Genomic DNA, 114,307 nt, shown 5'->3' with positions numbered 1-114,307 from the left:
ATCCAGCAGCTGACCGACCAGATGCACACCGCGGCCACCGAGCTGCAGTTCGAGCTGGCGGCCCGGCTGCGCGACGAGATCCGTGAGCTCAAGAAGGAACTGCGGGGTATGAAGGCCGCGAACGCCTGACCGATCGGGCGGGGAGGCGCGCGCAGGAGCCCGGATCGATCCTGCGCGCGGTGGGCCGGCGGCGGGGGCAGACGTGCGCCCCAAGCCGGCCCGACGCGCTCTCGTCCTGGGTCTGGGCCGATCCGCATCCCCGGTCCCAGCCTCCGAACGGGTGAGCCCGCACGCTTTTCGTACGCCATCCGTGAGTCCTCACGCACTCAGCGTGTCGAAGTTGAGACCATGACCGGCGATGAGACCCTCGCCAATCCTCCTACGGGCGGAACGCACCTTCTGTCCTCTGCTCCGGCCGGCCGACGAGCGCTCGCACGCGCTCGCCCAGCGAGGCTGGTCGGAGGCCGGGCTCGTGGTGCGCGTCGTCCGGGGCCGCAAGTGCCGCACCCGTCAGGGGCTGTTCGACGAGTTCGCCGCGGCGCTGCAGTTCCCCTGGTTCTTCAAGGAGAACTGGGACGCGTTCGGCGACTGCCTGGCCGACCTCGACTGGCTGCCGCACCAGGCCGGTCACGTGATCATGGTCAAGGAGCCCGAGCAGGTGCTGGCCGAGGCGTCCGCCGACGACTTCGAGGCACTCGTCGAGTTGCTGCGCCTGGCCGCCCGCGAGTGGGGCAGTCAGGCCGAGCGGGGCACGTGGTGGGACCGTCCGCCGGTGCCGTTCCATGTCGTTCTGGCCTGCCTGCCGCACCACACCGACGACACCCGTGGCCGCTGGGAACCGAACGCCGACCTGATCCTTCTGCCCGATCCGCCCGCCGCCGGCACGGAGCGTGCTGGGTGATCTGCGTCACCATGTGAGCCCTGAGCTCGGTAAACGATGCAATGGACGCCGCCCGCCAGGTTAATTCCAGTGACACTCCGTTAAACACCTTCGCCGTCTGGTCGACATGTGTCGTGCATGTAGCAGGAGTGTGCGATGGCTGTCGGGCGGGTCCGCAGGGATGCGGGCGGATGGGAAGATCATCATGGTGTCGTTGGCTTTACCGATCCGGAGACTGTTTCCGGTCCTGGCGGGAGCGGTCGTTCTCTCCAGTGCACTGACGGCGGGCGGCGCCCTGTACTCGTGGCAGCACGCCGACGCCGCCAAAGACGAACTGAAGAACGTGAACACGGCCATGGGAGTGGTCAGTGAGCTCCAGGCCAGCGGTCTGCGCACGGCGCTCTACAGCGTCACCGCGCAGTACGTCCCGGGTCTGGCCGAGTCCGTGGGCAAGCAGCTGACCGACGAGGTCGGCGTCACCAGCGGCATCATCAAGACCCTTCAGGGCTTCGAACTGCCGAGCGGCGCCGAGGCGGACATCAAGGCCGCGGCCGACGCCTACACCGCCACCGGTGAGTTCCTGCTGAAGGGCACCGACATCACGACCCCGGCCGAGGCCGAGGCCGCGAACGCGGAGTACAACCAGCTCAACGACACGCAGAACGCGGCAGCGGCGGCTCTGGCCCAGACCCTGATCGCCGAGGCGGGCATCGCCGATCAGAACGTCAGCTCCGCCCTCACCCAGTTCCTCGTGCTGGTGCTCGGGCTGGCTGTTCTCACCGTGGTCGGGGTCGGCGGCTCGATGATTCTCGTCAGCCGCCGCATCGTGGGCCGGGTGCAGGCGATGGTCGGGGCGCTCGACACGGTCGCGGGCGGTGACCTGAGCAAGCGTCTGGCGACCGACGGCAAGGACGAGATCTCCGACATGGCCACGGCTCTGAACCGGGCCATGGACAAGATCGGCGAGGTGTTCGGCCGGATCGGCGCCACCGCCAAGGAGCTGTCCACCACCTCGGGCAGCCTGCGATCGGTCTCGGCCGACGTCAGCCGCTCGGCGAACGAGACCTCCGAGCAGGCGCAGGTGGTGTCCCGCACCGCCGACGAGGTGTCGAACAACGTGCAGGCCGTCGCGGCCGGCGGTGAGGAGATGACCGTCTCCATCGCCGAGATCGCCCGCAACGCGCAGGAAGCCGCGCGCGTGGCGACCGGTGCGGTGAGCGCCGTGGAGTCGACGACGGGCACGATGAACAAGCTGGGGGAGTCGTCGCGGGAGATCGGTGATGTGATCAAGCTGATCACGTCGATCGCGGAGCAGACGAATCTGCTGGCGTTGAACGCGACGATCGAGGCGGCTCGGGCGGGGGATGCGGGTAAGGGGTTCGCGGTGGTCGCGGACGAGGTGAAGCAGCTCGCGCAGGAGACCGCCCGGGCGACCGAGGACATCTCCAAGCGGGTCGAGGCCATCCAGACCGATGCCGACCAGGCCGGTCACGCGATCAGCGAGATCGCCAACGTGATCGCCCAGATCAACGAGTTCCAGACCACGATCGCCTCGGCCGTGGAGGAACAGACCGCCACGACCCAGCAGATCAACTCGGGGGTCGCGGTCGCGGCCGACGGTTCCACCGAGATCGCCAGCCGGATCTCCGGGGTCGCCGGGGCGGCCGGTTCGGCCAGCGCCTCGATCGGTGAGGTCGCGGCCAGTGCCGAGAAGCTGGCCGACATGAGCGCCGAGCTCGACCGGCTGCTCGTCAACTTCCGCTACTGAACCACCCGTCATGGTGGACGCGTCGGCACCTGCGGGTGCCGACACGTCCACCATGGGCAGTGGTCGCCTTTCACACCGGAGCGGCACTCCAGTCACCCATGACGCCCTGCGCACTCGTGTCGGCGGGCGTACCCAGCACGGGGTGCAGATCGAGGGCGGGGGAGTAGCGGCTGGCGGGCGTGGTGCGGCCCAGTGCCTCGGCCATCGCCCGCACGTGGTGCGGTGCGCCACCGCAGCAGATGCCCACGTACTGCACTCCGAGATCGGCCGCCCGGCGCGCCCACTCGGCCATCTCGAACCGGGTGTGCGCGAACGGCTCGAGCGCGATCGGGAACGCCCGGCCCCCGCCCGCTGACGTCAGCGACTCGAACGCCGGCGTCGCCGCGTCCGTGCGGTAGGGCACCGGCTGCGCCGCGATCGGGATGTCCACCGCCGCACGCAGTTTCTCGAGCATCGGCTGCATCGTCTCCGGACCCCGGGAGCAGTTGAAACCGACCACCGAGGCGCCCGCGTCGGCCAGCCGCTTGCAGGCGTCGATGTAGTCGTGGTCGTCGTAGGTCTTCCCGGGCTGCACGCTCGCGAACGTCACCACCGCGGGCAGGTTCAGCTCCTGGCACACCTCCAGTCCGATCAGCGCCTCGCCCACGAAGTCGTTGGTCTCGGCGATCACGAAGTCGATCCCCTCGTCCACCGCCCAGGTCAGCTGCTCACGGTACTGCTCGCGCACCACCGCACCCGAGGCCACCGGGTTCGCCGGGTCGTACGACCAGGTGTTGCAGATGTTCCCGGCGACCAGCGCGCCGCCCTCGGCGGCGACCTCGTTGGCGATGCGCACCGCCGCCCGGTTGAGCTCCTCGAGCTGGCCGTCGCGACCGACGTCCTTCAGCTTCTGCCGGTGTGCGTAGTAGGTCAGCGCCACCATCACGTCCGCACCCGCGCGCAGGAACTCGCGGTGCAGCTGCCGCAGCGCCTCGGGCTCGTCGAGGATCACCTCGGGCACGAACGGGCCGGCCTTGATGTAGCCGCGCCGCTCGAGCTCGAAGACGTACCCCTCGGCGCCGATCATCACGCCGTCGGCCAGTCGCTCGGTGAAGGTGCGGGAACTCGGTCGGGTCATGGCTCTTCCTTATGGTGTGATCAGATCAGACGGGCAGGGCTGAAACGCGCGATGTCGTAGACGGTTCCCTCCTGGCACGACAGCTCGGCCAGGACCCGCCCGACCCAGGGCGCGTACTTGTAACCGGTGCCGCGCCAGCCGACACCGACGAACACGTTGCCGAGACCGGGCACCGCGCCGAGCACGAAGTCGTCGTCGGCGACCAGGTCGTAGTCGCACTGGTCGACGTCGGTGACGGGTTCCGACTCCGCCTCCAGCAGGCCGGGCATGCACTGCTCGACGAAGTCGCCGACGCTGTTGATGCTCGTGGTGCCGCGGGGCATGTCCGGCGGGTTGTAGAAGCCGATCTTCACGGCGTCGATCACGCCCTCGACGATCGGGTGCAGGTAGATGCCGGTGTCGAGGTAGGCCATGACCGGCATCCGGTCGGACGTGTAGAGGTGCCGGGTCTCCGGCGTCGGGTGGAAGTACTTCGCCTCGCTGGGGCGGTCTTTCGTGATCGGCACGCGCAGCTGGTTGCCGGGCAGCAGATCGAGGACGCCGTTGGTGCCGTGGCCGGCGGTGATCACCAGGGCGCGGGTCTCGAAAATGCCGGACGACGTGGTGACCCGGGTGATCCCGTCGAGTTGGGTGATCGCGGTGGTCCGAGTGTGCTCGTGCAGGGCCACGCCGCGCTGCTCGAGGGACTGCCGCAGGGTGCGGGTGACCGTGCGCAGGTCGACGAGGCCGCCGGCCGGGTCGAGGTCGGCGAGGTCGGCCTTGAGATAGGGGTAGTGCTCGGCGACACCGGCCGTGTCGTAGGACGTGACCCCGATGCCCAGCCGGTTCAGCACCTGCGTGCTCAGCGTGGCGTAGGTGCGGTCCAGATCGGGGGTGATCGCGGTGGCGGCGATGTTCATGCAGCCGCAGCGCACCAGAACCGGGGTCTGCGTGGCGGTCTCGAACTCGGTCCAGAGCCGGATCGCCTCGTCCGCGAAGCGGGTGTACCCGGCGTCGAGGTAGTCACGCCGGTAGGAGCGGGTGCGGCCGAACGACGCCGTCAGGGGGTCGCCGATCTCGCCGGTCTCGATCACGGCGACCCGGGGGCCTGCGTGCTGACTCGCCTGATGTGTCGCCTGGTACGCGGTGAAGAGGCCCATGACCCCACCGCCGATCACCAGCAGGTCGAGTGGTTCGTTCGTCATGGCGGCAGATTAAGGCGCAGGAATGCCTTACGGGAGAGTGGGCCGTGAAGCGGTTCACCGAGTTAACACGGAGGACCCCGGGCGGTCTCGCCGGTTTCGATCCGACCCCGCTTGTGGTGACTGGTCGTAGTCGCGGATCCAGGGTTTCCTGGGGACGCCCGCGAGGGCCTGGGCGGGGCGTGCGATTCCGGAGAGGAATCGGCTTCGTCCGTGTTCCTGGGCCTTCCGGATGTCTCATGTCCTGGATGTCACGCTCTGTCTTCACAGCCTGTTGATCACCCCTACGACGTTCGGCCCATAGGGATCGACCAGGAGTGTCTGGTCATTCACTCTGTGTCAGACTCACGCCGTGGGGAGGCGAGTGAGCGAAGAGCATCAGGGGCGGGGTCCGTCATGGTTGCCGATGGGCAGACCGTGGATGGCCGTGGCTCTTCTGGCCGTCGTGACCTTCGGGGCTGCGGGTGCCTGGCTGGTCGTGCGGGGGCAGCAGGCCAAGGTCGCGGTCGAGGCGTTGCGCGCCGACGGCGCGGTGCTGCAGGCCCAGCTCGAGGCCTACGACCTCCCGGCCGCCGGGCAGACGCTCGCCAAGGTGCGCGTCGACGCCCAGAAGGCCCACCGTCTCACCGGCGACCCGGTCTGGGGCATCGCCGGATACGTGCCGGTGCTGGGGCGAGACCTGCACGCGGCACGCCAGGTCAGCGCCGTGATGGCCGACATCACCACCGCCGCCCAGCCGCTCGAGACCGCGCTGCCGAAGCTGCAGCCGAAGGGCGCCGCCGGCGCGCAGGGCCAGCTCGACACCACCGCACTGCGCGCCGTCGCCGGTGCGATGCCACAGCTGTCGGCGGCCGTCTCCTCGGGCGCCGTGACCGTCGGCGAGCTCGACCCGGACGGGCTGCGCCCCGACGTGGCCGACGGCGTGACCACGCTGAACACCGCGCTCTCCGCGGCCCGGGGGCCGTTCGCCGATGCGGTGCCGCTGCTCCAGGAACTGCCCGGCATGCTCGGCGCCGACGGTGAGAAGACCTGGGTGGTGCTGCTGCAGCAGGATGCCGAGGCTCGCGGAACGGGCGGTCTGGTGGGCGCGTTCGCCGAGCTCAAGACCGACCAGGGCCGGATGACGCTGGCCGACGCGGAATCCCGCTCCAAGCTCGACCGCGGCCCGACCATCCCGTCGGTGGTGGCGCCGGAGAACCTGCGCGAGCACTACGGCAAGGACCTCACCGAATGGGCCGGTTTCAACGCCAGCCCGCACTTCCCGCACACCGGTGAACTGGCGGCGGCGGGCTGGAAGGCCCGCACCCGCCAGGACACCGACTTCGTGGCGGGGGTCGACCAGAACGTCGTCGCGGCTCTGCTCGCGGCCACCGGCCCGGTGGAAGTGCGTGGTGTGACGGTGGATTCGTCGAACGCCGCGAACTTCCTCAGCAAGGGCGTGTACGCCCGCTGGCAGGATCCGCAGGTCGTCGACACCGTGACCACCGAACTGGTGCAGGCGACCTTCGGTAAGTTCTCCCGTGGGGAGTTCAGCCTGCCGACGCTGATCAAGTCGCTGCGCGAGCCGGTCCGCGAACGACGGCTCCTGCTCTGGGCGAACGACGACGAGGTCCAGGCCCAGCTGGAGCAGCTGAGCATCTCCGGCACCATCCCGGGCGATCCCGGGCCCTTCGCCATGACCGTGGTCAACAACGGTGGTGGCAACAAGATGGATGCCTACCTGCAGGTGGACACCAGGTACGACCCGGGCACCTGCACCAACAGTGCCAGGGTGGGCCAGATTTCGGTCACCCTGGACAACACGGCTCCCAAGGATGGGGAAGGGCTGCCGTCGTACGTCAACGTCCGGAGCGACCTGATACAGCGGGGTCTCACCGGCAAGGTGACGCGGGACGGCAGCAATCGGATCATCCTGGACATCTATGGGCCGGTGGGCAGCAGCGCCGTGCTCACCCAGCTCGACGGCGAAACCGTCGTGCCGGTCACCGGTCTCGACAACAACCACCCGGTGTGGCGCGTGAGCGTCCCCATCGCGGCTGGTCAGGAGCGAACGGTGAACGTCGTGATGTCCACCCCGGTGGTCGAGGACGACGCCGGGCAGATCCCGGTCGTGCTGAACCAGCCCATGGTGAAGCCGGCCACGAGCAGCGCCGAGCCGCTGACCGAGTGCAAGACCTCATCCGTCGTCGGGGGATGACCATCGCCTCCGATCCACCTCCCGTAGAGGGGACCAGCGAGTCATGACTTTGAGCAGGATCAATCGAAAAGCCGTTGCGGCAGGGGTACTCACCCTTGCCGGCATCGGCGGCGGGGTGGCGTACGCCTACCCGCCCGACATGGCGCTGACGGTGCGGGCGACCGCCGTCCGCATCGACGACGCCAAGTCGACGGTGACCGCGACCATCAACAACGCCGACCCGAGCTGCACCACGATCGTCACGGTCAACGGGCAGTTCCTCGGCACGGTCAGCGGCAGCAGCAGCCCCACCGTGTCGGGCGTCGTGAACACCTCCTCCGGCCGCAACCGGGTGCGTGCGCGCACCGTGGACTGCGACCTCAAGGAGAACTCGCGCGCCGACTTCGTGGTGCCGAACGCCAAGCTCACCGGCCAGGCCGCGGCCGTCGTCAAGGAGCAGGTGCGCTTCTCCATCACCGGTGTCGAAGAGGCCAGTGAGGTCACGCTCACGGCGGTCAAGGTCGGTGGCGGTGCCACCTACTCGGACACCGACGTGGCCGACCGGCGGGGCGAGGCCAAGTTCCGCATCAAGTTCAAGGTCAAGGGCCAGTACGCGGTGACGGCCAGCGTCAACGGTGTTCCGGTGGGCAACCCGGTCAACATCACCGTCAGCTGACGATCCGTTTCGACGGTCGGTGCGGACCGTGAGTTGCACGGCCCGCACCGGCCGTCAGCCCGGCCGGCCGTCCCGACTCCACGTGCGGGACGGCCGGCCGGGCTGATTCCTGTTCGGACACCGGCGCTCTCGGCCCTGGTGCCCACTGTGCCGTTTCGACACGACCGTTCTAGAACAACAGGGGAACCCGACGCGTGACGTCCTCACCGCCTCCACCGCCCGAATCGCTGTCAGGCCCGGACCAGGGCACGGATCCGGACGAGCCCACGCCGGTCAGCAAGGTGCTGGTGGCCGCGGGAACGCTGGTGGTGCTCGGCGCCATCGCCTGGGGCTCCATGGCTCTCGTGGGGAACGGGGACAACGAGCCGTTGCCGGTCTCGACCGGGCGGCCCATCACCCAGCCCTGGCGGCCGGCTGATCCCGCGGATGCCGGCGCCACCGGCACGGCGGGGACGCAGGCTTCGTCGGACCGGCCCGTGGTGCTGGTCAACGGGCCGATCACCATCGACAACGGGCTCGGCGTCGATCTGGACCACCTCGGTCATCTCGGGGGCTCGGCCGACTCCGAACACGTGGGCTCGGAGCCGACGGACACGTCGGGATCAGAGGCTCTGGACGTGTTCTGGGACCAGAACACCGGCCTCTCGCTCAGCGAGGGCAAGCTGTTCAGTGACCAGGGGCTGCCGCAGGATGCCGCCACGCGTTGCGCCGCGCGGATCCGGTCGGGCAAGGACGGGTATCCCGCGCTGCAGGTCTTTCCCGGTGACCAGTTGTGCCTGACGACCTCGGACGGGCGCATCGCCTGGCTGCGCGTCGGTGAGGGAGCCAGCCGGGATGACGAGCTGGCCCTGCAGGTCACCGTGTGGGACAGCCTGCCGGGCTGAGGATGTCGAGCCTCGGTGTGGGGGCTGGCGTGGCTGGGGGATCCCGCCCGGCTGATGCTGCCCGCCTGGTCCCGCCCGCCTGGTCCGGCCCGGCCCGCCTGGTCCCGCCCGGCTGGTCCGGCCCGCCTGGTCCCGCTCGGCTGATGCTGTGCTCCGGCCGGGCGCATCAGCAGGACTCCAGGGCGGGGGACCGGCTGCTGAGGGACAACCCGGTGATCCGGGTGGCCTCGAAGTCCGCCTCGTCGTCGGTGTCCGCGGATCTGTCGGCATTGGTGTCGGGGATCTCGAGGTCGGCCTCGTACCGGCCGCCCTGGGCTCCGAGGGCGTTGAACTGCACCGAGCCCATGCCCGCCGTTCCCTGCGGAAGGTCGTCGTAGGCAGCCTGCAGATCGCCGTAGGTGTCGCCGATGCCGATGCCCTCGGGGGTCGTGGCGAACGCGTCGACCCGGATGCGGGCCACCTGACCGTCGACCACGGTGAACTGCGCGACAGAGCCCCGGCCCTCGTACGTGACGCAGGTGCTATCCGTCTCGCTGCTGAGTTCCGCGCCGGTCAGCCCGGCGTCCCGGACCGCGGACAGGCTCATCCCGAGCTGGAGCGCCCCGATCCCGGTGCCGGTCAGCACGTCGGACGGCTGCACCGCCGGCACCACCTTCTCGTGATACCGCGGCAGGAACGTGGACCCAGCCGCGATCGCCCCCACGACCAGCACAGCCGGAACCGCCACCTGCACGGCCCGGCGTCGCCGTCGGGCCCGGCGCACGTCGCCCATGACCACACCGGTCGCGTCGGGCCGGGCGGGCAGATCCAGGTCGGCGCTGCCCAGCAGCGACGCCAGCCGGTCTTCGAGATGGTCCTGACTCATCGCGTGCCTCCCTCAGGGGTCCGGGGCGTCTCCCCGCCGGAGCCGGTGTGCGCGAGTGTCTGCCGCAGCGCGGACATCGCCCGCGACGTATGACTTTTCACCGTGCCGACGGCAATGCCCAGCGTGGCCGCGATCTCGGACTCGGTCAGCCCCTCGTAGAAGCGCAGCACCAGCACCGCCCGCTGCTTGGCCGGCAGATCACGCAGTGCCTGCCACAGCGGCTCGTCGTCGAAACGGTCGTGCGGCAGCACCGCCCGGTCGAGCCCGACGACCGAGAACGCGACCAGCGTCTCGCGCCGCCGGCGCCGCCAGCGGGTGGTGCGGGCGTTGACCATGGCCCGCCGCACGTACGCGTCGACGTTCTCGCCCCGCCGGTGCAGGGTGGTCCAGCGCACCCCCACCTTCTCCAGCACGTCCTGCACGAGATCGCTGGCGTCGTGCGGATTCCCGGCGAGCGCGTGGCCCAGCCGCAGGAGGTCGGGCAGCCGGGCCGACACGTACTCCTCGAACGGCGGCGGCTGCGAGCTGAGGTGCTCGGGCAGCGGTGTCAGCACCTCGTGGGGGTCGGCACCGGTCACGGCTACTCGTAACACCCGGAATCGACCGTCTGCAAGGTGATCTCGGTGATCTTCGAGTCGGGGAAGGCCGTGTCGGAGTCCAGAGCGACGCGGTACTCGGCCTTCACCGGGGCACCGGGTGCGGTCACGTAGATCCGGCCGGGGCCGGTGTCGTTGCCGATCTGGTCGCCGTAGGCGTTGTGCAGTTGCGTGTAGGTACTGCCGATGGCGAGCCCGGTGTCGAGTTTCGCCGCCTGCGTGACGTCGATGATGATCAGCTGGTCGTCGGTGAAGTACAGGTAATGCACGCCGCTGCCCTTGGCCCCGGTGTACTGCTCACAGGTCTCGTCGGGCGACTCCTCGGTGCGCTCGCCCACCAGCCCGAGGGCCTTGGCCTGTTTGAGGGAGACCCCCAGCCGCAGCTCGCCCAGGCCCGTGTCGGAGAGCACCGGGCTCTCGTCTGCGGCCCTGGCCGGGCTCGCCGACGCCGAACTCGCGCCCACCGGGGCCGACGCCGCGTCCGGCGAGGGGGGTGACGCCGGGTTCTCGCCGCTACCCGAACTCGCCCCGGCGCACGCGACCATAGTGAAGAGGCCCGCGAGCAGGAGCATCGTGCCCAGCACCACTCCTCCCCGTGTGCCCATGCCGAGCGCTCCCGCTGTCGCCCTGATGGCCGTGCTGGTCATGCCGCTCACCGTCCCGCTGCCGAAGTGAATCCCGCTCCTTCTCCCCACAACACGCACGACCGCGCCCTATGGTTGTCACGACCGACGAAGATTCTTGGCCCGAAGAAGCAGCCGAAGGAGTCGTCATGTCCGGCAGCCCAGGTCTCACCGACGCGTCCACCATCGCGCTCGTGCTCATCGAGTACCAGAACGATTTCACCAGCGAGGGCGGTGTGCTGCACGAGGCCGTCGCGCCGGTGATGGCGGCCAACGGGATGCTGGGCAAGACCGGGCAGGTGGTGGACGCAGCCCGCGCTGCGGGAGTCACGGTGATGCACGCGCCGATCTCGTTCGCCGAGGGCTATCACGAGATCAGTGCGCACCCGTACGGCATCCTCAAGGGCGTGGTCGACGGCAAGGCCTTCGTGAAGGGCTCGTGGGGTGCCGCGATCGTCGACGAACTGGCGCCCCGGGCCGGTGACATCGTGATCGAGGGCAAACGTGGGCTCGACACCTTCGCCAGCACGAACCTGGATTTCATCCTGCGCAGCAAGGGGATTCGCACGATCGCCCTGGGCGGGTTCCTCACCAATTGCTGTGTCGAGTCGACGATGCGCAGCGGTTACGAGAACGGCTACCGGGTGATCACGCTGTCCGACTGCACGGCGGCCACGTCCGTCGAGGAGCACGAGAACGCGCTGCGTTTCGACTTCCCGATGTTCTCGGTGCCCACGACGGCGGAGGAGTTCGTCGCCGGTCTGAGGTGACAACAGCATTGAGGACGGGGCGGTCGCCCGGCGACCACCACGTCCTCAATGCCGTTGGTGCGGTGGGGATCAGATCGCGTCGGCGAGCGTCCGGAACTCGTCGTCGGTGAGCGTGACGTCGGCGCCGCCCAGGTTCTCCTCGAGGTGGGAGACCGACGAGGTGCCGGGGATCGGCACCATGACGGGGGAGCGGCGCAGCAGCCACGCGAGGGCCAGCTGGGACGTGGTGGTGCCCGGGTGGTTGCCCGCGACCTTCTCCAGCGGACCGCCCGGACGGGCCAGCGAACCGGCGTTCACCGGGGCCCACGGGATGAACGCAATGCCCTGCTGCTCGCAGTAGTCGAGAACGTCCTCGGCCTTGCGGTCGCCCAGGTTGTAGCGGTTCTGGACGGAGGCGACCGGGAGACCGGCCTCCTGCGCGGCCTTGATCTCCTCGACGCTCACCTCGGACAGGCCGACCTGCAGGGCCAAGCCCTCGTCGACGAACTTCTTCACCTCGGCGAAGGTCTCCTCGCGCGGGGTCTTGCGGTCGATGCGGTGCAGCTGCCAGAGCGGGATCTGCTCCAGCCCCAGCCGACGCAGCGACATCAGGATGCACTGACGGAGATACTCCGGACGGCCCAGCGGGGGCCAGACGTCGGGACCGCTGCGGGTGAGCCCGCCCTTGGTCGCGATGACGACGTCGCCGTACCCGGTGCCGTCGTGGAGGGCCTCCTTGATCAGGTCCTCGGAGATGTAGGGACCGTACGAGTCGGCGGTGTCGATGAAGTCGACACCGAGTTCGACGGCCCGGCGCAGCACGCGGATCGCCTCGTCGTGGTCTTTCGGCGGGCCCCAGATGCCGTCGCCCGTGATGCGCATCGCGCCGTACCCGAGCCGGTGCACCTTCTTGCCGCCGAGCTCGATCGTGCCGCTGTCAGCCACTGCCATGCGGTTCTGCCTCCTGGTCCTACGGTTGCCCCGTGCCTGTCCGGTCTACCCGGCGCGGGACGGCGGCGCTCGTCGAGCGTGCGCTGATCATGGGCAACCCGGAGGGACGCGGAGTGCTTCCCGCTCTCAGCCGCGTTCCGCGATCCGTTCCAGCCACCGCTCCAGCAGGGCCTCCTCGGCGGTCTCCAGAACTCCGCTGCCCGACAGGGCCAGCTGCGAGCGCAGCCGGCGGGCCGCGTCCACCGTCGGATCGGTGTCGGTGCCGACGGCGGGCCGGGTCAGGATCGCGCCGAAGACGGCGTCCCGGGAACGGTGGGACAGTGCCTCGTCGAACAGGGCGGGCTGGGCGATCCGGCTCAGGGCGACCCCGACGTTGGCCGAAAGGATCAGCTGTGCGGCGTGATTCACGTCGGTGCGCAGGGCGCCGACCGCGGAGCAGCGCAGCAGTGCGGCCTCGACCAGGCCCAGGATCTCGCGCCGGGCGCGGCTGTTCGAGTGCGGGCGAGGGGCGAACATCAGCTGGTAGAGCGCGGGGTTGGTGGCCGCGAAGCGCATGTGGTCGTCCCAGCCGGCGTACAGGTCCGTGACGGGGTCGTCCGTGCGGGCCAGCTGGGCCTTGTGCCGGGCGTAGCGCTCGAAACCGGCGTCGGCCACGGCGTCGAGAAGGCCACGTTTGTCGCCGAACAGGCGGTACAGGCGGGGCTGGGTGACGCCGACCGCCTCACAGACCGCGCGGGTGGAGATGTCGTGGTCGGCGGAGGCGGCCAGCAGGCGCTCCGCGGCCTCGACCATGGCCGCCCGGAGAGACGCGTCGTCGTCCGCCTTCGGTGTGCGCGTGGAGGAGGAGGGCGACGTCGGCATGGATCGATGATACGTGCCCTTGGTATCGGCGGTTCGTCGTGCACGCGTGATGCACTCGTGAGGGTTGGTTGCCAGGCTGGGTAAAACTCTCCTCATGCGTGATTATGTCTCCTGGCACGATGCCTACGACGACCCGTCCTCGGCCCTGTCGTGGCGGTTGTCGCGGGTGCGGCATCACATCGGCCTGGTGCTGGATGCTCGTCCGGGACCGGTGACGGCGGTCAGCCTGTGCGCGGGGGACGGGCGGGACCTGATCGGGGTGCTGTCGGCGCGGGCCGACGCCGATCGGGTCGGGGTGACGCTGGTCGAGATCGATCCGGTGCTCGCGGCGCGGGCTGTGGCTGCCGCCGAGGGACTGCGCGTCTCGGTGCTCACCCGGGATGCGGGTGATGCCTCGACCTACGCCGGGATTGTGCCGGCTGATCTGGTGCTCATGGTCGGGATCTTCGGCAACATCAGCGACGCCGACCTGGAGAACCTGATCCGGGCGGCGCCTGGCTTCTGCCGTCCGGGGGCGACGTTGTTGTGGTCACGAGGGCGGGACGCCGACATCGGCGACCGGAACGAGACGGTGCGGAACTGGTTCGGGCAGGCCGGATTCCGGGAGGTGGCCTACGAGGCTCGTGAGGGTGGTGAACGGGCCGCGATGGGGGTGGTGCAGTACGAGGGCGAGGCTGTCGAGCTGGATGCGGCGCGGCGATTGTTCACGTTCGTGCGCTGACTGCTGGGCGGGACGGAGGGGCGTGTGCTGTTTGGCCCCTCCGTCCGGCGCTGCTACTGGTTCACCTTGACCGCCGTGACGAGCGTGGTGAGCATGCTGAGGATCTTTTCCTGACCGGTGCGCATTTCCTGCATCTCGGAGCGGAGCGAGCCGACGTCGGTCTTGAGGCCTGCGACGTCGGTCTTGAGTTCCGAGACATCGGTTTTGAGTTCGGCGACGTCGGTCTTGAGGACGGCGACGTCGGTCTTGAGTACCGTGACGTCGGTCTTGAGTTCGGCGACATCCGTCTTCAGAACAGCGACGTCGGTCTTGAGCTCGAAGACGTCCGTTTTCAGCACGGCGACATCGGATTTCAGGACAGTGACGTCGGATTTGAGCTCGGTCACGTCGGTCTTGAGGACCGTGACGTCGGACTGCAGGCGCCGCAGGAGGCCCGTGTGCTCATTCAGGGTGTCACCGTGAACGATGAGCATCCGGGTGTGCTGTTTCTGCTGTTCCCGGATGCCCCGAAGCACGATCCCGTGGCCGTGCTGCTGTTCTTGCAACCCCTGCAGCATGCGGGTGTGCGAGCGCACCAAGGTTGCGACCGAGCCCCCGGGATCGGTGGCGGAAGCGCCCTCCACCCGTAATCCGTGCTCTTCGGCCGCCATGCGGTTGTGCGGTGTTGTCATCACTGAGCCCCGTCTCAACGCGAACACTGTAGCTGTGTGAGCAGGCCGGGCAACCGTCCGTCGATGACGGATGCCGCGAGCTGCCGGTACGAGCGCTGTGGCGCCCTCGTCCTCTCGGACACGCCCAACCCGATTCTGTGGCCGGCTGATCGGCAATATGACACACGAATTGTGCTTATCCCAATTCGATCGGCAAGCCACGGGTCGGGTTCGATGGGGCTGTGAGGGGTCGCGGCCGGCTGAGGAGCCGAGGGTGTGCAGGGGGAGGGGCGGGTGATGTTCCGGTGCGGACCCGTCGAAATCGGCCCGCACCGGCAGACTTCACCAGCCGCGCTCGCGCCACTGCGGCAGGCTCGGGCGCTCGGCGCCGAGCGTGGTGTCCTTGCCGTGGCCCGGGTAGATCCAGGTCTCGTCCGGATAGGCGTTGAACAGGCGCTCTTCCACGTCGCCGATCAGCGAGCTGAAGGCGTCACCGTCGAACGTCTTACCCACTCCGCCCGGGAACAGGCTGTCCCCGGTGAAAGCGTGCACGCTGCCGTCGGGGCTGGTCAGCACCAGCGTGACCGAACCGGGCGTGTGACCGCGCAGGTGCACGACGTCGAGCGTGAGCTCGCCCACGGCCACCGTGTCACCGTGCCGCAGTCGCACGTCGGGCTTCACCGGCAGGGCGTCCGCGTCGTCCTCGCCGGCCAGCGTCGGGGCCTTCGTGACCTCGGCGATCTCGGCCAGGGCGCGGTGGTGGTCCCAGTGCTGGTGCGTGGTGACGATGCCGCGCAGCGGTCCGCCACCCTCGCCGATCAGCGTGCTCACGCGCTCGGCGTCGTCGGCGGCGTCGATCAGCAACTGGTCCCCGGTCGCCCGGCACGTGATCAGGTACGCGTTGTTGTCCTGGGGCGAAACGCTCGCCTTCCGGATCACCGCGTCGGGGAGCTCGCGGACGTCCGCGGGTCCTCCGGGGGTGACTTCTCCGTTGTAGACCATGGACATACCCTGCCATCCCGTCGGGCGCGGACCGGTCCGTCGGCGCAGGGCGTGGCCGGGGTTCTACGTCGCGTTGTTGTTCATGGGTCCGATGGGCAAGAACGGGCAGAGGTGCCGGGGCAGGTGCGCAGCTGCGGCTTTCGGGCTGTCAATGGTGGACGCGTCGGTCGCCCCGGGTGGGCAACCCGGACTTTTCCTACCCGGTCGGGGCGGCTGTTCGAACGGGTGTGCCAGTTCGACGCGAAGACTGTCGGTGGGGGCACCTAGAGTGTCGTGCGTGAGTGACCGACTTATCGTTCGCGGAGCCCGCGAGCACAACCTCAAGGATGTCTCGCTCGATCTTCCTCGTGACGCGCTGGTGGTTTTCACCGGCCTGTCCGGGTCGGGCAAGTCGTCCCTGGCGTTCGACACGATCTTCGCCGAGGGGCAGCGCCGGTACGTCGAGTCGCTGTCCGCCTATGCCCGCCAGTTCCTCGGGCAGATGGACAAACCCGATGTCGACTTCATCGAGGGCCTGTCGCCGGCCGTCTCGATCGACCAGAAGTCGACGTCGAGAAACCCGCGCTCCACGGTGGGCACGATCACCGAGGTGTACGACTACCTGCGTCTGCTCTGGGCGCGGGCGGGGCGGGCCCACTGCCCGATCTGCGGTGAGGCGATCACCAAGCAGACGCCGCAGCAGATCGTCGACCGGTTGCTCGACCTGCCCGAGGGCACGCGCTTCCAGGTGCTGGCCCCGGTGGTCCGGGCGCGCAAGGGCGAGTTCGTCGACCTGTTCGCCGACCTGCAGACCAAGGGGTTCTCCCGGGCCCGGGTCGACGGTGAAGTGGTCTCGCTCGCTGATTCCCCCACGCTCGACAAGCGTTACAAGCACACCATCGAGGTCGTCGTCGACCGGCTGGCGGTGAAGTCCACGGCCAAGCAGCGTCTCACCGATTCGGTCGAGACCGCCCTGCAGCTGGCCAGCGGCATCGTGATCGCCGACCTGGTCGACGAGCCCGAGGGGGCCCCCGACCGCGAGCGCCGCTTCAGCGAGAAGATGGCGTGCCCGAACGAGCACCCGATCGCGATCGATGACATCGAGCCGCGGGTGTTCTCGTTCAACAACCCGTTCGGCGCGTGCCCCGAGTGCACCGGTATCGGCACCAAGCTCGAGGTCGACCCCGAGCTGCTGGTGCCCGACGAAGACCTGACCCTGGCCGAGGGCGCGATCGTTCCCTGGACGCAGGGGTCGGCCGAGTACTTCCTGCGCCTGATGAAGGCGCTGGGCAAAGACCTCGGCTTCACCGTGAACACGCCCTGGCGGGCGCTGCCCGAGCGGGCGAAGAAAGCCCTGCTCGATGGGCAGGACTACCAGGTCCATGTGAAGTTCAAGAACCGTTTCGGCCGGGAACGCTCGTACACCACCGGTTTCGAGGGTGTCGTCCCGTTCATCCAGCGCCGGCACTCGGAGACCGAGTCCGACTGGAGCCGTGAGCGGTACGAGGGCTTCATGCGCCAGATCCCATGCCCGGTGTGCCGGGGGTCGCGTCTGCGTCCCGAGGTGCTGGCGGTCACGGTCGGCGGGCGTTCCATCGCCGACGTCTGCGCGCTGCCCCTGCGTGAGGCTGCCGAGTTCCTGAACTCGCTCGAGCTGACCAAGCGCGAGAAGCAGATCGCCGACCAGGTGCTGAAGGAGATCCACGCCCGGGTGGGCTTCCTGCTCGACGTGGGCCTGGAGTACCTGAGCCTCGACCGAGCGGCGGGCACGTTGTCCGGTGGTGAGGCGCAGCGCATCCGCCTGGCCACGCAGATCGGGTCGGGGCTGGTGGGCGTGCTCTACGTGCTCGACGAGCCGAGCATCGGTCTGCACCAGCGCGACAACCGGCGCCTGATCGACACTCTCACGCGCTTGCGTAACCTGGGCAACACGCTGATCGTGGTCGAGCACGACGAAGACACGATCCGTGCCGCCGACTGGGCGGTCGACATCGGCCCGGGCGCGGGTGAGCACGGTGGTCACGTCGTGCACTCCGGCACCGTGAAAGATCTGTACGAGCACCCCGAGTCGCTCACCGGCATGTATCTGTCGGGCCGCAAGGCGATCGAGATCCCGGCCGTGCGGCGTCCGCGTGACCCGAAGCGTCAGCTCACCGTGGTCGGTGCCCGCGAGCACAACCTCAAGGGTCTGGACGTCTCGTTCCCGCTGGGCTGCTTGGTGTCGGTCACCGGGGTCAGCGGCTCTGGAAAGTCCACGCTGGTCAACGACATCCTCTACACCGTGCTGGCGAACAAGCTGAACGGCGCCCGCCAGGTGGCTGGCCGGCACAAGACGGTGAAGGGCCTGGAGCACCTCGACAAGGTGGTGCACGTCGACCAGAGCCCGATCGGCCGCACGCCGCGGTCCAACCCGGCCACCTACACCGGTGTCTGGGACCACGTCCGCAAGCTGTTCGCGCAGACCCAGGAGGCGAAGGTCCGCGGCTACCAGCCGGGCCGGTTCTCGTTCAACGTCAAGGGTGGTCGCTGCGAGGCGTGCTCCGGTGACGGCACGATCAAGATCGAGATGAACTTCCTGCCCGACGTGTACGTGCCGTGCGAGGTCTGCCACGGGGCGCGGTACAACCGCGAGACCCTCGAGGTGCACTTCAAGGGCAAGACCGTGGCTGACGTGCTCGACATGCCGATCGAGGAGGCCGCCGACTTCTTCGACGCCGTCCCCGCGATCGCGCGTCACCTGCGCACGCTGGTCGACGTCGGCCTGGGCTACGTGCGGCTCGGTCAGTCCGCGCCGACGCTGTCGGGTGGTGAGGCGCAGCGCGTGAAGCTGGCCAGTGAGCTGCAGAAACGCTCGACCGGCCGCAGCATCTACGTGCTCGACGAGCCGACCACGGGTCTGCACTTCGAGGACATCCGCAAGCTGCTGGGCGTGCTGCAGGGCCTGGTCGACAAGGGCAACTCGGTGCTGGTCATCGAGCACAACCTCGACGTGATCAAGTCGTCCGACTGGATCGTCGACCTCGGTCCCGAGGGCGGCAGCGGCGGCGGCACCCTGGTCGCCGAGGGCACGCCCGAAGATGTCGCGGCGGTGCCGGAGAGCCACACCGGCCGGTTCCTGGCCGACATCCTCGAGATCGACAACCCGAACGCGGTCGAGGGGCGGGTCGCGGCGATCAAGAAGTCGCGGTCGGTCGCGGCCGAGTCCACCGGTACCCGGAAGACGGCCAGCACCAAGGCCGTACCGGCGAAGGTGGCCCCGGCCAAGACCGCTCCGGCCAAGGTCGCCCCGGCCAAGGCAGCACCGGTGAAGGCCGCTGCGGTCAAGAAGGCCCCGGCGAAGAAGGCCACTCCGGCGGCCCGGTCGCCGCGCACCGCGGCCAAGCGGATCGACCTCGAGGGTGGCGAGAAGGTGAGCACCCGGCGCCGCTGACGGTGGGCGCCATCCGAAGTCGCTGATCGGACGCCGGGATCGGACGCCGAGATCGGACGCCGGGATCGGACAGCGACCGATCTCGGCTCACCGTGCTGGTCGTGACCACGACCAGCACGGTGAGCCGGGGGTGTGAGCCGGGGGTGTGAGCCGGGGGTGTGAGCCGGGGGTGTGAGCCGGGGGTGTGAGCCGGGGGTGTGAGCCGGGGGTGTGAGCCGGGGGTGTGAACCCGGGGGGTGTGAGCCGGGGGGTGTGAACCCGGTACTGCGACTGCGTGGTGGCCGATGGTCTCGTCGCGCGAGCCGTCACCGACCCAGAATCCGCACCCTCGATGGCTACCGGACAGGTGGGTTCAGTCCGTCCGTGCTCGGCAGCCAGGGCTTATCAGGGCGTGGCGCCGTAGCCTGCCGGTCCCCAGCGGGGAGCGGACGGCTGCTTCGTCCACCGCTCTGACGTCCGAGCAAGCGCCTGTTTCACCCGGAACAAGCTAGAACCGGCGCGGTTGACGCCTTCTCGTGGCCACCGCCATGATCTGGCATCACGAAACAGGAGAGCAGGCATGAACACGCGTCGGATCAGTGCGGGCGTCATCCTCGTGGCCGGTGGCGTTCTGCTGACCGGCTGCACCGGCAGCCCAGCGCAGGGCGAGAGCAACCCGTCTGCGGATGGTTACTCGGCCTTGCCCACCCGCTCGCCGCTGGTGTTCGAGACGCACACCCCGGCGACGACCCCCGCGTCCACCATTGGAGCGGGCAGTTACGTGGTGGGCCAGGACGTCGAGCTGGGGCGTTACTCGGCCGGCGACGACGTCGTCGCCCAGTGCCGCTGGCTACAGACCGACGACGAGGGAAACCTGCTGGACGCCGACGACGCGAACCGCCCGACGCAGGTGCTGACCCTCAGCAGCGAAGGTACGAAGCTCGTGGTGGCGGGGGACGACTGCGTGTTCACGCGTCTGCCGGACGGAGAAGCCGGAAACTCCTGAGGCTGAAGAGCGTCCGGCCCGTCAGGGCGAACCGTGGTCAGAGCGAACCGTGGTCAGGGCCGGCTCACTTGAAGTACTGCCAGACCACGTAGATGACCAGGAGAATGATCAGGATTTCCATGGGTGGGCACCTCTCGGTACGTGCAGGGAAGGGGTGCACCCATGGTCGGCGCGTGATGTGCGCGCCCGGAATGCCCGATGCCGCGCGACGGCACATCGGGTTCCGACAGCATCCACGCTGACGGCGTTCAGGTCTGGCCTGAACTGGAACGACGGGCAACTGAAGGTCACTGAAGCGCTGCCGCCGGCGTGAAAGCGACCGTGATCACGTTTGATTCGCCGATGGCACCGTGACCGGACCGGAGTCCGGGGATGCCGGCGCAACGAGCCGGCATCCCCGTAGGTCTCTACTCCGGCTCGTACGCCAGGGTCGGGCGCAGCAGCTTCTCGGTCTCGGCCCGGGTCAGGCCCCGGCGCCGGGCGTAGTCCTCGATCTGGTCGCGCCCCAGACGGCCCACGGTGAAGTACCGCGACGACGGGTGCGCGAAGATCAGGCCACTGACCGCGGCGGCCGGCAGCATCGCGTAGCTCTCGGTCAGCGTGATGCCCACCTGACCGGCCTTCAGCAGGTCGAAAAGCTCACCCTTGAGCCCGTGATCGGGCGAGGCCGGGTAACCCAGAGCCGGGCGGATACCGCGGAACCGCTCGGCGTGCAGGTCTTCCAGTGCCGGCTGGGCGTCGGGCTCGAACCACTCCCGGCGCACCTGCAGGTGCAGGTACTCGGCGAACGCCTCGGCCAGCCGGTCGGCCAGGGCCTTGACCATGATGGAGCGGTAGTCGTCGTTCTGGGCCTCGTACGACGCCGCCAGCTTGTCGGCCCCGTGGATCGCCACGGCGAAACCGCCCAGATGGTCGCCGGATCCGGCGGGTGCGACGTAGTCGGCCAGTGAACGGTTAGGCCGCCCGTCGGGTTTCACCGTCTGCTGGCGCAGCATCGGGAACCGGGGACCGTCTTCGAGGATGATGTCGTCACCGTCGGAGTGGGCGGGCCAGAAGCCGTACGACCCCTGCGCGGTGAAGTGACCGGCCTCGATGATCTCGTCGAGCAGACTCTGGGCGTCGTCCCACAGTTCCTTCGCCGCGGGCTGTTCCATGATGGCCGGGTACTTGCCCTTGAGCCCCCAGGCCAGGAACAGGAACGTCCAGTCGACCATGGCGCGCAGGTCGTTCAGGTCGGGCTCGACCGTACGCACGCCGGTGAAGGCCGGTGTCGGGATGTCGCTGAAGTCGACCTTCTCGGCGTTGGCCCGGGCCTGGCTGAACGGCAGCAGCGGGTTGGCGCGGCGGTTGGCGTGCGCCACCCGCAGGCGCTCCTGCTCGGTGCGGGTCTCGTCGACGAAGCCCGGGGCCTGCTCGGCGCTCAGCAGCTTCGACGTCACCCCGACCACCCGTGACGCGTCGAGCACGTGCACGGTCGCGCCCTCGTAGGCCGGCGCGATGCGCACGGCCGTGTGCTGCCGGGACGTGGTGGCCCCGCCGATGAGCAACGGCATCGTCATGCCCCGCCGTTGCATCTCCTCGGCCACGTTGACCATCTCGTCGAGTGACGGCGTGATCAGGCCGGAAAGGCCCACCGCGTCCGCGTTCTCGGCCAGCGCGGTGTCCAGGATCTTGGCCGCGGGCACCATGACGCCGAGGTCGATGACGTCGTAGTTGTTGCAGCCCAGCACCACGCCGACGATGTTCTTGCCGATGTCGTGGACGTCGCCCTTGACCGTGGCGAGCACGACCTTGCCCTGGTGCGAACGGTTCGACGACACCGTGCCCAGACGCAGCGCCTCGGCCTTCTCGGCCTCCATGTACGGCTCGAGGTAGGCCACGGCCCGCTTCATCACCCGGGCGCTCTTGACCACCTGCGGCAGGAACATCTTGCCGGCGCCGAACAGGTCGCCGACGACCTTCATGCCGTCCATCAGCGGCCCCTCGATGACCTCCAGCGGACGCGCCGTCTGCTGACGGGCCTCCTCGGTGTCGTCTTCGATGAAGTCCACGATGCCGTGCACCAGGGCATGGGTGAGGCGCTCGCCGACCGGGCCCTCCCGCCACGACAGGTCGACCACGCGCTTGGTGCCCGAACCGCTCACCGTGCCCGCGAACGTCACCAGGCGGTCGGTGGCGTCGTCACGCCGGTTGAAGAGGACGTCTTCGATCAGTTCGAGCAGGTCTTTCGGGATGTCTTCGTAGACCGCGAGCTGACCGGCGTTCACGATGCCCATGTCGAGTCCCGCGCGCACCGCGTGGAACAGGAACGCCGAGTTCATCGCCTCGCGCACCACGTTGTTGCCGCGGAAGGCGAACGACAGGTTGGAGATACCGCCGCTGATCTTCGCGCCCGGGCACCGCTCCTTGATGCGCGGCAGGGCGTCGATGAACTCCTTGGCGTAGCCGTTGTGCTCGGCCATGCCGGTGGCGACGGCGAGCACGTTCGGGTCGAAGATGATGTCCTCGGCCGGGAACCCGACCTTCTGCGTGAGCAGGTCGTAGGCGCGGCCGCAGACCTCGACCTTGCGGTCGGCGGTGTCGGCCTGACCGGTCTCGTCGAAGGCCATCACCACGACCCCCGCTCCGTAGCGGCGGATCTGGCGGGCGTGGTCGAGGAAGACCTCTTCGCCCTCCTTCATGCTGATCGAGTTGACGATGCCCTTGCCCTGCAGGCACTGCAGGCCGGCCTCGAGCACCGACCACTTCGAGCTGTCGACCATCACCGGGATGCGCGCGACCTCCGGCTCGGTCGCGATCAGGTTGAGGAACGTGACCATCGCCTGCTCGCTGTCGAGCAGGTCGGCGTCCATGTTGACGTCGAGCACGTTGGCGCCGCCGCGCACCTGGTCGAGGGCGACCTCGACCGCGGTCTGGTAGTCGTCGGCCTCGATCAGACGGCGGAACTTCGCCGAGCCGGTGACGTTGGTGCGCTCGCCGATCATCACGAAACCCGTGGTGTCGGTGATGTTCATCGGCTCCAGGCCGCTGAACCGGCTCTGCTGCGGGATCTGCGGCAGCGCCCGCGGCTTGAGGCCCTTGACCCGCTCGGCGATCTTCGCGATGTGGGCCGGGGTGGTGCCGCAGCATCCGCCGACCAGGTTGACCAGGCCCTGATCGGCGAATTCGCCGATCAGGCGACTGGTTTCGTCGGGGCTCTCCTCGTACTCGCCGAACGAGTTCGGCAGGCCGGCGTTCGGGTGGCTGGCCGTGTAGGTGCCGGCGAGCCGTGCCAGTTCGACCACGTGAGGCCGCATCTCGGTGGCCCCCAGCGAGCAGTTCACGCCCACGACGAGGGGGTTCGCGTGCTCGATCGAGCGCCAGAAGGCCTCGACGGTCTGCCCGGAGAGCGTGCGGCCGCTCAGGTCGACGATGGTCACGGAGAACCAGATCGGCAGTTCGGGCGCCACGTCGCGGGCGGCGGCCAGGGCCGCTTTGGCGTTCAGCGTGTCGAAGATGGTCTCGACCAGCAGCAGGTCGACCCCGCCGTCGCGCAGGGCCTCGATCTGCTCCGCGTACGAGGCGTGCACCTGCTCGAACGTCACGGCGCGGTACGCCGGATCTTCCACCTTCGGCGACAGCGACAGCGTCACGTTCAGCGGGCCCACCGAACCGGCCACGTAGCGGGGGACGCCCGTGTCCCGCTCGGCCTCGTCGGCGGCCTGCCGGGCGATGCGCGCGGCCTCGAGGTTCATCTCGCGCACCATCGGCTCGAGGCCGTAGTCGGCCTGCCCGATGCTGGTCGCGGTGAAGGTGTTGGTGGTCGTGATGTCGGCGCCTGCGGCCAGGTACTGCCGGTGCACGTCGAGCACGACGTGCGGCGCGGTGATGTTCAGCAGGTCGGGGTCGCCGGTGACGTCTTTCGGATGACCGGCCAGCCGTTCGGTCTGGTAGTCGGACGGCGACAGCTTCGCGTTCTGGAACATGGTGCCCCAGGCCCCGTCGAGCACGGCGATCCGGCTCTCCAGCAGGTCGCGCAGTGCGCCTGTTCGGTTCTCACTCATCCTGCAACCCCACTCCGACACGGACTCGACACGTTCTGAGAGGGGCGCCCTTGTGCTGTACGGAGCCTCCGGTGAGCGTGGCGGGCACCCGTGGCGGGGCCCGTTGCAGCGCCTCTCACCGGCGGCCGACCAACAAGTTTACGAGGTAAGGGCCGAGATGCCGAGTCGTGGGGGACCAATGGGGTGATATGGCGCCAGTCGCAGGTCACTTCCGCAGGTGCCGGCCTCGCGGTGGAGTCCGAATGGTGGACGCGTCGGGGCGGGGACGCCGGTGACGCCGACGGAATCCGGGGTGGCCCGGGTGGCCCGGGTGACCGGGGTGGTCGGGGTGAGCGGAAAACCAGGCGCGCCCGGGACACCGGGCGGGCACCATCGAGACCATGAGCACCAGACTGCTGTGGCGGGACCTGCCGGTGCACGTGCGGGAGGCGGCCACCGCCTGGTTCGGCACCGACGTGGCGCACGAGGCGTCGCAGCCGAGCGGCTTCTCGCCGGGCCTGGCCTCGCGGCTGACCCTCGGGGACGGACGGAGGGTGTTCGTCAAGGCGGTCGGCTCCGAACGGAACCCGGACTCGCCCCGGATGTACCGGCGGGAACTGGCCGTCATGCGGTATCTGCCCGAGGCCGCGCCGGCGCCCCGGCTGCTGTGGGCGCACGACGACGGCGACTGGGTGCTGCTGGTGCTCGAGGACGTCGACGGCCACGAACCGGCCCTGCCCTGGCGCGCCGACGACCTCGACCGGGTGCTCGAAGCACTGGGGCGCACGGCCACCCTGCTCACCCCCGCCCCGGCCGACGCGCCGTCGCTGGTGCGGGACATCGAGGAGACCTGGCACGGCTGGCGCTCGCTCGCCACGCTCGCCGGCCCCGGCGCGCTGGCGGCGCTCGATCCCTGGGCCGCGTCGCAGGGGGACCGGCTGGTCGGCCTGGAGCTGGCCGCGCCCGCCGCAGCCCGGGGAAACACTCTGCTGCACGGCGACATCCGGGCCGACAACCTGCTGCTCACGGCGTCGGGGGAGGTCGTGGTGGTGGACTGGCCGCACGCCGCGGTCGGCGCGGCCTGGTGCGACGTGCTGTTCCTGCTGCCCAGCGCGGTGGCGGCCGGTGGCGTCGACCCGGAGAGGGCGTGGGCCCGCTTCGGGCCGGCCCGGGACGCCGCCCCGGCCGACGTCGACGCCGTGCTGGCGGGCCTGGCGGGCTACTTCCTGTACAGCTCGACCCTGCCCGCGCCGAAGAACGTGCCCGGCGTGCGCCGGTTCCAGGCTCAGCAGGGCCACGCGGCGCTGGCGTGGCTGCGGCAGCGCCTCGAGCAGCCCCGCTACCGGCAGTAGGGAGACCCGGAGGGAGACCAGCCGGGACAGCGGCCGGGACAGCGGCCGGGACAGCGCGTGCACCGGGCCGGATCGCGGTGACGTCATCGGGATCACACCGCCCGGAACGTCTTCGAGCTCAGGGCGAGCAGACCGCTGCCCAGCAGCAGGGCCGCGCACAGGACGGTCATCGTGGTGGCGCCCACCGTGTCGGCGAGCCCGCCGACGACGTTGTTCGTCACCAGCAGCGTCACCGTCTGCACCAGCACGAGCATGGCCTGCACCCGGGAGAGGTGGGTGCTGGGCGTGGCACTCAGGATCGTGGGGGAGGCGTGCCCGGCGAACAGGCCGGAGCCCACGCCGCAGACCGCCGCTCCGGCCACGGCCGGCCCCGTGCTGCCGGACGCGGCCATGACCGCCAGGCCCAGCGCGGCCGTCACCGTGGCCCCGGCCACCGCCAGGCCCGCCCGCCGGTGGGCACCCTGCCGCGCGACGACGAGCGCGACCACGATCGTGCCCAGCGCCTGGGCCCCGATCACCAGGCCGGCCGCGCGCGCGTCCCAGTCGTGCTCGCGCGCCAGCAGCGGCACCAGGATCGAGAAGGCGGGCAGCAGCAGGCCCCCGAACGCGCCGGTGAGCAGCAGCACGGTGCGCAGCACCGGATCGGCCAGGCCAATGCGCAGACCGTCGAGCGCCGCCGCCGCGATGCCGCCACCCATACCGCCATGCACGCCGCCGGGCCCGGCTCCCGACGCGGAGCTCAGCGGCCGGATCACCAGCAGGACGGCGAGGACCACGGCGAACGTCAGCGCGTCGAGGAGCAGCACCCCGGCCAGGCCCACGGTGACCACCAGCAGGCCGCCGAGGGGCCCGGCCACCAGACCTGCCACCTGAGCCCCGGCCTGGCGCAGCCCCAGCGCCCGCGGCAACTGCTCCGGGGGCACCAGCAGGCGCGGCATGCTGCCGGAGGCGGGCAGGTAGAACGCGTCGACCACCCCGAGCACCAGCCCGGTGGCCAGCAGCACCCACACCGCGGGCCCGGACAGGTGCAGCACCAGCGCGAACAGCAGGCAGACCCCGATCATCACGGCGTCTCCGGTGATCATCACCCGCCGCGCGCCCACGCGGTCGCCGAGCACGCCGCCGACGAGCAGGAACAGGGCCCGCGGCACGTTGACGGCGGTGAGCACCAGCCCGGCCAGTGCCCCGCTGTGCCCGGTGGCCGTCCAGCCCAGCGCGAAGTAGAGCACCCCGTTGCCCAGGATCGAGATCACGGCACCGCTGACCCACAGCCGATAGGACTGCGGCAGAGGTTCTTTCGTGGTCGTGGTGGTCACGTGTGAAGGTCCCCGTCATTCGTGTCCGGTATGTCGGGAACACCGTAGAGTGAGGGTCCGACAATCTTGGCGGGGCTGACCCTGGCGGGGTGCGGGGCGGACGTGACAGGGTGCGGGCGGTACGCCCGACACAGGGGAACCGGGGGAGAGGAACGCTCGTGGGAAGCCTGACCGAGGTGGAGGCCGCGCGCCGCGCCGAGCTGCTCGAGGTGCTGCGCTACGACATCGCCGTGGACCTCACCGAGCTGCCGGACGGCCCGAAAGTCCGCACCACGTGCACCATCACGTTCATCGCGCGCACGCCGGGGGCCGACACCTTCGTGGACGCGGCGGCCACCGTGCGGCGTGCCACGCTGAACGGGCAGGAGCTGGGCCCGGCGCGCGACGGGCGTCTGGCGCTGCCCGGCCTGGCCGGGCACAACACCCTGGTGGTGGAGTGCGAGCAGGACGACACCCGCACCGGTCCGGGTGTGCACCGGGCCGTCGACCCCGCCGACGGCGAGGTCTACCTGTGGACCAGTTTCGAGCCCGACCAGGCCCGCTGGGTCTGGGCCTGCTTCGACCAGCCCGATCTCAAGGCGCCCCACGCGTTCACCGTGACCGCCCCGGAAAGCTGGACGGTGACCAGCAATTCCGGTGAGGCGACCACCACGGCGACCGGCGCGTCCACCATCTGGGTCTTCGCCGACACGCCGCCGCTGTCGCCCTACAACACGGTGGTCAACGCCGGTCCGTTCCACCAGGTGCGTCGCTCGGTGGACGGCTACGACCTGGGCCTGTACTGCCGCCGTTCGCTGGCCGCGGTGCTCGACCGGGACGCCGACGAGCTGTTCGAGGTGACCGCCCAGGGGCTGCGGTTCTTCGGTGAGCAGTTCGCGATGCCGTTCCCGCAGGCGCGCTACGACCAGGTCTTCGTGCCCGAGTTCGGCGGCGCGATGGAGAATTTCGGCTGCGTGACCTGGTCGGACGGCTTCCTGCGGCGCTCCGAGCCGACCCCGGTCGAGGCCGGCGGCACGGCCCGGGTGCTCCTGCACGAGATGGCTCACATGTGGTTCGGCAACATCGTGACCATGCGCTGGTGGGACGACCTGTGGCTGAACGAGTCGTTCGCCGAGTTCGCGGCCAACTGGGCCGCCGTCGGCGCGACCCGCCACACCGACTCGTGGGCGCACCACCTGATCGGCCAGAAACTCAGCGCCTACCTGGCCGACCAGGGGCCGGCCACACACCCGATCCGGCAGCCGATCCACGACGTCGCCCAGGCCATGTCGATCTTCGACGCGATCACCTACCCCAAGGGGGCCTCGGTGCTGCGTCAGCTGCAGGCGTACGTGGGGGACGAGGCCTTCCGTACCGGGATGGCCTCCTACTTCGCGCGTTTCGCCTGGCAGAACACGACCCTGCAGGACCTGGTGGACGAGTTGGCCGCCGCCGGCGGCCGCGACCTGGACGCCTGGCGCGACGGCTGGCTGACCGTCGCCGGCACCGACCGGTTCGTGCTGGACACCGGTGGGGAGACCCCGGTGCTGGTGGGGAGCGGGCCGGAAGGCCCGCCGCGTCCGCAGGTTCTCGTGGTCGGCGCCTACCAGGAGCAGGACGGCACGCTCGTCCGCACGGCGCGTGAGGTCGTCGAGGTGCACCAGGAGCGCACCCCTCTCGACCTCCCCGCCGGGGCCGCGCACTACCTGGTGAACGACGACGACCTGACCTTCGCGAGCACCCGGCCCGCCGATCCGGACGCGGCCGGGCGGCTGCCCACCCCGATCGCGCGGGCCGTCGCGGTCACGTCGATGTGGGACGCGCTGCTCACCGGCGAGGGCACGGCCGCCGGGGCGGTGGCGGGCCTGGTGTCGGTGCTCGACGCGGAGACGGCTCCCTCGGTCGTGGAGACCTATCTGCGGATGGCCGCCGACGTGGCCGAGTTCTGGTCGCCGCCCGCGCTCCGCGAACAGCTCGCCGGGCAGGTCGCGGAGTGCTGCCGGCGGATCGCGGCCGGGCCCACGCACCGCCGGGTGGCCCTGCGCACGCTGGCCCGGGTCACCACCGACGTCGATGCCCTGGTCGAGGCCGCGGGCGACGACGTCGACCTGCTCTGGCGGGCCCTCGTGCGCCGCTCCGAGCTGGGCGGCGACACCGAGGCGGAGGTCGCCGACCTGCTGGCCCGTGACCCCGACCCGGACGCGAAGACCCGCGCGCTGATGGTGAGTGCCGCCGCGCCCGACGCGGAGTCGAAGGCCGAGGTCTGGCGGGCGCTGGTCGCCCGGGAGGTGCCGCTGTCCTCGACCCACGCGACGACCGCCGCGTTCTGGCGGCCCGGCCAGGACGAGCTGCTCGCCGGCTACGGCGAGAAGTACCTGGAGCTGCTGCCGGTGATGCACGAGGGCGGGATGATCCCCGGGCTGTACTTCTCCCAGGACCTGTTCCCGGTGTTCGGGCAGGACGCGACCTTCGTGGCCCGCGCGCTGGCGGTGCCGGACCTGGCCCCCGTGGTGCGCCAGACGCTGGTGTCCCGGGCCGACGAGGTCAGCCGGATGCTGAGGTCACGCGGCTGAGAGGTGGTTGATCGCGGATTGTTTGCCGCTGCCGGGAGTTGGTCGGCCGGATTCCGGACAATCCGCGTGGCCCTTCACCCTGGATCTGCTGCCCGGCCCGTGAAAGCGTCTGTACCGGAACGCAGTCGGCGACAGAACCGGGGAGTGGACCATCGTGAAGAGCCTGACCGAGGCCGAGGCCGCCGAGCGCGCCGCGCTGATCGAGGTGGAGCGCTACGACATCGCGGTGGATCTCACCGAGCTGCCGGAGGGCCCGCGGGTGCGCACCACGTCGACCATCACGTTCGCGACCCGCGAGCCGGGGGCCACGACGTTCGTGGACGCGGCGGCCACCGTGCTGCGCGCGACGCTGAACGGCCGTGACCTGGGGAAGGCGGAGGGCGGGCGGCTGGTGCTGTCCGGCCTCGAGAGCCACAACACGCTGGTGGTGGACTGCGAGCAGGAGAACACCCGGGACGGCGCCGGTGTGCACAAGGCGGTCGACCCGGCCGACGGTGAGGTGTACCTCTGGACGAGTCTCGAGCCGGATCAGGCGCGCTTCGTCTGGGCCTGCTTCGACCAGCCGGACCTGAAGGCGCCGCACGCGTTCACGGTGACGGCCCCGCCGTCGTGGACGGTGACCAGCAACTCGGGTGAGGCGACGACGTCGGCGACCGGCGCGTCCACCGTCTGGACCTTCGCCGACACACCGCCGTTGTCGCCCTACAACACGGTGGTCAACGCCGGGCCGTTCCACCAGGTGCGTCGTTCGGTGGGTGGGTACGACCTGGGCCTGTACTGCCGCCGCTCACTGGCCCCGGTGCTGGAACGGGACGCCGACGGTCTCTTCGAGCTGACCGGGCAGGGCCTGCAGTTCTACGGCGAGCAGTTCGGCATGCCCTTCCCGCAGAAGCGTTACGACCAGGTGTTCGTGCCCGAGTTCGGTGGCGCGATGGAGAACTACGGCTGCGTCACCGTGACGGACAGCTACCTGCGCCGGGCCGAGCCCACCCCGACCGAGACCGAGTTCACCACCCGCATCCTGTTGCACGAGATGGCGCACATGTGGTTCGGCAACATCGTGACCATGCGCTGGTGGGACGACCTGTGGCTGAACGAGTCGTTCGCCGAGTTCGCCGCCAACTGGTGCGCCACCGAGGCCACCCGGTTCGTCAACTCCTGGGCCCGGCACCTGACCGACCACAAGCTCACGGCCTACCTCGCCGACCAGGGCCCGATCTCGCACCCGATCCGTCAGCCGATCCGCGACGTGGCCCAGGCGATGTCGATCTTCGACTCGATCACCTACCCCAAGGGCGCCGCCGTGCTGCGGCAGCTGCAGGCCTACGTCGGTGAGGACGCCTTCCGCGCCGGGATGACCGCGTACTTCTCCCGGTTCGCCTGGCAGAACACCACCCTGAGCGACCTCACCGACGAGCTCGCCGCCGCGAGCGGCAAGGATCTGGACGCCTGGCGGGACGGGTGGCTGACCACGGCCGGCACCGACCGGTTCGTGCTGGAGACCACCGGAGAACAGCCGGTTCTCGTCGGCACCGGGCCTGCGGGCCCGCCCCGGCCGCAGGTCCTGGCCGTGAGCGCCTACACCGAGCGGGACGGGCGCCTGGAACGGACGCAGCGCCTGCTGGCCGACGTCGACGACGTGCGCACCCGGCTGGACCTGCCCTCGGGAGCCGACTTCTACCTGGTCAACGACGACGACCTGACCTTCGCGACGACGCGGCCGGCCCAGCCGCAGGCGGCCGCGAAACTGCCCACCCCGATCGCCCGGGCCGTTGCGGTCGCGGCGACCTGGGACGCGCTGATCAACGGTGAGGAGACGGCTGCCGCCACCGTGACCGGGCTGGTGCCGGTGCTCGAGGTGGAGACCGCCCCGGCCGTCGCCGAGACCTACCTCCGGCTCGCCGCCGACGTGGCGGAGTACTGGGCGCCCGGGGCCCTGCAGCCGGCCCTGAACGAGCAGGTCGCCCAGGCAGCCCTCCGCCTGGCGGCCGACCCCTCCCGCCGCCAGGTCGCCCTGCGCACCCTGGCCCGGGTCACCACCGACCTGGACGCCCTGTTCGACGCGGCCGGCGACGACGTCGACCTGGGCTGGCGGGCGCTGATCCGCAAGTCGGAGCTCGGGGGTGACACCGGGGCGCAGGTCGCGGACCTGCTGGCCCGGGACCCCGACCCGGATGCCAAGGTGCGCGCGGTGACGGTCCGCGCCGCCGCCCCCGACGCGGAGGCCAAGGAGGAGGTGTGGCGGGCCCTCACCGGGCGGGAGGTGCCCCTGGGGTCGCTCTCCGTGGTGGCCGCGGCCTTCTGGCGCCCTGGTCAGGACGAGGTGCTGGCCGGCTACGGCGACCGGTACCTGGAGTTCCTGCCGTCCGCCGATCACGGCGCCATGGTTCCCGCCTTCTTCTACACCCAGTTCCTGTTCCCGGTGTTCGGGGTGGACGAGGCCCTCCTGGCCCGGGCGGTCGCGGCGGCGGAGGGCGACCTGACCCCGCTCGTGGCCAAGACGGTGCGGGGCCGGGCGGACGAGGTCGCCCGCATGCTCCGGTCCCGGGCCGAGACTGTCGGTGGTGACGCTTAGGGTTGTGGTGTGGCTGATCCATCGACGTACCGACCGGCTGTCGGCACCATTCCCGAGCAACCGGGCGTCTACCGGTTCCGCGAGGCCTCCGGCCGGGTCATCTACGTCGGCAAGGCCAAGAGCCTGCGGCAGCGGCTGAACTCGTACTTCGCCGATCCGGCCGGGCTGCACCCCCGCACCCAGACCATGGTGTTCACCGCGGCCAGCGTGGAGTGGACCACGGTGAACACCGAGGTCGAGGCGCTGCAGCTGGAGTACTCCTGGATCAAGGAGTACGACCCTCGGTTCAACGTGAAGTACCGCGACGACAAGTCGTACCCCTACCTGGCCGTGACCATGGGCGACGAGTTCCCCCGGGTGCAGGTGATGCGCGGGGCGAAACGCAAGGGCACGCGCTACTTCGGGCCCTACGCGCACGCCTGGGCCATCCGCGAGACCGTCGACCTGCTGCTGCGGGTGTTCCCGGTGCGCACCTGCAGCAACGGCGTGTTCAAGCGGGCCGGTCAGGTCGGGCGCCCCTGCCTGCTCGGCTACATCGACAAGTGCTCGGCGCCCTGCGTCGGCAAGGTCACGCCCGAGCAGCACCGCCGCCTGGCCGACGACTTCTGCGACTTCATGGGCGGCAAGACCGACCGCTACGTCAAGCGCCTCGAGCGCGACATGCTGCGCGCCTCCGAGGAACTGGAGTTCGAGCAGGCCGCCCGCCTGCGCGACGACATCCAGGCCCTGTCCCGGGCCATGGAGAAGAACGCCGTGGTGCTCGCCGACGGCACCGACGCCGATGTGTTCGCGCTCGCCGACGACGAGCTCGAGGCCGCGGTGCAGGTGTTCCACGTGCGCGACGGGCGCATCCGGGGGCAGCGCGGCTGGGTGGTCGAGAAGGTCGAGGACGTGACCCGGGCCGACCTGGTCGAGCACCTCCTGCAGCAGGTCTACGGCGACGCGAACGGTGAGGCGGTGCCGCGCGAGGTGCTGGTGCCCACCGAGCCGCCGGCGCTCGACGAGGTGGAGAGCTGGCTGGCCGGGCTGCGCGGCTCCCGGGTCGAGGTGCGGGTGCCGCAGCGCGGTGACAAGCGCACCCTGATGGAGACCGTGGCCCGCAACGCCGGCCAGGCCCTCACCCTGCACAAGACGCGCCGGGCGGGCGATCTCACCACCCGCTCGAAGGCCCTGCAGGAGATCCAGGAGGCGCTCGACCTGCCCGAGGCCCCGCTGCGCATCGAGTGTTACGACATCTCGCACATCCAGGGGTCCAACGTGGTCGCCTCGATGGTGGTCTTCGAAGACGGGCTGGCCAAGAAGTCCGAGTACCGCAAGTTCACCATCAAGAGTCTCGCCGAGGGCAGCTCCGACGACGTCGCCTCGATCCGTGAGGTCATCACCCGGCGCTTCCGCCGGATGCTCGACGAGAAGGAGCCCTCGGTCGACCACGCCACCGGCGAGATCCTCGACCAGGCGCCCTCTCTCGAGGAGGAGGGCCTGCCGTCCGGGCCCGCGGGCATCGACCCGCAGACCGGCCGCCCGAAGAAGTTCTCCTACGCCCCCCAGCTCGTCGTGGTCGACGGCGGCGCGCCCCAGGTGGCCGCCGCCCAGGCCGCGATGGCCGAGCTCGGCATCCAGGACGTCGCGCTCTGCGGTCTGGCCAAGCGCCTGGAGGAGGTGTGGGTCCCCGACGACGAGATGCCGGTGATCCTGCCCCGCTCCAGCGAGGGCCTGTACCTGCTGCAGCGGGTGCGTGACGAGGCCCACCGCTTCGCCATCACCCACCACCGCCAGCGCCGCAGCACCGCGATGACGGTCAGCGAGCTCGACTCCGTGCCCGGTCTGGGCCCGGCCCGCAAGAAGGCCCTGCTGGCGCACTTCGGGTCGGTGAAGAAGCTGCGCGCGGCGTCGGTGGAGGCCATCGCCTCGGTGCAGGGCGTCGGGCCGAAGGTGGCGCAGTCGGTGGTCGACACCCTGAATCCGGAGACCCCCACGAAGGCCGACGCCCCGGTGGCGGTCGACATGGCCACCGGGGAACTGCTCGACTGATCCGATCGTGATCAGGAACGGGAAGGGGCCGGCGCACCGACCGGGCCGCTCGACGGAGAGCGGAAGCACCGATCGGCCGGTTCTGCCCGCGTCCCGGGATCCGTTAAGCCTGGTCCGGTCCGAAACCGGACGCAGACCGGGAGCCCCGGGCCCAGGACCGGAGGTCCCGTGGGCCCGGGCCGTCCGGGCCCACCCGCACGATCCGGGCCAGTGGGGCGCAATAATGACCAGCCCCCACGAATCCGGCAGCGGACGGGCCGACCGTCCCGGTGAACCGACAGATCGACAGCACCAGACATCCGACAGGTATGGAGAGCTGAAGTGACGACCATCCCGGAGAGCGGCCCGGAGGGGACCGGCCCGGCGTCCGCGTCCGAGCTGCTGATCATCACCGGCATGTCCGGGGCCGGGCGCAGCACCGCGGCCAAGGCCCTCGAAGACCTCGGCTGGTACGTCGTCGACAACCTGCCGCCGCAGCTGATCGCCGAGCTGGCGGTGCTGGCGGCCACGGCCGAGCCGCGGGTGCGCCGCATCGCGGTCGCGGTCGACGTGCGCGGGCGCTCGTTCTTCAGCGCCCTGGCCGACGCGGTGTCGACGGCCGAGAACAACGGCATCCGCACCCGCCTGCTGTTCCTCGACGCCACCAACGAGACGCTGGTGCGCCGCTACGAGTCGGTGCGCCGGCCCCACCCGCTGCAGGGCGACGGCGCTCCGCTCGACGGCATCCGCGCCGAGCGCAAGGTGATGGGTGAGCTGCGCGGCAACGCCGACAACCTGATCGACACCTCGCGCCTGAACGTGCACGAGCTCTCGAGCAAGATCATCGCGATGTTCGGTGACGAGGGCGACCCGGCGATCCGGATCCTGCTGATGTCGTTCGGGTTCAAGTACGGCCTGCCCCTCGACGCCGACCAGGTCGCCGACGTGCGGTTCCTGCCCAACCCGTTCTGGGTGCCGGAGCTGCGCTCGCACAACGGCCTGGACGCCGACGTCGCCGACTACGTGCTGGGGCAGGAGGGCGCGGCCGAGTTCGTCGACCGCTACGCCCTGGCCCTGCAGCCGGTGCTGGCCGGGTACGTGCGCGAGAACAAGCGCTACGCGACCATCGCGGTCGGCTGCACCGGGGGCAAGCACCGCTCGGTCGCGATCACCGAGCTGCTCACGCAGAAGCTCGAGGGCGACGGGGTCGCCGTCACCGCCGTCCACCGTGACCTGGGGCGCGAGTGACCCCGACGACCTCCGGCCGGGGTCCCGACGTCGTCGCCCTGGGCGGCGGGCACGGGCTCGCGGCCTCGCTGTCGGCGCTGCGGCACCTGACCGACCGGCTCACGGCCGTGGTCACCGTCGCCGACGACGGCGGTTCCTCCGGGCGGCTGCGTCGCGAGTTCGGCGTGCTGCCGCCCGGCGACCTGCGCATGGCCCTGTCCGCGCTGTGCGACGACAGCGAGTGGGGCCTGCTGTGGCGTGACGTGCTGCAGCACCGCTTCGCCAGCGCCGGTGCCCTGCACGACCATGCCCTCGGCAACCTGCTGATCGTCACCCTCTGGGAGCTTCTCGACGACCCGGTCAGTGGGCTGGACTGGGTGGCCCGGCTGCTCGGGGCCCGGGGACGCGTCCTGCCGATGGCCGCGGTGCCCCTCGACATCGAGGCCACCGTGCTCGGCATCGACCCGGACGACCCGTCGGGTCTCACCACGGTGCGGGGCCAGGTCGCGGTCGCGACGACGCCCGGCCGGGTCATCGGGGTGCAGCTGAGCCCGAACGACCCGCCGGCCCGGCCCGAGGTGCTCGCCGCCGTGCGCGACGCCGACTGGGCCGTGCTCGGTCCCGGCTCCTGGTACACCAGTGTGCTGCCGCACCTGCTGGTGCCCGAGCTGGCCCGCGCGCTGAGCCGCACCGACGCCAGGATCTGCCTGACCCTGAACCTGGGCCAGCAGCCCGGCGAGACCGACGGCTTCTCACCCGAGAACCACCTCGAGGTGCTCGCCGCGCACGCCCCCGACCTCCGTCTCGACGCGGTGCTGGTCGACCCGTCACAGATCGAGGACGAGGCGTCGCTGAACCGGGTGGCCGAGAGCATGGGCGCCGTCGTGGTGGCCCGCGACGTGGCCATCGGAGACGGCACTCCGCGCCACGACCCGCTCCTCCTGGCGGCGGCCTACCGCGACCTCTTCAGCGGGGCGATCGACCTGAACAGATGATGCGCAACCGGGCGAAGAGGCGGTAATCGGAAGCCGTTTCACAAGTTCACGAACCATGCTTGCGCACGATGGCAAGATGCTGTTCATGGCATTGACGGCACTGGTCAAAGACGAATTGAGTCGGCTGCAGGTCACCAAACCCTGCTGCCGCAAGGCCGAGGTATCGGCGACCCTCCGGTTCGCCGGGGGGCTGCACATCGTCGGTGGCCGCATCGTCGTGGAGGCCGAGCTCGACACCGCCCATGCCGCCCGCAGGCTGCGCAAGGACATCAGCGACGTGTTCGGTCACACCAGCGACATCGTGGTCCTGGCGCCCGGCGGCCTCCGCCGCGGCAGCCGCTACGTGGTGCGGGTGATCCGCGACGGCGAGTCCCTGGCGCGCCAGACCGGCCTGGTCGACGGCCGTGGCCGGCCCGTGCGCGGGCTGCCGCCGCAGGTCGTCTCCGGCGCCACCTGCGACGCCGAGGCCGCCTGGCGGGGTGCGTTCCTGGCCCACGGCTCGCTCACCGAGCCCGGCCGCTCCAGCGCTCTCGAGGTCACCTGCCCGGGCCCGGAGGCCGCGCTCGCCCTGGTCGGCGCCGCGCGCCGGCTCGGCATCCAGGCGAAGGCCCGCGAGGTCCGGGGCGTGGACCGGGTGGTGATCCGCGACGGCGACACGATCGGCGCGCTGCTCACCCGGCTCGGGGCGCACGACGCGGTGATGGCCTGGGAGGAGCGCCGGATGCGCCGCGAGGTGCGTGCGACCGCGAACCGTCTGGCGAACTTCGACGACGCGAACCTGCGGCGCTCGGCGCGGGCCGCGGTGGCGGCCGGTTCCCGGGTGGAGCGGGCGCTGGAGATCCTCGGCGAAGACGTCCCCGAGCACCTGCGCTCCGCCGGGCGGCTGCGCCTGGCGCACAAGCAGGCGAGCCTCGAGGAGCTCGGTCAGCTGGCCGAGCCGCAGATGACGAAGGACGCGGTGGCCGGCCGGATCCGTCGGCTGCTGGCGATGGCCGACAAGCGGGCCTCCGACCTGGGTGTGCCGGGCACCGACGCGAACCTGACGCCGGACATGCTCGACGCCTGAGGCGTCCGCCCCACCCCGGGCGGCCCGACGACCACGGTGACCGACGGGACCGGCGTGCTCGCCACGTCCCCCGTCGCGAACCGATCAGGTGACCAGTGCGACCGACGTGCTCGCCGCGTCCCCCGTCGCAACCGGCCCGACGATCAGGTGACCGCCGGATCGACATCAGCCCGACGTCCCCCATTCATGGACCTTTGGCCCCGGGATCACCGGGAAAGAAGGGGTCCTGCCGGGGGACCCGGAACCGGGCTGTCTGGACACCTGACCCCTGAACTCACCGCGTAGGGTGAGTGCCGCACACCACAAACCAGCGCCGGTCCATTCGGCGCGATGTGGCTGACGAGAGGAAACGACAAGTGACTGTTCGCGTTGGCATCAACGGCTTCGGCCGGATCGGCCGTAACTTCTTCCGCGCTGCCCGGGCGGCCGGTGCGGACATCGAGATCGTTGCCGTCAACGACCTCACCGACACGAAGACCCTCGCGCACCTGCTCAAGTACGACTCGATCCTGGGCCGTCTCGACGCCGAGGTGACCGTGTCCGGTGACGACATCGTGGTCGACGGCAAGGCCATCAAGGTCCTCGCCGAGCGTGAGCCCGCCAACCTTCCGTGGAAGGACCTCGGCGTCGACGTCGTGGTCGAGTCCACCGGCTTCTTCACGGACGCCACGAAGGCCAAGGCCCACATCGACGGTGGCGCCAAGAAGGTCCTGATCTCGGCCCCCGCCAAGAACGAGGACCTGACCATCGTTTTCGGTGTCAACCACACCGAGTACGACCCGGCGAAGCACCACATCGTCAGCAACGCCTCGTGCACCACGAACTGCCTGGCCCCGATGGCCAAGGTGCTGAACGACGAGCTGGGCATCGAAAAGGGTCTGATGACCACGATCCACGCCTACACGCAGGACCAGAACCTGCAGGACGGCCCGCACAAGGACCTGCGCCGCTCGCGCGCCGCGGCCCTGAACATCGTGCCGACCAGCACCGGTGCGGCCAAGGCGATCTCGCTCGTGATCCCCGCCCTCAAGGGCAAGCTCGACGGTTACGCGCTGCGCGTGCCGGTCCCCACGGGCTCGGCCACCGACCTCACGTTCGAGGCCGGCCGCGAGACCACCGTCGAAGAGGTCAACGCCCTGATCAAGGCCGCGGCCGAGACCGAGGGCTTCAAGGGCATCCTGAAGTACACCGAGGACCCGATCGTCTCCTCGGACATCGTGACCGACCCGCACTCGACGATCTTCGACGCCGGCCTCACCAAGGTCATCGGCAACCAGGTCAAGGTCGTCGGCTGGTACGACAACGAGTGGGGCTACTCCAACCGCCTCGTCGACGCCGTGGTCCTCGTCGGCACCGGTCTCTGATTTTCATGAAGACCATCGACGACCTCACCGCCGAGCTGGGAACCCTTGCCGGCAAGCGCATTCTGGTCCGCAGCGACCTGAATGTGCCGCTGGACAAGGAGACCGGCGCGGTGACGGACGACGGTCGCGTCCGGGCGTCGCTGCCGACCTGGCAGCGGCTCCTGGACGCGGGGGCGAAGGTCATCGTCGTCGCCCACCTCGGCCGCCCGAAAGGCGTTCCGGAGGCGAAGTACTCGCTGGCCCCCGCGGTCGAGCGGGCCAAGGAGCTGCTGCCCGGGGTGAGCATCACCCTGGCCGAGGACACCGTCGGCGAGTCCGCGCAGGCCGCGGTCGCCGCCCTCGGTGACGGTGAGCTGCTGGTGCTCGAGAACCTGCGTTTCAACGCCGGTGAGACGAGCAAGGACGACGCCGAACGCGGCGCGTTCGCCGACCAGCTCGCCGCTCTGGCCGACGGTTTCGTCAGCGACGGCTTCGGCGTCGTGCACCGCAAGCAGGCCAGCGTCTACGACGTGGCGCAGAAGCTGCCCCACGCCGCCGGTGGCCTCGTGCTCGCCGAGGTCGAGGTGCTCAAGCGCCTGACCGAGACGCCCGAGCGCCCGTACGCGGTCGTTCTCGGCGGGTCGAAGGTCTCCGACAAGCTCGGCGTCATCGACAACCTGCTGAACACGGCCGACCGGCTGCTGATCGGCGGCGGCATGGTCTTCACCTTCCTGAAGGCCCAGGGCCACGAGGTGGGCAAGAGCCTGCTCGAGGAAGACCAGCTCGACACCGTCCGCGGCTACATCGCGCGGGCCAAGGAGCAGGGCGTCGAGCTCGTGCTCCCGGTCGACGTGGTCGCCGCGACGGCCTTCGCCGCCGACGCCGAGCACGCCACCGTGGCCGCGGACCAGATCCCGGCCGACCGGCTGGGTCTCGACATCGGCCCCGAGTCCGGAAAGCTGTTCGCCGCCAAGCTGGCCGACACCCAGACCGTGTTCTGGAACGGCCCGATGGGCGTCTTCGAGATGGAGCCCTACAGCCACGGCACGCGTGCCGTGGCCCAGGCCCTGACCGACGGCGACGCGTTCAGCGTGGTCGGTGGCGGTGACTCCGCCGCCGCCGTGCGCACGCTCGGTTTCGACGAGAAATCCTTCGGGCACATCTCGACGGGTGGCGGCGCGAGCCTCGAATTCCTGGAGGGGAAGACCCTTCCGGGCCTCACGGTGCTGGAGAACTGATGGCTGCGAAGGGCAACGACGCCTCTTCGAGGACCCCGCTGATGGCGGGGAACTGGAAGATGAACCTCGATCACCACGAGGCGGCCCACCTGGTGCAGAAGCTGGCGTGGACCCTCGACGACGCGAAGCACGACTTCGACGTCGTCGAGGTGGCGCTGCTCCCGCCGTTCACCGATCTGCGTTCCGTGCAGACGCTGGTGGACGGGGACAAGCTCGGTTTCACGTACGGCGCACAGGACCTGTCGCAGTACGACAAGGGCGCGTACACGGGGGAGATCTCCGGTGCGATGCTCGCGAAGCTGAAGTGCACCTACGTGGTGGTCGGTCACTCCGAGCGCCGGCAGTACCACGCCGAGGACGATGCCGTGGTCAATGCCAAGACCAAGGCGGCGCTGAAGCACGACCTGATCCCGATCGTCTGCATCGGTGAGGGTCTCGAGGTGCGCAAGGAGGGCCGTCAGGTCGCTCACTGCCTGGCGCAGCTCGACGCCGACCTGGCCGGCGTGAGCGCCGAGCAGGTCGCGACCCTGGTGATCGCGTACGAGCCGGTCTGGGCGATCGGCACCGGCGAGGTGGCCACCCCGGACGACGCCCAGGAGGTCTGCTCGGCGATCCGCCGGCGGATCGCCGAGCTGTACTCCGAGGACGTGGCGGCGGCGGTGCGGGTCCTGTACGGCGGTTCGGTCAAGGCCGCGAACGTGGCCGGCATCATGGCGAAGGAAGACGTCGACGGTGCTCTCGTCGGCGGCGCAGCCATCGATCCGGGCGAGTTCGCGTCAATTGTCCGCTATCGGGACCATAAGACAGCCTGAGCCATACGCTTAGGTCTGGTAAAAACCGCGTGTCCGGCGGCGCGCGGCCTCCGATCTGTCCGATCAGGGGCCGCGCATCGCCTACTCTGTGACTTCAGAGTGCTTCCCAGATCGAGTCTGCGTCTGACGTAGAGCGAGTGAGATAGAGGTCCGCTTCGTGTCCGTGCTTCGCCTGAGTCTTCAGGTGCTTCTCGTCATCACCAGCCTCATCCTGACGCTGCTGATCCTCCTCCATAAGGGGCGGGGCGGTGGGCTGTCGGACATGTTCGGTGGTGGCATGTCCTCCAGCATGGGCAGCTCGGGGGTCGCTGAGCGCAACCTCAATCGCTTCACGATCGCGATCGGCGTCACCTGGGCAACGGTGATCGTTCTGCTGAACCTGATCTACCGGTTCTTCCCCGACGCGTTCTGAACGACTAAATCTGCAACCGGCGCGAGTCCGGGTACTGAAGGAGAGGATTCACGGTGGCGAGTGGCAACGCTATCCGCGGTAGCCGAGTGGGCGCCGGTCCGATGGGCGAGGCGGAGCGGGGCGACACGGCCCCGAGGTTCCGCGTCTCCTACTGGTGTGCCAACAAGCACGAGACCAAGCCGAGCTTCTCGGAAGAGGCCGGTGTGCAGCCCCCGGAGACCTGGGACTGCCCTCGTTGCGGATTCCCGGCCGGCCAGGATCGCACCACCCCGCCGTCGCCTCCGCGCAACGAGCCGTACAAGACGCACCTCGCGTATGTGAAGGAGCGTCGCAGCGACGCCGACGGTCAGGCGATTCTGGAAGAGGCCCTGGCCTCGCTGCGGGCCCGCCGGATCATCCGCTGATCCGTCGCCCCTGATCTGGCTCCACCGATCGGCCTCCGGCTCTGTGCCGGGGGCCGATCGTTCGTTGCGGTTCCGTATCGAAACTGTCGGTGGTGCCCGGCATGATGTGGGCCATGACTACCTCGTCCGTCGTGCCCCGCCTCGGTATCGCCTTCGTCCCGGTCGTGCCGCCCGAGCGGCTGCGCTCCGTCGCGCGCGCGGCGGAGGAGTCGGGGCTCGACGAGCTCTGGGTCTGGGAAGACTGTTTCAAGGAGAGCGGCATCGCCACGGCGGCCGCGGCCCTCGCCTGGACCGAGCGCATCCACGTCGGCATCGGCCTGATGCCCGCGCCCCTGCGCAACGTCGCGGTCACGGCGATGGAGATCGCCACGCTGGAGCGGATGTTCCCGGGGCGGCTGATGCCCGGGGTCGGTCACGGTGTGCAGGACTGGATGGGGCAGGTCGGCCAGCGCGCGGCCTCCCCGATGACCCTGCTGCGTGAGTACTCGACCGCGCTCCGTCGGCTGCTGCACGGCGAGAAGGTCACCGTCGACGGCACTTACGTGAAGCTGAACGAGGTCGCGCTCGACTGGCCGCCGAGCCCGGCGCCGCTGTTGTACGTCGGCGGTGAGGGGCCGAAGACGCTCACGCTGACCGGTGAGGTCGGTGACGCGTCGATGCTCAGCTGGGCCGGTGACGACGAGTCGGTGAGCCGGCGCGTGCAGTTGGTGCGCGACGGACTGGGCGAAGGGGCGAAACCGGGCGCGCGGAGCCCGCACCGCATCACGATCGGGCAGATCGCGGCGACGGGTGAGGGGGCGCAGGCCCGGGTCGACGCCGAGATCCCCGTCTGGGGGCGCAAGCCCGGCCCGGGAGACGGGGTGGCGGGCGATGCGGCCACCATCGCGGCCGACGTGCGCCGGCTGGGGCGGCTGGGTGTGACGACGGTGATTCTCCAGCCGACGTCCGACGAGCCGGATCTCGAGGGCTTCATCCAGTTCCTGGGGCAGGAGGTGCGCCCGTTGCTGGCGGAGTGAGAAAGACGGTGGACAGCGAATCACCCCCGCGCCGAACGGAATTCGGAGCGGATCCGGGTGGGTCGCCTGTCAGGGTGTTCGGCTATGGACACACCCGGATCCACCTGGACGCAGACCCTGCTCTCGCAGTGGACGTGGCACTGGGACCACCAGCTGCAGCAGCGGCTCGAGGGTCTGACCGACGAGGAGTACACCTGGGAACCAGTGCCCGGAGCCTGGAACGTGCGCCCGCGTGACCCGTCGTCGGCCGAGGAGCAGTTCGGGGCGGGGGACTTCGTCATCGACTGGACGTTCCCCAATCCCGAGCCCGCGCCCTTCACCACGATCGCCTGGCGTCTGGCGCACGTCGTGGTGGGTGTGCTCGCCATGCGCAACGCCACGCACTTCGGGGCGCCCGAGGCCGATCACGGCACCTGGTCGTATCCCGGTGGGGGCGCGGCGGCTCTCGGGCAGCTCGACGAGCAACTGGCTGTATGGACGCGTGGGGTGAGGGGGTTGAGCGAGGAGGAGTTGCGTACGCCGGTGGGGGAGAAGGAACCGGCCTTTCCGGACCTGACGACGGCCGACCTGGTGCTGCACATCCACCGGGAGCTGATTCACCATCTGTCCGAGGTGTGCCTGCTGCGCGACCTGTATCTGCACCAGCACCGGGCCTGAGCGACGGCGCTTGGGTGACGAGGCCTGATCGATGGGGCCTGATCGATGGGGCCTGATCGATGGGGCCTGATCGCAGCACAGGGCCCGAGTAACAGCCTTGCGCCCAGCACCAGCACTGCGCCCCAGGCTCAGCCCCAGCACCGCGCCCCAGCCCTCGCCCCAGCCCTCGCCCCAGCCCTCGCCCCAGCCCTCGCCCCAGCCCTCGCCCCAGCCCTCGCCCCAGCCCTCGCCCCAGCACCGCACCCAAGCACCAGTCCTGAGCACCCGCCCAACCCGCTCACGAAGGGGAACGCCTGATGAGACGCGAGTTCCAGGTCACCGTCGACGCCCACGATCCCGCCGCGCTGTCGGTCTTCTGGCGTGACGTGCTCGGGTACGTCATCCCCGGCCCGCCCGGTGTCCAGCTCGCCGAGGGCGCCGACCCGCTGGAGGCCTGGGACGAGTTCCTCGCCGGACTCGGCGTTCCCGAGGGGTACCGCAACACCCGCTCCGCCCTCGAAGACCCGCAGGGGCAGGGGCCGCGGGTGTTCTTCCAGCAGGTCCCCGAGCCCAAGGCCGGCAAGAACCGGCTGCACCTCGACATCCGGGTCGCCGCCGAGCTCCGCGGCGACGAGCGCATGAGCGCCCTCGAGGCCGAGGCCGACCGGCTGGTGGCGCTCGGAGCCCGGCGTCTGCACCGCGAGGAACCCGCACCACCCATGACCTTCGGTCACATCACCCTGGCCGATCCCGAGGGCAACGAGTTCTGCCTCGACTGAGTGGGTTCCGCGTTTCGGGTGACGGGCACGGGGCCGTACGCCCGAACGGGTGAACCGGGCTCAGCACCCGCGACGAACGGTCGACGATTCGTTAGGAAGGAGTGGGGTCTGTCCGTGGTTGTCACGTTGGGTTAGGACTGAATGCGGTTCGAGAGGGTAACGCGACGCGACTGGCTGTACGCGTCCGGCATTCTCGGGCTCGAGATGTCATTCAGTGCCACCACCTGGCTGGTGCTTCACTACCTCGATCAGCCCCAGGCCTCGTTCGGCGTCACGATGCTGGTCTGGACCGCCTGCCTGGTGCTCTACGCCGCCCCGGTGCAGTCGTGGATCGTCAGCCGCACCGGCGGTGACCTGAGGATCTTCCTGGTCGTCGCGGGCACGGCCATCTGGTGCGCGGCGTCCACCACGTACCTGCCCAGCATGTTCCCGATGCTCATGGGCATCGCCACGGTCGAGCTGGCCGAGCGGGACAGTTCCTGGCGCACAGCGGGTTTCGGCCTCGCGTTCACGCTGGTCGGTACCGGGCTGATGGAGTGGTGCGTGCAGGCCGGCCTGGTGCCGAGCATCTTCCGGCCCGACGACAACCACCATCTCTCGGTGATCCTGGCCCTGTTCGGCAGTGTGCTCATCGTGCGCGGCCTGGGCCGGGCCCGGCAGAGCGCCGCCCTGCGCCGCGAGCTCGCCCACGAACAGGCCCGCCGCCACGAGGAACTCCGGCACGCCGCCACCCATGACGCCCTCACCGGCATGCTCAGCCGCCGCGGTCTGAGCGACGCACTGGCCGGGCCGATCCGGAACGCGCCGGGGCTGGCCGTGGTCTACCTCGACCTCGACGGGTTCAAGGCCGTCAACGATCAGCACGGGCACGCTGTCGGTGACGCCCTGCTCGTGGAGGTCGCGCTGCGCTTCGAGGACGCCGTGCCCGCCCCCGGAGTGCTGGCCCGGATGGGTGGTGACGAGTTCGTCGCCGTCGTGCCCGGTTTCGCCTCGCACGAGGAGGCCTTCGGGTTCGCGGCCCTGCTGCAGGACTGCCTCGACCAGCCCTTCGAGGTCCAGAACCCCGACAGTCACCGCGCGGTGCCGGTGGCGGTCGGGGTCAGTGTGGGCGTCTCGTGGAGCGCCGGGCCCGATCGCGACCCCGACGCCCTGATGCGTGAGGCCGACAAGGGCATGTACGAGGACAAGCGGGCCGGAGCCGCAGCACGCACGACCGGACTGCCGCTTCCGTCGGTAGCCGGCTACTGACGTCCGCAGCCGGCTCCGGGCACCGCGAGAAGCCGCGAGAAGCTGTGGGACATGCCGCGAGAGGCCGCGGGACATGCCGCGAGAGGCCGCGGGGCACGCCGCGAGCGGCACCAGCTGACCCACGAGAACCCGCAGGAGACCAGGGGCTATCCCCAGAAGCTCCCGTACTTCGCCGCCAGCGACACCGCCTGCTCGTGCGTCAGCAGACTCACCGGCCGCCCCGCCGTGAGAAGGCTCAGCTTGCAGGCCTCCTCCAGCTCCACCGCCGCGTTCACCGCCGCCCCGAGATCGTCCGCCGCCACCACCGACCCGTGGTTCGCCAGCAGCGCCGCCCGGCAGGGCACGTCCAGCGCCTCCAGCTCGTCGGCCTGGGCACTGTCACCGGGCGGGGCGTAACTGATCAGCGGTGTCTGCCCGACCCGCATCACGAAGTACGGCGTGATCGGCGCGACCGCACTCGCCGCGGACCACGGCGGCAGACAGGCCGCCGCCACGGCGTGCACGCTGTGCAGGTGCACCACCGCCCCGGCCTCGGGCAGCCGCCGGTAGAACGCGCGGTGCAGCGTGAATTCCTTGGACGGACGCGGCCCTTCGAGGTGCTCACCGGACAGGCTCAGCACCGCCAGCCGCGACGGGTCGAGCTCGCCCATCGACTCGTTGGTCGGGGTGATGATCATGCGGTCCCCCACCCGCACGCTGATGTTGCCCGAGGTGCCCGGGCTCAGCCCGAGCGACACCAGGTGCCGCCCGGCTTCGACCAGCGCGTCCCGGGACGTCAGGAGGTCGCTCACGCCAGCACTCCCCACGCCGCGCTCATCAGGTCGACGTCCCCGAAGTTGCCCGACTTCAGCAGCAGGTTCATCTCCCGCCCCCGCGAGACCCCCGACGCCCAGGTCACCCCGGCCGCCACCGGCTGCCCGATCACGAGTTCCCGCACCCCGAGCGCCGACACGACCGCCCCCGACGTCTCGCCGCCGGCCACGATCAGCTCCCGGCACCCGGCGTCCGCCAGGTCCGAGGCCAGCTGCGCCAGGGCCCGCTCGATCAGCTCCGACGCCGGAACGGCACCGTCCGGCACCGCCGCCTCGACGTCCGAGGGATCCCCGACCGCGTAGATCAGAACCGGTGACGACGACCACGACGAGCGGGCCCACGACACCAGGGACCCCACGTGGGCGGGGAAGTCCTGACGGAGCTCGGCCAGGTCGAGCCGGCGGTGCGGCATCCGTGAGCGGGCGTGCTCGATCTGGCCCATGGTGGCGACGGAGGCACTTCCGGCGAGCACCACCTGGGGTCCGCCGCGGGCGGGCAGCCGGACCGGCGGTGCCCCGGGACCGGTGAGACCGAGCGCCAGACCGGAACCCCCGGTGATCAACGGCAGGTCGGCACAGGCAGCGGCGATCGTGACCAGATCACCCTCGGACTCCGCGTCCACGACCACGGCGACCGCCTCGTCCTCAAGAAAACGATCGAGAGCCGCACGCACGGACGCAACCCCGGCCCGCACCGTCTCCAACGTCACCAGCCGCACCACCGCGGAACTCTGCGCCGCCAGCAGGCGCGGCACGTCGGAATCGGTCATCGGCGTGAGTGGGTGGTGACGCATGGGACTCTCGGCCAGCGGAGTGCCGTGCACGTAGAGCTGCCCGTTCACCACCGTGCGCCCCGCTGCCGGGAACGACGGCACCACGACGGTCAGTGAAGCGCCGAGGTCAGTCATCAGCGCGTCGAGCACCGGCCCGATGTTGCCGCGCGGCGTCGAGTCGAACGTCGAGCAGTACTTGTCGTAGATCTGCGTCGCGCCCATCTCTTGCAGGGAACGCAGCGCGTCCCGGCTGGCAGCCACGGCCTGTGACGGTTCGATGGTGCGGGTCTTCAGCGCCACGACCACGGCGTCAGCCGACGCCGGGGAAGCAGACGCCGGGGAAGCGGACGAGGGGGCCTCACCGATCGACACCACGGTGCGGAAACCGCGGGCGACCAGGGCCATCGCCAGGTCCGTGGCGCCGGTGAAGTCATCGGCCAGAGCGCCGAGCACGGGTCCCTCCAAGAGTCACTGAGACGATGTGTGAAGTTACGTTACATGAGTTGACGCTGATGTGAATCGTGGTTAGCGTCTCGCAACACCTCACCGTCGAGGTCTCACCCTCGGCGGCCCGAACGAACTCCTGGTTAGGAACACCATGAACCTCGGGTTGCTGCTGTCCCAGCAAGAACCGGCGAACCAGCCTGTCCGCTACGCCCTCTCCGGAGCCGGCGGCGGTTTCGGGCGCACCCTCCTGGCCCAGACCCTTCTCATCGACGCGCTGCACCCCTCGCTGCTGTGCGACGTCGACGTCGAGAAGGTCCACGCGCTGGCCACCGAGCTCGGTTACACCGACCTCGCGATCTGCCGCACGGCCGGCGAGATGGAGAAGGCCACCGCCGGCACGCTCATCGTCCCCAGTGCCGACCTTCTCGACCCCCGGCGCTACGACGTGCTCGTCGAGGGCACCGGCAGCCCCGCCCACGGGTACCGGATGGCCCGCCAGGCCCTGGAGAACAAGCGTCACGTCGCGATGGTCAGCAAGGAGGTCGACTCCGTCACCGGTGTGCGTCTCGCGCGGATCGCCCGGGACAACGGTGTCGTCTACACGCCCGCCGACGGCGACCAGCCCGCGAACCTGCTCGCGCTGGTCAGCTGGGTGCGCACGCTGGGGCTGGAGATCGTCGCGGTCGGCAAGTCCGGTGAGTACGACGTGGTGCTGGACGGCGACGAGATCCGTTACCTCGAGACCACGGTCCCGGCGGGCGAACTACCTGAATTGATGACGCTCGGCACGAGTGTCGCGGACACGCTCACGAAGCGCGCGGAGACGGTGAAGAGCCTCAAGCTCCGCGCCGCCGCCGACCCGTGCGAGATGGCCGTCGTCACCACCCACGGCGGTTTCGTGGCCGACACCGAGTCGCTGCACTACCCGCTGGCCCGGATCAGCGAGCTGGCCGACGTCTACGCACTGCGCGAGGACGGCGGGATCCTCGCGGGCACCGGGGTGGTGGACGTCTTCACCGTGCTGCGCCGGCCCGACGAGGCCAGCTTCGCCGGGGGCGTCTTCGCGGTCGTGCGCACCGGCGACCCGGAGACCTGGAAGCTGCTCGAGGGCAAGGGGCACGTGGTCAGCCGAGACGGCAGGTACGCCTGCCTGTACCTGCCGTACCACGTGATGGGCGTGGAGACGGCGATCTCGCTGCTGGCGGCCGTGCGCCTGAACATCGGCTCGGGCGTGCGGAACCCGCGGCAGAACGCCGTGATGGCCGGGCGCGCACGTCACGACCTGGCCAAGGGCACCGTGCTGCACATGGGCGGTCACCACCACGAGATCGACGGCGTGGAGCCGGTTCTGGTCCGGCCCACCGAGGACACGGCCCCGTTCTACCTCGCCGCCCACACCACCCTGGCCCGCGACGTGAAGGCCGGCGAGCTCATCACCTTCGCCGACCTCGAGAACCCCGACGCCGACCTGCTCGAGGCCTACCGAACCGGACTCGAGGCCGGCACCGGCACCGCCCCCCGGACCGGGCTGGGCGCATGAGCAGCGAAGTCACCTCCCTGCTCCTGGCCGGCGCCGCCGTCCTCGTCCTGATCCTGCTCATCACCCGGGCGAAGCTGAACCCGTTCCTGTCACTCACCATCACCGCCCTCGGGCTGGGCCTGGTCAACGGCCTCACCCCGGGCGAGGTGGTCGACGCGTTCAAGGACGGCCTCGGCTCCACCCTCGGCGGCACCGCCCCGACCATCGGCCTCGGCGTCATCCTGGGCAGCCTGCTCCTGGGTTCCGGCGGCGCCGACAAGATCGTCGACTCGTTCCTCGGCCAGCGCCCGGTCGCCTGGATCCCCGCGCTGATCACCGCGGCCGCCGTCATCATCGGCCTGCCGCACCTGTTCGACGTCAGCTTCGTCATGCTCGCACCGCTGGTCTACACCGTGGCCCGCCGCCGCAACGTGCACCTGCTGTGGGTCGGTCTCCCGCTGGCCGCAGGGCTTTACGTGTCGCACGGACTGCTCCCGCCGCACCCCTCACCCACGGTCGCGGTCAGCGCGTACGGCGCCAACACCGGCCTGACCATCGCCTACGGCCTGATCATCGCGATCCCCACGGCCATCGTCTGCGGTCCGCTGTTCACCCGCTTCGCGCAGCGCTGGTTCGGCCCGGCCCCCGACCTGGACGGCGGCCCGGCCCCGGTCACCGACGTGGAGCCGGAGAAGCCGGGCAAGCCGGTGAGTCTGGCGCTGAGCCTGATCTCGGTGCTGCTGCCGCCCGTGCTCATGCTCATCGGCACCATCGGCACGGCCAGCACCGCCGAGGGCACCGCGCCGTACAACGTGTTCGAGGCGCTGAACGACTCGATCCTGTCGCTGCTGGTCGCCGTGATCTTCGCGTTCTTCGCCCTGGGCCGCCGCGGTGGTTTCAGCGCCGGGCAGCTGCAGAAGATGTCGGGCAAGGGCCTGAGCGCGGTCGGCCCGATCATCCTGATCCTGGGGGCGGGCGGGGCCCTGAAGCAGATGTTCACCGCCACCGGCGTGGACGCGATCATCGCCGATCACGCGGCGGGCTGGCCGATTCCGGCCGTCGCCCTGGCCTGGCTGGTCGCCGCCCTGCTGCGGATCTGCCTGGGCTCGGCCACGGTCGCCACCACCGCCGCGGCGGGCATCGCGGCGCCGCTGCTGATCGCCGACCCGACGCTGTCACCGGAACTGCTGGTGCTGGCCACGGCGTCCGGCTCGGTCATGCTCTCGCACGTGAACGACTCGGGCTTCTGGCTGTTCAAGGAGTTCTACCAGCTCACGGTGAAGCAGACGTTCCGCACCTGGACGCTGTTCCTCTGCATCCAGTCGCTCATCGGCCTGATCGGCGTTCTGGTGCTGGACGCGATCATCTGATGGACTGACGCCCGCCATGACTGAAGAGACCCCGCTGATCCCCGACCAGCGCCGGGAGCTGCTGCTGAAGCACCTGCAGCGCGAACGGGTGCTGTCGGTGCACCAGCTCACCGACCTGCTCGAGGTCTCGCACATGACGGTGCGGCGGGACATCGCCACGCTCGAACGTGAGGGCCGGGTCGTGCCGGTGCCCGGCGGTGTCCGCATCGCCGGCCCGGCCCGGCACCTGGAGGCCGAGGAGTCCCGGCTCGACAAGGCCCGGGTCGAGCCGGCCGGCAAGGCCGCGATGGCGGCGCGGGCCGCGGCCGAGGTCCTCACCGACCGGATGACCGTGTACCTCGACGCCGGCACCACGATCGCCCAGCTGGTACCGCACCTGGTGCGGCTGAGCGGGATGACCGTCGTGACCAACGATTTCGCGGTGGTGGACGACCTGCTCGCCTCCGGTGCGGACGTCGAGGTCATCCACACCGGGGGAGCGGTCGACCGGCAGAACCGTTCCAGCGTGGGCATTCTGGCCACCGCCGTGCTCGAGCGCATCGCCCTCGACGTGGCGTTCGTGTCGAGCAGCTCGTGGGACCTGCGCCGCGGCGTGACCACGCCCTACCCGGACAAGGTCGCCGTCAAGCAGGCCGCGATGGCCAGTGCCTCCGAGTCGGTGCTGGTGGCGGGCAGTTCCAAGTACGGGCGGTTCGGCATGTACCGGGTCTGTGAGCTGCCGGCGCTCTCGACCGTGGTCACCGACGCGGGGCTCGACCCGGCCGACGCGGCGGCGATCCGGGAGGCCGGGGTCAATCTGGTGCAGGCCGGCTGAGGAACCCGCGCTCCTGCTCCGGCGTGAGCCCGCTCCACGGACCGCCCGTACCCGAGGAACTCATCGCACCCGGTTGCGCCCGACCGCCTTGGCCTCGTAGAGCTGGGCGTCGGCCCGGGACAGCAGGGTGGCGCGGTTGTCGCCGGGTTCGGCCACGGCGACGCCGGCGCTCAGGGTGATCACGCGGCCGGGGGTGAGGCGCGACCAGTCCTGCCCCTCCACCGCGGCGCGGCAGAGTTCGGCGACCTCCCGGGCGCCGCGGGCGGCGTCGGCCATCACGACGAGCAGTTCCTCGCCTCCCAGGCGGGCGGCGAACGAACTGCCGGAGGACGCGTGGGTCGCCTCGGCGAGGCAGGCGTCCAGGACGCGGGCGACGACGCGGAGCACCTCGTCGCCGACCTCGTGCGAGTACGTGTCGTTGACGGACTTGAAGTGGTCGAGGTCGATGAGGGCCACGCCCAGGGTGTGCGAGGACTCGATGAGGGGCCCGAGGTGCTCCTCGACGTAGAGGCGGTTGCGCAGTCCGGTGAGCGGGTCGCGGCGGGCCTCCTCGCGGTAGCGGGCGGCCTCCTCCCGGGCCCGGTCGGTCTCCTCCCGGGCCTGGCCGGTCTCGAACACGGCCTGGCGCGAGCGGGCGGCGGCCTCCCGCTGGGCGGAGAGCAGCTCCTGGTCGGCGGTGTGGAACTCGCGGTAGCGGTGGAAGGCGGCCTCCCACTCGCCGCGTCCGGCCAGCAGTTCGGCCTCCTGCTCGAGGATGCGGACCTTGACCCGGCCGTGCCCTTCGGGACCACAGGCGGCACGAGCCCGGGCCAGGCTCTCGGCGGCCTGCTCGGGGAGGCCGAGCAGGCGCTGCGCGATGCCGAGGGTGAGCAGGTGCTCGGGCCGGGCGTCGGAGACCTTGGTGTCCATCCGGTCGGTGACGTCGACGGCCTGGTGGGCGGTCTCGAGCGCGGCGCGGTAGTCACCGCGCAGGAGGTGCACGTTGGCGATGGTGTCGAGCACCCCGGCGTTGAGGGGGCGCTTGTGCCGGGTGCTGAGCTCGGCGAGCAACCGGGCCTGGGCCTGGGCGTCGTCCAGGTCGCCAGCCGTGAGGGAGCTGTAGGCGCGGTTGTTCGCGACCATGATCTGCATGTGGGCGTCGCCGTCGGCGAGTTCCTCGGCGCGGCCGTACCAGAGCAGGCTGTCCTCGCGGTCGCCGAGGTCGTCGAGCAGGTCGGCGCCGGTGAGCATGACCCGGGTGCGCAGACGGCGGGTGACGTCGGGACCGAAGGCGGCCACCGCGTCCATGATCCGGTCGAGAGCCGTGGCCTGGTCGCCGAAGTCGTTGTAGACCCGGGCCATCACCCAGGCGCCACGCACCACGAGCTCGGGCGGGAGCGGGCCGTGCTCGCGGCTGGTGTTGACCAGCTGGGCGGCGATGCTCTGGTGGCCCTCACGCCCGGCGGCCTCGGCCTGCCAGATCAGCGCGGTGGCGACGGAGAGGCTGTCGTCGAGACGACGGGCCAGCTGTTCCAGCTCGAAGGCGACGTGCCGGGCCCGTGAGGGGTCGGAGCCGACCAGGTCGTCGAGGTCGGCCAGACGCACCGCGAGCAGCGCGCGGTCGCGCATGACCGTTCCTGATGCCGTGCCTTCCAGCATCTTTCGCCCCGTTCCCTCGTGGTAAGCCGGTGTGCTCAGATCGCGTCCGTGCAGATGCGGTTGCGCCCGGCCGATTTCGCCGCGTACAGCTGGGCGTCGGCCCGGGCCAGCAGTGACGACCGGGTGTCTTCCGCGGTGGCGGTCGCGATCCCGCCGCTGAGAGTGACGACCCGCCCGGGGGTGATCGGTGACCAGGCGTACCCGCGCACCGCGGCCCGCACGTCGTCCACGATCCGCAGGGCCGTGCCACGGTCGTCGGTGGCCAGGATGAGCAGCAGCTCCTCGCCGCCCAGGCGGGCCGCGAACGAGCCGGGGGCCCGGGCCGCTGCGGCGTCGAGGAGCCCGGCGACCACCCGCAACACCTCGTCGCCGACCTCGTGCGAGAACGTGTCGTTGACCGACTTGAAGTGGTCGAGGTCGAGCAGCGCGACGCTCAGAACCCCGGTGTGCGAGGGTTGTTCCCGCAGCATCAGCGGCAGTCGTTCCTCGACGTAGAGCCGGTTCCACAGGCCGGTGAGCGGGTCGCGGCGGGCCTCCTCGCGGTAGCGGGCGGCCTCCTCGCGGGCCGTGACGGTCTCGAAGATCGTCTGCCGGGCGCGGGCCTGGGCCTCGCGCTGCTGCGAGAGCAGTTCCTGGTCGGCGAGGTAGAACGCCTTGTGCGTCTCGTAGGCGGCGCGGTAGTCGCCGAGCGCGGCGCGCACCTCGGCCTCCTCCTCGAGGATGCGGGCCTTGGTGCGGGCGAAACCCTCGGGTCCGCACAGGGCCCGGGCCCGTTCGAGGGTGCGGGCCGCGGTGGCCGCCTCGCCCAGTTCGCGCTGTGCGACCGCGAGGGTGAGCAGGTACTCGGGCAGCGCGTCGGCGACCTTCGTCTCGAGCGTCTGGGTCGCGTCCACGGCGCGCCGGGAGGTCTCGGCGGCCGCGGCCGGGTCGCCGCGCAGGAGGTGGATGCGTGCGACGGTGTCGAGGGCGTCGGCGTTCAGGGGGCGCCCGTAGTGCTCGCTCAGGGTGGTCAGCAGACGGGCCTGCTCCAGGGCCTCGTCGCCCTCGCCGGCCTCGAGCGCCCCGTAGGCCCGGTTGTTCACCACGAGCATGTGCATGCGCCCGTCGCCCTGGGCCAGTTCCTCGGCGCGGGAGTACCAGATCAGCGAGTCCTCGCGGGCGCCGAGCTCGTCGAGCAGGTCGGCGACCTTGATCAGGACGCGGGTGCGCAGGCGGCGGGGGACGTCGTCGGTGAACGCGCCCACCGCGTCCATCACGTGTTCCAGGGCGGTGGGCCGGTCGCCGAGGTCGGTGTGCACACGGGACAGCAGCCAGGACGCGCGCACGGCGTGCTCGGCGGTCAGCGGGGCCAGGGTCTCGCGGGTGCGGGTGATGACGCCGGCCGAGGCCGCCGGGTCGCCGTCACGCTGGTGCGCCTCGGCCTGCCAGAGCAGGGCGCTGACGGTGGAGTCGTGGTCGCCGGCCTGCTCGGCGGCCTCCTGCAGACGGCGTGCACGGTCGAGGGCCCGGGCCGGGTCGAACCCGACGACGTCGTCGAGCGCCGCCAGTTCCTCGGCCAGGTCGTGCGTCACCTGGGCCCGGGGCTGGTTCACCTCGATCACAACCCCGCGCCTTTCTGACGATCCCTGACCTGAGGACAATCGGTCGCTGGAATGCCGTTCTTGACCGATCAGGTCCGTTCCCGGCTCCTCCCGGCTCACAGTCTGGCGGGTTGTCAACTCTCCGAGTGGGCAGAATCGGTGATTGTCCAGAACTGTCCCCGCGCCGTTATGGCCGTTGCGACACCCTGTGTACCGTCCGTGCGTGGTCACCGCCCCGCTCACCGGGCCGGCGGGCCGGCCCGGCTGATCCGTACGGTGCCGGTGAGGGTGCGCTCACCGCGGATCCCGACGGCCGCGCCCTCGCCGTCGGTGGCGGAGGCCTCGAGCTCCCAGCGGTAGGTGCCGGCGGCCAGGGACCTGCCCGAACCACTGAGCCCGTCGAAGGTGAGGTCGCGGACGCTGCCGTCCGGCCCGGTGCCGTTCAGGGTGCGCAGGACCGATCCGGTCTTCGTCGAGCGGATCAGGAGTCTCACCGCGGTGACCGGCTTGCTCAGGTCGAACTGGGGCGACCAGGTGTCGGCGCGGCCGTCGCCGTCGGGCGTGAAACCGGCCGGGGCGTAGGTGCCGATGAGTCGCGGCCGGTACTTCTCGGTGTAGAAGCTGCGGTACACGACGAGCGCCCCGCTGGTGACGCGGCGGGCCAGGTAGTGGTCGTCGAGGTGGAGCAGGGTGCCCGAGCCCGGGTAGGCGGCGGGTCGCGAGGAGTTGTTCCGGGTGTCGACGAGATACGTGCGGGTGCCCACGTTCCAGGCCAGGGTGCCTTCCCCGAGCGTCAGTTCGGTGAGGACGCCGGTGGTGCGGAACCGGCGCACGGTCGCCGCCCGCAGGGTGATCTCGCGCGGTCCGGACTGGTAGGCCACGGTGTCGCCCCAGATCGCCACCTTCGCGCCGGAGACCTTGACGGCGGCCAGCTTTCCGGGGTTCGAGCGGGATCGCGGCCGATCGAGGTCACGCAGCCAGATGTCCTCGTGGCCGGGCCGGGCGGCGGCGCGGGAGTAGATCAGGCGGGGGCCGTAGAGATCGTCCTGCCCGGTGGCCGGGGCGGTGGCGGTGCTCGCTCCCGGACGTGAGTACAGGCGGGTGCCGGCCGGGTCGTAGACGTGACCGGCCGCCAGCACGAACGGGCCGGACGCGTCCGGGTGCCGGGTGTCGATCTCCTGCGTGCGGCCGGACCACCAGGCCTGCGTCACGCTGCCGGTGAGGCGGCCGCGGTCGAGCAGGCGCCAGGTGAAGCGGGCCGGTTGCAGCACCCCGCTGATCACGCCCCGCCCGGCCGAGAAGTCCATGCTCTGCGCGCTGCCGTCGAGATAGCCGGTGCGGTAGGGGAAACGGGTCTCGTCGCCGAGCACCGGCCGGCCCAGCCCGGTCACCGGACGCGACCACACGGCCATCGGGGGCCGCGCCCCCAGGGGCGTCCGGCCGTCGTCGGGGAAGTAGTCGTCGGCGGAGTAGACCCGCCCGGCGGCCATGGCGAGCGCGGTGACGGGCAGATCCGGTGCGTCCACCGTGGCCACCCGCGAAAGTGTGCTCGCCGCGACCGCGTACACCCCCGCGTCCCCGGTTCGCCCGCCCGCACCCACGAGGTAGCGCGGCCCGTCCGCGATCAGGCCGCCCGAATCATCGGGCAGGACAACGGTGCTCACCGTGCCCGTGGTGCTGATCGTGCGCAGCCGCCACACGTTGTCGGCCGCGATCACGTAGCCCATCCCGTGCTCACCGGCGACCCGGTGCACCGAGTCGGCCGCGTCGTCCGTCTCCGAGTACCCGAAAACCGTTCCGTCGGAGCGGTCCCGCACCCGGATCGCCTGGGGTTCCCCGGCGATCGTGGGCCCGGTCCAGAAGATGCTCGTGGCCGAGACGCCGAAGTCGGCGATCGCCGGTTCGGTCGCCACCCGGGTCACCCGGCCGTTGCCGAACTCGACCAGGTCGAGATAGGTCTCGGTGTGCGCGTCGTTCTCGCTCCGCACCACCAGCGCGTCGTCGGCCAGCTCGACCCGGCCGGGCGAACGGCCCGGCCGGGCGAGGGTGGTCGCGCTGCCGTCGTCGAAACGCGTGGCGACCAGGTCGTTCCCGGACCAGCCGAGCCAGCTGTCGGCGGTGAACGCGATCGGCCGCGTGGTCACCGTGCCCAGTTCGGTGTCGGTGCCGGTGATCACGTTCACCCGGTGCATCTCGTAGCGCGTGATCGTGCCGGGATGGTCGAGCACCCATCCGGCCTGCTGGCCCACGACCCCCAGCCAGGTGACCTCCCCGATCAGGTCGGCGGGAACCGGGTAGGCGCGGCGCGTCAGGTGATCGGTGCCGGTGTAGAGGTCCCAGGTGTGACCCGGTACCGGCGTCAGCATCTGCACCGCGTAGCCCTCGCCCGAGCCGCCGAGCAGGTTCAGGCTCACCTGCGGCACGGCGTGGAACGGGGCCTGCGTGGAGTTCTCGCCGGCCGTGGCGCTCGTCGGCGCCAGCAGCCAGGCGCCCAGCAGTGCCAGGGCCGCGAGCAGCCCGCCCGCCCGGATCAGGACGGTCCTACGGCCGGGACGGCTCATCAGGCGACCCCCACTTCGCTGTGAGGCTCCATTGTCGTCACGGGATCCGGCCGTCAGGGCCCTGATCCACTGTTCGGCGGCGCTTTCCGACCGGGTCGTCCGGGGGGCATCGGCCGTTCGGGCGTGAGGACGACGTGGGGGCCGACGGCTGCCGGTTACCGGTTGTCCCGACCCGCGGCAGAACAAGGACGCCGGTGGGCACCCACGGTGCCCACCGGCGTCCTCAAGCCGTTGCTCTCTAGAGCTTCGAGGCGGCCGCCCGGTCGAGCAGCCACAGCGTGCGCCCGGTGCCGTGCACGGCACCGGCGGGCAGGTCCTGACCGCCCAGCGCACCGGCCACGGCGTCGGCCTTGCCCTCGCCACCGGCGAGCAGCCACACCTGACGCGCGGCACGGATCGCGCCCAGCGTCAGGGAGATCCGCTCGGGCGGGGGCTTGGGCGACTCGCGCACCGCGATCGCCGTGCCCTCGGTGACCGCGTAGCCCGGGTGGCCCGGGAACAGCGAGGCCACGTGCCCGTCCGGCCCGACGCCCAGCAGCAGCACGTCGAACGCGGTCGGCCCGTCACCGAAGGCGGCGGCGAGCTCGGACGCGTAGGCGGCGGCCGCGGCGTCCAGATCGAGACCGGCGTCGGAGGCGGCGGCCACGTGCACCCGCTCGGGCTCCAACGGCAGAGCACCGAGCAGGTACTCGTGCGCCTGCACCTCGTTGCGCTCACCGTCACCGGCGGGCAGGAACCGCTCGTCGCCCCACCACAGGTCGACGCGCGACCAGTCGACGGTGTCCCGGGCCGGTGAGGCGGCGACGGCCTTGAGCAGGGCGCCGCCGTTCGAGCCGCCGGTGAGCACGACATGGGCCGTGCCCCGGGCGTTCTGGGCGTCGCTGATCTCGGTGATCAGCCGGGCCGCGGCGGCCGCGGCCAGCGCCGTGCCGTCCTCGTAGACGAAACGCTCGGACTTCGAGGTCATGCGGAGGCCCCCTCTCGGATACGCGGCATGCCCTTCGTGAGCACGTCGGCGAACAGCTCGTCGGGGTCGAGCCGGCGCAGCTCCTCGGTGAGGCACTCCACGTCGGTGCGCCGGTGCAGCGCGACCCGGCGGGTGGGCTGACCGGGCTGGGTCATGGTGGCGACCGTTCCGTCTTCCCGCACGATCGAGATCTCGCCGGAGGCGCGCGTCAGGTGCACCCCGACCATGCCGGTGCCGGGCTCGGTGTGCTCGACGGTGACCGGGATGTCGAGGGCGTGGGCCAGCCAGGCGGCCATCAGCTCGACGCTCGGCTTGTCGGCCGCACCCCGCACCACGGCGGAGGTGACGTCCTCGTACGGCGGCTGGTCGAGCGCCGCCGCGAGCAGGGCCCGCCAGCGGGTCAGGCGGCTCCACGACAGGTCGGTGGTGCCGGGGGCGGCCACCTTCGACAGCTGCTCCAGCGCCGCGCACGGGTCGGCGGCCTTGGCGGTGTCGACGATGCGTCGCGTGGCCATGGTGCCGATGCGCTCGCTCAGCGGGTCGGCCGGGGGCTCGCCGGCCCACCAGACCACGACCGGCGCGTCGGGCAGGAGCAGCGGCGTGACCAGGGCGGAACCGTGCTCGGCGAGTTCACCGAACAGACGCAGCACGATCACCTCGCTGGCCCCGGCGTCACCGCCGACCCGGATCTGCGCGTCGAGCCGCGCGTCGCCGTCGGTGGTGCCGCGCACGACGACCAGCACGCGCGAGGGGTGCTCCCGGCTGGCGTCGTTGGCGGTGCCGACCGCTTCGTCGGAGCCCTCCTCGTCGGTGACCAGGATGAGCGTGAGCACCCGGCCGAGGGCGACGGCGCCGCTCTCGCCCCGGGCCTCGACGAGGCGCTTGCTGACCTCGTTGGTGGTGGTGTTCGGCAGGTCGACGATCACGGGACCCTCCAGCTACGTCCGTCGCGGGCCAGCATCTCGTGGGCCGAGGCCGGGCCCCACTGGCCGGGGTAGTAGGCCTCGGGCTGCTTGCCGCCGTTCTCCCAGTGCTCGGTGAACGGGTCGAGGATCTTCCAGGACAGCTCGACCTCCTCGTGCCGCGGGAACAGCGGCGGGTCGCCGAGCAGCACGTCGAGGATCAGGCGCTCGTAGGCCTCGGGGGAGGACTCGGTGAACGACTCGCCGTAGCTGAAGTCCATGTTCACGTCGCGCACCTCCATCGCCGTGCCCGGCACCTTGGAGCCGAAGCGGATGGTGACGCCCTCGTCGGGCTGCACGCGGATGACGATGGCGTTCTGGCCGAGCTCACCGGAGGCGGTGTTGTCGAACGGCAGGAACGGCGCGCGCTTGAACACCACCGCGATCTCGGTGACGCGGCGGCCCAGGCGTTTGCCGGCCCGCAGGTAGAACGGGACGCCGGCCCAGCGGCGGGTCTCGATGTCGACGCGGATCGCGGCGAAGGTCTCGGTGATCGAGTCCGGCGCGATGCCGTCTTCCTCGAGGAATCCCTTGACCGCCTCGTTGCCCTGGTAGCCCTTGGAGTACTGGCCCCGGGCGGCGGCCGAGTCGAGGTCGGCGGGCACCCGCACCGCGGAGAGCACCTTCTCCTTCTCGGCGCGCAGGTGACCGGCCTCGAAGGAGATGGGCTCCTCCATCGCGGTCAGCGCGAGGAGCTGCAGCAGGTGGTTCTGGATCACGTCGCGCGCGGCGCCGATGCCGTCGTAGTACCCGGCGCGGCCGCCGATGCCGATGTCCTCGGCCATCGTGATCTGCACGTGGTCGACGTAGTGGGCGTTCCAGATCGGCTCCCACAGCTGGTTCGCGAAGCGCAGCGCCAGCAGGTTCTGCACCGTCTCCTTGCCCAGGTAGTGGTCGATGCGGAACACCGAGTCGGGCGGGAACACCGACTCCACGACCTCGTTCAGCTCGCGGGCGCTCTCGAGGTCGTGCCCGAAGGGCTTCTCGATGACCACGCGGCGCCAGGAGTCGCCGTCCTGCCGGGAGAGGCCGGAACGAGCCAGCTGCTTCGTCACCACCGGGAACGCGCCCGGCGGGATCGACAGGTAGAAGGCGTAGTTGCCGTTGGTGCCGCGGGTCTCGTCGAGCTCGGCCAGCGTCCGCGCCAGCTGGTCGAACGCCGCGTCGTCGTCGAAGTTGCCCTGCACGAAGCGCAGGCCCTCGGCGAGCTGGTCCCACACCTCGGTGCGGAACGGCGTGCGCGCGTAGCGGCTGACGGACGCCTTGACCTGCTCGGCGAAGTCGGCGTCGGACCACTCGCGGCGGCCGTAGCCGACCAGCGAGAAGCCCGGCGGCAGCAGGCCGCGGTTGGCCAGGTCGTAGATGGCCGGCATCAGCTTCTTGCGGGCCAGGTCGCCGGTGACCCCGAACATCACCAGGCCGCTGGGGCCGGCGATCCTGGGGAGCCTGCGGTCACGGTCGTCGCGCAGCGGGTTCTCGCTGGCACTCACCCGGGTCGGGCTCACCGTTGTTCCTCTCAGAGCTGTACAGAAAATGGTGGACGCCGGTCGGGCCGGCGAGCGCACGTACTGGGGACCAAGTCTGGCGCAGTCCCCGGCATTCCCGTCAAGTGCACGAGAAGGGTGGTTCCGTTGGTCCCAGGGACCGGCGGAACCACCCTTCTGCGAGTGCTCTTCGGGGCGGAACACGCTCGTGCGCGCAAGATCTCGCGTGTCTCGCCCCGACGGGAGAATCTTTTACCGGCTGAGCACCTGGATCAGCTTCTTCAGCCCGGCCTCGCGGTCGGTCAGGTGCAGGCGCAGCACCGGCCGGTCGTGCTGGGCGAGCACGCCCGCGTCACCGGCGGCCTGGGCCCCGATGAGCTTGCCGAAGGTGAACGGCCGGTCCGGGATCTCCAGGTCCTTGGCGTTGTCCGCCGTGATCTGGAGGTAGACCCCGACCGGGGCGCCACCCTTGTGGAACTGCCCGGTGGAGTGCAGGAACCGCGGCCCCCACCCGAAGGTGACGGGGCGGTTCGTGCGCTGGGCCAGCGGGTCGCGCACGCCTTCCAGCTCGCTCTCGGCGAGCCGGTCGAGGTACGCCATGACGGCCAGGTAGCCGCGGCCCGGCAGCTGCGCGAGCAGCGCGTCCACCGCCGCCTCGACCGTCGTGGCGCCACCGAGAAGGCCGGGCGTGGCCCGGATCTCGATCCCGCCGTCGACGGCGTCGGCCGGGGTGGGCTCCGGCGTGGCGTCGAGCAGGCCGCGGGCGGCGACCTTCGCGCTCTCCACGTCGGGCTGGTCGAACGGGTTGATCCCGACCAGGCGCCCGGCCACCGAGGTGGCGTACTCCCAGAGCAGGAACTGCGCACCGAGCGGGCCGTTGACCGTCACCGACGCGGCGGCGTCGGTCGCGGTCGGAGCCGTGGTGGAGTCCGAGCCGATCGGGGCCAGCCGCACCACGACCGTGTCGTCACCGGGGGTGGTGACGTCCGGGGCGTTCGGCGAGGCGACGACCGGCAGCAGGCCGGTGCCCTCCTTGCCGGTGCTCTCGGCGATCAGCTGCTCGGCCCAGTCGCCGAAACCGCTGATGCCCGAGCCGTAGTCGGCGAAGACGATCTTGTCCCGGAAGCCGTTGGAGCCCGGCGTGGGGGACCCGCCGAGCACCGCGCCGAGCACCAGGCCCGGGTTGGACTCGGTGTCCTCGGCGAGCTGGTCGCTGACCGCGGCCGCCTCGTCGAGCAGGGCGCCCACGTCGACACCGGCCAGACCGGACGGCACCAGGCCGAACGCGGTCAGCGCCGAGTACCGGCCGCCGATCGTCGGGTCGGCGCTGAAGACCGCGCGGTAGCCGGCCTCGGCCGAGGCCTTCTCCAGCGGGGAGCCCGGGTCGGTGACGACCACGATGCGGCGCTTGGCGTCGATCCCGGCGGCCGTGAAGGCGGCCTCGAAAACCCGCCGCTGGCTGTCGGTCTCGACGGTGCCGCCGGACTTGCTGGAGACCACGACGACCGTGCGCTCCAGCTCGACCAGCGCGCTGCGGACCTGACCCGGGTCGGTGGTGTCCAGCACGACCAGCTCGACGCCGGCCGTCTTGGTGATCACCTCGGGGGCCAGGGACGAGCCGCCCATGCCGGCCAGCACGACCCGGTCGACGCCCTCCGCGAGCAGCTCGGCCCGCAGCGACTCGATCGGCTCGACCAGCGGACGGGAGGAGTCGGCCAGGCCGACCCAGCCCAGGCGGACCGAGGCCTCGGAGACCGCGGCCTCGCCCCAGAGCGTCGGGTCCTTCTGCGCGATGCGCGAGGCCACCCGGTCGGAGACCAGGGTGGCGACGTGCTTCTCGACGGCCTTCAGTGCGTCCGGCCCAGCCGGCGTGACGGTCACGTCGGCCGCCACGTCATCGGCCGGCCATACGGCGGAGTCGTCGCTCACTCGGCAACCCGCGCCTTGGCGCGCTCCAGCTCGTCGGTCACCGTGCCCAGGAGCTCGGCCCAGCTCTTCTCGAACTTGTCGAGACCCTCGGTCTCCAGCAGCGTCACGACGTCGTTGTAGTCGATGCCCACGCCGGCGAGCGCGTTCATCGTCTCCGTGGCGGCGGCGTAGGAGCCGGTGATCGAGTCACCCTTGATCACGCCGTGGTCGAAGGTGGCCTCGAGCGTGGCGCCCGGCATGGTGTTGACCGTGTTCTTCGCGACCAGCTCGGTCACGTAGAGCGTGTCGGGGAGCTTCGGGTCCTTGACGCCGGTGGAGGCCCACAGCGCGCGCTGCGGGTGGGCGCCGGCGGCGGCGAGCTCGGCCCAGCGGGCGGTGGCGATGCTCTCCTCGTAGACCTGGTAGGCGAGCTGCGCGTTGGCGACGCCGGCCTTGCTCTTGAGGGCGAGGGCCTCGTCGGTGCCGACCGCGGTCAGGCGCTTGTCGATCTCGGTGTCCACGCGGGACACGAAGAACGAGGCGACGGAACGGATCGTGGACAGGTCGATGCCCTTGGCCTTGGCCTGCTCGAGACCGGCCAGGTAGGCGTCGATCACGGCGCGGTAGCGCTCGAGCGAGAAGATCAGCGTGACGTTGACGCTGATGCCCTCGGCGATAACGGCGGTGATCGCGGGCAGGCCCTCGACGCTCGCCGGGATCTTGATCATGGCGTTCGGGCGGTTGACCGTGGACCAGAGCTTCTTGGCGCTCTCGATCGTGCCCTGGGTGTCGCGGGCCAGGCGCGGGTCGACCTCGATCGAGACCCGGCCGTCCTGGCCGTCGGTGCTCTCGAACAGCGGCTTGAACACGTCGGACGCGGAGCGCACGTCGTCGGTCGTGATCTCGAAGACCGCGGTGTCGACGTCGGCGTTCTTCTTGGCCAGGGCGTCGACCTGGTCCTGGTAACGGTCACCCTTCGAGAGGGCGTTGGCGAAGATCGTCGGGTTCGTGGTGACCCCGAGGATGTTGCGCTCGTCGATCAGCTTCTGCAGGTCGCCGCTCTCCAGCAGTTCGCGGGAAAGGTCGTCCAGCCAGACCGAGACGCCTGCGGCCGCAAGGTCTTTGACAGCGTTACTCACGAGATGGGCCTCCAGTTGCGGTGCCGTGCGGCATCCGCACGGCTCATATCGAATTCCGGCCTGCGCCGTCCGTGACTGCGGTGGCACGGACGGCGGGCCGGGGTGTTACTGGTCTTGCGGGAGGTTCAGGCCAGGATCAGGCCTCGGTGGCGCGCAGGCTCTCCTTGGCGGCCTCGACCACGGCCTCCGTGGTGATGCCGTACTCCTTGAAGATCCGCTTGTAGTCGGCGGACGCGCCGTAACCCTCGACCGAGATGCTGCGGCCGGCGTCACCGACGAAGTCGCGCCAGCCCAGGGCCAGACCGGCCTCGACCGAGACACGCGCCTTCACGGTGTGCGGCAGCACACTCGCCTTGTAGTTGGCGTCCTGCTCGTTGAACCACTCGACACAGGGAACCGAGACCACCCGGGTCGGAATTCCCTCGGCCTGCAGCACCTCGCGCGCGGCGACGGCGAGCTGGACCTCCGAGCCGGTGCCCATGAGGATGACCTTGGGGTCGCCCCCGTCGGCCTCGGCCAGGACGTACGCGCCCCGGGCCACACCCTCCGGGCCGTTGAAGCCGGGGGCCTCACGGTCGTAGGTGGGCAGGTTCTGGCGGGACAGGATCATCCCGACCGGACCGGAGTTGCGCTCCAGGTTGGCGCGCCACGCCCAGGCGGTCTCGTTGGCGTCGGCCGGGCGGACGATCGACAGGTTCGGGATCGCGCGCAGGGCCGCCAGGTGCTCGACCGGCTGGTGCGTCGGGCCGTCCTCGCCCAGACCGATGGAGTCGTGGGTCCAGACGTAGGTGACCGGGATGTTCATCAGCGACGTGAGCCGGACGGCGCCACGCATGTAGTCGCTGAACTGCAGGAACGTACCGCCGTAGGGGCGGGTGTTGCCGTGCAGGCGGATACCGGCCAGGATCGAGCCCATCGCGTGCTCGCGGATGCCGAAGTGCAGCGTGCGGCCGTACGGGTTGCCGCTCCACGTGCTGGTCGAACGGTGCGACGGGATGAAGGACGGCTCGCCCTCCATGGTCGTGTTGTTCGACTCGGCGAGGTCGGCCGAACCGCCCCACAGCTCCGGCAGGACCGGGGCCAGGGCGCTCAGGACCGCACCGGACGCCTTACGGGTCGAGACGTCCTTGCCGGCCGGGAAGGACGGCAGCGCCTTCTCCCAGCCGTCGGGCAGCCGGCCGGCGGCCAGACGCTCGTGCAGCGACGCCTGCTCCGGGTTGGCGGCCTCCCAGGCCTTGAAACCCTCGAGCCAGGCCGACTTCAGCGACCGGCCGCGGTCGACGGCACCCCGGACGTGCTCGAACACCTCGGGGTCGACGTAGAAGTCCTGGTCGGTCGGGAAACCGAGGAGCTCCTTGGTGGCCTTGATCTCGTCCAGGCCGAGCGCGGAGCCGTGCGAGGCACCCGTGCCCTGCTTGGTCGGGGCCGGCCAGGCGATGATGGTGCGGAGCAGGATGATCGACGGCTTCGAGGTCTCGGCCTTGGCCGCCTCGATCGCGTCGTACAGGGCCTGCACGTCTTCGACGTACTCGCCGGTGACGGTCCAGTCGACCTTCTGCACGTGCCAGTGGTACGACTCGTACCGCTTGGCGACGTCCTCGGTGAAGGCGATGTCGGTGTCGTCCTCGATGGAGATGTGGTTCTGGTCGTAGATCACGACCAGGTTGCCCAGCTCCTGGTGACCGGCGATCGACGAGGCCTCGGCGGTGACACCCTCCTGGAGGTCACCGTCGGACGCGATCACGTAGACGTGGTGGTCGAACGGGCTCTCGCCCGCGGCCGCCTCCGGGTCGAACAGGCCACGCTCGCGGCGGGCGGCCATCGCCATACCCACCGCGGAGGCCAGACCCTGGCCCAGCGGGCCGGTGGTGATCTCGACGCCGGCCGTGTGGCCGTACTCGGGGTGACCGGGGGTCAGCGAGCCCCAGGTGCGCAGCGCCTTGAGGTCTTCGAGCTCGAGGCCGTAGCCGGCGAGGAAGAGCTGCACGTACTGCGTGATGCTGGAGTGACCGGCGGAGAGCACGAAGCGGTCACGGCCGACCCAGTTGGGGTCGCTCGGATCGTGCTTCATGACCTTCTGGTAGAGCATGTAGGCCGCGGGGGCGAGGCTCATGGCCGTACCCGGGTGACCGTTGCCGACCTTCTGCACCGCGTCCGCGGCGAGCAGTCGCACGGTGTCCACCGCGCGCTTGTCCAAGTCGGTCCACTCGAGCCCGTTGGTGGCGCTGGTTGCGGTGTCTGTCACGACGATCCGGATCCTTCCCTTGCATGGTCTTCTCAAGATCGAGCCTAGACCCGGCGGGTGAGCCCAGCCGTTCCAGACGCGAGTGGAACTCTTGCAGGTGAGCCGTGGCCGCCGATGTCCGGACAGATTTTACGTCAGCCCGACGACAATGAGGCAACACGAGATCGGTGTCACACCGTCCCGGGTCCCACTTCGGAACGACCGGGGCGCTTCTGAACCGCTTCTGAGCAGTGCAGACCCATGATCACCGGATCTGAGCACGCAACTCACTGGGGTTACCCGAGCGTTCTGCCGAGCTTTGAACTGCGTTACGGGGTGCCGCGTCCGGAAGGGCGGAAGGGCCCGCGTAGAGTGACGCCCGTCCGAATCTGAACATCGAGGGAATTGTGACTGCAGTCGAACCTCGCCCGGCACCGCCCTCGGGGCTGACGGCGCCGCCAACGCATGTCCCGACCGTGCCCGCGCTGAGGGCGGCTTTCCCCGAGCTGACGGGCGAGAGCGAGCTCTTCCTCGTCCGGGCCAAGCGCTCGCACAAGCTGCGCCGGTCGGTCGCCGCGTACATCGCGCTCACCAAGCCCCGCATCATCGAGCTGCTGCTCGTCACCACGGTGCCGGCCATGATGCTGGCCGAGCGGGGCGTGCCCTCGCTGTGGCTGGTCCTGGCCACGCTCTTCGGCGGATCGCTCGCCGCGGGCAGTGCCAACGCGCTGAACATGTACATCGACCGCGACATCGACGCGGAGATGAAGCGCACGGTGAACCGCCCGCTGGTCACCGGCGAGGTCAGCCCGCGCGGCGCCCTCACCTTCGGCCTGGCGCTCGGCGTGATCGCGTTCGCGGTGCTGGCCGTGCTGGTGAACGTGCTGTCGGCGGTGCTCGGCCTGGCGGCGATCCTGCTCTACGTCGTGGGCTACACGATGATCCTGAAACGCCGCACCCCGCAGAACATCGTGTGGGGCGGCGTGGCCGGGTGCCTGCCCACGCTCATCGGCTGGTCGGCGGTGACGAACAGCCTCAGTCTCGCGCCGTTCGTGCTGTTCGGCATCGTGTTCCTGTGGACGCCGCCGCACTACTGGCCGCTGTCCATCAAGTACCGCGAGGACTACGCCAAGGCCGGTGTGCCGATGCTGCCCGTGGTCGCCGACCCCAAGGTCGTCGGCAAGCAGATCGTCATCTACTCGTGGGCCATGGTGCTGTGGTCTCTGCTGCTGATCCCGGCGGCCGACACCGGCTGGGTCTACACGATCGGGGCCCTGGTCACTGGCGGCTACTTCCTCTACGAGGCGCATGCGCTGTACGGCCGGTCGAAGCGTGAGGAGGCTGAGCTCAAGCCGATGCGGCTGTTCCACGGCTCGATCACCTACCTGACCGTGCTGTTCCTGGTCGTCGCGATCGACCCGCTGCTGCACTTCTGACGTACGCGTCGCGAAGGGCCCCGGCTGACGAGCCGGGGCCCTTCGCCGTGTCCGGCTTCCGGCGCCCGATGCGAATCGGACTGGAGGCACCCAGGTTCACCCGGGACGGCGGGCCCGCGCAGATCGGCGCGACGCTCGGGCGCATCGCGCGCGACGCGGACCAGGCCGGTCCGCGGAGGTTTTCCCGTACCCGCGCATCATCGGCGGCGGCTGGGGAGACAAGAAGACGCTCCGCCTCGTGCCCCGCCACAGCGACGCCTGCAACCTGTTCAACAGCGGCGACCACCACGTCCTCAAACACCGACTCGACGTGCTGGGCGGCCACTGCGAGACCGAGGGCCGCGACCTCGACTCCCCGCACCGCACGGTGCTCTCGAGCCTGCACCTCACCCGCGACGGCGCCCGCCGGGAGGAGCCGGAGCCCCGATCAGCGGTCGAGCGGTTCGCCCGCCCGGCCGAGCTGGGCATCGACGAGGTGATCGCGAACAGCCCGGTGGTGTCCGAGCCGAAGGTTTTCGAGCTGTTCGCGCAGGTGGCCCAGGGGTCGGCTGCGGTGGTGCCGGCGGTGCGAACGCCCTAGTCTGGGCCTTACGTGGCACGCGCGGTGCCCGATTGCTACGCGGAAACCGGCTTTCACTGGGCCGTTCGAGCGAACCGACTGCCGCAGAGTGAAGATCGATCACGCTGCGTGCTTGAGTCCGGCCTCCCGAAGCCGAATCTAATCAGCATGAGGGAGACGTCGAGGACCATCACAGCCCGGCCCTTGCCGATGATCCTCCCTCTGGTGGGGTTGCTCGTGCTGGCCGTACCCGCCGGCCACCCGGACGTGCAGCCGTGGTTGCTGCTCGCCGGGACGTGGGTGGCTGTGGGCGCCACGCTCGGAGGAATCGCCTGGTACCGGCCCGCCGAGTGGATCGCCTGGAGCCTGGTCGCGGGAATGCTGGGGCTGTGGGGCGGAGCGGGCCTGGTCGGCCTGCTGAACGAGGATGCCGCTGCTGTCGGTGCGGCCCTCGTGATCGCGGGACAGATGTGTGCCGTGGGTGTCGTGGTCCGGCTGTTCTGGATCCGGCGCCACGGTCAGCAGGAAGCGGTGGGCAAGGCGCGGTACGTGTTCTTCCCGGGCGCCGTCGAGGAGTTCGGGGGACGGTGGGACCGGTTCTCCCGGTACGCCGACCTGCTGCTCCTCGTCGGTGTCTTCGGAGTGGTGGTCGCCCAGGTGGTGGCGACCGTGCGGGCTCTTCCCACCGGGGTCTCGGTCGTGGCGGCCGTGATCCCCGTGATCGACGTGGTGCTCGGCGGGCTGCTGGTGCGGTTCCTGATCTCCCGGGACCGTCTCCCGCGCAGCACCTTTCTCGGGGTGCTGGCCGCGATCCTGACCGTCGTCAACGACCTGGTGGTCGTGGTCGGCACGGGGGAGCGGGCCCCGCTGCACAACCAGTTCGCCCAGGTGGCCGCGGTGGTCGCCGTCGGGCTGTTCGTCTGGGCGCCGCTGGAACCCTCGATGCACGCGGCGTTCTCGCCCCAGGCCCTGCTGCGGCGGCGCTCGGAGTCCTCGCGCCTGGTCGCGCTGATGCCTCTGGCCGCCGTGCCCGTGCTGCTGTACGTCATCGGCGCGGACCTGCTGCCCGGCCTGGTCTACGTGCTCACCGGGGTGCTCGTGGCCATGGTGGCCCTGGTGCGCGGTGCCGCCGCGGTGCTCGACAACGAGCGCCTGGCCGACCGCGACTGGTACACCGGCCTGCTCAACCGGCGGGGGATGGTGCTCGCCTTCCGCGAGCTCGCCCCCACCGCCGAATCGCCCTGGCAGCTCGCCCTTCTCGACGTCGACGACTTCAAGCAGGTCAACGACACGTTCGGGCACTACGCCGGTGACGACCTGCTGGTGCAGATCGCCCGCCGGCTGCGGGGCCAGATGTCGCCGGACGCGATCCTGGGACGTCCCGGCGGCGACGAGTTCGTGCTGATCCTCCCGCCCGGGCACACCCCGGTCGAGGCGATCAAGGACAAGGTGTTCGCCGCCCCGTTCGACGTGGCCGGTCACGAGATGCCGGTGCGGGTGAGCATCGGCGTGATCGAGCTGAACCTGCCCGACCGCGACGAGGCCGAGGTGTTCACCGAGGTGGACATCGCCGTCTACTCGGCCAAGGCCGCGGGCCGCAACACCGTGGTGGTCTACGACCCGAAGCAGCGTGACCAGGTGCTCGGCCGTCAGGCCCTGCTCACCGACCTGCGCCGCACGCTCGACGGAGACGTCACCGCGGGGACCTTCGAGGTGTACTACCAGCCCCTGGTCGAGCTCGGCACCGGCCTGATCACCGGCTGCGAGGCGCTCATGCGCTGGCGGCACACCGAACGGGGCATGGTGCGCCCCGACGACTTCTTCGGCCTGGCCGAGACCTCGGGCCTGGCCGGGGAACTCGACCGCTGGGTGCTGGGTGAGGCGCTGGCCCAGGTGGCCGCGTGGGAGCAGGAGGGCATCGGCTCGATCTACGTCAGCGTGAACCTGGGGCGCACCAGCATGCTCGACCCGCGCCTGGCCGAGGCCACGCTGCAGTCGCTGGAGCACGCCGGGGTCAAGCCGACGCAACTGCACCTGGAGATCACCGAGCACGACGAACTGCCGCCCGAGGCCGGGGCTCTCACCCTGGCCCTGCTCACCGAGGCCGGTGTGCGCGTCAGCCTCGACGACTTCGGTATCGGCTACACCTCGCTCGACTACCTGCACCGCTACCCGGTGCGCCAGCTCAAGCTCGACCGCTCGATCACCAGCAACCTGCAGACCGACCCGTCGTCACCGCTGCTCGAGGGCATCGTGGCGATGGCCCGCTCGCTGAAGGTCGACGTGGTGGCCGAGGGCATCGAGACCGAGCCCCAGCGTGAACGTCTGGCCGGGCTGGGCATCGCCTACGGCCAGGGCTACCACCTGTGCCGGCCGCAGCCCGCCGAGCTGATGACCGACCTACTGCGCCAGGCCGGTCCGGCCAAGCGCATCCCCTTCCCGCGCCCGGCCTCCGACAACACCGTGGTCAACCTGCCCGCCTGACGGGTGGAAACTCCCTGGCGGGGGAAAGCCCTTTGACGGGTGGGAGGGCTTTGACGGGTGGAGGGCTTTGACGGGTGGATGCCTTGACGAGTGGAAGGCCTTGATGGGCTGAGGCTCCCCGACGGGCCGAGTCTCGGCGGAAGACACACCCCCTATACCGAATGGGTATAGGGGGTGGTGCTGTTCCCGGCGCCGCGAAGCCCGGCGGTACGAGCCCTGCGGCCGGGCAGGAGCCCTGCACCGACGCACCCGCAGCCAGTGCACTTCGCGTGGCTATGCATGAGGGGAGCGGCTCCGGAGGCGTGGGTGCCGCAGACTCCATCAGGCGGGGCGGGGCGGGGCGAGACGCCGGGTGCTGGGTGCTGGGTGAGGCGGGACGCCGGGGGCGGGGAGCGGGGCGCGTGCCGGGGCGGTGTGAGATGAGGTCCGGGGCGGGGTGCCGTCCGGGGCGCCCGTCCTTTAGCCGACCGGCGCGTCTGCCATGGGGTCCCTAAAGGCAGACCGGCGCGAGAGACGGGTAGCGGCGCCGCATCTCGGACTCGTCGTCGAAGTCGAACGACTCACCCATGTCGCGGTCGTGCGCGACGGGTTCCTGCGGGAAGTCGGTGCCGCCGGTGGCCTGCCGCCAGGCCCGGGCCGGCACGTAGGTGACCTCTTCGTAGAACAGTGGCTCGAACTGGTCACCGCCCTCGGCCTGCACCTCCGGGTGTGTGGCGAGGCTGTCGGGCTGCTCGAGCCACTCCCGGCCCAGTGAGATCACCCCGGCACAGAAGTCGATGAACGCGTCGTCGGAACAGCCCCCGCCGATGAGGTAGGCCGCACCCCAGACGTCCCACCGGTACAGCTCGAGCTGCAACTCACCGAACCGCCGCCCGAATTCGACGATCTCGTCGCCCGGTAGCTGCCGCAGCCGGTTGAACAGCGCCTCGTCGAACGGGGCCGGAACCGCACGGGCCGCCTCGACGATCTCCCAGAACCTGTCGATCTCCACGAAAAAGCACTCTGCCAGAGACCACCGACAGTTTCAGCGCTCGTCGATCACGTTCCGGCCCGGGCCGCCGTGGAGGTTGTCGGTCCCGAGTCCACCGTGCAGCTGGTCGTCACCGCTGTTGCCGTAGATGGTGTCGTTGCCCTGGCGGCCCCACAGGCGGTCGTTGCCGCGTCCGCCGTAGACCACGTCGTCACCGTCACCGGCGTCGATCAGGTCGTTGCCGTCGTCGCCGTTGAAGGTGTGGATGCCGAAGGTCCCGTAGATCTTGTCGTTCCCGTTGCCGCCGGAGGCGATGCCCTCGCCGTAGACCCGGATCAGGTCGTCGTTGTTGCCGCCCATCACGAAGCTCAGGTCGCCGCCCGGACCGGTCTCGATCTGGTCGTCGCCGTTCTGCCCGTAGACCGAGCTGCCGTCGTGCCCGTCCTGCCCCGGCTCGGGCTGATCGGCCCGGGTCACGGCGCGGTCGTCACCGTCGCCCAGCCAGAACTGACTGGCGTAGAACTCCTGACCGCTCAGGTTGTGGAAGCGCACGGTGTCGTTACGGTCGCCGAGGTAGAACAGCCCGGCGTAGAACGGGTCTGCGTTGCCGGCGACGTCGAGCGAGCACACCACCTTGGTCGCGTCGGTGCGCACCGGGTGACGGCAGCCCGCGGTCGCCCGGATCGGGTACACGTCGTCGACCGTGTAGGAGTAGAGGTCGGTGCCGGTGCCGGCGCGCATAGTGACTGTGAGCCGGTTGGCCTGCCCGGGCGCCGAGGAGTAGACGAGCCGCTGCCTCTGTACCCCGGCGACCGCGGGCGCGCTGGAAGAGGTGGCTGCCGTGGGTGATCCCGAGCCGGCCTGAGCGGGCTGGAGGTGAGCGGGCTGGGCGTGAGCGGGCCGGGCCTGAGCGGGCCGGGCCTGGGTGGGCCGGGCGTGAGCGGGCTGGGCGTGAGCGGGCCGGGCGTGAGCGGGCCGGGCCTGGGTGGGCCGGGCGTGAGCGGACCGCGCGTCCGCGATCCTGGCCTCCGCAAGTCGGGCCTGAGCGGACCGGGTCGACGGGCCCGGCGAGACCGCGGCCTGCGTCGGCAGGCCCCCGGACGCCGCCTGTGCCGACGGCGCCAGCACGACGCCGACGGCCATCACGAACGGAAAAATGGTGTAAGCGCGCATCATTCAGCCCCCTCGGTGAACGTGCGGCTCACCCTACGCCCGCATCACAGCCAGACGGTGGCGAGCCACGCCGTGACCGCCGCCGCGACGAGCAGCGCGAGGTTCAGCCCGATCACGCTCGTCTCGCCCCGCGACACGTGCGTGGCGGTGCCGCCGACCTGGATCAGTGCCAGCCCGATCGCGGCGGCCACCGCCAGCACCGGTGCGATCCCGGTCAGCGGAGGCAGCACCAGACCCAGGGCACCGAGCACCTCGAGCACGCCGATCGTGCGCAGCGCCGGGAGCGGCACGCTGTCGACCCAGGCCATCATCGGACGCAGCTGATCGCGGGTGCGCACCACCTTGAGACCGCCGCTGTAGAGGTAGAAGAGGGCGAGCAGGGCGGCGAGCACCCAGAAGGCAATCGTCATGAAAAGACTCCGTGATACCGGCGAACGGGACGTGGCAGCATCATGAGTCCGCCGTCGGGACGCTACAAAAGGCACACACGTGTGCCTGAGGCCGGGAGAGGTCATGTCGCAGTACGAGAACACCTGCCTGATCCGGGGTGACGGCGGGCGCACCCTGCGCACGGTGCTCGACCGCATCGCGAACAAGTGGACCCTCCTGGTGGTCGCCACGATCGACCAGAGCGTGCTGCGCTTCTCCGAGCTGCAGGCCCGGATCCCGGGGATCTCGCAGCGGATGCTCACCCTGACCCTGCGCAACCTGGAGCACGACGGCCTGGTCTCGCGCACCGCCCACGCCGAGGTGCCGCCGCGTGTCGAGTACACGCTCACTGCCACCGGGAAGAGCCTCATCGCACCGGCTCTCGCGCTGGCCGGGTGGGCGCGCGAGCACGTGCCGGAGATCGAGAAGCACCGCACCGACCAGACCGAGAAGCACGAAGGCCAGCTCGAGAAGCACGAAGGCCGGGCCGAGAAGCACGACGGCCGGGCCGAGAAGCACGAAGGCCGGCTCAAGACCCATGAAGGTCAGCTCGATAAGCACGAAGGCCAGCTCGAGAGACACACCGGCCAGGCCGCGAAGCGCACTGGCCACATCGCGCAGCACGCGGGCCGGAGCGAGAAGCATGACGTCGGCGAGGAGCAACGCTGATGGCCCGGATGCCCGCCGCCGACGTCGAGATCACCACCGACGACATCCGGCAGCTTCTCGCCGAGCAGCACCCCGACCTGGCGCACGAGCCGATCACCGTGCTCGCGAACGGCTGGGACAACGTGATGGCCCGCATCGGTGACGGCCTCGTCGCCCGCCTGCCCCGCCGCGAGCAGGCCGCCGCCCTGGTGCACGCCGAGCAGACCTGGCTGCCCGAACTGGCCCCGCGCCTTCCCCTGCCGATCCCGGTGCCGGTGCGCACCGGCGTCCCCACGCCCGGCTACCCCTACCCCTGGAGTCTCACGCCCTGGCTGCCCGGAAGCCCTGCGGTCACCGCCACCGGCGAATTCACCGAAGCTGATTCGCACCGTGTCGCGACCGAACTCGCGGCCTTTCTGGGAGCCCTGCACCGGCCCGCTCCCACGCAGGCTCCCCGCAACCCGTTCCGGGGCGTCGACCTGCCCGCCCGCCGTCCGCTCGACGAGCGCAACGCGGCGTCGGCCGGTGCCTCGGCGGGGTTCCTGATGGAACTGATCGACCGGGGCACGGCGGCGGAACCCTGGGCGCACGAACCGGTCTGGCTCCACGGCGACCTGCATCCGGCCAATCTCCTGATCACCGGCCGGGGGATCGGGGCGGTCATCGACTTCGGCGACCTGACCGCGGGCGACCCGGCCACCGACCTGGCCGTGGCCTGGATGCTGCTCCCGGCTCCGGCCCGAGCGCGGTTCTGGGCGGAGTACGCGCACCGGGCGCCCCTTTCCGGGAAATCGCTGGAAATCCGGGCCCGGGCCTGGGCGGCCGCGTTCGCCCTGGTCTTCCTGGCTCATTCCGCCGACAACCCGCAGATGGCGGCGATCGGGGCGGCCACGGCGGCGGCATTGGGCAGCGAATAGGGGACGTTGTGGACGATTGGGTGGAATAAGGTCGCCTCGGCGGCGGGCCGGGGGAGTGGGACCGGACGGCCGGGAAATCGCCGGTCGCCTTTCCGGTGGAGTGACGCAGCGCCGACAACATTGTCGTGAAGGTGGTCGCCGGCGACATCGACAGTACGCGTCCGGGAAGGCCCGCCGAAGAGCACGCCAACTGCGGTGTTACCGTCGCGATATGCGTTTTCCCACGGCCGCCGTCACCGCAGGTTCTCTCATCGGGGGCTGGCAACTCGCCCGCCGCACCGGCAATCGCCCGCTGGGCGGCGCGGTGCTGGCGGCCGGCGGGGTGCTGGCCGGCCGGGAATGGGTGCGCAAGACCGGGCCCGTCACCACCGGCGCCCTGGTCGCGACCTACGTCGGGGCCTTCGGCCTGAGCCACCCGCTGGCCAAGAAGATCGGCCCCTGGCCGTCGGTGCTCGCGGTCTCCGCCGTCACCGCCGCGGTCTCCTGGGCGGCGTCCGACCGCCGCGCCGGCTGACGGCCGAGAGCATGGGCGCGGAAACGTCTTCCGTCCCGCCCGACGTCGTGGTGGACGGCATCGGCATGCTCTGCGTGCGGTTGCTGATCAAGCTGCGCGGCGTGGTGGCGGAGGCGGATCCGGGCACGCTCGTGCACGTGCTCACCACCGATCCGGCCGCCCCGATCGACCTGCCCTCGTGGTGTCACCTCACCGGTCACACCTACCTGGGCCCCGTCGGTGAGGGGGACGGTCACGTGGTGCACGCGCTGCGGGTGGAGGCCGGTGCCCTGCGCACCCGGGCCGACCGGCCGTGGCACCCGGAACGCTAATCCGGTCCCGGATCCGCGGCCCGCCCCGGGTAAAGGCGAGTGAGCGGCCGACCGCGCCCCGTGGTCCACGAAATGCCCGGCCCGATAAAACGGTTCGTCTGCGTAGTCACCTGGTCCGTCCGGGTGAATGGTGATCCACGCAATTAGTGACTCGCCTGCCCCGAATTACTCCCGGCGACAATCTCGCCCTATGCTCTGCCCATGGCGCAGAGAACGATTGTGGAATTCACCGACGACCTCAACGGAAAGCCCGCGGCGGAGACCGTCACCTTCGCTATCGACGGCAAGACCTATGAGATCGACGTGACCGAGAAGAACGCGGCCAAATTGCGGCAGGCTTTCGAGCCGTGGGCCAACAGTGCGCGGCGTCTGACCAAGTCCGGCCGCACCATTCGCAAGGTCACCACCGAGGTCGACACCGCCGCCGTGCGTGCCTGGGCCGCCAGCAACGGCGTCGAAGTCTCCGCCCGGGGCCGCATCGCGTCGTCCGTGCTCGAGCAGTACCGCGCCGCCGGCAACTGAGGCTCGAGCAGCACTGCGCCGCCGGCAACTGAGGCGCGAGCAGCACCGCGCCGCCGGCAACTGAAACGCGAGCTGTATCGCACCGCCGGCGACCGAGAAATGCGGTGATCGATCGCTTACGGTGTCAGCCGTGCATCCCACGGTTGAACACCTCTTCTCCTGCGCCGGCCGCACCGCGCTGATCACCGGCTCCAGCTCGGGCATCGGGCTGAGCATGGCCGAGGCGATCGGGCGGGCCGGGGCCCGGGTCGTCCTCGTCGCCCGCACCGCCGACCGGCTGCGCGAGAACACCGAACGTCTGCGGGCCGACGGCGTGCGGGCCGACTGGATCGCGGCCGACCTCGCGAACCGTCGTGAGGTCACCGGCGTGGCCGAACGGGCCCAGGCTGAGTTCGGGCCGATCGACATCCTGGTGCACTCGGCCGGTCTCAATCTCCGGCCCCCGATGCACGAGCTCACCCTCGACGAGTACGACCGGACGATGGCCGTCAACGTCGACGCCGCCTTCGTTCTCGGTCAGGCGCTCGGCCCCGCGATGGCCGAGCGTGGCTGGGGCCGCATCATCAACATCGCCTCGCAGCAGTCGGTGCGCGCCTTCGGCAACAGCGGGGCCTACGGCGTCTCCAAGGCCGCCGTCACCGGGCTCACCCGCTCGCAGTCCGAGGCCTGGTCGCCGCGCGGGGTGGGCTGCAACGCGGTCGCCCCCGGTTTCGTGCGAACCCCGCTCACCGAACCCGCTTTCGCGATTCCCGGCCGGGCCGAGGCCCTGGCCGCCCGCACTCATATGGGACGCAACGGTGAACTTCCCGACTTCGCGGGAGTCGCGGTGTGGCTGGCGTCCGACGCCTCCGCCTACGTCACCGGCCAGACGATCGCCGTGGACGGCGGGTTCAGCGTCGCCTGATCCGGTACGTCCGGCGGCCGTCGCGGAGATGGTTTGACCTTCAAGCATCTCGATACTATCTTTCAGGTAGTAGCTATCCGCGAGCAAGCATGGAGGTTGTCATGGCCAAGGTCGTCATCTTCGGGGGCACCGGGTACGCCGGTGGCCGGATCGGCGCCGAGCTGGTCTCCCGTGGCCACGAGGTCGTCGCCGTCGCCCGTCACGAGAAGGAGCTCGACAGCCGCATCCAGCTGCGCACCGGCTCGATCCACGACGAGGCGTTCGTCGCCGACGTGGTGAAGGGTGCCGACCAGATCGTCGTCGCGCTGCGCGCCGAGCCCGGCGAGGAGGGTGAGCCCAGGCTCATCGACGCCCTGCCGCTCCTGACCAGGGTCTCGATCGAGAACGACGCGCGCCTGAGCTTCGTCGGTGGCGCGGGCTCGCTGCTCGTCGCCGAGGGGGGCCCGGCGCTCATCGACACCCCCGAGTTCCCGGACGCCTACAAGGGCGAGGCCGGCAGTCACCGCCAGATCCTCGAGGCGCTGCGGGTTTCCGAGGGCGAGCTGAACTGGTTCTACGTGAGCCCCGCGGCCGAGTTCGGCTCCTGGGTGCCCGGCGAGCGCGTCGGCACCTTCCGGGTCGGTGGCGACGTGCTGCAGTCCGACGCCGAGGGCAAGTCGTTCATCTCGGGTGACGACTACGCGATCGCCTATGTTGACGAGATCGAGTCGGGTGCGCACACGCGCGAGCGCATCAGCGTCGCCTACTGACGCCGTGACCAAGGAGAGGACGCCGTGACCGAGGATCTGCCGTTCAACCCCTACGCCGCCGACTGTCCCAGCCGGGGGCTGGTCGACCGGATCGGCGACAAGTGGACGATCCTGATCATCGGCGTCCTCTCCGAGGGGCCGGCCCGCTACCGCGACCTGGCCGACCAGGTCGGGGGCATCTCCCCGAAGATGCTGTCGCAGACGCTGAAGGCCCTGGAGCGTGACGGGCTGATCGTGCGGCAGGCCTTCGCCGAGGTGCCGCCGCGGGTGCAGTACGAACTCACCGAGGCCGGGCGCACGCTCCAGCCGCTGCTGCTCGGCCTGGAGACCTGGGCCCGCGAGCACATGCCCGGTGTGCTCGTCTCCCGGGAACGCTACGACGGGGCGGCCTGACCGCCGGGGCGACCACCGCGTCCGCCATTGCGCGGGTTGGCCTCTGACGCAGCAATTCTCAGGCCGATGGGGGCCCGCCCGGCCGAGGCCTGGTCAAAGCCGGTGTGGCGGGCGCGCGCTCGCGGGTGCAAGCTCTTGCAGGGCTTGCCGGGGCCACTCGGCCCGGTGCCGGATGACGGCAAATCGGCTGGAACTGGTCGCGGTTGGTGGCGGGCCGGGACGACGTGAGTCCGCTCACGTACGGGGAGACCGCGCTGCGTGGTCGGCCCGTCGGTGGACCGGTTCGGCATTCGGGTGCTGACCTGTGCGGCAGTGATCAGGATCGATGGCGACCGGACGGGGGGCGCGATGATCTCCAACCGCGTTGATGTGGTCCGGATCACGGCCTTCCGGTTGCCAAATCCGCTGGTATCCGGAAGATGAGTTCAGGAGGTCCTGACGCTGTGCCGTCAGCCTTTACTGGAGGTTCATCGTGAATGCCCTGAGCCCGCTGCTTTCCCGCGACGATCTCTTCGAGAGTGAGTTCGAGGAGGACGAGGTCGTCGAGGAGACCGACCCCGTCGTCGCGGTCACGCGTGATGCTGTGACCGGCTACGTGTCGATCGTGCTCAACGAACGCGCCCGCAAAGCACTGAATGCCGTCATGAACTGCATCGACGACGACTGCCTGTCCGACCGGTACGACCATTCCTGGGATGCCGAGCAGGTCATTGAAAGACTGCGCACGGCCCTGTAGTACCTGGCTTGACTATCGGCCCGGGCTCCGCGACACATCGCGGCCCCGGGCCTTTTTCATGCCCTGCAAGCTCTTGCGTAGTTCCTGCGTGAACACGGCGGGCTGCTCCCAGGCGCCGAAGTGGCCGCCTCGTTCGGGCTCGCCCCAGTGGACGAGGTGCCGGTACGGCTTTTCGGCCCATCGTCGCGACGGCCGGGGCACCTCCCGTGCGAACACGGTCGCGCCCACGGGCACGTCGAGGGTGGGCAGGACCTCCGGATCCGTGAACCAGCGGCCGATCTCATCGATGCTGCGGGCGTAGAGCCGGGCCGACGAGGCGCCGGTGCGGGTGAACCAGTACAGGCTGAGGTTGTCGAAGATCTGCTCCTTCGACAGGGCCTGCGGGCCGTCGCCCCAGGTGAGCAGTTTCTCGCCGATCCATGCCAGCAGGGCGGCCGGCGAGTCGGCGAGGGCGTAACCGATCGTCTGGGGCCGGGTCTGGTGCACGACCGAGTAGGCCGACGCGGTGCTCGCCCGCTCGCGCAGCTCGTCCTGGGCTCGTTGCTCCTGGGGGCTCCACGGCCCGGGCCGGGGAGCCGCCAGCGGCGGCACCAGATGCAGCCCGAAAGTCCGCTCCGGATGCTGCATGCCGATGCACGTGCTGATGCTCGTGCCCCAGTCGCTGCCGGCGGCCACGAACTCGGGGTACCCCAGGGTGGCCATCAGGGCGGCCCAGGCGTCGGCGATCTCGTGCACGTCCCAGGGGTGGGCCGCGCTGAACCCGTAGCCGGGCAGCGACGGGACCACCACGTCGAACGCGGGTTCGCCCTGCGTCAAAGGCTGGATCACGGACTCGAATTCGAGGAACGATCCGGGCCAGCCATGGGTGAGGACGAGGGGCGTCGCATCGGCCCGGGCCGAGCGCACGTGCAGGAAATGGATGCCCTCGTGGGTGAACTGCGGGATGCGGTTGAGCCGGTCCTGGGTGGTGCGCCAGTCGTGGCCGTGTGCCCATTCCCGCGTCAGGTCCCGCATCAGGTCGAGGGGGAGTCCGTGCGACCAGTCGCCGACGGGGCCGGCGTCGGGCCAGCGGGTGGTGTCGAGGCGGTGCCGGAGATCGTCGATCTCGGGCTGAGGGATGTCGATGCGGAAGGGACGCATGCGGATCGCACTCCTTGGCGGGTGAGGATGCTCCAGTCTGAACCTCAAATGGTTGTCGAAGTCTGGACAGCATGTCTAAGGTGAACGCATGGACGAGCACCTGCTGGCCGAGGCCGAGAAGATCGCCGTCGCCGTCGGCCGGATGTTCCCGGGGCTGTGCGAGGTGGTGCTGCACGACCTGCGTGAGCCCGACCAGGCGATCCGGGTGATCGAGAACAACCTCTCCGGGCGCAGCGTCGGCGACTCGGCCACCGAGCTGGGGCTGCGCCGCATCGCCGACCCGGAGTACCCGGCGGTGATCCAGAACTACCGCAACCAGTTTCCCGACGGGCGCCCGGCCAAGAGCACGTCGATCGGCATCAAGAACGCCGAGGGCCGCTACGTCGCCGCGCTGTGCCTGAATCTCGACGTCTCCACCCTGTCGCCGATGGCGCTGAGCCTGGCCAACCTGGTCGCGACCGATCCGGCCGCGGCCGCCGGTGCGGTCGTGCACGAGACCCTCCGCGACCGCACCGACCGCGAGATGCGCCTCACGATCGACGCGTTCGCCGCCGATCTGGCCACCACCCCGCGCGGGCTGAACCGCGAGCAGAAGCGGGAGCTGGTGCAGAAATTGCACCGGGAGGGCTATTTCGACTCCCGCAGCTCGGCCCAGACGATCGCCGACCAGCTCGGCATCTCCCGCGCCACCGTCTACAACTATGCGAAGTGATGCATGAGCACCCTGCACGACCCGGGCACCCCGTTCGCCGTCGTCGACCGGAACCGCCTGCGCACCAACGTCACCCGGCTGCGTGACCGCCTGAAACCGCACGGCGTGATCCTGCGCCCGCACGTCAAGACGGCCAAGTCGATCGACGTCGCCCGGCTGGTCTTCGACGGCGGTCCGGGCCCGATCACGGTCTCCACGCTGGCCGAGGCCGAGGCGTTCGCCGACGCCGGGTTCACCGACATCACCTACGCCGTCGGCATCGACCCGCACAAGCTGCCGAGGGTCCGCGCGCTCTACGACCGCGGCGTCACCGTCACGGTGCTGCTCGACAGCCTGGCCCAGGCGGTGGCCGTGGCCGAGTGCGGGGTGCCGGCGCTGATCGAGGTCGACTGCGACGGTCACCGGGGCGGAGTGGCGCCGATGGCGGACGACCTGCTCACCATCGGCGAGCACCTCGCCTCCCGGGGGTGCCTGGAGGGCGTGCTGCTGCACGCGGGCGAGTCGTACTTCGCCTACACGCCGGGTGAGATGGCGGCGGCCGCCGCCAACGAGCGGGAGGTGGCGGTGCGGGCCGCCACCCGGCTGCGCGAGGCCGGGCTGACGGTGCCGACCGTGAGCATCGGGTCGACCCCCACGGCCCACGCCCTCGATCACCGGAGCGATCTCACCGGCATCACCGAGGTCCGGGCCGGCAACTACGTGTTCTTCGACCTGGTGATGGCCGGGATCGGCGTGTGCGCGCTCGACGACCTGGCGCTGTCGGTCGTGGTCACCGTGATCGGGCACCAGCCCGGTCGTGTGCTCACCGACGGGGGCTGGATGGCCACCTCCCGCGACCGGGGCACCGCCCGTCAGCCGGTCGACCAGGGCTACGGCCTGGTGAGCACCCTCGACGGCACGCTCCTGCCCGGGCTGCGGATGACCGACGCCAGCCAGGAGCACGGCACCCTGACGACGAGCTCGGGCGAGCTGCCCGACCTGCCGCTCGGCACCCGGCTGCGCATCCTGCCCAACCACGCGTGCGCCACCGCGGCCCAGCACCGCGGCTACACGGTGGTTGACGGGAACCTGGACATCACCGGAACCTGGCCCCGGGTGCAGGGCTGGTGAGAGGCCAGGCCGCCGTGACGGAAGGACCGGTGACATGATCGTGCGGGCTTCGGCCGAGGGTGTCGTGCTCGACGACGCGCAGAACCTCAAGGCGCTGTCGCTGGTGCTGGAGGGCGACGGGGCCCGGGCCCGCGCCGCCGGGATCGGGGACTGGACGGACGAGGCGCACCTGGCGGTGCCCGCGCCCGAACTCGTCCGGCTGGCCGGTGAACTGGGCCGGGACCCGATGTGGCGCAGGGACTTCGACGCCATGATCGACTATGCGCGGAGCAAGGGCTGGGTGGACGACGCGGGCCGGGTCCGGATGCACGTCGCCTGAGCCGGGCGGGCCTTCCTCCCAGTGGTCCCGGGAGGAAGGCCGGCGCGGGTCAGCCCTGGCGCTGCTCCGGGGGCAGGAGCGCGCTGACGCCGGTGTAGAAGTGGTCGATCTGGTCGACGACGTCCTCCAGGTCGTCCAGGCCCATGGGCTTGGTGACGAAGGCGTTCGCGTGGCCGTGGTAGCAGCTCAGCACGTCGGCCTCGGCGTCGGAGGTGGTGAACACGACCACCGGGATGGCGCGCAGGTGCTGGTCGGCCTTGATCCGGACCAGGGTCTGCCGGCCGTCGAGGCGGGGCATGTTGAGGTCGAGCAGGATCAGGTCGGGCCGGGGGCGGCCCGGCCGGTGCAGGAAGTCCATGGCCTCCTGGCCGTCACCGGCGACGTGGAGTGCGGGCGGGGTCGTGGCGCGTTCGAGCGCCTCGGTCACGAGCAGGACGTCGCCCGGGTCGTCTTCGACGAGCAGGACGACGGGGGTACGAGACACCGTCACGTGTGCCTCTCTGGGCAGGTGCGCGGGCAGGCCGCGCACGGGGGTCGAAGGGGGAGTCCGCGGCTGCTCCACGGGGCGCCTCGCAAGAGGCGTGGGACAAATGATCACACGGATGGTGACCTCCGGGCATCGCGTGACCAATGGGGCGCCGGAGATCGGATGGGATCACGGCCGGGACCTGTCGAAATGTGCTGCCCGGACCCCGATGCCATGCTGCGAAAATGCCAATGAGCTCCCGAGAGGGCAAGGACTGGATCCGCGAACGGGTGACCGCACTGGCCGGTGACGAGCCGATGCGCGTGCTCGACATCGGGCCCGGCGTCGGCACCTACGCCAAGCTGCTGGCAGACCTGACCGACGCCCACATCACCGGCATCGAGATCTACGAGCCCTACGTGCACACCTACCGGCTGCACGACTACTACGACGAGATCGTGGTGGGCGACGCCCGGGAGGTGCCCTTCCCGGCCGTCGACGTGGTGATCCTCGGAGACGTCGCGGAGCACATGTCCGAGGCCGACGCGCTCGGGATCTGGAAGAAGGCCCAGGACGCGGCGGCGCTGGCCGTCTACCTGTCCATCCCGATCGTGCACTACCCGCAGGGCGAGATCGAGGGCAACCCGCACGAGGTCCACGTCGACGAGGACTGGGACCACGACCGCGTGATCAGCACTTTCAGCGGCATCGGAGCCTCGTGGACGGGCACCGAGGTCGGCGTCTACGAATGCCTCACCTCGTGAGCCCGCGGGTCCTGCAGATTCCCGGTGACCACCCGTACGTCGTCCAGAGCTGCCCGCCCGCCTACCGGCTGAGCTCCTCGCCGACGCGGATCCCCAGCCCGGCGCTGACTCCCGGGTGGCTGAGCGAGCACCGGGCCGAGTTCGACGTCGTGCACCTGCATTTCGGCTACGAGCACATGAGCCCGCAGCAGCTCGGCGAGTGGATCGCCACCCTGCGCGAACTCTGGATCCCGCTCGTGCTCACCGTCCACGACCTGCGCAACCCGCACCAGGCCACCCGGCACGCGCACGACGAGCACCTCGACCACCTGGTGCCCGCCGCGTCCGCGGTGCTGACGCTCACCACCGGGGCCGCCGCCGAGATCCTCGACCGCTGGGGCGTCTGCGCCCGGGTCGTGTCCCATCCGGCGGTCTTCGGGCCCGGGGCGATGGTGGACGCGTCGGTGCGGTCGGCGCTCGCGACCAAGAGCTCGCGGGTGGTCGGGATCCACTTCAAGAGCCTGCGCCGCAACGTGGTCGAGCCCGACCGGGTGACCCTGGCCGTGCTGGAGGGGGTTTCGGCCGCCGGTGGGCGCCTGCGGATCGACGTGCACCCGGAGACGGCCGGGCATCCCGGGCTGCGCCGCACCCGGCGGCTGGCCCGCGACGGGCACCTGGACCTGCGGGTGCACGAGCGGTTCGACGACCGGGAGCTGGCCGCCTACCTCGCCTCGCTGCACACCTACGTGCTGCCGCACCGCTTCGGCACCCACTCGGGCTGGCTCGAGGCGTGCCGCGACCTGGGCACCCGCGTGGTCGCGCCGTCGTGCGGTTACTACGCCGACCAGTGGTCGTCGGTGGTGTCGTACGTCAACGACGAGAACGCCGGACTCGACGTCGGTTCACTGAAGGACGCGGTGGCCCGGTCACTCTCGCGGGAACCACTCGCTCCGGCCGGGTCCGACACCGGACCGCGCCGCCGGTCGGTGGTGCGCTCGGTGCACGCGGACGTCTACGACGCGGTGACGGCCCTGGAGGCCGATCGCGGCGCCGCCGCGCTGGTGGCCGGGTGAGCGTCCTCGACGCGGTCGGCGGCTCGGTCACGCCTGGGGCCGGTGGCTCGGTCATGCACCTGGTCGTCGGCCCGGAGCGGCACGGCGTGGTCATCTTCGCGCGCTGGCTGGCGCGGGAGACCGCCGGGGCCGGCCCCGTGACCCACCTGAACTACACCGAGGCGCTGTTCGGCCCCGACACCACCAGTGCGGCGCAGGCTTTCGCCGAGCTGGTGGGCGGTCTCGCCGGGCGGGTCACCGTGACACTGCACGACCTGCCGGATCCCGGCGACGAGCCGGGCCGGTACCGGCGGCGGGCCGCGGGGTTCCGCCGGGTGGTGGAGGCCGTCGACGGGGTCTGTGTGAGCAGCGAGCACGAGCACCGTCGCCTGACCGCCCTTCTCGGTGACGCGGCGGGTCGCGTTCCGGTGCAGGTCATTCCGCTGCCGATCGCGGCCGCGGAGGTCGTTCCCCCGGTGCGACGGCCCCGGCCCGACGGTCGCGTGGCGGTCTTCGGCTACATCTACCCGGGCAAGGGCCACGCCGAGCTGCTCGGCGAGATGGCCGGTCTGCCCGGTGACATCGGCGTGGTGGCCCTGGGGCGGGCGGCCGACGGGCACGACGACCTGGTGCGGAACCTGCACGGCGACAGGCCTTTCGAGGTGACCGGCTATCTGCCCGACGCCGATCTCGGGCGCCGGCTGCGGGAGGTCGCCGTGCCGGTGGTGCCCGCGCCCAGCGTCTCGGCGTCCGGATCGCTGAACACCTGGATCGCCGCCGGGCGCCGCCCGCTCGTCGTCGACAGCGACTACGGCCGTGAGTTCGCGACGGACTGCCCGCACCTCGTCAGCCTGTACCGTCCCGGCCGGCTGGGCGAGGCCATCCGAGCCGCCCTCGACGACCCGGCGCGGACCTGGCTGGACCGGCCGCCGCCGGCCGCCCGGTGCGAGGCTGCCGTGGCCGGGGCCTACCGCGCGTTCTTCGCCCGGATCGCGGCGTCGTGATCGACCACGCGCTGCGGCTGCCCGACGGCTCGTACGTGGTGCCCGGCAACCGCTGGGACCTGGTGCCCGACGATTCCCGGCGGGCCCGGATCAGCGTCGTCGTGCCCTATTTCGAGGCCCCCGACCAGCTCCGGCTGGTGCTCGAGGCGCTGAAGCTCCAGACCGGGCCGGAATTCGAGGTGGTGGTGGCCGACGACGGCTCGTCCCCGCCGCTGGACCTGCGGCCCGACGAGATCGGCCCCCTCACGGTGGTGCAGGTCCGGCAGGAGGATCAGGGCTTCCGGGCCGCGGCCGCCCGGAACCTGGCGGTGAGGGCGTCGTCGGGGGAGGTGCTCTGCTTCCTCGACCAGGACACGATTCCGGAACCGGGCTACCTGCAGGCGATCAGCCGCCTGCCGTCACATCTGCCCGACGCGCTGGTGGTCGGCCGCCGGGAGCACGCCGACCTGACCGGCTGGTCGCCGCCGGCCGTGCGCGCCTGGCTCACCGGCTCGGGAGAGGGGCCGGCGGTGCTGACGCCACCGCACTGGCTGGCCCGGGGCTACGAGGAGAGCGGCAACCTGCTGCGGGCCGGGCCGAAGAGCTACCAGTACGTGATCAGCGCCGTGATGTGCTGCGGCCGCGACCTGTTCGACGAGCTGGGCGGGTTCGACGAGTCGTTCACCCGGTACGGCGGCGAGGACTGGGACTTCGCCTATCGCGCCTGGAACGCCGGCGCCGTGCTGGCCCACGCCCCCGACGCCGTGGCCTGGCACGACGGCCCGGACTGGGCCGGACGGGGAACCGCGGCCGAGCGGTACCAGACGAAACAGGCCGAACGTGAGGCCCTCACACGGCGGATCCCGCCGGACCACCCGCAGGCCGGAGCCCCACCCGCGATCGTGGTGACCGGGCCGCTCGGCGACGCGACGGCGTCCGGGCTCAACGTCGCCGCCCGCCGGGGGGATCACGACGAGCGCGCCCGCTGGCAGGTGACGCTGGGCCCCGGAGCCGGGCACCGGGAACTGCTCGAGGAACTCATGACCGCGGACGCCGGTGAGATCCGCTGTGACGAAGCCGGATTCCACGCCGTCGCGACCCGGGCCCGGCGCCGGGCCGAGCGCTGGGCCCGGCACTTCCCCGACCGTGACCTGGTGGCCGACCTCTTCGGGGCCGAGCGGCGCACGGCCCCGGCGGTTGCTGCCCGGCCCTGATCAGTGGGCCGGCCGGTAACCGGTGCGGTCGGCCCCGGTGATCTCCCGCAGCACCCGCGCCGGGTTGCCGGCCGCGATCGTGTGCGGCGGAACGTCTCTGGTGACGACGCTGCCCGCGCCGATCACCGCGCCCGCGCCGATGGTGACGCCGGGCAGCACGGTGACGCCACCGGCGATCCAGACGTCGTCGCCGACGGTGATCGGCCGGGCCACGCAGGCTCCCTGGCGGCGCTCGGTCACGTCGAAGGCGTGGTTGGAGGTGTAGAGGCCGACCTTGGGCCCCAGCAGCACGTTGTCGCCGACGGTGATCGGGGCGCCGTCGAGCATCACGCAGTCGAAGTTGGCGAAGAAGTTCGCGCCCAGGTGGATGTTCGCGCCGAACTCGCACCGGAACACCGGCTCGAAGTTCGCCCCGTCGCCGGCCGAGCCCACGACCCGGCGCAGCAGTTCCTCCCGCTCGGCCGGGGGCCGACCGTACGAGGCGTTGTACTCGTTCGTGGCCCGCACGGCCTCGATCCGGGCCGCGATCAGTTCGGGGGCGAGATCGTCGTACATCTCGCCGGTGGCCATGTGGGCGAACCGGTCCTGCAGAGTCATGACCCTCAGGCTAGGCCCGGGCCCGGTGACGCCGGCAACGACGTCACCAGGCCCGTCCGGTCGGCTCAGCGGGCCGTCAGCTCGAGCACCAGGGCCTGCTGCGCGGCCAGGGTCGGCATCGGGACACCGGCCGTGGCCAGCACCGCGCCCGGCAGTACCAGCGAACCGTCGAGCGCGGCCTGCATCCAGGCCGACTGCGCCCGGCCCGGGAACGAGGGCAGGCCGAACTCGCCGACGACCCGCACCGCGTAGTCGCGGGTGGTGTCCAGGCCCGGGAACCGCACCTGCCCGGACAGGATCGACGGCGACGTCACCGTGCGGGCCCACACGAAAACCGCTCGGCTGCGGTCGGAGTCGACGATCCCGCGCAGCGTCGTGGCCGGGTCGGGGATGTCCGCGTTCACCAGCCGGCCGCGGGCGACGACCGGGCGCAGGCTCTTGGCGAACTCCACGAACGCGGTCAGCTCGGCCAGTTCCTCGGCGGTGCGGCTGGTCAGGTCCCACTCCACGCCGGTGTGCCCGATCAGGGCCCCGGCGAAGCGCAGCGCCGTGTCGGTGCGGCGGCTCGTGGTGTGCGCGGGGGAGGAGCCGACGTGCACGCCGACCAGCTCGGGCGGCAGGAGCAGGGTGGTCCAGCGGTCGGTCATGATGCGCTCGACCGGGTCGATGCAGTCGGAGGCCCAGACCCGGTCGGTACGGGCCAGCACGCCGAGGTCGACCCGGCCGCCGCCCGACGAGCACGACTCGATCTCCAGCCCGGAGTGCCGTTCGCGCAGCACATCCATCAGGCGGTAGGTGGCGTGCGTCTGCGCGGACACGGCCGGGGCGTCGCCGTGGGTGCGGGAGACGGCCTCGTGCAGGTCGCGGTTGTGGTCCCACTTCAGGTAGGCCACCCGGTACTGCGCCACCAGGCCGCTGATCGCCTCGAGGAGGTAGGCGAACGCGTCGGCGTTCGTCAGGTCGAGCAGGTACTGCTGGCGCATCGAGGTGCCCGCGCCCTGCGACGGCGCCAGGATCCACTCCGGATGCTCGCGCGCCACCACGCTGTCCAGGCTGACCATCTCCGGCTCGAACCACAACCCGAACTCCAGGCCGCGCTCGCGCACGTGGTCGGCCAGCGGCGCCAGGCCCTGCGGCCAGACCTGTGGGTCGACCTGCCAGTCACCCAGGCTGGTGCCGTCGTCGCGGCGGCCCAGGAACCATCCGTCGTCGAGCACGAACCGCTCGGCCCCGACCTCGGCGGCCTTGTCCACCAGGGCCTTCAGCCGGGTCAGGTCGTGGTCGAAATAGACCGCCTCCCAGGTGTTCACCAGCACCGGCCGGGGCCGCCGCGGGTGGGAGGGACGGGCCCGCAGATAGTCGTGGAACCGGTCGGAGATGCCGTCGAGGCCCTCGCCCGACCAGGCGAAGAACGCCTCCGGAGAGACGTACGACTCACCCGGCAGCAGACGGATCTCGCCGGGACGCAACGCTTCTCCGCCACCGATGACCGCGGACGAGTCACCCGCGCCCTCGGCCAGGCGCTCCACGCGCCAGTCGCTGTCGCCGCTCCAGGCCAGGTGGTAGGCCCAGACCTCGCCGGTGCGGTTGCCGAAACCGGCCGTGCCGACGACGGTCACGAACGGCGAGTCGGCGCCGGGCTTGCCGCGGCGCACCTGACGGTGGTGGGAGCCGTCGACGACCGGCAGGCGCTGCGGCTGGCGCTCGCGCGACCAGCGGCCGGTGAAGTCGAGGATCTCCCCCGCGCGCGGGGGTAGCGGCAGGAACGATGTGAGAGAGGCCAGATCGTAGGGGATCTCACCGTCGGCGTCCTCGCCCGGACGGTGCACCCGGTGCTGCGTCTGCACGAGCCCCTGCGGGGTGAGGGCGATCCGCAGCGACAGCTCGAGGCCGGTGACCTCGTCCGCGAACCGCGTCTCGAGCACCCCGCCGGAACCGGACGGGCCCGCGGAGGTGACCGACGCGTCCACCATCACCGGACGGGCGGAGGTGCGACGCCCACCCAGGTGACCCGAGATCGCCGGCGTGCCCGACCACATGTCGCGCTCGAGGGGCAGCAGGGTGAGGCGCCGGGAGACGTCGGGGCCGTTGTTGGTGAGCTCGACGCCGGAGCTCAGGCGCAGGGCGCGCAGGCCCGCCTCGCTCAGGCCGCCGAGGTCGGCGCCCCAGTGCAGGACGCTCGGGACCGGCCCGTCGAGGCCGATGACCAGGGAGACCCCGGCCGCGCGGAAGTGGACCGGAGTCATGTCGTCGTCGCTCACGGCATTACTTTTACCATGAAAGAAAGTCGGGTGCGCAGGGGTAGATTGGCGGGGTGCCCACCCCTCCGCTCTCGCCCCGGGCCCTGGCCCTGACCCGGTTCCTGCTGGTGCACGGGCCCTCGAGCCGGGCCGTCCTCGGGGAGGCGCTGCAGCTGTCGGAGGCCACGCTGTCGCGGGTGGCGCGGATCCTGCTGGACGCGGCGATCGTCACCGAGCACTCCGAACGGGCGAGTGTGGGGCGCCCGAAGCAGATCCTCACGGCGGTCCCCGGGTCCCGGCACGTGGCCGGCATCAAGCTCACCGGCGACACCGCCCACGGCGTGCGGTGCGACCTGGCGGGCACGGTGGTGGGCTCGCTGGAACTGCCCCTGCCGGCCCGGTTCGAGGGGGCGGTGCCGGTGGACGGCGTGGTCGCGGTCGTCGGTGAGCTCGCCGACCGTCTCGGTCCGGTGGACGGGGTGGGGCTGTCCGTGGGCGGGGTCGTCGACGACCGCTCGGTCGTGCGGGACGGGCCGTTCCTGGGCTGGCGGGACGTCGATCTCGGCGCCCGGGTGCGCGAATCGTCGCGTCGGCCGGTGGTTCTCACGAACGACGTGGTCGGGCTGGCCCGGGAACAGCTGTGGTTCGGCGCCGGGCGCACGCACGACACCTTCGGGGTGGTCACGGTCGGGGCCGGTCTCGGGTTCGCGGTGGTGCGCGAGGGCGTCGTGATGGAGCGGCTCATCGACAACGGTCACCTGCTGGCCCACGCGCCGATGGACGCGTCGGGGCCGCCGTGTGCGCTCGGTCACCCCGGGTGCGTGTCGAGCTACCTGGACCGCGACGTCGTGGCCGCGCGCTCCGGGCTCACCGGGGCGCAGGTGACCTTCGAGCAGCTGGCCGCCGTCGACCCGGACTGGCTCGGGCAGGCGGCGCGCACCCTGGGGCACCTGGTCGCGACCGTGGCCGGTGCGCTCCAGACCCCGAGGATCGTTCTGGCGGGGGAGGACGTGAACACTCTTTGGGCCTCACCGGTCACGGTGCGGACACTGCGTGAGCGCACCGGCGGGACACCGCTGGAGATCTCCACCGGGCCTCTGACCTTCGAGGACTGGGCGCGGGGAGCGGGCGTGGCGGGTATTCAAGGGTTACTCGGAGCTCTGTGAGGGGGTCCGAGAGGGGGACTTCTGGGCAGGTTCGTCAGACGGGGCGCCCCGGGTGGCGCATACTGAAGTGTGAATCCTCGCCCTGCAGCACGACGCGTTCTGCCCAGCAGTCCTTTCGCGGCGTCGTCGCGAATTCCGGCCGCCGCCGAGGACCTGGAAGACGGTGACCGGGTCACCCATGACCGGCACGGCCTCGGCACGGTGCTGCGGGTCATCGATGACTACGAGGCCGCCGTCACGTTCAAGCACGACAGTGAGGGCACCAGCCGCATCGTCTCCCGTCTCAAGCTGACCAAGCTGTAACGCCGGTCCGCTCACGGCGGCCGTCCTCCTCCGGGAGGGCGGCCGCTGTTGTTTTGTGCGGGTTGTCGGGTTCAGGATGCGGCCGTTCGCGGATCCGGGTCTTTGTCCGTGTTGCTTTTGGCCGCCGCAGGCCTTAAACCAGACACAAGCAAAGATCCGAGTGGTTGGACAATGGTGTCGAATGTTCGCGAGTGAGCGTCAGCAGGTCATCCTCGACCGGGCCCGGCAGGACGGGCGCGTCGATGTCCAGAGCCTGGCGACCGACCTGCAGGTGACCCAGGAGACGATCCGCCGCGACCTGACGGCTCTCGAGCGCCGCCGGATGCTGCGTCGTACCCACGGCGGGGCCGTGCCGGTCGAGAAGCTCGACTTCGAGCCGCAGCTCTCGGTGCGTGAGACCCTCCACGTCGACGAGAAGCAGCGCATCGCCCGCGCCGCGCTGGAGGAGCTGCCCGAGGAGGGCGCGGTGCTGCTCGACAGCGGCACCTCGACCGCGGCGCTGGCCCAGCTCATTCCCGACGACCGCGCGCTCACCGTCGTCACCAACGGCATGTCGGTCGCGCTGATTCTGGCCGACCGGCCCAACATCACGCTGCACACCGTCGGCGGCCGGCTGCGCCCGCGCACCCTCGCCTCGGTCGGCGACTGGGCCGAGCGCGAGCTGCGCGAGACGTTCGTCGACGTCGCCTTCATCGGCGCCAACGGCGTCTCGGTGGCCCGCGGGCTCACCACGCCCGACCGGGCCGAGGCCGCCGTCAAGCGCACCATGATCGAATCGGCCCGCCGCACGGTGGTTCTGGCTGATCACACCAAGTTCGAGGCCGACCACTTCGCCCAGTTCGGGCACCTGGCCGACGTCGACGTCATCGTCACCGACACGCAGCTGCACGCCGACCTGGTCACCGAGGTCACGAGCGCGGGACCGAGAGTGGTACAGGCATGATCATCACCTTGACGCCGAATCCCAGCCTGGACAAGACGTTACAGATCCCGCGTCTCGAACGGGGTGCGGTGGTCCGGGCTTCCGGGGGGCGGGTGGACGCGGGTGGCAAGGGCGTCAACGTCTCCCGGGCGCTGGCGGCGCACGGGCTGGCGAGTACCGCGGTGCTGCCGCTGGGGGGTGCGGCGGGGGCCCGGCTGGCCGAACTGCTGGATCTGGCCGGTGTCCCGGCCCGGGTCGTGACCGTCGCCGGGGAGCCGCGGGTCAACGTCACGGTCGCCGAGCCTGACGGGGTGACGACGAAGATCAACGAACCCGGGCCCGCGCTGTCGCTCTCCGAGGTGTCCGAGATGGTGGACGCCGTGGTCGGCCTGGTCTCGCCGGGCACCTGGGTCGCGGGGTGCGGCTCGTTGCCGTCCGGGGTCCCGGACTCGTTCTACGCCGACCTGGTGCCCCGGCTGCGGGATCTCGGGGCTCACGTGGTCGTCGACACCAGTGGCCCGGCGCTGCGGGCGGTGCTGGCCGCCGGGCCGGATCTGGTGAAGCCGAACCTGGAGGAGCTCGTCGAGGCCGTCGGCCGCCCGCTGTCCACACTGGGTGACGTGGTGTCGGCCGCCCGCGAGTTGCTGGAACGTGGAATCTCCACGGTGCTGGCCAGTCTCGGTGCCGACGGGGCGGTACTGGTGTCTTCCGGGGTGTGCCTGTACGGTACCGCCCGGGTCTCCCGTCCCCTGAGCACCGTCGGGGCCGGAGACGCCCTGCTGGCCGGGTATCTGGCCCACATCTCCTCCGCCCCCGCGGATTTCGGCGGCGCCCTCGCCAACGCCCTGTCGTTCGGTGCGGCCGCCACGTCGCTGCCCGGCAGCCGGATGCCCGGCCCGGACGAGGTCGCGGCCTTCCCCGCGACCGTCCACGAACGTCTCGACCCGTCCCAGAAGCTCTCTCTCCTGTGATCCCCGTTCAGCGAACTCCTCGAAAGGTGACATCCACCATGAGCGACTTGATCAACGAAGACCTGGTCCTGCTCGACGTCGCGGCCCCGGACAAGTCGGCGGTGACCCGGCTCCTGGCCGAGCGTCTCGCCGCCGCCGGCCGTGTCACCGACCTCGACGGCTTCCTCGCCGACGTCCAGGCCCGCGAGGCGCAGATGGCGACCGGCCTGCCCGGCGGCATCGGCATCCCGCACGCCCGCTCGAAGCACGTCACCGTGCCCACGCTCGGCTTCGCCCGGGTGCCCGCCGGGGTCGACTTCGGCGCCGAGGACGGCCCGGCCACCCTGGTCTTCCTGATCGCGGCCCCCGACGGCGGCGGGGAGGAGCACATGAAGATCCTCGCCTCGCTGGCCCGCAAGCTGATCCACCAGTCGTTCCGCGACTCGCTGCTCCAGGCGCCCGACGCCGCCGCCGTGGTCGAGATCGTGCGTCAGGCGGTGTCGGCGTGAAGATCGTCGCGGTCACCTCCTGCCCGACCGGCATCGCGCACACCTACATGGCGGCCGAGGCTCTCGAGCAGGCCGGCAAGGACGCCGGGCACGACATCCAGGTCGAGACCCAGGGTTCCGCGGGCTCCGACCCACTGGCGCCCGAGGTCATCGCGGCCGCCGACGCGGTGATCTTCGGCGCCGACGTCGAGGTCCGCGACCGGCACCGGTTCGACGGCAAGCCGCTGGTGGAAGTTCCCGTCAAGAAGGCCATCTCGGATGCCCCCGGCCTGATCGCGCAGGCGGTCGAGCTGGCGCGCACGGCACCTGCTCCCGGTCCGGCTCCCGCTCTGGCGAGCAAGGTGACCACCGACGCGAGCCACGCCACCCGTGTCCGTCAGTGGCTCATGACCGGTGTCAGCTACATGATCCCGTTCGTCGCGGCCGGTGGCATCCTCATCGCCCTGTCGTTCATGATCGCGCAGCTGGCGGCGGGCAAGCAGGGCGCCATCCTGGTCACCCAGATCCCGCTCACCGAGGTCACCCAGAACTTCGACGTCACCTCCGGAATGCACTGGGCCGCCCTGCTCTTCCAGATCGGCGGCGCGTCGTTCGCGTTCCTGGTGCCGGCGCTGTCCGGGTTCATCGCCTTCGCGATCGCCGACCGTCCCGGCATCGTGCCCGGTTTCGTCGGCGGCTCGCTCGCGGTCGCCGTGGGCGCGGGCTTCCTCGGTGGTATCGCCTCCGGCTTCATCGGCGGCTTCGTGGCCCTGTGGCTGGCCCGCCGCAAGGTGCCCAAGGCCGTGCGCAGCGTCATGCCGGTCGTCGTGATCCCGCTGGTGGCCACGTTCGTCACCGGCCTGATCATGCTGATCGTGCTCGGCCGCCCGCTGAAGTGGGTCTCCGACTCGCTCACCGACGGCCTGAACGGCATGAGCGGCGCCAACCTGATCGTGCTCGGCATCGTGCTCGGCCTGATGATGGCGTTCGACATGGGCGGCCCGGTCAACAAGGTGGCCTACACCTTCGCCACCACCGGCCTGGCCGCGGTCGGCAACTCGACCGACGCCACGCAGCTCAAGATCATGGCCGCGGTGATGGCCGCGGGCATGGTGCCGCCGCTCGGCATGGCCCTCGCCACCCGCCTGCGCCCGGCCCTGTTCAGCGAGCCCGAGCGCGAGAACGGCAACGCCGCCTGGCTTCTCGGGGCCTCGTTCATCACCGAGGGCGCGATCCCGTTCGCGGCCGGCGACCCGCTGCGGGTCATCCCGTCGCTCATGCTCGGCTCGGCCGTCACCGGCGGCATGGTGATGGGCTTCGGCAGCACGCTGCGCGCCCCGCACGGTGGCCTGTGGGTCACGCCGCTCATCGGCGGGGTGCTGCCCTACCTGATCGCCCTGGTCGTCGGCACCGTCATCACGGCCTTCGCGGTGGTGGCGCTCAAGGGCCTGCGAACCCGCGCGGCCGTGGCCGACCCCGCTCTCGTCGACGCCTGATCTTTCGAAAGGTTCTCTGTCATGCCCGAACGTACCGTTGTGATCGGTTCCAGCGTGGGTCTCCACGCGCGTCCCGCCAGCCTCTTCACCCAGGCCGCCACCGCCGCGTCCGTTCCCGTGACCATCGCCCGGGCCGGAGGTGAGCCGGTGGACGCCCGCAGCATCCTGCTGGTGCTCAGCCTCGGCGTGAAGAACGGCGAGACGGTCACGCTGGCCGCCGAGGGGGAGGGCGCCGACGCGGTGCTCGACTCGCTCGCCGACCTGCTCTCGCGGGATCTCGACGCGGCGCCGGCGGGGAACTGAGATGCCCACCCGGATCGAGGGGCTCGGCGTCAGCCCGGGCACGGCCCACGGGCCGGTGGCCCGGCTGGCCCCGCCACCGCGGCCACCGGCCGGTGAGCAGCCCGGTGCCGACCCGGCGGCCGAACTCGGCCGGGTGGGCGCGGCGCTGGAGCAGGTGGCGGTGCTGTTGTCGGAGCGGGCCGTCCAGGTGGGGGGCGAGGCCGGTGACGTGCTCACCGCCACCGCCCTGATGGCCCGCGACCCGTCGCTGATCGCCTCGGTGAAGGGCCTTCTCGAGCAGGGCCGGCCCACCGCCGCGGCCCTCGACGCGGCCGTCGAGAGCGTCTGCGACGTGCTCGCCGGGCTGGGCGGGTACATGGCCGAGCGGGTCAGCGACCTGCGTGACGTGCGCAACCGCGCGCTGGCCGTGCTGCTCGACCTGCCGATGCCCGGGATCCCGCACCCCGGGCACCCTTTCGTGCTGGTCGGGCACGACCTGTCGCCCGCCGACACGGCCACGCTCGACCCGGCCGAGGTGCTGGCCATCGTCACCGTCGAGGGCGGGCCGACCAGCCACACCGCGATCCTGGCCAAGGGACTCGGGGTTCCGGCCGTGGTGCAGGCGGTTTCGGCCGCCGGCCTGACGGACGGCTCGACGGTGGTGGTCGACGGCTCGACCGGTCTCGTGACCGTTGACCCGTCTCCCGAGCTCGTGGCGGCGGTGGCCGAACAGGCGCGTGTGCGAAAGGCTCTCGCGGCCACCGGCAGCGGCCCGGGCCGTACCGCCGACGACGTCCCGGTGGCGCTGCTGGCCAACATCGCCACGGTCGAGGACGCGCGGCGCGCAGGCGCCCTCGACTGCGAGGGGGTGGGCCTGTTCCGCACCGAGGGCCTGTATCTCGGCCGGCAGAGCGCTCCCTCGCTCGAGGAGCAGGAAGCCAGTTACCGTGAGGTGCTGGGGTATTTCACCGGGCGCAAGGTGGTGGTGCGCACGCTGGACGCGGGGGCCGACAAGCCGCTGGCGTTCGTCGACCACGGCGACGAGGAGAACCCGGCGCTGGGCCTGCGGGGTCTGCGGGTGTCGTGGAAGAACCCGGGCCTGCTGCAGACGCAGCTCGAGGCGCTGGGCCGGGCCGCCGCGGCCGTCGACACCGAGGTCTGGGTGATGGCCCCGATGGTCGCGACCCCCTCGGAGGCGACCGGTTTCGTCGAGGCGGCGCGGGCGGCCGGTCTGTCCGTGGCCGGGGCGATGATCGAGGTGCCGGCGGCCGCGCTGCGGGCGTCCCGCGTGCTGGCGACCGTGGACTTCGTCAGCATCGGCACGAACGACCTGGCCCAGTACACCTTCGCGGCCGACCGGATGCAGGGTGAGCTGGCCGGGCTGCTCGACCCCTGGCAGCCGGCGCTGCTCGACCTGATCGCGGCGGTCGGTGAGGCGGGTTCCTCCCGTGCGGTGCCGGTCGGGGTCTGTGGCGAGGCGGCGGGTGACCCGTTGCTGGCCTGTGTGCTGGTCGGGCTGGGGGTGCGGAGCCTGTCGATGGCGCCGGGCCTGGTCGCCACGGTGCGGCTGGTGCTGGCGGCCCACTCGCTGGCCGAGTGCCGGGCGATGGCCGAGGCGGCGCGGGACGCCGACGACGCCACCTCCGCACGGGCCGCGGTGCGGGCGCTGGTGAAGGAGTCGGTGACGGCCCTGCTGTGACCGATCGATCCCGGTAGAATGGGTTTTTCGGGACGGACGGGACGAGCATCGAGAATCTGCGCCGCCTCGCGCGCGACTCCTTCCGCCAGGACTTCGACCTCGACGTGGACTCGCCGATCGAGGTGGTGGTCGTCAGCTTCCGCGATCGTGAGTCGCCCGGCACGGTGCGGGAACTGCAGAACACCCTGCGCCGGCTCGTCCTGTCCGACCTGGGGGAGAACGGCCTGCGGCACGTGTGGTCGCACCGGCTCCGGGCCTCGTACGACCCCCGGGCCGATGGCATCAGGACGTCCGGGTGGTTCCGGCAGATGATCGCCGCGCTCGCCCCCCCGCTTCCTCGGCCACCGCGAGCGTCTCGCCGACGTTCGGGCCCGGCCCCGGCTGTACGGGCTCAGCACGTTCGACGAGACGCTCGCGTTCGTCACCGGGACGGACGCGGCGACCGGCTGGACGCTGCTCGACGGCTTCCGCGAACACCTGTCGGCGAAGTGCGGTCGCGGGAGCAACGGCACGGTGGCGTACCTGCTGCACCGGGTCGCCTACCCCGCGGGCGAAGACGCCGACGGGCGCGAGCCCGACCCCGAGGCGGTCATGTTCGTGCTCGGCGAGGTGCTGGCCTTCCTCGGGCAGAAGCAGCCCCGGCCGTGAGCGGGTGGCTCGAGGTCTGAGGGTGATCGGGGCCGAGCGAAAGCAGGGCGCGCCGGCCCGGCTGGAGGAAGGCTGGATCGGGCCTAGGCCGGGTCGCTCGCGGCGAGCTTCTCGCAGCGGGCGATCTCGTCGGTCCACCAGGCGCGCATGCCCTTGCTCCACTGCCGCACCTGGAGGCTGAGCAGGGCCATGGCCTGGTCCTCGGTGAGGTCGAAACGGGCCGAGAGGCTCACCTGGGCGGCCTCGGCGTCGTCGGCCGCCTCGACGATCTCGAAGACCTCGTCCCGGTGGTTCAGCGCCACCTCGATGCCCCGCAGGATGTGGAGCCGGGAGCGGGCTTCGGCGATGTCCTCGGTGTTCACGGACCCACTGTGAAGGTTCGGGATCCCCGGCGTCTAATCGACGCCTGTCCGAGAGCGCTGGGTGTTCTCCCGGGTGCCGATTCGTGATGGTCACCGGCCGCCAGGGTGTGTGTGGGGTCACGATCGGACTGCGGGCTCGCCTGGGTCGGGGCTCTCGTGCCGGCCCCGCTTCCGGACGTCCGCCGTCTGCGGGCCGTGGGCCTGGCCCGGGCCGGCCGGAGCCTCCTCCCGGTCGGCTGGGAGGTGGCGACGGAGGCGGTGCGCCACTCCCGCGCCAGGCGCCTGGCCGGTGCTGCACGAGGCCGCGCCCGGCCTGGTGGGCGGTGCCACGGTCCCGCCCGACACCGGCGACGACGCCGGGGACCCGCACAGCTACCGGCACGCCCCCGGCCGGAACGGGCGCCGGGCACGAGGTGATGATCCACCGGGACGTCCGGACGTGCTCCTGGCCCTGCCTGGGTCGGGCGAGAACGGGACCCAGAACTGAACCGGGCCCGGCGAGGTGGTGAGCCCGCTCAGCTGCCCACGAGCCGCAGACCGGTCAGGTCCTCCGAGACCTCCCAGACGCGCCCCGCCTCCCGCTCGTCGAGCAGCGGCCGGTACAGCCGCTGCTCGGCCGGGGAACCGCCCAGGTGCCCGGGTCCGTCCGGCCCGTAGAGCTTTCCGCCCTCGGCGGTGGGGGAGGTGGCGGCGTGCAGGGCGGGCAGGCAGGCGGTCTCGACGGTGCCGAGCAGGATCCGGCGGCGTGAAAGGGCCCGGATGAGGCGGACTTCGAAGGTGTCGCGTTCGCGGCCCACCTCGGGCCGGGCCGCGAGCAGGCTGGTGGGGGCGACGCCCGGGTGGGAGAGGTTGCTGGAGATGCCCCAGCCACCGGCCCGGCTGCGCCGGTCGAGTTCCAGCCCGAAGAGCCCGAGCGCGATCTTCGACTGGCGGTAGGCGACGGTGCGGTTCCATGAGCGTTCCCAGCCCAGGTCGTCCCAGCGGATGCGGCCACGCGCGGCGGCGACGCTGATCTGGGAGGTGACCCGGGCCCGGCCGGCCCGCAGCAGCGGCATCAGGTGGGCGACGAGCGCGAAGTGGCCGAGATGGTTGGTGCCGAACTGCAGTTCGTGGCCGTCGGCGGTGGGGATCCGGCCCGGTGGGTTCATGACACCGGCGTTGTTGACCAGGACGTGGACGGGATCACCGGCCGCGAGCAGGGTTTCGCCGAAGGCCGCGACGGAGGCCAGCGACGACAGGTCGAGCTGGTGCAGCGTCACCCGGGCGCCGGGGACCTGCCGCTGCACGGCGTCGATCGCGGCGAGTCCCTTGCGCTGGTTGCGCACGGGCAGCACGAGTTCGGCGCCGGCGGCCGCCAGCCGGGTGGCGACGGCGAGGCCGATGCCGTCGCTGGCACCGGTGACGAGAGCGCGACGTCCTTGGAGATCAGTCATGGCCAGGAGCCTGTCCGGCCGGGCGGATGTTATCCACGACCTGACAATCAGTGGCTGAGGGACGCGGTGGACGCCAGGGTGGGTCCGTGGGCACGAGTGAGGGGCTGAGATGATCAACCGGGACGCGCTGGCGGAGTTCCTGCGGCACCGCCGGGAAGCGCTGCAGCCGGAGGACGTCGGGATGCCGCGTGGCCAGCGGCGCCGCACGGCCGGGCTTCGGCGTGAGGAGGTCGCGGTGCTGTGCCACATGTCGCCCGACTACTACGCGCGGCTGGAGCGGGCGTCCGGCCCGGCGCCCTCGACGCAGATGATCGCCTCGATCGCGCAGGGGCTGCACCTGTCGCTCGACGAGCGCGACCACCTGTTCCGGCTGGCCGGGCACGAGCCGCCGGGCCGGGGCGCGGGCAGCGAGCACGTGAGCCCCGGGATGCTGCGGGTGTTCGACCAGCTGGTCGACACCGCGGCCGAGATCGGCACCGAGCTGGGCGAGACGCTGCGTCAGACCCCGCTGGCGGCGGCCCTGACCGGCGAGGCGAGCCGTTACGAGGGGCCGTTGCGCAGCCGGGGCTACCGCTGGTTCGCCGACCCGTCGTCGCGGGAGCGCTACCTGCCCGAGGACCACGCGTTCCTGTCCCGGATGTACGTCTCGGGTCTGCGGGGTGTGATCGGGCAGCGGGGCCCGCACTCGCGGGCGGCCGGGCTGGCCGCCCGGCTCCGCGACGAGAGCGAGGAGTTCCGCGAGCTGTGGGAGGGCCAGGAGATCGGGGTGCGTCCCGACGAGGTGAAGCGTTTCCGTCATCCCGAGGTGGGGGTGATGGAGCTGAACTGCCAGGTCTTGCTCGACCCGCTGCAGTCGCACTGGCTGATGGTCTACACCGCCAACCCGGGCAGTGAGAGCTACGAGAGGCTGCGGCTGCTGTCGGTGCTGGCAGCACCCGTCTCACCCTGATCGCCCCGGTGCGCCGGATCTGGCTAGCATCAGGGCGGTGGCACAGCTGTGCGGGACGAACGATGGGTCAGTCGATGGACCGGGCGTGGCAGATCGAGCAGGAATTCTGGCAGGACTCGGCCGGCCCGGGCCCGGCCCACTGGTTCGCGCGGTACATGGCCGCGGACGGGTTCATCGTGCTGCCCAACCGGGTCGTCTCCCGTGACGGGCTGGTGCACGGGTGGAGCGACCGGGGCCCGCTCAGGACGTGGGAGCTGGGGCAGCCGTCGTTCACCGTGATCGAGGGCGGCAACCTGGTGATGAACTACGAGGCGCACCTGGAGGCGGACTGGCTGCCGGGCTACGACGCCTACATCACCTCGGTGTACGTGTGGGGCGCGGGCGACTGGAGCATGATCTGCCGCACCCACACCCCGCGCGGGGCGTTCCCGTTCTAGGCCTGTCTCACGACAGGCCGGCCCAGAACGGAAAGGCCCCGGAGCGGGAAACGGTGCCTAGGAGATGATGTCCTCGGGGAGCTCGGTCGGCTCGGCCGTGCGGATCGAGTCCCGTCCGCGGCGTGTGGAGAGCTTGGCGGTGCTGCTCTCGAGCGACTTGGTCAGCTTGCCCAGCGCGCCGTGGAAGGCGTCGTGCACGTTGCCGGCCGAGTGGGTCACGACCAGGTCCTTCACGCCGGCGAGCCGCGCGTCCAGGCCGCACCGGATGTCGTCGGTGCCGGGCTTGTCGCCGTTCTCGTCGCTCAGGTGGACATCGACCCGGACCAGCTGCTCGGCGAAACGCGCGAGCGAATCGGTGAGCTGGTCCTCGATCCAGTCCGTCTCGGTCCGGATGTGCTTGTCGGTCTGAACCTGAACCTGCACGGGCTACCTCCGTTGCGATCGTGATGCTGCCCGGAACCCTTCCACACCCCACCCGGGCCCGCGAGGCCAGATTCACCGCGACAACCGGTAGTGCAGCCGTACCACGGTGGCCGACCACAGGCACAGCTCGTGGTCGGTGCGCAGGACGCCCTCGTCGTCGACGAACACCCGGAACGTCTCGTGCAGGGGCACCCGCGCGGCGAACGCCCGGCCCCGGTCGAGAGTGGTCACGTAGGCGCCGTCCTGCCCGAAACGGCCACGGGGGGACGACAGTTCGAGCGCCCCACCGTCGAGGACACGGGGGCGCAGGAACACCTGCACGTTGCCCGACTCCAGCGGGAACGCGACGTGCACGCTGGGGCGGTCGGCGCCGGGTAGTGAACGCGTGGAGTAGGCGCCGCTGAAGACCCACTCGCCGGTCGCCTTGAGGGTGCGTAGCCAGGCGGCCCCCTGCTGGGTGCCGTTCGCGTCGTGCAGCGTCACGACCCGGCTGTCCATGCCGCGGGAGACGTCGAGAGGGCGCATCGGCAGGGCGAGCTGCTGCAGGCGGCGTCCGAAGAAGCGGGCGATCAGCTCACCCCCGGGCTGGAACACGGGACTCCACTGCGTCCAGGCCTCGAGGCGCCAGGCCGAGGTGTGCTCGTAGAAGTCGCGCACCAGCGGGTGCAGGTCCGCGGCCGCGAAACCGGGTCCGTCGAGAACCGCCAGGTCGCGCACCAGACCCGCGTCCGCGCGTCCGTGCTGTGCGTGCCCACCCATCGCCCGGGCGGCCGACTCGACCCACGCGTCCGCCACGTTCGGGCCGTCGTTGCGGGGAGCGTCCAGCCAGGCGTGCCGGCCGGCCAGGTCGACCGGGCGACCGGTGTGCCGCCAGAAGGTGCGGGTCAGGCGGTCGAGGGTCGAGAAAGCGCGCATCCGGGCAGCATGTCAGGCGCGCCCGTCGGCAGATACGGACGAGCCTCCGTTTTGGGGTTAGGGTGGTGACGTCTGTGTGACGACGTGAACGAGGGAAGGCAACTCATGGATCTCGGGATTCATTACTTCACCTTCACCCACCCGGAGTGGGAAACGACCCTGACCGATCGCTTCACCGAGACGGCGCAGATTGCCGACGAGGGTGGCGTGAACCTCCTGACGGTCATGGATCACTGGTTCCAGATGCTGCACGCCGGAGGGCCTTTCGAGCCCATGCTGGAGGGGTACACCTCGCTGGGGTACCTGGCCGGCATCACCCGGAAGGTCCGGCTGAGCCTGCTGGTCACCGGCGTCACCTACCGCCACCCGGGCCTGCTGGCCAAGATCGTCTCCACGCTCGACGTGCTCTCGCACGAGCGCGCGCTGCTGGGCATCGGTGCGGCCTGGTACGACCGCGAGCACGCCGGCCTGGGCGTGCCGTTCCCCTCCACCTCGGAGCGGTTCGAGCGCCTCGAGGAGACGCTGCAGATCTGCCGGCAGATGTGGTCGGACAACGACGGTGCCTTCCACGGCAAGCACTTCCAGCTCGAGGAGACCATCAACCTGCCGCAGCCGCGACGGGGCGGGGTGCCGATCATGATCGGTGGCGGCGGCGAGCAGAAGACGCTGCGCCTGGTGGCCCAGTACGCGCAGGCCTGCAACCTGTTCGGGGGCGCCGACGAGGAGTCCTACGAGACCGTGAAGCACAAGCTCGGGGTGCTGCGCGGGCACTGCGAGAAGCTGGGCACCGACTACGACGCGATCGAGAAGACGATGCTCTACCGCGGGCCGGTTCTCGAGGACGTGGACGGTTTCCTGGCCCAGGCCGAGAAGTACAAGGCGCTCGGCGTGGACCTGATCTCGCTCACCACCCCGCAGTACGAGAACCCGGTTCCGTGGGCGACCGGGCTGGTGCAGAACGTGATTCCGCGGCTCACGAACGTGTGAGTCCCCCCGTGTGCCGGGTGCGAGCCCGGCACACGGCCCTCAAGTCCGTCGCCGGGTTTCCGATCCCCAGAGCGGAGCGTTCCGGTCTGGGGGCGCCGGGGGATCGCGGGGGTCTCGGTCGATGAAGGACGACGTGCCGGACGTGGGTGCCGGCCGGCACCTTCCGCGGTGGTCGCTGCGCGCCCCGTACGTGCTGTGCGTCGTACTGGTGGTCGCCAACCTCTGGATCCTGTCGCCCGAACTGGTGGGCCCGGCCACCTTCCCGGTCATCGAGCTGGCCGGGCTCCTGACCACGGTCACCGCCGCCCGGGGCAGCGTCGACCGGCGCGGGGCCCGGGCCTGGTGGCTGCTGGCCGGCGGTTTCGTGCTCCTGGCCCTGACCGGCGTCGCCCTGGTGGCCTCCGGTTTCGGCGAGCACCCGGACTCGCTGCAGGACGTCTCCACCGGTGGGTTCCTGGCCGGGCTGCTGCTGCGGTTCGGGTTCGCCCTGGTGCTCCTGTCCGCGCTGCTCATGCTGAACACCCGCCCGGTGACCGGATCGGCGCGCTGGCGGCTGGGTCTGGACGTGCTGACCGTCGTCGGCGGTGGCCTGATGGCGCTGTGGTACCTGGTGCTGGGGCCGGTGCTCACCCGCAGGCAGCTCGACAACCCGCTGTTCGGCATCAGTTTCGGCGTGCTCACCCTGGCCGACCTGGTGCTGGTGCTCGGGGTCTCGAGCGTGCTGCTCAGCGGGGTGTCACCGCCGGACCGGCGCCCGGTGCTCCTGCTGCTGGCCGCCAGCGTGACGTTCCTGGTCGCCGACGTGTACTTCGTGCTCGGGCTGACCGATCCGGACGTCTTCACCCGCCGCGCGGCCAACCTGTTCCAGCTCGTCCCGCAGCTGTTCCTGGTGCTGGCCGCCACCGAGCAGCGGCGCCGCAACCTGCGCCGGCGCCGGGGTCAGCCGGTCTCCTCGCGCTCGCTGCGCCCGGTGACCTGGCTGCCCTACGGTGCCCTGCTGCTCAGTTCCGGCCTGATGGCCGTGGCCGCGGTGCGCACCGGGCTCTTCCCCTGGGGCGGCCTGATCGTCGGCAGCATCGTGATGACGGCGGCGGTGTCGTCGCGGTAGTTCCTGGTGCTGCGCGAGAACCGGGCGATGGCGACGACCGACGCCCTGACCGGGCTGGCCAACCGGGTGCGGCTGCGCGACGTGGTCAACGGGCTCACCGACCGCTCCGCGCACGACCCGCGTCCGGTGGCGATCCTGCTGATCGACCTCGACGACTTCAAACCGGTCAACGACCGGCTGGGCCACGAGGCCGGTGACGAGCTGCTGGTGGCGTTCGCCCGGATCCTGCGCCGCGAGGTGCGCGGCGGTGACCTGTGCGCGCGGCTGGGCGGCGACGAGTTCGCCGTCGTGCTCAGCGACACCCCCTCGGCCACCGAGGCGAGTGCCGTGGCCCGGCGCATCCTGGACGCTCTCGGCCCCCCGGTGCCGGTGAGCGGTCAGCTGATCGGGATCAGGGCCAGCATCGGCGTCGCGTTCAGCGTGGACGGGGCGCAGACCGGTGATCTGATGCGGCAGGCGGACGTGGCCATGTACGAGGCCAAGCGCGGCAAATCGCTGGGCTGGTGCCTGTACGAGCCGGGGATGGGGGAGGCCCGCCAGGCGCAGGCCCAGCTCGAGGCCGAGCTCGAGAACGCGCTGCTCGACGACGAACTCGTGGTGTACTACCAGCCCGTCGTGTCGCTGGCCACGGGCACGGCGTCCGGGGTGGAAGCTCTGGTGCGCTGGCAGCACCCGCGCGACGGACTGCTGACGCCTGCGCAGTTCCTGCCGCTGGCCGAGGGCGGCGACCTGATCGAGCGCATCGACGCCTGGGTGATGCGACGGGCCGCGCGGGACGTGCGTTCCTGGCAGCAGAGCCTTCCGGCGGGCCGTGGCCTGCACCTGAACGTGAATTTCTCCCCGGCCCGGCTGCAGCGTCCCGACCTGGTGGCCGAGGTGCTGGACGAACTCGCCGCGGCCGGCCTGGATCCGCACGACCTGGTGCTCGAGGTCACCGAGACCGCGGTGCTCGAGGTCGGCCGGGCCGGGCCGCACCTGGCGCAGCTGCGCGCCCGGGGGATCCGGGTCGCGCTGGACGACTTCGGCACCGGCTACTCCTCGCTGGCCCGGCTGGTGCAGGTGCCGGTGGACATCCTCAAGCTCGACCGGTGCTTCGTGCACGACGGGCACGAGACGGGGCCCTCGGTCGCGATCGCGCAGGCGGTTGCGGGGCTGGGCCGGGCGCTGGGGCTCGACACGGTGGCCGAGGGCATCGAGACCGCCGAACAGGCCGAGCAGATGCGGGTTCTCGGGTACGCCGGGGCTCAGGGGTACCACTTCTCCCGGCCGGTGCCGGCCGCGGAACTGACGCGGTGGCTGACCGGCGAGCGGGTGCGCCCGGCCGGGCCGTGACATCAGGTCTGCCCGGACCGGCCGGCCCCGGGGCGAGAGTCACACCGCCGCCTTGAGCACCTCCTGGCACCACTGCCGGAACGTGGTCGGGGTGCTGAACTCCGGCGTGCGGGTGACGCCGAGGTCGAGGCCCTCGTTCTTGGCCCGCCCCATGTCGGCGGCGGCCTGTGCCATCGCCGGTGAGCTGCCCCGCGCGAGGAGGTTGTCCCGGTGCGCCTGGACCGGAATCTGCTGGTACCGAACGCTTCTGCCGAGAACGTCCGCGACGGTCGCGGCCATCTGCTCGAAGGTGAGGTCCTCCGGGCCGAGCACCGGCCGCTCCTCGGAACCGGTCCAGCTCGCGTCGGTCAGCAGCCGGCCGGCGACCTCGGCGATGTCGCGGGTCGCGACCAGGGGCAGCGGCAGGTCGGGTCGGATCGGCCCGGAGAACACGCCCTGCGTGGTGATCGGGACGATCTGGCGCAGCGTGTTGTCCATGAACGAGGGCATGGTCAGGGCCCGGTAGGGGACGCCGGTGGCGGCGATCGCGTCGTCCATCCGCAGGGTGGCGCTCACGTATCCGGCGGACTCCTGCACCGCGGTCCCGCGGCCGAGCGCCGAAACACCCACGACGCGGCCCACCTTCTGCGCGGTGAAGGCCTCGATCCCGGCCCGGGCGAAGCCCGAGTACGCGTCGTCGGCCGACGGCGCGCTGGGGTCGGCGGGCACCAGCCAGAACACGGCGTCGGCCCCGGTGAGCGCCTCGGCGACGACGGCCGGGTCGCGGTGGGAGCCGGTCACGACCTCGGCGTGCTCGCGCACCTGAGGGCTCAGGCGCTGCGGGTCCCGGGCGACGACCCGCACCGGGGCCTGGGCCCGCAGCAGGTTCTGCACGACCTGGGAGCCGATCTGGCTGGTCGGGGCGGTGACGACGATCATGAGGGTTCCTTCCGGAGAGTGGCGGGGGGTTCGAAGTCAACGCCGTTACCCGCCCGGACAGAAGGACCGGTTCGCTCTCGATTGATACCGTGGAGATATGAATGACCTCGAGACGCGACAGCTGCGGTACTTCGTCGCCGTGGCCGAGGAACAGCATTTCGGACGCGCGGCGCAGCGGCTCGGGATGGCCCAGCCGCCGTTGTCGCGGGCGATCCGGGAGATGGAACGGCAGCTCGGCGTGCAGCTGCTGGTGCGCACCACCCGACAGGTCGCGCTCACCCCGGTGGGGGAGACCCTGCTCGACGACGCCCGCCGTGCGCTCGAGGCGGTGCAGGCCGCGGGCCGCCGCGCCCACCGCTCCGGCCGGCCGGCCCCCGCACTGACGGTGGCGCTGAAGGCCGACTTCGACGCCGGGCTGCTGCCCCGCATCGTCGAGGAGTACCGCGAGCTGCCCGTCCAGCTGCTGCTGGGCGGTCCCGGCGACCAGGTGCGGGCCGTGCGCGACGGGCGGGCCGACGTGGCTCTCGTGCCAACGCCTTACGACCCGCAGGGCCTGGAGTCCGAGCCGCTCGTGACCGCGCCGCGCGTGGTGGCGCTCGCGGCCTCCGACCCCCTGGTCACCCACCCGGGCCCGCTGCGGCTGAGCGACCTGGCCGGGCGGATGCTGCCCAACGGCACCGCCGCCGAGCTCGGTGACGTCACCGCGCCCACGGGACAGCGCGTGCGGCGTGACCTCTCGCAGATCTTCAGCCTGGTCGAGACCGGCAACCTGGTCTGGTTCCTGCCGCAGTGGCTGGCCGAGCGCTTCCCCCGCCCGAACCTGGTCTACCGCGCCGTCGAAGACCTGGAGCCCTCGACGTTGGCGGTGGTCTGGGCCGTCGGGTCACGCTCCCCGGCCGTCGCCGCGTTCGTGCGTACCGCCCAGGACGTCGCGAGCCGATAACCGCGTCAGAAAAGGGTTTCGGGCTCCTGCCCGGCCGGGGCCAGGCCGGTCAGCGTCACCCGCAGCCCGGCGAGCGGCGGCACCGGTTCCCGCTCGAGCAGGGCTGAGGCCGTGTGCACCCAGCCGTCGCCCGGAGTGCCGCTCTGGCGGCGCCGCTCGGGCCGCCCGCCGTCGCGCGGCTGCAGGGTGAGCAGGATGCCGGTGCCGCTCAGCCCGGCCTTCTCGGCCCGCCGCAGTACCCGCTCGGTGCACAGCCGGGCCATCGCCGCCGGCGTGTGGTCGGGCCGCGCGTAGCCCTCGGTGGAGACCTCGGCGCTGAGACTCTCGCGGTGCTGCACCGGGCGCACCACCGCGTCGTCGGTGCCGTTGCGGATCTGGGTGAGGCGCCGGGCCATCGTGGTGCCGCACAGGCGCTGGACCGCCTCGCGGGGAACCCGGTCGAGGTCGGCGAGGCGGTGCACGTCGAGGTTCGCCAGGCGGGTGAGGGTCTTCGGGCCGATGCCCCAGACCCGCGAGATCGGCAGCCCAGCGCGCAGTTCGGCCTCGTGGTGCGGCTCGATCAGGTGCAGGCCGTCGGGCTTGGCCGCCCGGGAGGCCAGTTTCGCCATCAGCTTGGTGCGCCCCACCCCGACGCTGACCGTGACGCCGAGCTCGAGAAGCACCTGGGCGCGCAGGGTCTGGGCGGTGCGCGCGGCCTCGCCCCAGTCACCCGCCCGCACGTCGAGGAACGCCTCCTCGACCGAGCCCGGCTCGACCGCGGCGGCGAAGCGGTGGAAGACGCCGAACAACGCGTCGGAGACCTCTTCGACCTCCGCGTGCGGCACGTCGAGCAGCACCAGCCCCGGGCACGCGTGCACGGCCTCCGCGACCGTCGTGCCACCGCGCACTCCCCGCCGGCGGGCCGGGTAGTTCGCGCTGGCCACGAACATGTGGTTCACGACCGCCACCGGGCGCCGCGCCAGGTCGGGACGGCCCCGCAGTGCAACCGCGGCGAAGAAGCAGTCGGCGTCGACGTGCAGGAGAGGCCGCCCTGAAGGCCCTGTCTCTCCCGCCCGCGACTCGAACATACGTTCGATGATAAGCCCTGACGAGCATCTGTGACGAACATGGTGCTCGCCGCACCCGCGACGACGACCGTGCCCGTGTCCGCGCCGGACACGCCCAGGTCCCTGGCCGCCGCGAGCACCCCACCGCAGCCACGGCCGTGCGGGCCACGTCACGCCGGCCGCGCTCGTTCCAGCCGGCTCACCCACGCCGCGTGTTTGAGGCCCATCGCCGGTTTCTCCACCAGGTTCCACGACAGCGCCGACACCGCCCCCGCCACCGCGACGACCGCGAGAACGAAGACGACGCCGGGGAACTCGGTGATCCGCAGGGCCACCAGCAGCTGGGCCACCGGCCAGTGCCAGACGTACATGCCGTACGAGACGTCCCAGCGCGGCTCCCACGGCACCGGAAGGCGCACCATCGCGTACAGGCACAGGTACGCGAACGCCGGAGCACCCAGCACCCGGTAGTTCTCGAAGTGCAGCAGACTCAGCATCAGCACCGCGAAAGCGCCCAGCGCGAGCCCGGCGTGGATCGGGATCAGGTCGGCGAACAGCAGCCCGGCGGTGCCGAGCAGGAACACCAGCGCGAAGCGCAGCAGGTACTCCGAGCCCAGCGGGTTCACGCCGACGGCACTCGCGAGCGTGGCCACCCACAGGCCCGCGATCAGCATCGGCAGCACCCACAGCCGGCGGGTCAGGATGCCGAGAAGGCCCAGCCCGGCGGCCAGTCCGTAGCAGAAGGCCTCGTAGAACAGCGTCCACAGCGAACCGTTGACCACGTCCGGGTTGCCGCCGGTGCCGGGCAGGCCGGCGATGCCGAACTGGCGCATGAGCAGGCCCGCGTTGGCGGTGAGATACCCGACGGACGAGTCCTCGCCGCTGAGCACCGAGGTGGCCGGGCGCCCCACGACCACCGCGAGCAGGGGCGCGATGAACAGGGCGGTGACGGTCAGGCAGGCGTAGAACCCGGGCAGGATCCGCAGCGCGCGGTGCCAGACGTAGCGGGGCAGCGATTTCAGCCGAAGGTAGCTGCGGACCACCAGGAACCCGCTGAGCACGAAGAACGCGTCGACCGCGAGGGCGCCGACCTCGGTGTGCCCGATGTGGGGCTGCCACCCGTAGCCGAGGAAGGACGCGTGCACGACGGCGACGAGAACGGCCAGGGCGAGCCGCATCACGTTGAGCGCGTTGTCGCGGGGGTCGAACGCGGTGGCGAGGGTCGGTGGGTGGACGGCGTGGCGGGCGAGGGGTGGGGTGGCGTAGCGCCGGGCCACGCGGCGCCCGGTATGGATGCTCACGGAGCCTCGTTCTCGTCCGGCAGACACCTCCTCACCCAATCTCACGTTGGGGGAGAGTTTGCTGAGAGGCGATTGAGCTGTGGTTATGCTCAGAAGGAGCCGGTGACGGCTGGAGAACCATCCCCCGAGGTGAGGGTTGGGGCAGGGGGTGAACCATCGGCCGGGCACCCGTCGTATGTCCGGTGTCCCGTTTCCGGAGCGAGAGGTGGAGCATCGATGAAGATCAGCACCCGGACCCTCCGAGTGGTGGTGGCCCTCGGCCTGACGATGACGGCGGGGCTGGCGACGGCCGGGGCGGCCCAGTCGTCCGCGCAGTCGTCCGCGCAGTCGTCCGCGCAGTCGTCCGCGCAGTCGTCCGCGCAGTCGTCCGCGCAGTCGTCCGCCCAGTCGTCCGCCCAGTCGTCGGCCGAGCCGTCCGCCCCGTGGTCCGCGCGGTCGCCGTTGCCGGCCGCCGCGCAGTCCTCGGCGCGCCCCTCGTCCGTTCCCGCGAATCTCGTCCCGCCGGCCGGCAACCGCGAGGTGGCCCGGTTCCGGGCCACCGGCGTCCAGGTCTACCGCTGCACCGGGGGCGCCTGGGTCTTCCTCGAACCGGCCGCGCGGCTGGCCGGTTTCGCGACCGCGACGCACCGCCCGGTCCAGGCTGTGCACTTCCGGGGCCCGAGCTGGGAGTCCCTGGACGACGGCTCGCTGGTGGAGGCCGCGTCGATCGCCTCGTCGCCGGTGGAGGGCTCGATCCCGCAGCTGCTGCTGCGGGCCACGACCACGCGCGGCGACGGGCTGTTCGGTTCGGTGACCTACGTGCAGCGGCTCGACACCACGGGCGGCGTGGCGCCGGTCGGGGCCTGTGCCGACGGCGCCACGCAGGGCGTCGCGTACACGGCCGCCTACCGCTTCTACGCGGCCGGGTGAGGTTTCAGCCCTTGGTGGAGCCCATCGTGAGCCCGGCCACGAACTGTCGTTGCAGCACGAGGAACACGATGAGCGTGGGCATCGCGACGATGACCGAGGCGGCGGCCACCAGGTTGTTGTCGGTGAAGAAGGCGCCGCGCAGGTTGTTGAGCGAGCTGGTGATCGGGAACTTGGACGAGTCCTGCATCAGCACGGTGGCCCAGAAGAACTCGTTGTAGATCCAGGTCACCTCCAGCACGGCCAGGGCGGCCAGCGGGGCGCGGCACAGGGGCAGGGCCAGGCGCCAGAAGCGGGTCCAGACCCCGGCGCCGTCGACCTCGGCGGCCTCGAACATCTCGGCCGGGAGGGTCTTCATGTAGTTCGAGAGCACGAACGTGCAGAACCCGGTCTGGAAGGCGGTGTTGACCAGGATCAGCCCGAGGAAGCTGTTGAGCAGCGAGCCACTGCTGCTGATCCAGAACGGCATCGGGACCTGCCGGAAGATGCGGTAGACCGGGATCAGCAGGGCCTGGGGCGGCAGCAGGTTCGCGGCCGTGAACAGGCCGAGCAGGGCCACGTTGAACCGGAAGCTGAACCGGGCGATGACGAACGCGACGCACGCCGCCAGGCCGATGCTGGCGATCACGGCCGGCACCGTCACGTACAGCGAGTTCAGCAGGTAGTGGGCGAAGTTGCCGCGTTCCCAGGCGTCGGCGTAGTTCTTCAGGGTCCAGCCGCCGAACGAGACGTAGCCGTGCTGCGCGGTGTAGGCGTAGGAACGGAAGCTGTTCAGCAGGGCCCAGATCACGGGGAACAGCCAGGCCAGGGCCAGCACGGCGACCAGGGCGTAGACCGCGCGCAGCCGGGCGTTCACGAGTTGTCCTCCCGCATGACGGTTCTCAGGTACACGACGATGAAGACGGTGCTGACGACCAGCATGATCGTGGCCAGCGCGGAGCCGAACCCGACGCGGCTGGCCTCGCCCACGATGTTCTGCGTGACCAGGGCGCTGATCAGCTCCAGGCCGTTGCGGCCCTTGTTGATCACCCAGACCAGGTCGAACGCGCGCAGCGACTCGATCACGGTGATGACCAGCACGATGATGTTGACGGGCCGCATCACCGGGAACACCACGCGGAAGAACGTCTGCACCTCACCGCAGCCGTCGAGCTTCGCGGCCTCGCGCAGCGCCGGGTCGACGCCCTTCAGGCCCGCCAGGTACAGCAGCATGATGTAACCGGTGTGACGCCAGCCGGAGGCCACGATGACAGCCCCCAGGTTGTACTCCGGGTCGCCGTACCAGTCGATCGAGCTGCCGGTCAGGCCGTTGAGCAGGCCCTGGTCGGCGGAATAGACGAGCTGCCAGACGAAACCGATGAGCGCCAGCGACAGCACGGTCGGCAGGAAGAACGCGGTCTGGTAGAGACGGCTGCCGCGCAGCTCGCGGTCGAGCACGGCGGCCAGCGCGATGCCGAGCACCGTCGGGCCGAGGAACAGGGCCACGAGCCAGATCAGGTTGTGCCGCACGGCAGGCCAGAAGGGCGGGTAGATCTCCACGATGTCGCGGTAGTTCTGCAGGCCCACCCAGTCGGCGTCGCCCACGCTGCCGAGCCCGTTCCACCGCACGAAACTGAGCGCGACCGACAGCAGGGCCGGCACCCAGACCAGCGCGATCACCAGCAGCGTCGGAACACCCACCATGACCGAGACGACCACCCGGTCCCGGTCGGTCAGCCGCCGCCGGCGACCACGGCGTCCACCCCGGAGAAGCACTTTCAGCTCACGAAGATCGACTTGGCCTGCGCGTCGATGGATTTCAGCAGGCCGTCGACGTCGTCGGGATTCTTGATGAAGGTCTGGATGGCGGGGATCATGACGGTGGACGCGAAGCCCGGGTCGGTGTCGCGGTCCATGAACTGCGCGATCGACTTCTGCGTCCCCATGAATTCGACCGCCCGCTGCTGCAGATCGGTGTAGTTGCCCGTGGTGGCCTTCGCGTTGGTGGCGATCTGGGGGATCTCGGCGGTGTCGAGGGCGCTCCCGCTGTCGCCGGATCCGAGGTACTTCAGCAGATCCGTCGCCGCGCCCTCGTTCCGGGGGGCGGCGGAGCGGCAGAAGCCGTCGATGGGAGCGTCGATCGCGTCGGCCCCGACGGTCGAGTCGATCTCGGGGAAGGTGAAGAACGCGATGTCCTCCTGCTCCTCGATCTCGAGGGAGTCGGTGAGGAACAGGCCCAGGTAGTACATGCCCGACTTCTTCTGCTGCAGAGACGAAACCGCCTCCTGGTACGTGCGTCCCAGGGAGTCGCTCTGGTGGTAGGGGAGCAGTCCGCGCCAGGTGTCGAAGACGGTCTTCACCTTCGGGTCGGTCCACGAGTTCTGGCCCGCCATCAGGCTCATGTGGAAGTCGTAGCCGTTGATCCGCATGTTCAGGATGTCGAAGGTGCCCATCGCGGGCCAGCCGTCCTTGTCGGCGAAGCCGATCGGGGTCAGGCCGTCGCCCTGCATCTTCCGGGACAGGGTGACCAGTTCGTCGAGGGTGGCCGGCGGCTCGTACCCGTTCTTCTCCCACAGGCTCTTGAAATAGAAGACGGCCCAGGGGTAGTTGTTGGTCGGCACGAAGATCTGCTTGCCGTCGTCGGCGGTGGACGCCTTCCTGATCGCCTCGCTCACGTCGGCCGGGTAGGCGTCGGAGACGTCGCCGATCAGGCCGTTGGTGTAGAACGAGCGGGCCCGGTAGCCGGCGAACCAGGTGAACACGTCGGCCGGGCTGCCCTGGAGGTAGTTGTTGATGCCCTCCTGGAACGTGTTGTGGTCGACGTAGTTGACCTCGAGTTCGGCCTCGGTGAAGGCGTCCAGGCGGGCTTTCTGCTGGTCGTAGGCGCGGCCCGAGCCGGGGGCCTCGTTGATGCCGACGCGCAGCGGGCCGCTGCCCCCGCCGCTGTCACCGTCACCGCAGGCCGCGAGCGTCGCGGCCAGCCCGCCGCCCACCGCGAGGCCCCGGAACAGGGTGCGGCGGGTGATCGACGACGTGGCCAGGAACGAGCCGGGCAGACCGGCCGGGGAACGGTGCGCAGCCATGACAACCTCCATGTTGACCAGCAGCTTCGGGCGCAATCTGTCCCGCCCGAGGTGATGGTGTCAAGGAGATGAATCATTGCTTGCGGCAGGCGGTTTGGACTGGTGCGGCTAATCCCGCACTACTGCCTCGCGGGTGGGGTCGTGGGGCAGGTCCGACGTGCCGCACAGGATCAGGCCCGCCCGTTCCCAGGGGCGGTGCTCGGCCATGAACGGGGTCTCCTCGGCCATCCACCCGTCCCAGAACGCGCGGGCCTGCGGGGTGTCGCCGTCGCGGGCCAGGCAGCGGCGCCGGCCCTCGTCGAGATCGGCGTCGAGGAAGATGACCAGGTCGGTGAACGGGGCCAGCTCGAGCCGGCCCGCACCGGTGCCCTCCACGACGAGGGTGCGGGTGCCGGCGGGTACGTGTACGGCGCCCTCGCGCCCGCGCCGCTGCCAGGCCGGGGGCCGGAAGGTGACCTCCTCGCCACGGCGGGCCGGGGCCAGCACCCCGTCGACGAGCAGGTCGGACCAGCCGAAGATCGAGTGGTGCCAGGCGATGTCGTCGGTGTGCACGATCGCGGTGCGGGGGACGCGGGTGGCCAGGGCGGTGGCGAGGGTGCTCTTGCCGGAGCCGCCGTGACCGTCGACGGCGACCACGGTGAGGGCGCTGGACGCCGGTGGTCGGTCGGCTGTCTCCGGATGCCGGGTGGCTGTCGCCGGCAGACGGGCGGCTACCTCGTCGAGCGGGGCGACCCGCCACGGGCCGTCCGGGAAGATGAGGGTCACGCCGGCCTCCTGGATATCGTCCGGGTCACATTCTCGGCGTTCGCCCGTGCGCTCGTCCCCGCTTTCCTACGCTGGCGGAGCCGATGGGGGAGTGCTTCAGGGGGAGCGGGACGACAGTGGCGAAATCAGGATCGGTGGGGGCCTTGCTCCTGGTCGTGGCGGGGCTCTTGAGCGGCTGCGGCGGAACGTCGGAGCCGGTGACGATGCCTCAGGTCGTGGGCCTGGGCTACGCCGAGGCCCGGGACCTGGTCGGCGATCTGGACGCCGGGGTGTCCGTGGACGACGAAGACGCCTCGCCGCTGGGGCGCAGCGTCTGGGACACGGGCAACTGGACCGTGCTCGACCAGGATCCGGCGGCCGGCACGGCCCTGGCGGACGAGGACGAGGTGCGGCTGTACGTGCTGAAGAACTCCGAGGCGCAGTGGTTCGCGGCGAATCCGCGGATGCCCCGGCTGCGGGGCGGCCGCACCGCGGCGGGTGACCTGACCGACGAGGGCGGGCAGTTCGCGGGGGTCACGGAACTCGTCGAGTTCCACTACGCGCGGGGCCGGGAGCCGCAGGACCTGCGGGGTACCCGGGCGCGGTCCGCCGGCACGTCACCGGTGCCGCCGCTGCTGCCCGGGGCATCGGCCGCGACGGTCAGCTGGCACGAGCGGGTCAGGGCGCCGGCTCTGCACGAGGGCGGCGAGAACGACCCGGCGGCGGGCACCTGGCCGCGCACCGGGGCGAATCTGGTTCCCGGGCAGGGGATGTACATCCTGGCCGCGGCCCCCGAACCGGAACCCGAACCCGAACCTGAACCCGAGGTCGTCACGGAAGCTGAACTCGAGCCCCCGGTCGAGGCCGAGCC

Annotated in this window: 105 protein-coding genes and 4 pseudogenes (2 of these 109 only partly in view); 68 read left to right on the top strand and 41 right to left on the bottom strand. The window is 71.0% G+C overall.

Annotated features, from left to right (window positions below):
* The 3 genes from uvrB to J2S57_RS35100 form a co-directional block, all read left to right on the top strand.
* Positions 1-129, top strand: the end of a protein-coding gene (uvrB, locus tag J2S57_RS35110) for an excinuclease ABC subunit UvrB (RefSeq protein WP_307250925.1). 1,977 nt of this gene lie to the left of the window's left edge; only the last 129 of its 2,106 coding nucleotides appear in the window; the start codon falls outside the window, past its left edge; the stop codon is at positions 127-129.
* A 229-nt stretch (positions 130-358) separates the two neighbouring features.
* Positions 359-901, top strand: coding sequence for a barstar family protein (locus tag J2S57_RS35105; RefSeq protein ID WP_307250923.1), 543 nt, complete (start codon positions 359-361; stop codon positions 899-901).
* A 193-nt stretch (positions 902-1,094) separates the two neighbouring features.
* Complete coding sequence (locus J2S57_RS35100; RefSeq protein WP_307250922.1) at positions 1,095-2,648, top strand: methyl-accepting chemotaxis protein; 1,554 nt, start codon at positions 1,095-1,097, stop codon at positions 2,646-2,648.
* 70 nt (positions 2,649-2,718) lie between these two features.
* On the opposite strand, the gene J2S57_RS35095 is transcribed toward J2S57_RS35100, so the two are convergent.
* Positions 2,719-3,765, bottom strand: coding sequence for a homocysteine S-methyltransferase family protein (locus J2S57_RS35095; RefSeq protein WP_307250920.1), 1,047 nt, complete (start codon positions 3,763-3,765; stop codon positions 2,719-2,721).
* 20 nt (positions 3,766-3,785) lie between these two features.
* Entirely contained in the window at positions 3,786-4,949 is a 1,164-nt protein-coding gene (locus J2S57_RS35090; RefSeq protein ID WP_307250918.1) for an NAD(P)/FAD-dependent oxidoreductase, read from the bottom strand.
* Between the two features lie 403 nt (positions 4,950-5,352).
* On the opposite strand from J2S57_RS35090, the gene J2S57_RS35085 reads away from it, so the two are divergent.
* The 3 genes from J2S57_RS35085 (at position 5,353) to J2S57_RS35075 (ending at position 8,682) form a co-directional block, all read left to right on the top strand.
* Positions 5,353-7,143: a DUF4012 domain-containing protein gene (locus J2S57_RS35085; RefSeq protein ID WP_307250916.1), complete on the top strand. Its 1,791-nt coding sequence runs from the start codon at positions 5,353-5,355 to the stop codon at positions 7,141-7,143.
* 43 nt (positions 7,144-7,186) lie between these two features.
* Complete coding sequence (locus tag J2S57_RS35080) at positions 7,187-7,798, top strand: hypothetical protein (protein ID WP_307250914.1); 612 nt, start codon at positions 7,187-7,189, stop codon at positions 7,796-7,798.
* A gap of 194 nt (positions 7,799-7,992) precedes the next feature.
* The gene (locus tag J2S57_RS35075; protein ID WP_307250912.1) at positions 7,993-8,682 is read left to right on the top strand and encodes a hypothetical protein; all 690 of its coding nucleotides are present in this window, start codon (positions 7,993-7,995) and stop codon (positions 8,680-8,682) included.
* Between the two features lie 166 nt (positions 8,683-8,848).
* Here J2S57_RS35075 and J2S57_RS35070 read toward each other — a convergent pair whose 3' ends face one another.
* The 3 genes from J2S57_RS35070 to J2S57_RS35060 are packed head-to-tail and all read right to left on the bottom strand — an operon-like array spanning position 8,849 to position 10,553.
* Positions 8,849-9,547, bottom strand: coding sequence for a hypothetical protein (locus tag J2S57_RS35070; protein ID WP_307250909.1), 699 nt, complete (start codon positions 9,545-9,547; stop codon positions 8,849-8,851).
* Complete coding sequence (locus J2S57_RS35065; RefSeq protein WP_307250907.1) at positions 9,544-10,125, bottom strand: SigE family RNA polymerase sigma factor; 582 nt, start codon at positions 10,123-10,125, stop codon at positions 9,544-9,546. The genes J2S57_RS35070 and J2S57_RS35065 overlap by 4 nt, the downstream gene beginning before the upstream one ends.
* Positions 10,126-10,127: 2 nt before the next feature.
* Complete coding sequence (locus J2S57_RS35060; RefSeq protein ID WP_307250905.1) at positions 10,128-10,553, bottom strand: hypothetical protein; 426 nt, start codon at positions 10,551-10,553, stop codon at positions 10,128-10,130.
* Between J2S57_RS35060 and J2S57_RS35055 the strand changes: the two genes are divergently transcribed.
* Positions 10,540-10,818, top strand: a complete 279-nt coding sequence (locus tag J2S57_RS35055; RefSeq protein ID WP_307250904.1) for a hypothetical protein — start codon at positions 10,540-10,542, stop codon at positions 10,816-10,818. The two genes, J2S57_RS35060 and J2S57_RS35055, sit on opposite strands and share 14 nt — an antisense overlap.
* A gap of 97 nt (positions 10,819-10,915) precedes the next feature.
* Positions 10,916-11,536, top strand: a complete 621-nt coding sequence (locus J2S57_RS35050) for a cysteine hydrolase family protein (RefSeq protein WP_307250902.1) — start codon at positions 10,916-10,918, stop codon at positions 11,534-11,536.
* A 69-nt stretch (positions 11,537-11,605) separates the two neighbouring features.
* Here the strand turns inward: J2S57_RS35050 and J2S57_RS35045 are convergent, their stop codons facing one another.
* Positions 11,606-12,466 (bottom strand): aldo/keto reductase, encoded by an 861-nt coding sequence (locus J2S57_RS35045; RefSeq protein WP_307250900.1) that lies wholly within the window; start codon positions 12,464-12,466, stop codon positions 11,606-11,608.
* Between the two features lie 126 nt (positions 12,467-12,592).
* Entirely contained in the window at positions 12,593-13,327 is a 735-nt protein-coding gene (locus J2S57_RS35040) for a TetR/AcrR family transcriptional regulator (protein WP_307250897.1), read from the bottom strand.
* 94 nt (positions 13,328-13,421) lie between these two features.
* On the opposite strand from J2S57_RS35040, the gene J2S57_RS35035 reads away from it, so the two are divergent.
* Positions 13,422-14,048 carry a hypothetical protein gene (locus J2S57_RS35035; RefSeq protein WP_307250896.1) on the top strand — a complete coding sequence of 209 codons (627 nt, stop codon included), beginning with the start codon at positions 13,422-13,424 and terminating at the stop codon, positions 14,046-14,048.
* A 53-nt stretch (positions 14,049-14,101) separates the two neighbouring features.
* On the opposite strand, the gene J2S57_RS35030 is transcribed toward J2S57_RS35035, so the two are convergent.
* Both J2S57_RS35030 and J2S57_RS35025 read right to left on the bottom strand, forming a co-directional pair.
* The gene (locus tag J2S57_RS35030; RefSeq protein ID WP_307250894.1) at positions 14,102-14,719 is read right to left on the bottom strand and encodes a kinetochore Spc7 family protein; all 618 of its coding nucleotides are present in this window, start codon (positions 14,717-14,719) and stop codon (positions 14,102-14,104) included.
* A gap of 321 nt (positions 14,720-15,040) precedes the next feature.
* Positions 15,041-15,700, bottom strand: coding sequence for an MBL fold metallo-hydrolase (locus J2S57_RS35025; RefSeq protein ID WP_307250892.1), 660 nt, complete (start codon positions 15,698-15,700; stop codon positions 15,041-15,043).
* Here J2S57_RS35025 and uvrA point away from each other — a divergent pair.
* Positions 15,699-18,752 (top strand): annotated as a pseudogene (gene uvrA / locus J2S57_RS35020) (excinuclease ABC subunit UvrA); the annotation flags it as partial. The gene J2S57_RS35025 and the pseudogene uvrA sit on opposite strands and share 2 nt — an antisense overlap.
* A 191-nt stretch (positions 18,753-18,943) precedes the next feature.
* On the opposite strand, the pseudogene J2S57_RS35560 reads toward uvrA, so the two are convergent.
* Positions 18,944-19,027, bottom strand: a pseudogene (locus tag J2S57_RS35560) (hypothetical protein); the annotation flags it as partial.
* A gap of 641 nt (positions 19,028-19,668) precedes the next feature.
* Here J2S57_RS35560 and J2S57_RS35015 point away from each other — a divergent pair.
* Positions 19,669-20,094: an Rv1352/Rv1906c domain-containing protein gene (locus J2S57_RS35015; protein ID WP_307250888.1), complete on the top strand. Its 426-nt coding sequence runs from the start codon at positions 19,669-19,671 to the stop codon at positions 20,092-20,094.
* Positions 20,095-20,501: 407 nt separating this feature from the next.
* Here J2S57_RS35015 and metH read toward each other — a convergent pair whose 3' ends face one another.
* Positions 20,502-24,137, bottom strand: a complete 3,636-nt coding sequence (gene metH / locus J2S57_RS35010; RefSeq protein ID WP_307250886.1) for a methionine synthase — start codon at positions 24,135-24,137, stop codon at positions 20,502-20,504.
* 380 nt (positions 24,138-24,517) lie between these two features.
* On the opposite strand from metH, the gene J2S57_RS35005 reads away from it, so the two are divergent.
* Positions 24,518-25,468 carry an aminoglycoside phosphotransferase family protein gene (locus J2S57_RS35005; protein ID WP_307250884.1) on the top strand — a complete coding sequence of 317 codons (951 nt, stop codon included), beginning with the start codon at positions 24,518-24,520 and terminating at the stop codon, positions 25,466-25,468.
* 92 nt (positions 25,469-25,560) lie between these two features.
* Here the strand turns inward: J2S57_RS35005 and J2S57_RS35000 are convergent, their stop codons facing one another.
* Positions 25,561-26,784, bottom strand: a complete 1,224-nt coding sequence (locus J2S57_RS35000; protein ID WP_307250882.1) for an MFS transporter — start codon at positions 26,782-26,784, stop codon at positions 25,561-25,563.
* A 158-nt stretch (positions 26,785-26,942) separates the two neighbouring features.
* On the opposite strand from J2S57_RS35000, the gene pepN (J2S57_RS34995) reads away from it, so the two are divergent.
* The 15 genes from pepN (J2S57_RS34995) to J2S57_RS34925 all read left to right on the top strand — a co-directional run bounded on the left by pepN (J2S57_RS34995) (position 26,943) and on the right by J2S57_RS34925 (position 45,097).
* Positions 26,943-29,336, top strand: a complete 2,394-nt coding sequence (gene pepN, locus J2S57_RS34995; RefSeq protein ID WP_307250879.1) for an aminopeptidase N — start codon at positions 26,943-26,945, stop codon at positions 29,334-29,336.
* Positions 29,337-29,490: 154 nt separating this feature from the next.
* On the top strand, positions 29,491-31,911 hold the full coding sequence (pepN, locus tag J2S57_RS34990; protein ID WP_307250877.1) for an aminopeptidase N: 2,421 nt from the start codon (positions 29,491-29,493) through the stop codon (positions 31,909-31,911).
* 9 nt (positions 31,912-31,920) lie between these two features.
* Positions 31,921-33,942: an excinuclease ABC subunit UvrC gene (gene uvrC / locus J2S57_RS34985; RefSeq protein WP_307250875.1), complete on the top strand. Its 2,022-nt coding sequence runs from the start codon at positions 31,921-31,923 to the stop codon at positions 33,940-33,942.
* Between the two features lie 321 nt (positions 33,943-34,263).
* Positions 34,264-35,169: an RNase adapter RapZ gene (gene rapZ, locus J2S57_RS34980; protein ID WP_307250874.1), complete on the top strand. Its 906-nt coding sequence runs from the start codon at positions 34,264-34,266 to the stop codon at positions 35,167-35,169.
* On the top strand, positions 35,166-36,143 hold the full coding sequence (locus tag J2S57_RS34975; protein WP_307250872.1) for a gluconeogenesis factor YvcK family protein: 978 nt from the start codon (positions 35,166-35,168) through the stop codon (positions 36,141-36,143). The genes rapZ and J2S57_RS34975 overlap by 4 nt, the downstream gene beginning before the upstream one ends.
* 85 nt (positions 36,144-36,228) lie before the next feature.
* The gene (whiA, locus tag J2S57_RS34970) at positions 36,229-37,209 is read left to right on the top strand and encodes a DNA-binding protein WhiA (RefSeq protein ID WP_307250870.1); all 981 of its coding nucleotides are present in this window, start codon (positions 36,229-36,231) and stop codon (positions 37,207-37,209) included.
* 356 nt (positions 37,210-37,565) lie between these two features.
* Positions 37,566-38,573 carry a type I glyceraldehyde-3-phosphate dehydrogenase gene (gene gap, locus J2S57_RS34965; protein WP_307250868.1) on the top strand — a complete coding sequence of 336 codons (1,008 nt, stop codon included), beginning with the start codon at positions 37,566-37,568 and terminating at the stop codon, positions 38,571-38,573.
* 5 nt (positions 38,574-38,578) lie between these two features.
* Positions 38,579-39,790, top strand: a complete 1,212-nt coding sequence (locus J2S57_RS34960; RefSeq protein ID WP_307250866.1) for a phosphoglycerate kinase — start codon at positions 38,579-38,581, stop codon at positions 39,788-39,790.
* Positions 39,790-40,602 carry a triose-phosphate isomerase gene (tpiA, locus tag J2S57_RS34955; RefSeq protein ID WP_307250864.1) on the top strand — a complete coding sequence of 271 codons (813 nt, stop codon included), beginning with the start codon at positions 39,790-39,792 and terminating at the stop codon, positions 40,600-40,602. Before J2S57_RS34960 ends, tpiA begins: the two co-directional genes overlap by 1 nt.
* A gap of 157 nt (positions 40,603-40,759) precedes the next feature.
* Complete coding sequence (gene secG, locus J2S57_RS34950; protein ID WP_307250861.1) at positions 40,760-41,014, top strand: preprotein translocase subunit SecG; 255 nt, start codon at positions 40,760-40,762, stop codon at positions 41,012-41,014.
* A 53-nt stretch (positions 41,015-41,067) separates the two neighbouring features.
* Complete coding sequence (locus J2S57_RS34945; protein WP_285598766.1) at positions 41,068-41,418, top strand: RNA polymerase-binding protein RbpA; 351 nt, start codon at positions 41,068-41,070, stop codon at positions 41,416-41,418.
* A gap of 131 nt (positions 41,419-41,549) precedes the next feature.
* Complete coding sequence (locus tag J2S57_RS34940; RefSeq protein ID WP_370882744.1) at positions 41,550-42,434, top strand: LLM class flavin-dependent oxidoreductase; 885 nt, start codon at positions 41,550-41,552, stop codon at positions 42,432-42,434.
* Between the two features lie 84 nt (positions 42,435-42,518).
* Entirely contained in the window at positions 42,519-43,091 is a 573-nt protein-coding gene (locus tag J2S57_RS34935) for a DinB family protein (RefSeq protein ID WP_307250854.1), read from the top strand.
* Positions 43,092-43,387: 296 nt separating this feature from the next.
* Positions 43,388-43,849 carry a VOC family protein gene (locus tag J2S57_RS34930; RefSeq protein ID WP_307250852.1) on the top strand — a complete coding sequence of 154 codons (462 nt, stop codon included), beginning with the start codon at positions 43,388-43,390 and terminating at the stop codon, positions 43,847-43,849.
* Positions 43,850-44,053: 204 nt separating this feature from the next.
* On the top strand, positions 44,054-45,097 hold the full coding sequence (locus J2S57_RS34925) for a GGDEF domain-containing protein (protein WP_307250850.1): 1,044 nt from the start codon (positions 44,054-44,056) through the stop codon (positions 45,095-45,097).
* Positions 45,098-45,243: 146 nt separating this feature from the next.
* On the opposite strand, the gene J2S57_RS34920 is transcribed toward J2S57_RS34925, so the two are convergent.
* Together J2S57_RS34920 and otnK are read right to left on the bottom strand one after the other, a co-directional pair.
* Positions 45,244-45,888: a class II aldolase/adducin family protein gene (locus J2S57_RS34920; protein ID WP_307250848.1), complete on the bottom strand. Its 645-nt coding sequence runs from the start codon at positions 45,886-45,888 to the stop codon at positions 45,244-45,246.
* The gene (gene otnK / locus J2S57_RS34915; protein ID WP_307250846.1) at positions 45,885-47,135 is read right to left on the bottom strand and encodes a 3-oxo-tetronate kinase; all 1,251 of its coding nucleotides are present in this window, start codon (positions 47,133-47,135) and stop codon (positions 45,885-45,887) included. Before otnK ends, J2S57_RS34920 begins: the two co-directional genes overlap by 4 nt.
* Positions 47,136-47,280: 145 nt before the next feature.
* Between otnK and J2S57_RS34910 the strand changes: the two genes are divergently transcribed.
* Genes J2S57_RS34910 through J2S57_RS34900 form a run of 3 tightly spaced genes read left to right on the top strand, consistent with a single transcriptional unit; the run spans position 47,281 to position 50,832 of the window.
* Positions 47,281-48,669 carry a hypothetical protein gene (locus tag J2S57_RS34910; protein WP_307250844.1) on the top strand — a complete coding sequence of 463 codons (1,389 nt, stop codon included), beginning with the start codon at positions 47,281-47,283 and terminating at the stop codon, positions 48,667-48,669.
* Positions 48,666-50,018: a GntT/GntP/DsdX family permease gene (locus tag J2S57_RS34905; RefSeq protein WP_307250843.1), complete on the top strand. Its 1,353-nt coding sequence runs from the start codon at positions 48,666-48,668 to the stop codon at positions 50,016-50,018. The genes J2S57_RS34910 and J2S57_RS34905 overlap by 4 nt, the downstream gene beginning before the upstream one ends.
* Before the next feature lie 16 nt (positions 50,019-50,034).
* Positions 50,035-50,832, top strand: a complete 798-nt coding sequence (locus tag J2S57_RS34900) for a DeoR/GlpR family DNA-binding transcription regulator (RefSeq protein WP_307250841.1) — start codon at positions 50,035-50,037, stop codon at positions 50,830-50,832.
* Between the two features lie 60 nt (positions 50,833-50,892).
* On the opposite strand, the gene J2S57_RS34895 is transcribed toward J2S57_RS34900, so the two are convergent.
* From J2S57_RS34895 to tkt, 9 genes are all read right to left on the bottom strand, one after another.
* Positions 50,893-52,440, bottom strand: coding sequence for a GGDEF domain-containing protein (locus J2S57_RS34895; RefSeq protein WP_307250839.1), 1,548 nt, complete (start codon positions 52,438-52,440; stop codon positions 50,893-50,895).
* A gap of 65 nt (positions 52,441-52,505) precedes the next feature.
* Positions 52,506-54,071 (bottom strand): tetratricopeptide repeat-containing diguanylate cyclase, encoded by a 1,566-nt coding sequence (locus tag J2S57_RS34890; protein WP_307250837.1) that lies wholly within the window; start codon positions 54,069-54,071, stop codon positions 52,506-52,508.
* A gap of 218 nt (positions 54,072-54,289) precedes the next feature.
* A complete protein-coding gene (locus tag J2S57_RS34885) occupies positions 54,290-56,611 on the bottom strand; it encodes a flagellar hook assembly protein FlgD (RefSeq protein ID WP_307250835.1) in 2,322 nt (773 codons plus the stop codon).
* Positions 56,612-56,849: 238 nt separating this feature from the next.
* Positions 56,850-57,578, bottom strand: coding sequence for a 6-phosphogluconolactonase (gene pgl / locus J2S57_RS34880; RefSeq protein WP_307250833.1), 729 nt, complete (start codon positions 57,576-57,578; stop codon positions 56,850-56,852).
* Entirely contained in the window at positions 57,575-58,504 is a 930-nt protein-coding gene (gene opcA / locus J2S57_RS34875) for a glucose-6-phosphate dehydrogenase assembly protein OpcA (protein ID WP_307250830.1), read from the bottom strand. Before opcA ends, pgl begins: the two co-directional genes overlap by 4 nt.
* Complete coding sequence (zwf, locus tag J2S57_RS34870; RefSeq protein WP_307250828.1) at positions 58,501-60,045, bottom strand: glucose-6-phosphate dehydrogenase; 1,545 nt, start codon at positions 60,043-60,045, stop codon at positions 58,501-58,503. The genes opcA and zwf overlap by 4 nt, the downstream gene beginning before the upstream one ends.
* 231 nt (positions 60,046-60,276) lie before the next feature.
* Positions 60,277-61,905 carry a phosphoglucose isomerase-related protein gene (locus tag J2S57_RS34865; protein WP_370882743.1) on the bottom strand — a complete coding sequence of 543 codons (1,629 nt, stop codon included), beginning with the start codon at positions 61,903-61,905 and terminating at the stop codon, positions 60,277-60,279.
* A gap of 44 nt (positions 61,906-61,949) precedes the next feature.
* Complete coding sequence (gene tal, locus J2S57_RS34860) at positions 61,950-63,071, bottom strand: transaldolase (protein WP_307250823.1); 1,122 nt, start codon at positions 63,069-63,071, stop codon at positions 61,950-61,952.
* A 136-nt stretch (positions 63,072-63,207) separates the two neighbouring features.
* Entirely contained in the window at positions 63,208-65,316 is a 2,109-nt protein-coding gene (gene tkt / locus J2S57_RS34855; RefSeq protein ID WP_307250821.1) for a transketolase, read from the bottom strand.
* A 425-nt stretch (positions 65,317-65,741) separates the two neighbouring features.
* Between tkt and J2S57_RS34850 the strand changes: the two genes are divergently transcribed.
* The 3 genes from J2S57_RS34850 (at position 65,742) to J2S57_RS34840 (ending at position 69,774) form a co-directional block, all read left to right on the top strand.
* The gene (locus tag J2S57_RS34850; protein WP_370882742.1) at positions 65,742-66,731 is read left to right on the top strand and encodes a heme o synthase; all 990 of its coding nucleotides are present in this window, start codon (positions 65,742-65,744) and stop codon (positions 66,729-66,731) included.
* 238 nt (positions 66,732-66,969) lie between these two features.
* Positions 66,970-67,311, top strand: a complete 342-nt coding sequence (locus tag J2S57_RS34845) for a hypothetical protein (protein WP_307250816.1) — start codon at positions 66,970-66,972, stop codon at positions 67,309-67,311.
* Between the two features lie 204 nt (positions 67,312-67,515).
* On the top strand, positions 67,516-69,774 hold the full coding sequence (locus tag J2S57_RS34840; RefSeq protein WP_307250814.1) for a putative bifunctional diguanylate cyclase/phosphodiesterase: 2,259 nt from the start codon (positions 67,516-67,518) through the stop codon (positions 69,772-69,774).
* Positions 69,775-70,264: 490 nt separating this feature from the next.
* Here J2S57_RS34840 and J2S57_RS34835 read toward each other — a convergent pair whose 3' ends face one another.
* Genes J2S57_RS34835 through J2S57_RS34825 form a run of 3 tightly spaced genes read right to left on the bottom strand, consistent with a single transcriptional unit; the run spans position 70,265 to position 72,327 of the window.
* Positions 70,265-70,765 (bottom strand): DUF4240 domain-containing protein, encoded by a 501-nt coding sequence (locus J2S57_RS34835; protein ID WP_307250812.1) that lies wholly within the window; start codon positions 70,763-70,765, stop codon positions 70,265-70,267.
* A gap of 33 nt (positions 70,766-70,798) precedes the next feature.
* On the bottom strand, positions 70,799-71,917 hold the full coding sequence (locus tag J2S57_RS34830) for a calcium-binding protein (RefSeq protein ID WP_307250810.1): 1,119 nt from the start codon (positions 71,915-71,917) through the stop codon (positions 70,799-70,801).
* 44 nt (positions 71,918-71,961) lie between these two features.
* Positions 71,962-72,327 carry a DoxX family protein gene (locus tag J2S57_RS34825; RefSeq protein ID WP_307250808.1) on the bottom strand — a complete coding sequence of 122 codons (366 nt, stop codon included), beginning with the start codon at positions 72,325-72,327 and terminating at the stop codon, positions 71,962-71,964.
* A 103-nt stretch (positions 72,328-72,430) separates the two neighbouring features.
* On the opposite strand from J2S57_RS34825, the pseudogene J2S57_RS35490 reads away from it, so the two are divergent.
* From J2S57_RS35490 to J2S57_RS34780, 9 genes and pseudogenes are all read left to right on the top strand, one after another.
* A pseudogene (locus J2S57_RS35490) lies at positions 72,431-72,781 on the top strand (winged helix-turn-helix transcriptional regulator); the annotation flags it as partial.
* A 233-nt stretch (positions 72,782-73,014) separates the two neighbouring features.
* A complete protein-coding gene (locus J2S57_RS34815) occupies positions 73,015-73,911 on the top strand; it encodes an aminoglycoside phosphotransferase family protein (RefSeq protein WP_307250804.1) in 897 nt (298 codons plus the stop codon).
* Positions 73,912-74,122: 211 nt separating this feature from the next.
* Positions 74,123-74,425: a hypothetical protein gene (locus J2S57_RS34810; RefSeq protein ID WP_307250802.1), complete on the top strand. Its 303-nt coding sequence runs from the start codon at positions 74,123-74,125 to the stop codon at positions 74,423-74,425.
* Positions 74,426-74,436: 11 nt separating this feature from the next.
* Positions 74,437-74,736 carry a sulfurtransferase TusA family protein gene (locus J2S57_RS34805; protein ID WP_307250801.1) on the top strand — a complete coding sequence of 100 codons (300 nt, stop codon included), beginning with the start codon at positions 74,437-74,439 and terminating at the stop codon, positions 74,734-74,736.
* A 201-nt stretch (positions 74,737-74,937) separates the two neighbouring features.
* Positions 74,938-75,258, top strand: coding sequence for a histone-like nucleoid-structuring protein Lsr2 (locus J2S57_RS34800; RefSeq protein ID WP_307250800.1), 321 nt, complete (start codon positions 74,938-74,940; stop codon positions 75,256-75,258).
* 130 nt (positions 75,259-75,388) lie between these two features.
* Positions 75,389-76,162, top strand: coding sequence for an SDR family NAD(P)-dependent oxidoreductase (locus tag J2S57_RS34795; RefSeq protein ID WP_307250799.1), 774 nt, complete (start codon positions 75,389-75,391; stop codon positions 76,160-76,162).
* A gap of 101 nt (positions 76,163-76,263) precedes the next feature.
* Positions 76,264-76,911 (top strand): NAD(P)-dependent oxidoreductase, encoded by a 648-nt coding sequence (locus J2S57_RS34790; protein WP_307250797.1) that lies wholly within the window; start codon positions 76,264-76,266, stop codon positions 76,909-76,911.
* 24 nt (positions 76,912-76,935) lie between these two features.
* A complete protein-coding gene (locus J2S57_RS34785; protein WP_307250795.1) occupies positions 76,936-77,304 on the top strand; it encodes a winged helix-turn-helix transcriptional regulator in 369 nt (122 codons plus the stop codon).
* A 472-nt stretch (positions 77,305-77,776) separates the two neighbouring features.
* On the top strand, positions 77,777-78,040 hold the full coding sequence (locus J2S57_RS34780; protein ID WP_307250793.1) for a hypothetical protein: 264 nt from the start codon (positions 77,777-77,779) through the stop codon (positions 78,038-78,040).
* A gap of 12 nt (positions 78,041-78,052) precedes the next feature.
* Here the strand turns inward: J2S57_RS34780 and J2S57_RS34775 are convergent, their stop codons facing one another.
* Entirely contained in the window at positions 78,053-79,180 is a 1,128-nt protein-coding gene (locus J2S57_RS34775; protein ID WP_307250791.1) for an epoxide hydrolase family protein, read from the bottom strand.
* An 88-nt stretch (positions 79,181-79,268) separates the two neighbouring features.
* Between J2S57_RS34775 and J2S57_RS34770 the strand changes: the two genes are divergently transcribed.
* Genes J2S57_RS34770 through J2S57_RS34760 form a run of 3 tightly spaced genes read left to right on the top strand, consistent with a single transcriptional unit; the run spans position 79,269 to position 81,321 of the window.
* Complete coding sequence (locus J2S57_RS34770; protein ID WP_307250789.1) at positions 79,269-79,892, top strand: helix-turn-helix transcriptional regulator; 624 nt, start codon at positions 79,269-79,271, stop codon at positions 79,890-79,892.
* Positions 79,893-79,895: 3 nt separating this feature from the next.
* Positions 79,896-81,002, top strand: coding sequence for an alanine racemase (locus J2S57_RS34765; protein ID WP_307250786.1), 1,107 nt, complete (start codon positions 79,896-79,898; stop codon positions 81,000-81,002).
* A 34-nt stretch (positions 81,003-81,036) separates the two neighbouring features.
* Complete coding sequence (locus J2S57_RS34760; RefSeq protein WP_307250784.1) at positions 81,037-81,321, top strand: hypothetical protein; 285 nt, start codon at positions 81,037-81,039, stop codon at positions 81,319-81,321.
* A gap of 49 nt (positions 81,322-81,370) precedes the next feature.
* On the opposite strand, the gene J2S57_RS34755 is transcribed toward J2S57_RS34760, so the two are convergent.
* Positions 81,371-81,811 (bottom strand): response regulator, encoded by a 441-nt coding sequence (locus tag J2S57_RS34755; protein ID WP_307250782.1) that lies wholly within the window; start codon positions 81,809-81,811, stop codon positions 81,371-81,373.
* Between the two features lie 227 nt (positions 81,812-82,038).
* Here J2S57_RS34755 and J2S57_RS34750 point away from each other — a divergent pair, with 227 nt between their 5' ends.
* The 4 genes from J2S57_RS34750 to J2S57_RS34735 are packed head-to-tail and all read left to right on the top strand — an operon-like array spanning position 82,039 to position 85,779.
* Positions 82,039-82,551, top strand: coding sequence for a class I SAM-dependent methyltransferase (locus J2S57_RS34750; protein ID WP_307250780.1), 513 nt, complete (start codon positions 82,039-82,041; stop codon positions 82,549-82,551).
* On the top strand, positions 82,548-83,603 hold the full coding sequence (locus J2S57_RS34745; RefSeq protein WP_307250777.1) for a glycosyltransferase family 1 protein: 1,056 nt from the start codon (positions 82,548-82,550) through the stop codon (positions 83,601-83,603). The genes J2S57_RS34750 and J2S57_RS34745 overlap by 4 nt, the downstream gene beginning before the upstream one ends.
* Complete coding sequence (locus J2S57_RS34740) at positions 83,600-84,586, top strand: glycosyltransferase family protein (protein ID WP_307250775.1); 987 nt, start codon at positions 83,600-83,602, stop codon at positions 84,584-84,586. The genes J2S57_RS34745 and J2S57_RS34740 overlap by 4 nt, the downstream gene beginning before the upstream one ends.
* The gene (locus J2S57_RS34735) at positions 84,583-85,779 is read left to right on the top strand and encodes a glycosyltransferase family 2 protein (RefSeq protein ID WP_307250773.1); all 1,197 of its coding nucleotides are present in this window, start codon (positions 84,583-84,585) and stop codon (positions 85,777-85,779) included. The genes J2S57_RS34740 and J2S57_RS34735 overlap by 4 nt, the downstream gene beginning before the upstream one ends.
* On the opposite strand, the gene J2S57_RS34730 is transcribed toward J2S57_RS34735, so the two are convergent.
* Both J2S57_RS34730 and J2S57_RS34725 read right to left on the bottom strand, forming a co-directional pair.
* Positions 85,780-86,376, bottom strand: a complete 597-nt coding sequence (locus J2S57_RS34730; RefSeq protein ID WP_307250771.1) for a sugar O-acetyltransferase — start codon at positions 86,374-86,376, stop codon at positions 85,780-85,782.
* 65 nt (positions 86,377-86,441) lie between these two features.
* Complete coding sequence (locus J2S57_RS34725) at positions 86,442-88,637, bottom strand: alpha-galactosidase (protein ID WP_307250769.1); 2,196 nt, start codon at positions 88,635-88,637, stop codon at positions 86,442-86,444.
* Positions 88,638-88,690: 53 nt separating this feature from the next.
* On the opposite strand from J2S57_RS34725, the gene J2S57_RS34720 reads away from it, so the two are divergent.
* The 10 genes and pseudogenes from J2S57_RS34720 to J2S57_RS34680 all read left to right on the top strand — a co-directional run bounded on the left by J2S57_RS34720 (position 88,691) and on the right by J2S57_RS34680 (position 96,570).
* A complete protein-coding gene (locus tag J2S57_RS34720) occupies positions 88,691-89,782 on the top strand; it encodes an ROK family protein (protein WP_307250767.1) in 1,092 nt (363 codons plus the stop codon).
* Between the two features lie 69 nt (positions 89,783-89,851).
* On the top strand, positions 89,852-90,085 hold the full coding sequence (locus tag J2S57_RS34715; protein ID WP_307250765.1) for a hypothetical protein: 234 nt from the start codon (positions 89,852-89,854) through the stop codon (positions 90,083-90,085).
* A gap of 181 nt (positions 90,086-90,266) precedes the next feature.
* Positions 90,267-91,028, top strand: a complete 762-nt coding sequence (locus J2S57_RS34710; RefSeq protein ID WP_307250763.1) for a DeoR/GlpR family DNA-binding transcription regulator — start codon at positions 90,267-90,269, stop codon at positions 91,026-91,028.
* Positions 91,025-91,978: a 1-phosphofructokinase gene (pfkB, locus tag J2S57_RS34705; RefSeq protein ID WP_307250761.1), complete on the top strand. Its 954-nt coding sequence runs from the start codon at positions 91,025-91,027 to the stop codon at positions 91,976-91,978. The genes J2S57_RS34710 and pfkB overlap by 4 nt, the downstream gene beginning before the upstream one ends.
* 38 nt (positions 91,979-92,016) lie before the next feature.
* The gene (locus J2S57_RS34700; protein WP_307250759.1) at positions 92,017-92,466 is read left to right on the top strand and encodes a PTS sugar transporter subunit IIA; all 450 of its coding nucleotides are present in this window, start codon (positions 92,017-92,019) and stop codon (positions 92,464-92,466) included.
* Entirely contained in the window at positions 92,463-93,941 is a 1,479-nt protein-coding gene (locus tag J2S57_RS34695) for a PTS fructose transporter subunit IIC (RefSeq protein ID WP_307250757.1), read from the top strand. The genes J2S57_RS34700 and J2S57_RS34695 overlap by 4 nt, the downstream gene beginning before the upstream one ends.
* Positions 93,942-93,962: 21 nt before the next feature.
* Positions 93,963-94,244 carry an HPr family phosphocarrier protein gene (locus tag J2S57_RS34690; RefSeq protein ID WP_307250755.1) on the top strand — a complete coding sequence of 94 codons (282 nt, stop codon included), beginning with the start codon at positions 93,963-93,965 and terminating at the stop codon, positions 94,242-94,244.
* 1 nt (position 94,245) lies between these two features.
* Entirely contained in the window at positions 94,246-95,922 is a 1,677-nt protein-coding gene (gene ptsP / locus J2S57_RS34685) for a phosphoenolpyruvate--protein phosphotransferase (protein WP_307250753.1), read from the top strand.
* A gap of 47 nt (positions 95,923-95,969) precedes the next feature.
* A pseudogene (locus J2S57_RS35485) lies at positions 95,970-96,221 on the top strand (contact-dependent growth inhibition system immunity protein); the annotation flags it as partial.
* 214 nt (positions 96,222-96,435) lie between these two features.
* Positions 96,436-96,570 (top strand): hypothetical protein, encoded by a 135-nt coding sequence (locus J2S57_RS34680; protein WP_307250751.1) that lies wholly within the window; start codon positions 96,436-96,438, stop codon positions 96,568-96,570.
* Between the two features lie 83 nt (positions 96,571-96,653).
* Here the strand turns inward: J2S57_RS34680 and J2S57_RS34675 are convergent, their stop codons facing one another.
* Positions 96,654-96,932 (bottom strand): DNA gyrase subunit A, encoded by a 279-nt coding sequence (locus J2S57_RS34675; RefSeq protein ID WP_307250749.1) that lies wholly within the window; start codon positions 96,930-96,932, stop codon positions 96,654-96,656.
* A 289-nt stretch (positions 96,933-97,221) separates the two neighbouring features.
* On the opposite strand from J2S57_RS34675, the gene J2S57_RS34670 reads away from it, so the two are divergent.
* Positions 97,222-97,419: a hypothetical protein gene (locus J2S57_RS34670; RefSeq protein ID WP_307250747.1), complete on the top strand. Its 198-nt coding sequence runs from the start codon at positions 97,222-97,224 to the stop codon at positions 97,417-97,419.
* Positions 97,420-97,447: 28 nt separating this feature from the next.
* On the opposite strand, the gene J2S57_RS34665 is transcribed toward J2S57_RS34670, so the two are convergent.
* Entirely contained in the window at positions 97,448-98,365 is a 918-nt protein-coding gene (locus tag J2S57_RS34665; protein ID WP_307250744.1) for an SDR family oxidoreductase, read from the bottom strand.
* A gap of 109 nt (positions 98,366-98,474) precedes the next feature.
* Between J2S57_RS34665 and J2S57_RS34660 the strand changes: the two genes are divergently transcribed.
* Together J2S57_RS34660 and J2S57_RS34655 are read left to right on the top strand one after the other, a co-directional pair.
* On the top strand, positions 98,475-99,314 hold the full coding sequence (locus J2S57_RS34660; RefSeq protein ID WP_307250742.1) for a helix-turn-helix transcriptional regulator: 840 nt from the start codon (positions 98,475-98,477) through the stop codon (positions 99,312-99,314).
* Positions 99,315-99,376: 62 nt separating this feature from the next.
* Positions 99,377-99,751, top strand: a complete 375-nt coding sequence (locus J2S57_RS34655; RefSeq protein WP_307250740.1) for a hypothetical protein — start codon at positions 99,377-99,379, stop codon at positions 99,749-99,751.
* A gap of 57 nt (positions 99,752-99,808) precedes the next feature.
* Here the strand turns inward: J2S57_RS34655 and J2S57_RS34650 are convergent, their stop codons facing one another.
* Both J2S57_RS34650 and J2S57_RS34645 read right to left on the bottom strand, forming a co-directional pair.
* A complete protein-coding gene (locus J2S57_RS34650; RefSeq protein ID WP_307250738.1) occupies positions 99,809-100,174 on the bottom strand; it encodes an HPF/RaiA family ribosome-associated protein in 366 nt (121 codons plus the stop codon).
* 72 nt (positions 100,175-100,246) lie between these two features.
* Positions 100,247-101,089, bottom strand: a complete 843-nt coding sequence (locus tag J2S57_RS34645; protein ID WP_307250736.1) for a hypothetical protein — start codon at positions 101,087-101,089, stop codon at positions 100,247-100,249.
* A gap of 105 nt (positions 101,090-101,194) precedes the next feature.
* On the opposite strand from J2S57_RS34645, the gene J2S57_RS34640 reads away from it, so the two are divergent.
* The 3 genes from J2S57_RS34640 (at position 101,195) to J2S57_RS34630 (ending at position 104,516) form a co-directional block, all read left to right on the top strand.
* Positions 101,195-102,076, top strand: coding sequence for an LLM class F420-dependent oxidoreductase (locus J2S57_RS34640; RefSeq protein WP_307250733.1), 882 nt, complete (start codon positions 101,195-101,197; stop codon positions 102,074-102,076).
* A 121-nt stretch (positions 102,077-102,197) separates the two neighbouring features.
* Positions 102,198-103,184 (top strand): hypothetical protein, encoded by a 987-nt coding sequence (locus J2S57_RS34635; protein WP_307250732.1) that lies wholly within the window; start codon positions 102,198-102,200, stop codon positions 103,182-103,184.
* 27 nt (positions 103,185-103,211) lie between these two features.
* Entirely contained in the window at positions 103,212-104,516 is a 1,305-nt protein-coding gene (locus J2S57_RS34630; protein ID WP_307250730.1) for a putative bifunctional diguanylate cyclase/phosphodiesterase, read from the top strand.
* 39 nt (positions 104,517-104,555) lie between these two features.
* Here the strand turns inward: J2S57_RS34630 and J2S57_RS34625 are convergent, their stop codons facing one another.
* Positions 104,556-105,434, bottom strand: coding sequence for an NAD(P)H-binding protein (locus J2S57_RS34625; protein WP_307250728.1), 879 nt, complete (start codon positions 105,432-105,434; stop codon positions 104,556-104,558).
* Positions 105,435-105,531: 97 nt separating this feature from the next.
* Between J2S57_RS34625 and J2S57_RS34620 the strand changes: the two genes are divergently transcribed.
* Positions 105,532-106,377 (top strand): LysR family transcriptional regulator, encoded by an 846-nt coding sequence (locus J2S57_RS34620; protein ID WP_307250725.1) that lies wholly within the window; start codon positions 105,532-105,534, stop codon positions 106,375-106,377.
* Between the two features lie 5 nt (positions 106,378-106,382).
* On the opposite strand, the gene J2S57_RS34615 is transcribed toward J2S57_RS34620, so the two are convergent.
* Positions 106,383-107,444, bottom strand: coding sequence for a DNA polymerase Y family protein (locus tag J2S57_RS34615; protein ID WP_307250723.1), 1,062 nt, complete (start codon positions 107,442-107,444; stop codon positions 106,383-106,385).
* Positions 107,445-107,593: 149 nt separating this feature from the next.
* Positions 107,594-108,724, bottom strand: coding sequence for an acyltransferase family protein (locus J2S57_RS34610; RefSeq protein ID WP_307250721.1), 1,131 nt, complete (start codon positions 108,722-108,724; stop codon positions 107,594-107,596).
* A 216-nt stretch (positions 108,725-108,940) separates the two neighbouring features.
* Between J2S57_RS34610 and J2S57_RS34605 the strand changes: the two genes are divergently transcribed.
* The gene (locus tag J2S57_RS34605) at positions 108,941-109,633 is read left to right on the top strand and encodes a DUF3455 domain-containing protein (RefSeq protein WP_307250719.1); all 693 of its coding nucleotides are present in this window, start codon (positions 108,941-108,943) and stop codon (positions 109,631-109,633) included.
* A gap of 4 nt (positions 109,634-109,637) precedes the next feature.
* Here J2S57_RS34605 and J2S57_RS34600 read toward each other — a convergent pair whose 3' ends face one another.
* From J2S57_RS34600 to J2S57_RS34585, 4 genes are all read right to left on the bottom strand, one after another.
* Positions 109,638-110,486, bottom strand: coding sequence for a carbohydrate ABC transporter permease (locus J2S57_RS34600; protein ID WP_307250717.1), 849 nt, complete (start codon positions 110,484-110,486; stop codon positions 109,638-109,640).
* Entirely contained in the window at positions 110,483-111,385 is a 903-nt protein-coding gene (locus tag J2S57_RS34595; protein ID WP_307250715.1) for a carbohydrate ABC transporter permease, read from the bottom strand. Before J2S57_RS34595 ends, J2S57_RS34600 begins: the two co-directional genes overlap by 4 nt.
* A gap of 2 nt (positions 111,386-111,387) precedes the next feature.
* On the bottom strand, positions 111,388-112,692 hold the full coding sequence (locus J2S57_RS34590) for an ABC transporter substrate-binding protein (RefSeq protein ID WP_307250713.1): 1,305 nt from the start codon (positions 112,690-112,692) through the stop codon (positions 111,388-111,390).
* Positions 112,693-112,800: 108 nt separating this feature from the next.
* Entirely contained in the window at positions 112,801-113,457 is a 657-nt protein-coding gene (locus J2S57_RS34585) for a nucleoside/nucleotide kinase family protein (RefSeq protein ID WP_307250712.1), read from the bottom strand.
* A gap of 203 nt (positions 113,458-113,660) precedes the next feature.
* Here J2S57_RS34585 and J2S57_RS34580 point away from each other — a divergent pair, with 203 nt between their 5' ends.
* A protein-coding gene (locus J2S57_RS34580; protein WP_307251159.1) for a PASTA domain-containing protein crosses the window boundary here: on the top strand, positions 113,661-114,307 show its 5' portion. 193 nt of this gene lie beyond the right edge of the window; 647 of the gene's 840 nt are visible here — the first part of the coding sequence; its start codon is at positions 113,661-113,663; its stop codon lies off the right edge, out of view.

The organism is Kineosporia succinea (assembly GCF_030811555.1).
GTDB lineage: Bacteria > Actinomycetota > Actinomycetes > Actinomycetales > Kineosporiaceae > Kineosporia > Kineosporia succinea.
The sequence above is the reverse complement of the archived record's forward strand: the minus strand, read 5'-3'. Positions and strand labels throughout refer to the sequence as shown.

Bases quoted from the DNA above. Each gene is read 5' to 3' on its own strand.
- J2S57_RS35105 (WP_307250923.1), top strand. From the start codon at position 359: ATGAGACCCTCGCCAATCCTCCTACGGGCGGAACGCACCTTCTGTCCT.
- J2S57_RS35095 (WP_307250920.1), bottom strand. From the start codon at position 3,765: ATGACCCGACCGAGTTCCCGCACCTTCACCGAGCGACTGGCCGACGGC.
- J2S57_RS35090 (WP_307250918.1), bottom strand. From the start codon at position 4,949: ATGACGAACGAACCACTCGACCTGCTGGTGATCGGCGGTGGGGTCATG.
- J2S57_RS35085 (WP_307250916.1), top strand. From the start codon at position 5,353: ATGGGCAGACCGTGGATGGCCGTGGCTCTTCTGGCCGTCGTGACCTTC.
- J2S57_RS35080 (WP_307250914.1), top strand. From the start codon at position 7,187: ATGACTTTGAGCAGGATCAATCGAAAAGCCGTTGCGGCAGGGGTACTC.
- J2S57_RS35070 (WP_307250909.1), bottom strand. From the start codon at position 9,547: ATGAGTCAGGACCATCTCGAAGACCGGCTGGCGTCGCTGCTGGGCAGC.
- J2S57_RS35050 (WP_307250902.1), top strand. From the start codon at position 10,916: ATGTCCGGCAGCCCAGGTCTCACCGACGCGTCCACCATCGCGCTCGTG.
- J2S57_RS35045 (WP_307250900.1), bottom strand. From the start codon at position 12,466: ATGGCAGTGGCTGACAGCGGCACGATCGAGCTCGGCGGCAAGAAGGTG.
- J2S57_RS35040 (WP_307250897.1), bottom strand. From the start codon at position 13,327: ATGCCGACGTCGCCCTCCTCCTCCACGCGCACACCGAAGGCGGACGAC.
- J2S57_RS35035 (WP_307250896.1), top strand. From the start codon at position 13,422: ATGCGTGATTATGTCTCCTGGCACGATGCCTACGACGACCCGTCCTCG.
- J2S57_RS35030 (WP_307250894.1), bottom strand. From the start codon at position 14,719: ATGACAACACCGCACAACCGCATGGCGGCCGAAGAGCACGGATTACGG.
- J2S57_RS35025 (WP_307250892.1), bottom strand. From the start codon at position 15,700: ATGGTCTACAACGGAGAAGTCACCCCCGGAGGACCCGCGGACGTCCGC.
- J2S57_RS35015 (WP_307250888.1), top strand. From the start codon at position 19,669: ATGAACACGCGTCGGATCAGTGCGGGCGTCATCCTCGTGGCCGGTGGC.
- metH (WP_307250886.1), bottom strand. From the start codon at position 24,137: ATGAGTGAGAACCGAACAGGCGCACTGCGCGACCTGCTGGAGAGCCGG.
- J2S57_RS35005 (WP_307250884.1), top strand. From the start codon at position 24,518: ATGAGCACCAGACTGCTGTGGCGGGACCTGCCGGTGCACGTGCGGGAG.
- whiA (WP_307250870.1), top strand. From the start codon at position 36,229: ATGGCATTGACGGCACTGGTCAAAGACGAATTGAGTCGGCTGCAGGTC.
- J2S57_RS34960 (WP_307250866.1), top strand. From the start codon at position 38,579: ATGAAGACCATCGACGACCTCACCGCCGAGCTGGGAACCCTTGCCGGC.
- tpiA (WP_307250864.1), top strand. From the start codon at position 39,790: ATGGCTGCGAAGGGCAACGACGCCTCTTCGAGGACCCCGCTGATGGCG.
- J2S57_RS34935 (WP_307250854.1), top strand. From the start codon at position 42,519: ATGGACACACCCGGATCCACCTGGACGCAGACCCTGCTCTCGCAGTGG.
- J2S57_RS34930 (WP_307250852.1), top strand. From the start codon at position 43,388: ATGAGACGCGAGTTCCAGGTCACCGTCGACGCCCACGATCCCGCCGCG.
- J2S57_RS34925 (WP_307250850.1), top strand. From the start codon at position 44,054: ATGTCATTCAGTGCCACCACCTGGCTGGTGCTTCACTACCTCGATCAG.
- J2S57_RS34910 (WP_307250844.1), top strand. From the start codon at position 47,281: ATGAACCTCGGGTTGCTGCTGTCCCAGCAAGAACCGGCGAACCAGCCT.
- J2S57_RS34905 (WP_307250843.1), top strand. From the start codon at position 48,666: ATGAGCAGCGAAGTCACCTCCCTGCTCCTGGCCGGCGCCGCCGTCCTC.
- J2S57_RS34900 (WP_307250841.1), top strand. From the start codon at position 50,035: ATGACTGAAGAGACCCCGCTGATCCCCGACCAGCGCCGGGAGCTGCTG.
- J2S57_RS34895 (WP_307250839.1), bottom strand. From the start codon at position 52,440: ATGCGCGACCGCGCGCTGCTCGCGGTGCGTCTGGCCGACCTCGACGAC.
- J2S57_RS34885 (WP_307250835.1), bottom strand. From the start codon at position 56,611: ATGAGCCGTCCCGGCCGTAGGACCGTCCTGATCCGGGCGGGCGGGCTG.
- pgl (WP_307250833.1), bottom strand. From the start codon at position 57,578: ATGACCTCGAAGTCCGAGCGTTTCGTCTACGAGGACGGCACGGCGCTG.
- J2S57_RS34830 (WP_307250810.1), bottom strand. From the start codon at position 71,917: ATGCGCGCTTACACCATTTTTCCGTTCGTGATGGCCGTCGGCGTCGTG.
- J2S57_RS34825 (WP_307250808.1), bottom strand. From the start codon at position 72,327: ATGACGATTGCCTTCTGGGTGCTCGCCGCCCTGCTCGCCCTCTTCTAC.
- J2S57_RS34815 (WP_307250804.1), top strand. From the start codon at position 73,015: ATGGCCCGGATGCCCGCCGCCGACGTCGAGATCACCACCGACGACATC.
- J2S57_RS34810 (WP_307250802.1), top strand. From the start codon at position 74,123: ATGCGTTTTCCCACGGCCGCCGTCACCGCAGGTTCTCTCATCGGGGGC.
- J2S57_RS34805 (WP_307250801.1), top strand. From the start codon at position 74,437: ATGGGCGCGGAAACGTCTTCCGTCCCGCCCGACGTCGTGGTGGACGGC.
- J2S57_RS34800 (WP_307250800.1), top strand. From the start codon at position 74,938: ATGGCGCAGAGAACGATTGTGGAATTCACCGACGACCTCAACGGAAAG.
- J2S57_RS34790 (WP_307250797.1), top strand. From the start codon at position 76,264: ATGGCCAAGGTCGTCATCTTCGGGGGCACCGGGTACGCCGGTGGCCGG.
- J2S57_RS34775 (WP_307250791.1), bottom strand. From the start codon at position 79,180: ATGCGTCCCTTCCGCATCGACATCCCTCAGCCCGAGATCGACGATCTC.
- J2S57_RS34770 (WP_307250789.1), top strand. From the start codon at position 79,269: ATGGACGAGCACCTGCTGGCCGAGGCCGAGAAGATCGCCGTCGCCGTC.
- J2S57_RS34765 (WP_307250786.1), top strand. From the start codon at position 79,896: ATGAGCACCCTGCACGACCCGGGCACCCCGTTCGCCGTCGTCGACCGG.
- J2S57_RS34760 (WP_307250784.1), top strand. From the start codon at position 81,037: ATGATCGTGCGGGCTTCGGCCGAGGGTGTCGTGCTCGACGACGCGCAG.
- J2S57_RS34750 (WP_307250780.1), top strand. From the start codon at position 82,039: ATGAGCTCCCGAGAGGGCAAGGACTGGATCCGCGAACGGGTGACCGCA.
- J2S57_RS34730 (WP_307250771.1), bottom strand. From the start codon at position 86,376: ATGACTCTGCAGGACCGGTTCGCCCACATGGCCACCGGCGAGATGTAC.
- J2S57_RS34710 (WP_307250763.1), top strand. From the start codon at position 90,267: ATGTTCGCGAGTGAGCGTCAGCAGGTCATCCTCGACCGGGCCCGGCAG.
- pfkB (WP_307250761.1), top strand. From the start codon at position 91,025: ATGATCATCACCTTGACGCCGAATCCCAGCCTGGACAAGACGTTACAG.
- J2S57_RS34700 (WP_307250759.1), top strand. From the start codon at position 92,017: ATGAGCGACTTGATCAACGAAGACCTGGTCCTGCTCGACGTCGCGGCC.
- J2S57_RS34690 (WP_307250755.1), top strand. From the start codon at position 93,963: ATGCCCGAACGTACCGTTGTGATCGGTTCCAGCGTGGGTCTCCACGCG.
- ptsP (WP_307250753.1), top strand. From the start codon at position 94,246: ATGCCCACCCGGATCGAGGGGCTCGGCGTCAGCCCGGGCACGGCCCAC.
- J2S57_RS34665 (WP_307250744.1), bottom strand. From the start codon at position 98,365: ATGACTGATCTCCAAGGACGTCGCGCTCTCGTCACCGGTGCCAGCGAC.
- J2S57_RS34660 (WP_307250742.1), top strand. From the start codon at position 98,475: ATGATCAACCGGGACGCGCTGGCGGAGTTCCTGCGGCACCGCCGGGAA.
- J2S57_RS34655 (WP_307250740.1), top strand. From the start codon at position 99,377: ATGGGTCAGTCGATGGACCGGGCGTGGCAGATCGAGCAGGAATTCTGG.
- J2S57_RS34645 (WP_307250736.1), bottom strand. From the start codon at position 101,089: ATGCGCGCTTTCTCGACCCTCGACCGCCTGACCCGCACCTTCTGGCGG.
- J2S57_RS34640 (WP_307250733.1), top strand. From the start codon at position 101,195: ATGGATCTCGGGATTCATTACTTCACCTTCACCCACCCGGAGTGGGAA.
- J2S57_RS34635 (WP_307250732.1), top strand. From the start codon at position 102,198: ATGAAGGACGACGTGCCGGACGTGGGTGCCGGCCGGCACCTTCCGCGG.
- J2S57_RS34630 (WP_307250730.1), top strand. From the start codon at position 103,212: ATGGCGACGACCGACGCCCTGACCGGGCTGGCCAACCGGGTGCGGCTG.
- J2S57_RS34625 (WP_307250728.1), bottom strand. From the start codon at position 105,434: ATGATCGTCGTCACCGCCCCGACCAGCCAGATCGGCTCCCAGGTCGTG.
- J2S57_RS34620 (WP_307250725.1), top strand. From the start codon at position 105,532: ATGAATGACCTCGAGACGCGACAGCTGCGGTACTTCGTCGCCGTGGCC.
- J2S57_RS34615 (WP_307250723.1), bottom strand. From the start codon at position 107,444: ATGTTCGAGTCGCGGGCGGGAGAGACAGGGCCTTCAGGGCGGCCTCTC.
- J2S57_RS34605 (WP_307250719.1), top strand. From the start codon at position 108,941: ATGAAGATCAGCACCCGGACCCTCCGAGTGGTGGTGGCCCTCGGCCTG.
- J2S57_RS34590 (WP_307250713.1), bottom strand. From the start codon at position 112,692: ATGGCTGCGCACCGTTCCCCGGCCGGTCTGCCCGGCTCGTTCCTGGCC.